The sequence below is a fragment of the Flavobacterium algicola genome, assembly GCF_022399565.1.
In the GTDB taxonomy this organism is placed as follows: domain Bacteria; phylum Bacteroidota; class Bacteroidia; order Flavobacteriales; family Flavobacteriaceae; genus Flavobacterium; species Flavobacterium algicola.
Genome location: NZ_JAJTUT010000003.1, coordinates 1 through 115,343 on the forward strand (window position 1 = coordinate 1; position 115,343 = coordinate 115,343).

The 115,343-nt window shown below is 34.0% G+C and carries 82 protein-coding genes, 1 tRNA gene and 1 rRNA gene (1 of these 84 running past the window's edge); 33 read left to right on the forward strand and 51 right to left on the reverse strand.

Annotated elements, in window-relative coordinates; translation table 11 throughout:
* Window positions 1-211: 211 nt before the first annotated feature.
* Both rrf and rluF read left to right on the forward strand, forming a co-directional pair.
* Window positions 212-321 (forward strand): 5S ribosomal RNA (gene rrf / locus LXH21_RS11100).
* Window positions 322-813: 492 nt separating this feature from the next.
* The gene (gene rluF, locus LXH21_RS11105; RefSeq protein WP_239865797.1) at window positions 814-1,626 is read left to right on the forward strand and encodes a 23S rRNA pseudouridine(2604) synthase RluF; all 813 of its coding nucleotides are present in this window, start codon (window positions 814-816) and stop codon (window positions 1,624-1,626) included.
* Between the two features lie 356 nt (window positions 1,627-1,982).
* On the opposite strand, the gene LXH21_RS11110 is transcribed toward rluF, so the two are convergent.
* The 4 genes from LXH21_RS11110 to LXH21_RS11125 all read right to left on the reverse strand — a co-directional run bounded on the left by LXH21_RS11110 (window position 1,983) and on the right by LXH21_RS11125 (window position 6,002).
* Window positions 1,983-2,909, reverse strand: a complete 927-nt coding sequence (locus tag LXH21_RS11110) for a magnesium transporter CorA family protein (protein WP_239865798.1) — start codon at window positions 2,907-2,909, stop codon at window positions 1,983-1,985.
* Window positions 2,910-3,229: 320 nt separating this feature from the next.
* Complete coding sequence (locus tag LXH21_RS11115) at window positions 3,230-4,081, reverse strand: alpha/beta hydrolase (protein ID WP_239865800.1); 852 nt, start codon at window positions 4,079-4,081, stop codon at window positions 3,230-3,232.
* A 43-nt stretch (window positions 4,082-4,124) separates the two neighbouring features.
* Complete coding sequence (locus LXH21_RS11120; RefSeq protein ID WP_239865802.1) at window positions 4,125-4,904, reverse strand: zinc ribbon domain-containing protein; 780 nt, start codon at window positions 4,902-4,904, stop codon at window positions 4,125-4,127.
* A 3-nt stretch (window positions 4,905-4,907) separates the two neighbouring features.
* Complete coding sequence (locus tag LXH21_RS11125) at window positions 4,908-6,002, reverse strand: Nif3-like dinuclear metal center hexameric protein (RefSeq protein WP_239865803.1); 1,095 nt, start codon at window positions 6,000-6,002, stop codon at window positions 4,908-4,910.
* A gap of 490 nt (window positions 6,003-6,492) precedes the next feature.
* On the opposite strand from LXH21_RS11125, the gene lpxK reads away from it, so the two are divergent.
* Window positions 6,493-7,515 carry a tetraacyldisaccharide 4'-kinase gene (gene lpxK, locus LXH21_RS11130; protein ID WP_239865804.1) on the forward strand — a complete coding sequence of 341 codons (1,023 nt, stop codon included), beginning with the start codon at window positions 6,493-6,495 and terminating at the stop codon, window positions 7,513-7,515.
* Window positions 7,516-7,598: 83 nt separating this feature from the next.
* Here the strand turns inward: lpxK and LXH21_RS11135 are convergent, their stop codons facing one another.
* On the reverse strand, window positions 7,599-8,102 hold the full coding sequence (locus tag LXH21_RS11135; protein ID WP_239865805.1) for a hypothetical protein: 504 nt from the start codon (window positions 8,100-8,102) through the stop codon (window positions 7,599-7,601).
* Window positions 8,103-8,339: 237 nt separating this feature from the next.
* Between LXH21_RS11135 and LXH21_RS11140 the strand changes: the two genes are divergently transcribed.
* Window positions 8,340-9,719 carry an MATE family efflux transporter gene (locus LXH21_RS11140; RefSeq protein ID WP_239865806.1) on the forward strand — a complete coding sequence of 460 codons (1,380 nt, stop codon included), beginning with the start codon at window positions 8,340-8,342 and terminating at the stop codon, window positions 9,717-9,719.
* A 51-nt stretch (window positions 9,720-9,770) separates the two neighbouring features.
* Window positions 9,771-10,001 (forward strand): hypothetical protein, encoded by a 231-nt coding sequence (locus LXH21_RS11145; RefSeq protein WP_239865807.1) that lies wholly within the window; start codon window positions 9,771-9,773, stop codon window positions 9,999-10,001.
* Between the two features lie 275 nt (window positions 10,002-10,276).
* Here LXH21_RS11145 and lpdA read toward each other — a convergent pair whose 3' ends face one another.
* From lpdA to truA, 3 genes are all read right to left on the reverse strand, one after another.
* The gene (gene lpdA, locus LXH21_RS11150; protein ID WP_239865808.1) at window positions 10,277-11,665 is read right to left on the reverse strand and encodes a dihydrolipoyl dehydrogenase; all 1,389 of its coding nucleotides are present in this window, start codon (window positions 11,663-11,665) and stop codon (window positions 10,277-10,279) included.
* Between the two features lie 291 nt (window positions 11,666-11,956).
* Window positions 11,957-13,711 (reverse strand): ABC transporter ATP-binding protein, encoded by a 1,755-nt coding sequence (locus LXH21_RS11155; RefSeq protein WP_239865809.1) that lies wholly within the window; start codon window positions 13,709-13,711, stop codon window positions 11,957-11,959.
* Window positions 13,712-13,846: 135 nt separating this feature from the next.
* Window positions 13,847-14,617, reverse strand: a complete 771-nt coding sequence (truA, locus tag LXH21_RS11160) for a tRNA pseudouridine(38-40) synthase TruA (protein WP_239865811.1) — start codon at window positions 14,615-14,617, stop codon at window positions 13,847-13,849.
* A 274-nt stretch (window positions 14,618-14,891) separates the two neighbouring features.
* Between truA and LXH21_RS11165 the strand changes: the two genes are divergently transcribed.
* On the forward strand, window positions 14,892-15,389 hold the full coding sequence (locus LXH21_RS11165; RefSeq protein ID WP_239865813.1) for a metallophosphoesterase family protein: 498 nt from the start codon (window positions 14,892-14,894) through the stop codon (window positions 15,387-15,389).
* Window positions 15,390-15,397: 8 nt separating this feature from the next.
* Here LXH21_RS11165 and LXH21_RS11170 read toward each other — a convergent pair whose 3' ends face one another.
* The 3 genes from LXH21_RS11170 to LXH21_RS11180 all read right to left on the reverse strand — a co-directional run bounded on the left by LXH21_RS11170 (window position 15,398) and on the right by LXH21_RS11180 (window position 18,410).
* Complete coding sequence (locus tag LXH21_RS11170) at window positions 15,398-17,095, reverse strand: sensor histidine kinase (protein WP_239865815.1); 1,698 nt, start codon at window positions 17,093-17,095, stop codon at window positions 15,398-15,400.
* 22 nt (window positions 17,096-17,117) lie between these two features.
* Complete coding sequence (locus LXH21_RS11175) at window positions 17,118-17,780, reverse strand: response regulator transcription factor (protein ID WP_239865817.1); 663 nt, start codon at window positions 17,778-17,780, stop codon at window positions 17,118-17,120.
* A 216-nt stretch (window positions 17,781-17,996) separates the two neighbouring features.
* Window positions 17,997-18,410, reverse strand: coding sequence for a DUF4293 domain-containing protein (locus LXH21_RS11180; RefSeq protein WP_239865819.1), 414 nt, complete (start codon window positions 18,408-18,410; stop codon window positions 17,997-17,999).
* Window positions 18,411-18,594: 184 nt separating this feature from the next.
* Between LXH21_RS11180 and rho the strand changes: the two genes are divergently transcribed.
* Entirely contained in the window at window positions 18,595-20,349 is a 1,755-nt protein-coding gene (rho, locus tag LXH21_RS11185) for a transcription termination factor Rho (protein ID WP_239865821.1), read from the forward strand.
* 89 nt (window positions 20,350-20,438) lie between these two features.
* Here rho and LXH21_RS11190 read toward each other — a convergent pair whose 3' ends face one another.
* From LXH21_RS11190 to LXH21_RS11240, 11 genes are all read right to left on the reverse strand, one after another.
* The gene (locus tag LXH21_RS11190) at window positions 20,439-21,107 is read right to left on the reverse strand and encodes an aspartate/glutamate racemase family protein (protein WP_239865823.1); all 669 of its coding nucleotides are present in this window, start codon (window positions 21,105-21,107) and stop codon (window positions 20,439-20,441) included.
* A complete protein-coding gene (locus LXH21_RS11195; RefSeq protein ID WP_239865825.1) occupies window positions 21,107-22,099 on the reverse strand; it encodes an L-histidine N(alpha)-methyltransferase in 993 nt (330 codons plus the stop codon). The genes LXH21_RS11190 and LXH21_RS11195 overlap by 1 nt, the downstream gene beginning before the upstream one ends.
* A 128-nt stretch (window positions 22,100-22,227) precedes the next feature.
* A complete protein-coding gene (locus tag LXH21_RS11200; RefSeq protein WP_239865834.1) occupies window positions 22,228-23,592 on the reverse strand; it encodes a mercuric reductase in 1,365 nt (454 codons plus the stop codon).
* A gap of 46 nt (window positions 23,593-23,638) precedes the next feature.
* Window positions 23,639-24,802 carry an ergothioneine biosynthesis protein EgtB gene (gene egtB, locus LXH21_RS11205; RefSeq protein WP_239865836.1) on the reverse strand — a complete coding sequence of 388 codons (1,164 nt, stop codon included), beginning with the start codon at window positions 24,800-24,802 and terminating at the stop codon, window positions 23,639-23,641.
* Window positions 24,803-25,066: 264 nt separating this feature from the next.
* Complete coding sequence (locus LXH21_RS11210; RefSeq protein WP_239865838.1) at window positions 25,067-26,290, reverse strand: RsmB/NOP family class I SAM-dependent RNA methyltransferase; 1,224 nt, start codon at window positions 26,288-26,290, stop codon at window positions 25,067-25,069.
* A 143-nt stretch (window positions 26,291-26,433) separates the two neighbouring features.
* The gene (locus LXH21_RS11215) at window positions 26,434-28,395 is read right to left on the reverse strand and encodes a KUP/HAK/KT family potassium transporter (protein WP_239865839.1); all 1,962 of its coding nucleotides are present in this window, start codon (window positions 28,393-28,395) and stop codon (window positions 26,434-26,436) included.
* Window positions 28,396-28,525: 130 nt separating this feature from the next.
* Window positions 28,526-29,815: a hypothetical protein gene (locus tag LXH21_RS11220; RefSeq protein WP_239865840.1), complete on the reverse strand. Its 1,290-nt coding sequence runs from the start codon at window positions 29,813-29,815 to the stop codon at window positions 28,526-28,528.
* 154 nt (window positions 29,816-29,969) lie between these two features.
* Window positions 29,970-30,422 (reverse strand): sensor of ECF-type sigma factor, encoded by a 453-nt coding sequence (locus tag LXH21_RS11225; protein ID WP_239865841.1) that lies wholly within the window; start codon window positions 30,420-30,422, stop codon window positions 29,970-29,972.
* Between the two features lie 9 nt (window positions 30,423-30,431).
* Complete coding sequence (locus LXH21_RS11230) at window positions 30,432-30,818, reverse strand: hypothetical protein (protein ID WP_239865843.1); 387 nt, start codon at window positions 30,816-30,818, stop codon at window positions 30,432-30,434.
* Window positions 30,819-30,851: 33 nt separating this feature from the next.
* Window positions 30,852-31,394, reverse strand: coding sequence for an RNA polymerase sigma factor (locus LXH21_RS11235; RefSeq protein ID WP_239865845.1), 543 nt, complete (start codon window positions 31,392-31,394; stop codon window positions 30,852-30,854).
* A 35-nt stretch (window positions 31,395-31,429) separates the two neighbouring features.
* Entirely contained in the window at window positions 31,430-32,716 is a 1,287-nt protein-coding gene (locus LXH21_RS11240) for an SRPBCC family protein (RefSeq protein ID WP_239865847.1), read from the reverse strand.
* A gap of 262 nt (window positions 32,717-32,978) precedes the next feature.
* Between LXH21_RS11240 and LXH21_RS11245 the strand changes: the two genes are divergently transcribed.
* Entirely contained in the window at window positions 32,979-35,009 is a 2,031-nt protein-coding gene (locus LXH21_RS11245; RefSeq protein WP_239865849.1) for a dipeptidyl peptidase 3, read from the forward strand.
* A 396-nt stretch (window positions 35,010-35,405) separates the two neighbouring features.
* On the opposite strand, the gene gap is transcribed toward LXH21_RS11245, so the two are convergent.
* The 11 genes from gap to recF all read right to left on the reverse strand — a co-directional run bounded on the left by gap (window position 35,406) and on the right by recF (window position 46,652).
* Complete coding sequence (gap, locus tag LXH21_RS11250) at window positions 35,406-36,404, reverse strand: type I glyceraldehyde-3-phosphate dehydrogenase (protein WP_239865851.1); 999 nt, start codon at window positions 36,402-36,404, stop codon at window positions 35,406-35,408.
* Window positions 36,405-36,475: 71 nt separating this feature from the next.
* Window positions 36,476-37,375, reverse strand: coding sequence for a lipoyl synthase (lipA, locus tag LXH21_RS11255; RefSeq protein ID WP_239865853.1), 900 nt, complete (start codon window positions 37,373-37,375; stop codon window positions 36,476-36,478).
* A gap of 181 nt (window positions 37,376-37,556) precedes the next feature.
* Window positions 37,557-38,408 carry an energy transducer TonB gene (locus tag LXH21_RS11260; protein ID WP_239865856.1) on the reverse strand — a complete coding sequence of 284 codons (852 nt, stop codon included), beginning with the start codon at window positions 38,406-38,408 and terminating at the stop codon, window positions 37,557-37,559.
* Between the two features lie 278 nt (window positions 38,409-38,686).
* Complete coding sequence (locus tag LXH21_RS11265) at window positions 38,687-39,238, reverse strand: RNA polymerase sigma factor (RefSeq protein WP_239865858.1); 552 nt, start codon at window positions 39,236-39,238, stop codon at window positions 38,687-38,689.
* Window positions 39,229-40,335 (reverse strand): glycosyltransferase, encoded by a 1,107-nt coding sequence (locus LXH21_RS11270; RefSeq protein ID WP_239865860.1) that lies wholly within the window; start codon window positions 40,333-40,335, stop codon window positions 39,229-39,231. The genes LXH21_RS11265 and LXH21_RS11270 overlap by 10 nt, the downstream gene beginning before the upstream one ends.
* A gap of 120 nt (window positions 40,336-40,455) precedes the next feature.
* A complete protein-coding gene (murB, locus tag LXH21_RS11275; RefSeq protein WP_239865862.1) occupies window positions 40,456-41,469 on the reverse strand; it encodes a UDP-N-acetylmuramate dehydrogenase in 1,014 nt (337 codons plus the stop codon).
* Between the two features lie 47 nt (window positions 41,470-41,516).
* Window positions 41,517-43,364: an asparagine synthase (glutamine-hydrolyzing) gene (gene asnB, locus LXH21_RS11280; RefSeq protein ID WP_262916209.1), complete on the reverse strand. Its 1,848-nt coding sequence runs from the start codon at window positions 43,362-43,364 to the stop codon at window positions 41,517-41,519.
* Between the two features lie 6 nt (window positions 43,365-43,370).
* Complete coding sequence (locus LXH21_RS11285) at window positions 43,371-44,438, reverse strand: glycosyltransferase family 4 protein (protein ID WP_239865866.1); 1,068 nt, start codon at window positions 44,436-44,438, stop codon at window positions 43,371-43,373.
* Between the two features lie 14 nt (window positions 44,439-44,452).
* On the reverse strand, window positions 44,453-45,127 hold the full coding sequence (locus LXH21_RS11290) for a DUF2461 domain-containing protein (RefSeq protein WP_239865868.1): 675 nt from the start codon (window positions 45,125-45,127) through the stop codon (window positions 44,453-44,455).
* Window positions 45,128-45,140: 13 nt separating this feature from the next.
* Window positions 45,141-45,536: a rhodanese-like domain-containing protein gene (locus tag LXH21_RS11295; protein ID WP_239865870.1), complete on the reverse strand. Its 396-nt coding sequence runs from the start codon at window positions 45,534-45,536 to the stop codon at window positions 45,141-45,143.
* A gap of 36 nt (window positions 45,537-45,572) precedes the next feature.
* Entirely contained in the window at window positions 45,573-46,652 is a 1,080-nt protein-coding gene (gene recF, locus LXH21_RS11300) for a DNA replication/repair protein RecF (RefSeq protein ID WP_239865871.1), read from the reverse strand.
* 248 nt (window positions 46,653-46,900) lie between these two features.
* On the opposite strand from recF, the gene LXH21_RS11305 reads away from it, so the two are divergent.
* The 6 genes from LXH21_RS11305 to LXH21_RS11330 all read left to right on the forward strand — a co-directional run bounded on the left by LXH21_RS11305 (window position 46,901) and on the right by LXH21_RS11330 (window position 53,116).
* Window positions 46,901-47,674 carry a tetratricopeptide repeat protein gene (locus LXH21_RS11305; protein WP_239865873.1) on the forward strand — a complete coding sequence of 258 codons (774 nt, stop codon included), beginning with the start codon at window positions 46,901-46,903 and terminating at the stop codon, window positions 47,672-47,674.
* A gap of 43 nt (window positions 47,675-47,717) precedes the next feature.
* Entirely contained in the window at window positions 47,718-48,290 is a 573-nt protein-coding gene (ribH, locus tag LXH21_RS11310; RefSeq protein WP_239865875.1) for a 6,7-dimethyl-8-ribityllumazine synthase, read from the forward strand.
* Window positions 48,291-48,437: 147 nt separating this feature from the next.
* Entirely contained in the window at window positions 48,438-50,300 is a 1,863-nt protein-coding gene (mutL, locus tag LXH21_RS11315) for a DNA mismatch repair endonuclease MutL (RefSeq protein ID WP_239865877.1), read from the forward strand.
* Window positions 50,297-51,055 (forward strand): rhomboid family intramembrane serine protease, encoded by a 759-nt coding sequence (locus LXH21_RS11320; RefSeq protein WP_239865879.1) that lies wholly within the window; start codon window positions 50,297-50,299, stop codon window positions 51,053-51,055. The genes mutL and LXH21_RS11320 overlap by 4 nt, the downstream gene beginning before the upstream one ends.
* 80 nt (window positions 51,056-51,135) lie before the next feature.
* Entirely contained in the window at window positions 51,136-51,999 is an 864-nt protein-coding gene (locus LXH21_RS11325) for a rhomboid family intramembrane serine protease (RefSeq protein WP_239865882.1), read from the forward strand.
* 70 nt (window positions 52,000-52,069) lie between these two features.
* Entirely contained in the window at window positions 52,070-53,116 is a 1,047-nt protein-coding gene (locus LXH21_RS11330; protein ID WP_239865884.1) for an endonuclease/exonuclease/phosphatase family protein, read from the forward strand.
* Window positions 53,117-53,138: 22 nt separating this feature from the next.
* Here LXH21_RS11330 and LXH21_RS11335 read toward each other — a convergent pair whose 3' ends face one another.
* The 8 genes from LXH21_RS11335 to LXH21_RS11370 all read right to left on the reverse strand — a co-directional run bounded on the left by LXH21_RS11335 (window position 53,139) and on the right by LXH21_RS11370 (window position 62,622).
* Window positions 53,139-53,771, reverse strand: coding sequence for a WbqC family protein (locus tag LXH21_RS11335; protein ID WP_239865886.1), 633 nt, complete (start codon window positions 53,769-53,771; stop codon window positions 53,139-53,141).
* A gap of 202 nt (window positions 53,772-53,973) precedes the next feature.
* Window positions 53,974-55,554, reverse strand: a complete 1,581-nt coding sequence (gene lepB, locus LXH21_RS11340; RefSeq protein ID WP_239865888.1) for a signal peptidase I — start codon at window positions 55,552-55,554, stop codon at window positions 53,974-53,976.
* Window positions 55,555-55,577: 23 nt separating this feature from the next.
* Window positions 55,578-56,279, reverse strand: coding sequence for a 4-hydroxy-tetrahydrodipicolinate reductase (gene dapB / locus LXH21_RS11345; protein ID WP_239865890.1), 702 nt, complete (start codon window positions 56,277-56,279; stop codon window positions 55,578-55,580).
* Window positions 56,280-56,328: 49 nt separating this feature from the next.
* Complete coding sequence (locus LXH21_RS11350) at window positions 56,329-56,916, reverse strand: DUF5683 domain-containing protein (RefSeq protein ID WP_239865892.1); 588 nt, start codon at window positions 56,914-56,916, stop codon at window positions 56,329-56,331.
* Entirely contained in the window at window positions 56,916-57,815 is a 900-nt protein-coding gene (locus LXH21_RS11355; protein WP_239865906.1) for a ParB/RepB/Spo0J family partition protein, read from the reverse strand. The genes LXH21_RS11350 and LXH21_RS11355 overlap by 1 nt, the downstream gene beginning before the upstream one ends.
* A 4-nt stretch (window positions 57,816-57,819) precedes the next feature.
* The gene (locus LXH21_RS11360; RefSeq protein ID WP_239865907.1) at window positions 57,820-58,587 is read right to left on the reverse strand and encodes a ParA family protein; all 768 of its coding nucleotides are present in this window, start codon (window positions 58,585-58,587) and stop codon (window positions 57,820-57,822) included.
* Between the two features lie 296 nt (window positions 58,588-58,883).
* Window positions 58,884-60,116: a hypothetical protein gene (locus LXH21_RS11365; RefSeq protein ID WP_239865910.1), complete on the reverse strand. Its 1,233-nt coding sequence runs from the start codon at window positions 60,114-60,116 to the stop codon at window positions 58,884-58,886.
* A complete protein-coding gene (locus tag LXH21_RS11370; protein WP_239865912.1) occupies window positions 60,103-62,622 on the reverse strand; it encodes a DUF2339 domain-containing protein in 2,520 nt (839 codons plus the stop codon). The genes LXH21_RS11365 and LXH21_RS11370 overlap by 14 nt, the downstream gene beginning before the upstream one ends.
* 199 nt (window positions 62,623-62,821) lie before the next feature.
* Between LXH21_RS11370 and LXH21_RS11375 the strand changes: the two genes are divergently transcribed.
* Together LXH21_RS11375 and trxB are read left to right on the forward strand one after the other, a co-directional pair.
* Window positions 62,822-62,896, forward strand: a tRNA-Pro gene (locus LXH21_RS11375).
* A gap of 174 nt (window positions 62,897-63,070) precedes the next feature.
* Window positions 63,071-64,018 (forward strand): thioredoxin-disulfide reductase, encoded by a 948-nt coding sequence (gene trxB / locus LXH21_RS11380; protein ID WP_239865914.1) that lies wholly within the window; start codon window positions 63,071-63,073, stop codon window positions 64,016-64,018.
* Window positions 64,019-64,091: 73 nt separating this feature from the next.
* On the opposite strand, the gene LXH21_RS11385 is transcribed toward trxB, so the two are convergent.
* The 5 genes from LXH21_RS11385 to LXH21_RS11405 all read right to left on the reverse strand — a co-directional run bounded on the left by LXH21_RS11385 (window position 64,092) and on the right by LXH21_RS11405 (window position 68,475).
* The gene (locus tag LXH21_RS11385; RefSeq protein WP_239865915.1) at window positions 64,092-64,925 is read right to left on the reverse strand and encodes a GIN domain-containing protein; all 834 of its coding nucleotides are present in this window, start codon (window positions 64,923-64,925) and stop codon (window positions 64,092-64,094) included.
* A gap of 85 nt (window positions 64,926-65,010) precedes the next feature.
* Window positions 65,011-65,751, reverse strand: coding sequence for a head GIN domain-containing protein (locus LXH21_RS11390; RefSeq protein WP_239865917.1), 741 nt, complete (start codon window positions 65,749-65,751; stop codon window positions 65,011-65,013).
* A gap of 2 nt (window positions 65,752-65,753) precedes the next feature.
* A complete protein-coding gene (locus tag LXH21_RS11395) occupies window positions 65,754-67,484 on the reverse strand; it encodes a PspC domain-containing protein (RefSeq protein WP_239865918.1) in 1,731 nt (576 codons plus the stop codon).
* On the reverse strand, window positions 67,481-67,819 hold the full coding sequence (locus tag LXH21_RS11400) for a PadR family transcriptional regulator (RefSeq protein ID WP_239865919.1): 339 nt from the start codon (window positions 67,817-67,819) through the stop codon (window positions 67,481-67,483). Before LXH21_RS11400 ends, LXH21_RS11395 begins: the two co-directional genes overlap by 4 nt.
* Before the next feature lie 194 nt (window positions 67,820-68,013).
* Window positions 68,014-68,475: a DUF4870 domain-containing protein gene (locus tag LXH21_RS11405; protein ID WP_239865920.1), complete on the reverse strand. Its 462-nt coding sequence runs from the start codon at window positions 68,473-68,475 to the stop codon at window positions 68,014-68,016.
* Between the two features lie 171 nt (window positions 68,476-68,646).
* Between LXH21_RS11405 and LXH21_RS11410 the strand changes: the two genes are divergently transcribed.
* Window positions 68,647-69,105: a DUF4442 domain-containing protein gene (locus LXH21_RS11410; RefSeq protein WP_239865921.1), complete on the forward strand. Its 459-nt coding sequence runs from the start codon at window positions 68,647-68,649 to the stop codon at window positions 69,103-69,105.
* A 139-nt stretch (window positions 69,106-69,244) separates the two neighbouring features.
* Here LXH21_RS11410 and LXH21_RS11415 read toward each other — a convergent pair whose 3' ends face one another.
* Window positions 69,245-74,707, reverse strand: coding sequence for a LamG-like jellyroll fold domain-containing protein (locus LXH21_RS11415; protein ID WP_262916211.1), 5,463 nt, complete (start codon window positions 74,705-74,707; stop codon window positions 69,245-69,247).
* A 285-nt stretch (window positions 74,708-74,992) separates the two neighbouring features.
* A complete protein-coding gene (locus tag LXH21_RS11420; protein ID WP_239865927.1) occupies window positions 74,993-79,519 on the reverse strand; it encodes a LamG-like jellyroll fold domain-containing protein in 4,527 nt (1,508 codons plus the stop codon).
* 599 nt (window positions 79,520-80,118) lie between these two features.
* On the opposite strand from LXH21_RS11420, the gene galE reads away from it, so the two are divergent.
* Together galE and LXH21_RS11430 are read left to right on the forward strand one after the other, a co-directional pair.
* On the forward strand, window positions 80,119-81,135 hold the full coding sequence (gene galE / locus LXH21_RS11425) for a UDP-glucose 4-epimerase GalE (protein WP_239865929.1): 1,017 nt from the start codon (window positions 80,119-80,121) through the stop codon (window positions 81,133-81,135).
* Between the two features lie 162 nt (window positions 81,136-81,297).
* On the forward strand, window positions 81,298-82,293 hold the full coding sequence (locus tag LXH21_RS11430; RefSeq protein WP_239865931.1) for a GntR family transcriptional regulator: 996 nt from the start codon (window positions 81,298-81,300) through the stop codon (window positions 82,291-82,293).
* A 72-nt stretch (window positions 82,294-82,365) separates the two neighbouring features.
* Here the strand turns inward: LXH21_RS11430 and LXH21_RS11435 are convergent, their stop codons facing one another.
* Complete coding sequence (locus LXH21_RS11435) at window positions 82,366-82,818, reverse strand: YhcH/YjgK/YiaL family protein (RefSeq protein ID WP_239865933.1); 453 nt, start codon at window positions 82,816-82,818, stop codon at window positions 82,366-82,368.
* A gap of 162 nt (window positions 82,819-82,980) precedes the next feature.
* Here LXH21_RS11435 and LXH21_RS11440 point away from each other — a divergent pair, with 162 nt between their 5' ends.
* The 6 genes from LXH21_RS11440 (at window position 82,981) to LXH21_RS11465 (ending at window position 97,263) form a co-directional block, all read left to right on the forward strand.
* Window positions 82,981-83,976, forward strand: coding sequence for a substrate-binding domain-containing protein (locus LXH21_RS11440; RefSeq protein ID WP_317208811.1), 996 nt, complete (start codon window positions 82,981-82,983; stop codon window positions 83,974-83,976).
* Between the two features lie 517 nt (window positions 83,977-84,493).
* On the forward strand, window positions 84,494-88,690 hold the full coding sequence (locus LXH21_RS11445; RefSeq protein ID WP_239865935.1) for a hybrid sensor histidine kinase/response regulator transcription factor: 4,197 nt from the start codon (window positions 84,494-84,496) through the stop codon (window positions 88,688-88,690).
* A gap of 843 nt (window positions 88,691-89,533) precedes the next feature.
* Window positions 89,534-90,988 (forward strand): fasciclin domain-containing protein, encoded by a 1,455-nt coding sequence (locus LXH21_RS11450; protein ID WP_239865937.1) that lies wholly within the window; start codon window positions 89,534-89,536, stop codon window positions 90,986-90,988.
* Between the two features lie 11 nt (window positions 90,989-90,999).
* Entirely contained in the window at window positions 91,000-94,242 is a 3,243-nt protein-coding gene (locus tag LXH21_RS11455; RefSeq protein ID WP_239865939.1) for a SusC/RagA family TonB-linked outer membrane protein, read from the forward strand.
* Window positions 94,243-94,254: 12 nt separating this feature from the next.
* A complete protein-coding gene (locus tag LXH21_RS11460) occupies window positions 94,255-96,333 on the forward strand; it encodes a RagB/SusD family nutrient uptake outer membrane protein (RefSeq protein WP_239865940.1) in 2,079 nt (692 codons plus the stop codon).
* Window positions 96,334-96,351: 18 nt separating this feature from the next.
* Window positions 96,352-97,263 carry a DUF5017 domain-containing protein gene (locus LXH21_RS11465; RefSeq protein ID WP_239865943.1) on the forward strand — a complete coding sequence of 304 codons (912 nt, stop codon included), beginning with the start codon at window positions 96,352-96,354 and terminating at the stop codon, window positions 97,261-97,263.
* An 831-nt stretch (window positions 97,264-98,094) separates the two neighbouring features.
* Here the strand turns inward: LXH21_RS11465 and LXH21_RS11470 are convergent.
* Both LXH21_RS11470 and LXH21_RS11475 read right to left on the reverse strand, forming a co-directional pair.
* Window positions 98,095-99,966 carry a RagB/SusD family nutrient uptake outer membrane protein gene (locus LXH21_RS11470; protein ID WP_239865953.1) on the reverse strand — a complete coding sequence of 624 codons (1,872 nt, stop codon included), beginning with the start codon at window positions 99,964-99,966 and terminating at the stop codon, window positions 98,095-98,097.
* A gap of 17 nt (window positions 99,967-99,983) precedes the next feature.
* Window positions 99,984-103,262, reverse strand: coding sequence for a SusC/RagA family TonB-linked outer membrane protein (locus LXH21_RS11475; RefSeq protein WP_239865957.1), 3,279 nt, complete (start codon window positions 103,260-103,262; stop codon window positions 99,984-99,986).
* A 776-nt stretch (window positions 103,263-104,038) separates the two neighbouring features.
* Between LXH21_RS11475 and LXH21_RS11480 the strand changes: the two genes are divergently transcribed.
* The 8 genes from LXH21_RS11480 to LXH21_RS11515 all read left to right on the forward strand — a co-directional run.
* On the forward strand, window positions 104,039-105,250 hold the full coding sequence (locus LXH21_RS11480) for a glycoside hydrolase family 88 protein (RefSeq protein ID WP_239865958.1): 1,212 nt from the start codon (window positions 104,039-104,041) through the stop codon (window positions 105,248-105,250).
* A gap of 485 nt (window positions 105,251-105,735) precedes the next feature.
* Window positions 105,736-106,605, forward strand: coding sequence for an alpha/beta hydrolase (locus LXH21_RS11485; RefSeq protein ID WP_239865960.1), 870 nt, complete (start codon window positions 105,736-105,738; stop codon window positions 106,603-106,605).
* 474 nt (window positions 106,606-107,079) lie between these two features.
* Window positions 107,080-108,837 (forward strand): alpha-L-fucosidase, encoded by a 1,758-nt coding sequence (locus tag LXH21_RS11490; RefSeq protein ID WP_239865962.1) that lies wholly within the window; start codon window positions 107,080-107,082, stop codon window positions 108,835-108,837.
* A 16-nt stretch (window positions 108,838-108,853) separates the two neighbouring features.
* On the forward strand, window positions 108,854-109,942 hold the full coding sequence (locus LXH21_RS11495) for a glycoside hydrolase family protein (protein WP_239865964.1): 1,089 nt from the start codon (window positions 108,854-108,856) through the stop codon (window positions 109,940-109,942).
* A gap of 47 nt (window positions 109,943-109,989) precedes the next feature.
* Entirely contained in the window at window positions 109,990-111,312 is a 1,323-nt protein-coding gene (locus LXH21_RS11500; protein ID WP_239865966.1) for a sugar porter family MFS transporter, read from the forward strand.
* Between the two features lie 17 nt (window positions 111,313-111,329).
* Window positions 111,330-112,142: an alpha/beta hydrolase gene (locus LXH21_RS11505; RefSeq protein ID WP_239865968.1), complete on the forward strand. Its 813-nt coding sequence runs from the start codon at window positions 111,330-111,332 to the stop codon at window positions 112,140-112,142.
* 6 nt (window positions 112,143-112,148) lie between these two features.
* Window positions 112,149-113,615, forward strand: coding sequence for a sulfatase-like hydrolase/transferase (locus LXH21_RS11510; RefSeq protein ID WP_239865970.1), 1,467 nt, complete (start codon window positions 112,149-112,151; stop codon window positions 113,613-113,615).
* A gap of 298 nt (window positions 113,616-113,913) precedes the next feature.
* Window positions 113,914-115,343: the 5' portion of a sulfatase family protein gene (locus tag LXH21_RS11515; RefSeq protein WP_239865973.1), read on the forward strand. Its footprint extends 106 nt past the window's final position; 1,430 of the gene's 1,536 nt are visible here — the first part of the coding sequence; its start codon is at window positions 113,914-113,916; its stop codon lies off the right edge, out of view.

The following is a 115,343-nucleotide window of genomic DNA, read 5'->3' on the forward strand; positions in this document are numbered from 1 at the left end:
GTAAAGGCAGTAATGTCATAGTCGAGTAGTACTAATAATCCGTAAGCTTATGTACACCCTTTTCCCGAGTCGCAAGACTCGGGAAGAAACTTTCTCCCTTCGACTTGGCTCAGGGCAAGTCAAAATTAATACTTTTTTCTTTATCTCAGTATGTTAAGATATTATGTAATGTTGATTAGCATAAGCTAATTTACCCATTGCAAAACGACCTTAAGGTGGTTATTGCGGCGGGGCTCACCTCTTCCCATCCCGAACAGAGTAGTTAAGCCCGCCTGCGCAGATGGTACTGCAGTTATGTGGGAGAGTATGTCGTCGCCTTTCTTTTAAAAACCCTTATCCTAATCGGATAAGGGTTTTTTTTTGTTTAATTGTCCCGTGCTAAAATAGCGATACATAAAAGTATTTTTATCGAGAAACCGGATCATAAAAGCTTTGCTAAGGTCATAAAATAAGTCAACGTCTTTAAATAATTTCATAAACATCGCTGGTAAGTTTCAACTGTTACCGCTCTTATAAGATACTCATACTCTGAAACAAGAGGTTCATTCATTTTGTTATAATTTAGCCTAGCTACTTGATTTTATTTATTTAATGATATCTCTTTATATTATCCTGTTTTTAGGATTGGTCATGATTTTTATAGTTATTCTAATTATATCCCATGACATTCTAACTGAATTATACTGATTTTCGCCACCTTTATAAATGTAATGCTATTTTAAGATGAATATATCCTCCTCCGAATCACTTTTAATCTAAATAGATCAAGTCTTATTATCTTTAACTTTGGTTTAATTTTGTTATTTTTGCATTATGGAAGACAATTTAAAACGACTCAATAAATTTATTGGAGAAACTGGGTTTTGTTCTCGTAGAGAAGCTGATAAGTACATCGAGCAAGGAAGGGTCACAATTAATGGAATCGTTCCGGAACTGGGTACAAAAGTAAGTCCTGTTGACGAAGTGCGCATCGATGGTAAACTAATTCGTGAAAGTAGAGAGAAGCCAGTTTATTTAGCGTTTAATAAACCTGTAGGTATTGAGTGTACAACTAATTTAGATGTACATAATAATATTGTGGATTATATTAATTATCCCAAGCGAATTTTTCCTATAGGTCGATTGGATAAAGCAAGTGAAGGTTTGATATTTATGACTAACGACGGTGATATTGTAAATAAAATTCTTCGTGCTCGAAATAATCACGAAAAGGAATATACTGTGACCGTAAATAAACCCATCACCGATCGATTTATAGAACGTATGGCAAATGGTATTCCCATACTAGATACGGTAACTAGAAAATGTAAGGTGGAACAAATATCTAAATATATTTTTAAAATCGTTTTAACTCAAGGTCTAAATCGACAAATCCGTAGAATGACTGAATATTTAGGTTATGATGTAACCGCTTTAAAACGTATTCGTATTATCAACATATCACTAGATGTGCCGCTCGGTCGTTTTCGCGATTTAACTGAATTTGAGATTAACGAACTGAATATGTTAATAGCTCCTTCGAGTAAAACAGAAGAAGCTAGTTTACCTAAAAGCGATCCGACAAGTAGAAGAACAGAATTCATAAATAGAAATGATCCTAAATTTAGAAAACGAGGTGATTATTAATTTTTCTTGACTATTTCAGCTTGTAATCTTATATTCAAATTTAGTTTGGACTTTTATGTAGTATACATTAAAGTTTTTACGTTATTCAATTAAGACGTACTGTAAGGTTACTAGCTTCTAATTAAAAAATCAATCGATAGTATAAAAAATGTGAGCACTAAGACTGTTGTTATTATTAAATTAAAAGATTTAATAGTAATGATTTCGCTGTAAGCGTTTTGAAGTAATTTAAATTGGTTTTTCATGTTCAAATTATTAGGGTAGTATAAAACTACGCTAGAAATTTGACCTTAATAAAATTGATGTTATAAGGTAGAGTATTTTGGGTATAAAGTATGTTTATTGATTGCCCATTGTTAAAACCATTGTTTTCTTTTAAAAAGAAATACTCCTAAAATGGAGAAAACAACCGATATTAAAACTATGATCCATAAGCCAAATGGATTTTCTTGCAATGTATTTGGTACATTCATACCATAAAAGCTCGCTATTACTGTTGGTATCATTAAAATAATAGAAATTGAAGTCATTTGCTTCATGATTGTATTCATATTGTTTGAAATTACAGAGGCATAAGCATCCATTGTTCCAGTTAAAATGTCACTATAAATATTAGTCGTCTCTTGAGCTTGTCGAAGTTCTATTTCGACATCCTCTAACAGTTCTGCATCTAGAACAACCTTTATTGATTTTAAGTTACGTATTCGGTGTAGAAGTATATCATTGCCTTTTAAAGAAGTCATAAAAAAGACTAAACATTTTTCGATCTGTAACAAGGCTTGTAGTTCCTTATTTTTAATAGATTTCTCTAAGTTGTCCTCTGCTAGTTTGATTTTTTGATTGACCTGTTTTAAGTACTTGAGGTACCATATACTAGAAGAAAGTAATAATCTAAGTACTAAGTCAAAATGATCTTTGATAGTGATTTTCTTTTTGTTGGTATACAATACGAAATCAGAAAGCATTTCTGTTTTTTGAAAACTGAGGGTTACAAATATATCATCCTTAAATACAATACCTACTGGTATAGTATGAAAAGGTAATTTTACATCATTACTTTTAATCGGAATACGCATAAGTATAAGACACCAACCATTTTCGATTTCAATACGTGGCCGTTCATCAACATCATTTATATCATTATAAAATGATTCAGGAAATTGAAGCTCTTCTATTAAGTAATTCTTTTCTTCTGGAGTTGGACTTTCGACGTTTATCCAACAATTAGGTTCCCAATTAGGTGTAGCAATTAAGCCTATATTATTTTTATAAAAAACTCTCATTTCAAAATTATGTATTGTAAAATAGCATCTTGAAATTAATCAAGAGCTAATTTAATTTAATAGCTGCCTATGGTAATCGTCCATCGTAGTAATTGTTTTAAACAGATGCAAAAGTATTCTTTATTCGAAAGGAAACATCATTTTTGGAATTTTATTAACTTAATATCTATGTTTTATAGAATAGACTTCCAATTATCGTAATAGGGTACATTTTACTGGAAATGATAGTAATTCGCATCGCTGCCATTTATATGATGCTCAATAAATTTAAAACTTTCAAAATAAATTTCTGTACCATCGACTAGTTTTAAATATGTATATTATTGTTGGTCATCAAATAAAAATGAAATAACTTGGGTATAGAGAATTTCATCATGTAATCCGTGACCTAAGCCTTTGGTTTCAATAAATGCAGCATTTTTCCATGCGGACGCAATTGTTTTACTTTGCTCAAATAGAACTACGGTATCGTCAATGTCATGCACTATAAGTCCCTTCGTTTTAACTGTAGCAGCAAAATTTTGTCCCGTAAAATCACTTAGTTCTCTTTGGAATATCTGTGTATACTTATTCTCTAAAGATTTAGTAATTTTATCATTAAGTTTTAATAGACTTGTGTAATTATGTAGTATCGTTTTAAAATCGTTAGGAGCTCCTAAAATTACTATTTTTTCAATAGAGGTGCTCTGATAATGCGATTGGTAATACAAACAGGTTTGTCCACCAAAGGAGTGACCTATTAGAAATTTAGGTTTGTATTCTTTTACTACTATATCAATCCATTCTGCATATTTTGGAATCGTAAATTCCTTACCACTTGATAATCCGTGCGCTGGTGCATCCAAGGCTATTATAGTACTTCCTGTTGCTTGTAAGTACGGAAGTGTTTTCTTCCACCTTGATGAATTACTCTCCCAACCATGAATAAGTAAAATGATTGTTTCATTACCTTCCCATATATATGTGGCTATTTCTTCTCCGTTATGTTTTATCTTTTTATGAACTGCTTTCTCTAGCGTCTTTGGCATTTTACCAGATAAGATCTTTCCTTTTCTAGGTTGGCTAAACAGAGAGAAAGCCATTAAATTTGCTTTTTCGATAGAAGCAAAACTCAATAGATTGAGATATATACCAACAGATTTGGTGAAGATAAGATAAAAAGCTTTTTTCATATATAAAAGAAAGCCACGCTTGTTGGCGTGGCTCGTATTGTTTTTAGAAAGTAGAAAATAAATTTTCCATTTTTTCTTTTTCTTCTTCAGCTAGTGAGCTATCTACTAAGATTCTTCCAGAGTGTTCATCAGTTATAATTTTCTTTCTCGAAGCAATCTCAACTTGAGTTTGTGGAGGTATAGTAAAGAAAGATCCAGCAGATGCTCCTCTTTCGATAGAAACTACAGCCAGTCCGTTACGTACACTAGAACGAATTCTATCGTAAGCAGCCAATAAACGGTCTTCGATAGTACCTCTGTATTCTGCAGATTTTTCAGTTAAGAAAGTTTCTTCTTTAGCAGTTTCAGATAAAATATCTTCTAGTTCTGCTTTTTTGTGTTTTAAGTGGTTTGATTTTAATTCCAATCTCTCTTTAGACTGAGAAATAACCTCTTTTTTGTGTTCGATCGAAGCTTTCATTTCTTTAATTTGCTTTTCAGCTAATTGAATTTCAAGTTCTTGAAACTCTACTTCTTTAGTTAAAGAATTGAATTCTCTGTTGTTACGAACAGTTTCTTGTTGTTTTGTGTATTTTTTTATAGACTCTTTGTGCTCATCTATAGCATTTTTTTTCGCTTTGATTTGATCTTCAATAGTCTCAAGATCGCTTCTTAATTTTTCAGAACGTGTACTTAAGCCTGCTACTTCATCTTCTAAATCCTCTACTTCTAAAGGAAGTTCTCCTCTCACGTTTCTAATTTCGTCAATTCTGGTGTCGATTAATTGTAAATCATAAATCGCTCTTAACTTTTCCTCAACGCTTAATTCTTTCGTATTCGTCATATTCTATAGGTACTTAACTGGATTTGTATTTTCTTCAGATAAAATGATTGCAAAATTAAGTATTTTTTTCGTAAGATAGTCAACAATATAGTTTTTTGTATAGCGTTCTGATTCAAAATGTCCAATATCTGCCAAAATAAGTTGATTTTCAGCTTCATAAAACTGATGGTACTTCAAATCGGCAGTCAAAAAAGCATCGGCACCCGAATTAATTGCATTTTTTATTGCATAGCTACCCGAACCTCCAAGGACGGCTACTTTTTTAATTTCCTTGCCTAAATAGGCCGAATGTCTAATGCCATCTGCTTTCATTTTATCTTTAACCATTAACATAAACTCTTCTTCCTTCATTGGTTTTTCCAAATCACCAACCATTCCCAAACCAATATTTTGGTGCGTATTTAAAATATCGTACAATTCATAAGCTACTTCTTCATAGATATGATTGGAAAATAGAGCTTTTAAAATTTTACTTTCTAAATGTTTTTCAAAAGTTACTTCAATTTTAATTTCGTTACTTTCTATAAATTCAAATTGTGCACCGATCTGTGGGTTGCTATCCGCGTTCCCCATGTAAGTACCTATACCACTACTATTGAAACTACAATTATCATAATTTCCGATATTGCCTGCTCCAGCATCAAATAAGGCAGTTCTCACCTTTGCAGCATTTTCTGGAATTGTGTAGGTTACTAATTTACGTATAAAGTTCGTTTTCGGAATCAGTACTTTTGTATTCTTTAAGCCTAGTACATTGCAGAATATTTTGTTGACACCATCCTGGTGGTTGTCAAGAGCAGTATGAATGGCGTAAATTGCTATATCATTTTTTATAGCTTTTAATACAGCTCTTTCTACATAATTTTTACCGGTAATATTTTTCAGTCCGGAAAATAGAATGGGGTGAAAGCATGCAACGAGATTACAGTTCTTACGTATCGCTTCTTCTATCACACTTTCAAGGGCGTCATGACAAACCAAAACTCCAGTTGCTTCAGCATTTATGTCACCAACCAGCAGGCCTACATTATCAAAATCTTCGGCGTATCCTAATGGAGCCATTTCTTCGAGGACGGAAAGAATTTCATTTATTTTCAAAATATAAGTTTTAATTTAAAGTTTTGGGCGTGTCCTAATATAGACAGGTCGTTCCTTCCAGCTATATTAGAGCAGGCTTTTCGCTACAATCTTTTTTGAGGTAACATCTCAAAAAAGGATTTCTGCTCCAATCCTTCACGCACATTAGTGATTACCATTTTATTTGATTTTTATATCTAAATAATTGCGTTAATATTTAACCGTAAAATCAATTTATAACTTCAAATATAAATTAATTTAAAGTAATAAGATTTCGAGGTTTAATATTTTAAAAAAAATATTCTTGTAAGTACGAGATTTAGTTGATTGATTAAACTAGGATATAATAGCTGGGGAGACGCATTGCTTTAATTTTGTATATTTGCGATTGACAATCAACCGTGATTACCATAACAATTATAAACTATTAGGTAAAACTCGTGTTTGTTTTGATCTAAAAGGAGTCATTGTTCACAGTGCTATTACAAAGGCTTTTATTCGAGTTATAAATATGAAAACAGTTCGCAAATTACTTTTTCCTTTTTCCCTATTATATGGAGTAATATTAGCCATTCGAAATTTTCTTTTTGACAAAGAAATATTAAAATCAAATTCATTCAGTTTACCAATTATTGCGGTAGGCAATTTAAGTGTAGGTGGTACGGGTAAAACACCTCAGATTGAATATTTAGTTCGTATTCTCTGTGATAATTATAAAGTTGCCACATTAAGTCGTGGTTATAAAAGGCAGTCTGAGGGATTTATTTTAGCAGATGAAACGTCAAATGCAGTGACGATGGGTGATGAACCTTTTCAATACTATAAAAAATTCCCAAAAATTCAAGTTGCAGTAGATGTTGATCGCTCAAACGGAATACGACAATTGCTAATTCAAAACAGTATTCCCGAAATTATATTGTTAGATGACGCCTATCAGCACAGGAAGGTGAAGGCAGGGCTATACATTTTACTCACCTCATTTGGTAATTTATATGTTGATGATTTCATATTGCCGATGGGTAATTTAAGAGAAAGTTGTTCTGGTGATAGAAGAGCCAAGATTATTATTGTAACTAAATGTCCGCCATTACTTTCAAGAAAGGAGCAAGAAAATATTGCAGATAAGTTGAATTTGAATCAGAAGCAAGAACTGTATTTTTCAAGTATAAAATATGGTACTGAAGTTTTTAATGCTTCAAGACAATTGACTGTTGCTTCGCTAGAAAGTGTTGAAAAAGTTTTGCTAGCTGGTATTGCAAATCCAAAACCTTTCTTCGATTATTTAAAGAGGGAGGATGATATCTGTTTGACCTATTCCGATCACCATAATTTTTCAGATCAAGATTTACTCTCAATTCAATCAAAAGCAGGTGGCAGGCTGATTATTACTACTGAAAAGGATTATGTTCGACTAAAAGATAGTATTCTCAAAGATCAACTCTATTATTTACCTATTCAAACCGTACTGTTGGCAGATGCAGAAAAATTTGAAAATACTATTAAGACATATGTTAAACGATATTTAAAAAAGTAATTTAAATAAAAAATCAACCTTATCACTAATGGATAAGGTTGATTTTTTTATTTTACATTGAGAATATCAATATTTGTTTGTTACTACAATTTAAAACCGTAAGCCAAACGTAATGCAATTTGATTGGTGTCGTATTCAGTATATCCTTCATATCTTACACTCACATCAACATATTTTGTAGCATATCCAATTCCTGGAGCATACAGGTAAGTGTGCTGGTTTGACTTGTTAGTTACAGCAAAAGCTCCACCAACTTCACCCAAAACGTAAAAACGATCTTCCCATACAAAAGCTTTGAAACCAGCTTTTACAGGTATTATACCAAGATCAGGACGATCATTGCTTATAAAAAGATTTGTGAATCCTGTAGTCAAAATCAAAGAAGTTTGTTTTGATAAATCGTATTGTAACCTTGCGTCTGCTCCCACAGCATAGTTGTAAAAATCTTCATCTGTTGGTGCTCCTACATTCAAACCAAATCCTAAACGGAAGTTTTGATCATAATTCGATTTTTTTTGTGCAAATGTTGTAGCACTCATAAATAGTACGCATGCTAATAAAACTAGGTTTTTGATTTTTGACGTCATTTTAATAATTTTTAATTTAATAATAATTTTAATCCTTGTTAACAATATTGATGCCACAGTCAATAATGTGTCAACAAAAGTATTGCTTTGATTAAACGTAATGTTATACGATTTATTAGAATTGTTATAGAATTTATAGATTGTAAGAATGATTGCTCATGTTGACTTATAAAATGGTTCAAACTTGAATAAATTAAAAGCATCTACTTACCTTTGCAAACTCAAAAAAAATCACAAGTGACTTTATCAATTTACACTAAAGAATTCTCATATAATTTTAAATTGGCCTACCCTATTATTATAGGTATGCTAGGGCATACCATTGTTGGTATTGTCGACAATGTGATGGTGGGGCGTATTGGCCCTACGGAATTAGCCGCCGCATCTCTGGCTAATAGTTTGGTTTTTGTAGCAATGTCATTAGGAATAGGTTTCTCTACTGCGATTACCCCTATGGCAGCTTCAGCAGATGGTAAAAAAGATATTCCAGCGGGGAGAAATGCTTTTCATCACGGACTGTATTTGTGCACAATATTGGGGTTATTACTTTTTGGAGTTATTTTAATAGCTAAGCCATTTATTGGGATGATGGGACAGCCAGATAATGTAGTGGCATTGGCTCGCCCCTTTATGGATATTGTGGCCTTTTCTCTAGTGCCATTAATTATTTTCCAAGGGTATAAACAATTTGCAGATGGAATGAGTGAAACAAAATATTCAATGTGGGCAACACTTCTGGGTAATGTTGTTAATATTGTTCTTAATTATGTGCTTATTTATGGTATTTGGATTTTTCCAGAAATGGGTTTCATAGGTGCCGCAGTAGGAACCTTAGTTTCTAGATTTGTGATGCTAGGATATATGCATTATAAAATGAAGAAGAACGTAAAATTTCATCCATTTTTTGAAGGTTTTTCGATAAAGAAAATTCAAAGGTCTATTAACATAGAAATTGTAAAGCTCGGTGCACCTTCAGCGATGCAAATGTTTTTTGAAGTAGGTTTGTTTACTGGAGCAGTATGGCTCTCTGGTCGATTGGGGATAGCGAATCAAGCTGCTAATCAGATTGCACTAAGCCTAGCTTCGTTTACTTTTATGTTTGCAATGGGATTAAGTGTTGCAGCAACGATACGTGTAGGGAATCAAAAAGGTTTGGGAGATTATAAGAAACTTAGAATTGCAGCACTTTCAATATTTCTGCTGGCTATTTTACTCGAAATAGTATTTGCAATCGTATTTATATTATTTCACGATTACTTACCATTATGGTTTATTGACCAAAATAATTTGGCTGATTTAGTAAAAAATACTGAGGTGGTGAAAATAGCTTCTCAGCTTTTGCTTGTTGCAGCTATATTTCAGATATCTGATGGAATACAAGTGGTGATGCTTGGCGCTTTACGTGGCCTACAAGATGTAAAAATCCCGATGTATATTACTTTTATTGCCTATTGGGTAGTTGGTTTTCCCGTTTGTATCTGGTTGGGATTGTTTACAGACTTAAAGGCAGCTGGTATATGGATTGGACTTTTGGCGGGTTTAACAACTGCGGCTATATTTTTGTATCTTCGCTTTAATTATTTAACTAAAAAATTGATTACAAATCAATACGATTAATAAGCTGCTTTTTAAATTAAAAATATTAATACATAACTTATAACGCTGATAATGGAATTACCAAAATTTTTATTAGGTGACAATACAGATTGTCCAGAAGATATTTTTATCATTCACTTAGATTATCCACGATTCATTATTAACTTAAAAGATGATGAAGTAGAATTTATAGAAGAAGCAGAAGATCTTGACGAAGCGGAATTAAATGTAGAAATGGAAGGCTTAATCGAAGCTGCAAATTCATTCTATGACCGTGAGATGGAACGCTACGAGAAAGAGTAGTAAATTATTCAAGAAAAAAAGAAAGCACAAATCGGAAATGGTTTGTGCTTTTTTCGTTTATTTCTCGTGAGGAATTAGTTCACTATAGCCTTATCTACGCAGGATATTGGTCAATATTGTTTTTAGTATATTTAGTTACTTATTTAATTTTTCTTCAAATGAAAGAAGTCGCGGGGAGAGTTGTTGACTTTAATTGTTGATGGTGAATTAAAGCGCAAAAAAAAATCCGATTCACTTTCGTAAATCGGATTTTTATATATTTAAAAGAGATGATCTTATAAGTGAATTACTTCTCCGTAAGCATCTGCAACAGCTTCCATAACCGCTTCACTCATTGTTGGGTGAGGGTGAATAGATTTTAATATTTCATGACCAGTAGTTTCTAGCTTACGTGCTACGACTGCTTCTGCGATCATATCTGTAACACCAGCACCAATCATGTGGCATCCTAACCATTCTCCGTATTTAGCATCAAAGATAACTTTTACAAATCCGTCAGAATTTCCAGAAGCTTGCGCTTTTCCAGAAGCTGAGAATGGGAACTTACCAATTTTTAAGTCGTATCCTTTTTCTTTTGCTTGTTTTTCAGTCATACCAACTGAAGCAATTTCTGGAGTAGCATAAGTACATCCCGGTACGTTTCCGTAGTCGATTGGATCTACATGCATTCCAGCAATTTTCTCTACACAGTTGATTCCTTCTGCAGAAGCAACGTGAGCTAAAGCTTGCCCTGGCGTTACATCACCAATTGCATAATAACCTGGGATATTTGTAACGTTGTATGCGTTTACCAAGATTTTATCTCTATCGGTTACAATACCTACTTCTTCAAGTCCAATATTTTCGATGTTTGTTTTGATTCCTACAGCAGACAATAAAATGTCAGCTTCAAGAACTACTTCACCTTTAGCCGTTTTAACAAAGGCTTTAACTCCTTTTCCAGTTGTGTCAATGCGCTCAACAGAAGAGTTAACCATTACATCAATTCCAGATTTTTTCAAAGATTTCTCCATTTGCTTAGAAATATCTTCATCTTCAACAGGAACAACATTTGGCATGAATTCTACAATAGTCACTTTAGTTCCCATTGAATTGTAAAAATGAGCAAATTCAACTCCAATTGCACCAGAACCTACAACAATCATAGACTCAGGTTGTTTTGGTAATGACATTGCTTGACGGTAACCAATTACTTTTTCACCATCTTGAGGCAAGTTTGGCAACTCACGAGAGCGAGCTCCTGTAGCAATAATTATATGGTCAGCACTGTATTCAGTTACTTTATTATCTTTATCAGTAACATCAATTTTTTTACCTGGTTTGATTTTTCCAAAACCGAGTATAACATCAATTTTGTTTTTCTTCATCAAGAAAGTAACTCCTTTACTCATTCCCGAGGCAACACCACGACTACGTTGAATAACGGCAGGAAAGTCTTTGTCAAAAGAAGATACAGTCAAACCGTAATCAGAAGCGTGTTTTAAGTAATCAAATACTTGAGCAGATTTTAATAATGCTTTTGTTGGGATACAACCCCAGTTCAAACAAATCCCTCCAAGACTTTCTTTCTCAATTACAGCTACTTTAAAACCTAACTGTGACGCTCTAATGGCTGTTACATATCCCCCAGGACCGCTTCCTAAAACTATGATGTCGTACTTCATTTTTTTTGCTATTTTATATTTTAATGCTAAAGATCAACTTGCTAAGTCAACTGATTTTTGAATTTCATAATAACAATTGAATCGCAATTGCGAAATTACGGATTTATTTTAAAAGATGATTTAAAACTTTATTGAATTACTAATATAAAGGGTTATTTCACAGAGATTGTTAGGAAAGTGAAATTTATACGTTTCATGCTATCGCTTTCAAATTTTTAAAAGAATGGATTAATCACTTTAGTGTGACAATTAGTATGATGTTTTATGATTTGTAAAAGCACTTCATTTAATCTAATTGGCTACTGTAAATTGAGAGTCATATAAGTTCTTGTAATAACCAGTTGCTTTTTCTATTAATTCTTGGTGTGTACCTTGTTCTACAATCAAACCCTGATCCATTACAACAATTTTATCAGCATTAACTATGGTTGCGAGACGGTGTGCAATTACAATTGATGTTCTGCCTTTTGTAATAGTTTCCGTTGCACGCTGAATCAATTCTTCAGAATAAGTATCTATCGATGAAGTTGCCTCATCTAAAATTAAGATACTAGGATTACTTACATAAGCGCGCAAGAACGCAATCAATTGGCGTTGCCCCGACGATAACATTACGCCTCTCTCTTTTACATCAAAATCGTAATTATCAGGAAGACTCATAATAAATTCGTGTACTCCAATTTCCTTGGCTGCTTTATACACATCATCTCTAGTAATCTCGGGATTGTTAAGAGTGATATTGTTGTAAATTGTATCTGCAAACAAGAATACATCTTGCAGAACAACAGCAATTTGCTTGCGTAAAGAACTTAATGTATAGTTTTCTATATTTCTATTATCGATAAAAATAGATCCTTCATTAATTTCGTAAAAACGATTTAGTAGATTAATGATCGTTGATTTACCAGCACCAGTAGAACCTACAATAGCTACGGTATCACCAGCATTTACTTCTAGATTGATTCCTTTAATAACTTCTTCATTTGGAATATAACCAAAACGTACATCTTTAAACGAAATATTTCCGTTGAAAACCGGTGCTTCAAGCGTTCCCGTATCTTGAGTCTGATCTTGCGTATCCAAAATTTCGAACACACGATTTGCAGCAATCATACCCAGTTGCATCTCGTTAAATTTATCTGCAATTTGTCGCAAAGGGTTAAATAACATTCCAATAAACATAGTGTAAGAGAAAAGATCTCCAAAAGTAGTAAATGTATCCCCATTAAGGATTTTAAGTCCGCCGTAAAGCACTACAAATCCTAACGCTAATGATGAAATAATATCAGCTATAGGGAAGAAAATGGAGTTATATAAAATGGTTTTTATCCAGGCTGTTTTATGTTTGTGATTGATGTTTTTGAATTTCTCTGACTCGATATTTTCGCGGTTAAAGAGTTGCACAATCTTCATGCCTGTTACGCGCTCTTGTACAAAAGTATTCATGTTGGAGATTTCGTTACGTACTTCTTCAAAAGCCACCTGCATTTTGCGCTGAAAGATACGAGTAAAAAACACCAAGATAGGCATAGCAATTATTACAATCCATGTCAGTTTCCAATTCATGTAGAGCATAAAACCAAGTACGACAACCATCTTCATCAAATCACTAATGATCATAAAAAGACCTTGACTGAAAATACGCGCAATTGCTTCGATGTCAGATACAGAACGAGTTACCAGCTGCCCTACAGGGACCAAATCAAAGTATTTCATTCTAAAACTCAAAATATGTTTGAAAAGTTTAATACGAATATCTTTCACGATATCTTGCCCCAACCAGTTGGCCCAATACACAAAATAGAATTGTGAAAACACCTCCAAGAGCAACACTATTCCCATCAATGTTATGTAGCCTAAAAGTCCATTTGCATCTTCGGTTTGAATGTAGCCATCTACCGTTTGCTTTAATAAATACGGACGCAATGCCGCAAAAATAGATAGTGAAACTGCAAATACAACCACGCCATTAAAGCGCATTTTATAAGGTTTGGTATATTGTAATATTCTTTTGAATAATCGTATGTCGAATGCTTTTGCTTTCATTTTATATGCTATTTAGTTCCGTGTTTTTTGGAGCTAATTATTGATTTATTTCATTAACGTTTTGTCCTGCTATCTGTTTCAATCTTTTTATCTCAAAAAAAATAGAGATAAAAAGGATTTCCACGCCTATCAGGGCTATAGATTGGTATTTATTTTCAAAAATGCATTTTCATCCAAGTAAGGATAAACAATTTTGGTTAAGTAAAGTCCGTGTGCAGGTACCGAAGTTCCTGCCTTGTCTCTACTCTTACTTATTATGATATTCTCAAAATCATCGAGATTTATTTTATTCATCCCTACATTGACCAATGTTCCTACAATAGCTCGAACCATATTACGCAAAAATCGATTGGCGGAAATAGTAAAAACGAGATGATCTCCCAGTTTTTGCCATTTTGCCTCAAAAATGGTACAATCAAAAGTGTTAACATCTGTATTCACTTTTGAGAAACATTGAAAATCGGTATGATTAAGAAGAATTTTTGATGCTTCATTCATTAAATCAATGTCCAAACTTTGATTAAGGTACCAACTTTGATCTTGCAAAAAAACATCTTTTACAGTATTGATATGATATTGATACGTTCTCTTGGTCGCATCGAAGCGACAATGCGCTTCATCTGCCACGGTAATGATGTCATAAATTGCAATGTCTTTGGGTAGAAGGGAATTGAGTTTGTAGATTAATTTTGGAATGTCGATCTCTTTATTGTAATCAAAATGAGCAAACATTTCACGTGCATGTACACCGGTATCCGTACGTCCTGCACCCATAGCATTGATTGGAGTATTTAATATTACTGAGGCAGCATTGTTCAATGTTTCTTGTACTGACGCTGCGTTGGGCTGATATTGCCAACCATGGTAAGGTGATCCGTTATAAGCTAATTTTATAAAATATCTCAAGACTTTGTTATCGCAAATTTCTAAAGCTCAAAGGTACAAAGTTTTTGTGTTGTGAAAAGGTTAAAAGTTTAATCAAAAAGCTAAATATTCTTAGTTTACAGGCCTGCGTTAGTGATAGTGACAATGGGTTGCGGCGAAATAGAAGTACTACACATAGAGGTAAAAAGGCTCTGTACTTGCAAAGTTAACTGGGCCCATTTGTTTATTGGAAGCAAGCCTTAAAGATTGTTTTTCTACTACTAATCTTTGTATCTTTGACTTTTTAAAATTGAAAATGAAGAAGATTTTACTGCTTTCGGATACGCACAGTCATATTGATGATACGATTTTGAAATATGTAGAGCAAGCTGATGAAGTCTGGCATGCCGGAGATATCGGTGACTTGGCGGTTACGGATGTTTTGAAAAAACGCAAACCTTTGCGAGCAGTATATGGTAATATTGACGATGCTACAGCTAGATTAGAATTTCCATTAAATGACCGTTTTATGTGTGAAGGTGTGGATGTTTGGATTACGCACATTGGTGGTTATCCGGGCAAGTACAATCCTAATATTCGCAACGAGTTAACAACGAATCCGCCAAAATTATTTATTTGCGGACACTCTCATATTTTAAAAGTTCAGTTTGATAAAAAGCTTGATTTACTGCACATGAATCCTGGAGCTTGTGGTAAAAGTGGTTTTCATCAAGTGCGAACTATGTTGCGTTTTGTAATCGATGGAGATAAGATAAAAGATTTGGAGATTATCGAAATCGAAAAAAGAGCTTAATTTTACACTTATTTATAAGTAATTGGAGCTTTAATTGATATAGTGGTACCAGCGTTGATTACAGACTCAATATTGAACTTCCCGTGCATATTTTTGATTCGAGCTCTAATTTGATTGAGGCCAAACCCTTCGATTATATTAAATTTTTTAGTATCAAATCCTTTTCCGTTATCGATGATATGTATGAGTAAATTACCATCTTCTTCTTCGAGTTTTAACCTTGCTTTACTGGCTTTACTATGTTTGGTTACATTATTTAATAATTCAGTTATTATGAAATACATTTTTAACTCGAAGTCTTCCTGATATCTTTTTGAATTGTCTTGAGTGCTAATGTATTCAAATTGAATACTAGAATTAGAATTCTTTTCGCATAAATCATGAAGTGCAAAGTATAGCCCGAAACGAGCTAGGAGGGAAGGAAGTAGTTCATGGGATAGATCTCTTATCTTATCATGCGCATCTCTTAAAATATTTTTTGTCTTGATTAATTCTTCAGATTTCACAGGACTTTTGGCATTGAGGACGCTAAGATGCATATCGGCAGAAGAAAGCAATGCGCTAATATTGTCGTGTAGAAAAGAAGCAATTTTCTTTCGTTCAAACTCCTGACCGTTAATATTGGCATTGATGATGTTGCGTTGAATTTTACTCTGGATATCTTTTAATTTATTGTTTTGCTTAAGTTTAGTGTTCTGAAAGAAAAAGTAAAACAGGATAATAATGGTAAGCAATGAGGAAATAATAATTACACTAATACGTTTGTTTTTAATTTGACTCTCAATCATTAACTGCTCCTTGGTTTTAAATCGATTTTCAATATTGTCGATTTCCCTCTTGTATTCGTCAAGTTCCAAATTGATACCGACTAAGTTTGCTTTTTTTAATCTTTCCTCATCGTTGAGTTCTGCGGTAAGTTTGTTATAAGCTTGTAGATTTTGATAGGCATGTTCATAGTCTTTATTATTGTAAAGAAATTTGGAATACTCTAAATGGGTAAATGATAAATCGGATTTTTCGTCTCCGTTTTTTCCATACATAATCGCTTTTTGAAAACTTATCTCGGCATTTAAACTATCTTTCGCATAGGTAAAATACATCCCATTAAGCATATTTATGGCGACTTTTGTAAAATCATTTCCAAATTTAGGATGGTGTTTATTAATGTAATTCAAATAGGGGAGTCCTTCGTCAAATTGCTGAATATCGAAATAGGCCCAAGTAATATTTAGTTTTGTAAAAATCATTTGTGTAGTATCCTTGGCTTTTTTACTATATATTAAAGATTGTTTGTAATAATCAATACCTTTTGCATATTCTTTTTTATCGAAGCAATAAATGTTAGCAATGTTATTATTGAGCCAGTTCTTTAATTTGTAATTATTTGTTTTCTCTGCGTACAGTAATCCTTTTTTGTAGTAAAAAAATGCTTTTTCAAATTCAGTTAACTCATCAAAATTAGCAGCGATAGTATTGTAGCAGTTAGCAATTAATTCATTGTCTTTTATTAAGATAGCATATTGCAATGCTTTTCTAGACATGATGAGAGATTCTTCATTTCTATTCAGATGCATTATTCGCGTAGCTTCACGTACTAGTTCTAAGGTTTCTTTTCGAGTAGGTTTAACGTTTTGAGAATAAGCATTCTGTCCTAAACAATTGACCAAAATAAATAATGACATTAGAGCAATATGTAATGTTCTCATAATTGTGAGTGAAAAGTAGGGGTTATGCTTTGATTAAATTATTTTTAATCGCAAATTTCACAATACTTATGGTGTTTTTTGCTTTAAGTTTTTTAATGATATTTTTTCGGTGCGTTTCAACAGTATTTGTACTAATATATAATTGTTCGCTAATTTCTTTTCCGCTGTATTCTAAAGCTATTAAAATTATAATTTCGATTTCTCTTTCTGTCAAAAGTGAGTTTACAGGAGATTTGCTTTTTACCAATTTAGGTATGTTTTGAGTAGCTGTGTGAAATATTTTTTCTCTAACTACTTTACAAAAATACTCTTCACCATTAAATACTGATTGAATAGCTTCAACTATATTTTCTCCGGCACATTGCTTAGTTAGATAGCCAGATGCGCCCAATCGCATAACTTCTTTAATGATTTTTAAATCATCATAACTTGAGAGTATGATAACCTTGCAGGGGAATCCCTTCTTGTTGAATTCTTTAAGAACTTCAAGCCCGTCTTTAGTAGGCATACTTATGTCAAGAATTAGGACTTGAGTATTGTTCTTGGTCACTTCCTCAAAAAGGATATTACCGTCCAATGAAAGTCCCACTACTTCAAAATTTGAGATAGTGTTTAGTAATGTTTTCATGCCGTCAATTAAAACATGATGATCATCGGCAAGATGAATGCGTATTTTTCCTTCCATTGGATTAAAGATGAATTTTCAAATTTACAGAAAAAAACGTTATAAATACTGATTTACAATAACTCTTCCATAGTCTAATTAATGGCGTTTTAATAAGCGACCTAGTATTTGCTTAAAAAAAGAAATGTTTCGTTGCGTATTTTTTATTTTTGGGCACAAAAAAACCCGAATATAAAATTCGGGTTTTCTTCGCACTAATAAACTAAGTTTATAGGTTTACCTCAATCTGTCCACAGATTTTACAAGATCTTCATCCTTTTTGATGGCCTTGTTAGCTAATACTAACAACACGATAGAAAAAATAGGTAGAAACATCCCAATACCTTTCTCAGAAACAATTTCTGTTTCTCCAGATACATTAAGTGAACGATATACAAACAATCCTAATAAAATTAAATTTAATATTATGTTCAATCTGCCAATGACAAATTGATTTTTTCTATTTTTATAAGAAAGGATACCTACAACACTAAGTGTTGTGCTTAAACCCAAAAGTATTACATAAACCTGGTTTTGCATAAAGTAGAAATCTACTCCGTCATTTACAGTCCATAAAGGAAAGATGAAAGGTAAAATTCCTGTTACTACAAAAGCTAGAAATAAATAAATGGTTTGAATTCTCTGTATCATTAAAAAGCATTATTTGTTTTACAAAAATATATTTTCTTTTTTTAAAATACTATTGTATCATTAGATTTTATTCGTATTATTGCAAAACAATACCGTAAGCACTTCATACTGCGGTCTATTCATGTTAAAAAATACTATCAATTCTTTTCAGTATTTCTCAATTAATTAAATTCAAAGAACATTCATGTTTGAAATTTCTGCATTAAAACAGATGAAGCTTTCTGAGCTTCAAGAAATCGCAAAAGCGGCTAAGACTATAAAATTTAATGGCGTTAAAAAAGAAACGTTAATCGGTCTTATATTAGAGCAACAAAAACCTGCCAAAAATAACGTTGATCTAGCTTCTGAGCCTAAAGCAGAAGTGACAGAAGTAAATAATGAGGATGACGACAAGCCTAAAAGAGCTCGAATTGTTCCAGCTAAGAAGACACCTACTCATAAAAATGCACCAAAAGTTGTAGCTGAAGCTAAAGTTTCTGACACTGAGGAAAGTGTGGAGTCTACTGATGTAGAGGTAAAAGAAGTTAGAACGTCTACTCCTCCTCCAGCAGAAGAGCAAGTTGATACTGAAACGAAAGGACCTAAAATTGTAAAGTTTAGCAAATCAGCTTATGAAAGGAAGATTGCCAGCAAGAAAGAGAAAGACAGTGCACCAGCGGCCAGAAAAGAAAAAGATACAGTAGTTGATTCTACAACAGCTGAAGCACCAGAAACGGTTCCTCCAGCAAAGAAAATAAACCCAAATCAACTCAATAAACAAAATCAGAATCAAAATCCTAATTTTAAAGCTAAGAAGAACAACTTCAGAGATGCAGATTTTGAATTTGACGGAATTATAGAAAGTGAAGGAGTACTAGAAATGATGCCTGATGGTTATGGTTTCTTACGCTCTTCTGATTATAATTATTTGGCTTCACCAGATGATATTTATTTATCAACCTCACAAATCAGATTGTTTGGTCTGAAAACGGGAGATACCGTAAAAGGAGTGGTAAGACCTCCAAAAGAAGGTGAAAAATTCTTCCCTTTGGTGCGTGTTCTTAAAATTAACGGTCATGATCCACAAGTAGTAAGAGATAGAGTTTCATTCGAACATCTTACACCTGTTTTTCCTTCAGAAAAATTTAAATTAGCGGAAAGAGAAAGTACAATTTCAACGCGTATTATTGATTTGTTCTCTCCAATTGGAAAAGGACAGCGTGGTATGATTGTAGCCCAACCTAAGACGGGTAAAACAATGCTACTAAAAGAAATTGCAAACGCAATTGCTGCCAATCATCCAGAAGTTTACTTAATTGTTTTATTAATAGATGAGCGTCCAGAAGAGGTGACAGATATGCAACGTAGTGTGCGTGGTGAAGTTATTGCTTCCACTTTTGATAGAGAACCTCAAGAACATGTGAAAATTGCTAATATCGTACTTGAAAAAGCGAAGAGGTTAGTTGAATGTGGTCATGATGTTGTAATTCTACTAGATTCTATTACTCGTTTGGCTCGTGCTTATAATACTGTACAACCAGCTTCCGGAAAAGTATTAAGTGGAGGTGTAGATGCTAATGCATTACAAAAACCAAAACGTTTCTTTGGTGCTGCGCGTAATGTCGAAAACGGTGGTTCATTAAGTATAATAGCAACTGCTTTGACAGAGACAGGTTCTAAAATGGACGAAGTTATCTTTGAGGAATTTAAGGGTACTGGAAATATGGAATTACAATTGGATCGTAAAATTGCAAATAAACGTATTTTTCCTGCGATTGACTTGACTTCTTCTAGTACAAGGAGAGACGATTTACTCCTAGATGAGAATACCCTTCAAAGAATGTGGATTATGCGTAAATACCTTGCTGATATGAATCCTGTAGAGGCAATGAGCTTTATAAATGATCGATTTAGAAAAACTAGAAATAATGAGGAATTCTTAATCTCAATGAACGACTAAGATATATATTCTTTTCTAAAATAAAAATGCCCTCAACTAGTTGTATAGTTGAGGGCATTTTTTATATCTAAATTTTAACGTGTCTGTAATTATGCGAATGTAGTATTTACAGCATTCTCTATTTGAATTCTAGCCATATCAAATACTTTATCACCGTTTGAAATGTCCCAACCAATCGACAGTTCTGTACAAGCAATTAAAATATGACTTTTTAGAGAGTATTTTGCGATAATTTCATTATACATTTTTAGAGATTCATCATCCTCTGTTTGGTTGTAAATGTTTCTACGTACCTCATCAATGAACTCGCATTCATTGGGTGTGGGGTGCAAAACTTCAATACCTTCCTCATTTAGTTTATTCTTGAGATACAAACCTTCCATAGTGTACATAGAACCTATTAAAACAATATTTTTAATTTTTTGACTTTTCAATTTGGCAATTGTAAGTGCTACAGGATGTGTTATTGTTTTGTCGTTAACAATATTGTCGACAGTTTCATGTAATGTAATATTGGGAACCAATATGGTTGCTATTTCTAGTTTTACAAGTTCAGACAAATATCCATCCACCAATTCTTCAAGTTCTGGGGATGTAGTTGGTAACAGATTATTAATGATTTCGAAATTAGTGTTAATCATCTTTAAGGGACAAGTGTAGCACTCTTTTAAATCATAATAATGACGATTTAGTTCTTCTATGTAAAATAAAGTCGTACGAATTCCAAGACCTAGAATTCCAATTGATTTAGTACTCATTAGACGCGTTCTAAAATATAATTAGCGAAATATTTTTTACTATCTGTAATTTTATCTTTAATGACAAAAGCTGTGTTTGTAATGATCTTTTTCAAGATTTCATCATTGTACTTTCTTGAAATTTCGGTTAGAATCTTTTCTCCTTTTGAGAAATTGAAAGTACGGTTAAGTTTCTTTATAAAAACTTCTTGATTTTTTTTACTCACCAGAAAACTTGTAGCTATTCCTTCCTTTTCATCATATTCTGGCTGATGTTTAAAATCGTAAATTGCAAAATCAGCTTCTAGCTCAGTATTTATTCGTTCTAATAAATTGAGATTAAATGCTGCAGTAACTCCTTGGTTGTCATTATAGGCAGGTAATACAACACTAGCTGGTTTGATTAAATCGACACCTAGGAATAATTTGTCCCCAAATGCCAAAGTTTGACTTAAATTATTAATGAAATTAGAAGCTATATCATCACTCATATTTCCAATATTTGAACCAAGAAATAGTATGATTTTCGGATGTTGATTTTCCTTCAATGATTCCAATACCTCAAAGTAATCACCTTGCTTCGTTTTTACAGATACTTGTGGCATCGTAACACTTAAATCCAGTTCCAATTGATCTAAGGCATTTTGCGAAATATCTATAGGTAAATAATCAAAACTATAGTTTCCTGCAACAAGCTGGCTTAATAGCTCTTTTGTTTTTGTACCATCACCAGCTCCCAATTCAATTAATTCAAAATATTGATCTGGGTCTAAATTAAGTGATTTGATTATCGAATAACTTTTCTCTTTAAAAATTTCATGCTCAGAACGAGTAACATAGTATTCTGGTAAATGCATGATTTTTACAAATAAATCATCTCCTTTTTTATTATAGAAGTATTTTGACGGTAATGATTTATTAGTGTCGCTTAGACCTTCATTCACTTCCGCTTGGAACTGCTCTAACATGTTTGCAGGAGATTCAATATTCTTTAAAGTGGCTATTTCTTTCATAGGTATTGGTATAAAATTTAGTTCAGCTAAAATAATTCTTGACTCCAACAAAATTGTTACACAATTTTGGAATAATGTTTTGATATATAAATGTTATTATAAAAACATATACATTAAATATTTCAAATTTATTCAGATTCTATTTGTTTTAAATCCTCTAACATTGTTGGTATAAGTTCGCTCACGGTTGGGTGTATATGAACAGCATTTTTAATAACAGTATATGGTTGTTTTGCATACATCATATTAGTTATGCCACTTATGATCTCGTCTCCACCAACTCCAAGAACGCAAGCACCTAAAAATAATTTAGTGTCTGCATCTATGACTACTTCCATAAACCCTAATGTTTCACCTTTTTCTTTTGCTCTACCTATTTCCGACATTTTTTTATGGCCAACTAGTAAGTTAAAACCCTTTTTTTGGGCTTCTTTTTTTGTCATTCCAACTCTACCAAGTGGTGGGTCAATAAATAACCCGTAAGTGGTAATACGGTCACTGATTTTTTTACTTTTCTGTTTAAGTAAAAAATCTTCGACAATCTGAAAGTCATTATAAGAGGTGTGTGTAAAAGCTCCTTTACCATTGCAATCTCCAATCGCAAAAACGCCTTCTATATTAGTGCTACAATAATCATCAACTTCGATATATCCTTTATCATTTAAGTTGATCTCTGTTTTGTCTAAATGAAGCGTATCGTTGTTGGGTATTCTACCTGTTGCTAATAAGATATGAGATCCAGTAATTTTCTTCCCATTATGTGATACAATGATTTGACCTTTGTCGTTTTGTGTGACAGTATTATCTTTTGCATCTAAAACTATTTCAATCTGTTCGAGTTTTAAAATTTCAGCAACAGCATCGCTAACCGATTCATCTTCATTTCCGATAAGCTTTGTATTGTGTTCGATTATGGTTACTTGGCTACCAAACCTTCTAAACATTTGTCCAAACTCCAAGCCGATATAGCTACCGCCCATTACAATTAAATGTTCTGGAATTTCGGTAATTTCTAAAATGGTTTCATTGGTATGATAGCAAATTTCATTATACATAGATGGTATTCTTGCTCGTGCACCTACATTTATAAAGATTTTGTTGCCTTTGTATTTTTCTCCATCGACTTCTAATTCAAAATTATTTAGAAAATGAGCTTCTCCTCTTATTAAAGTAATATTTTTATTTTCTTCGAATGATTTAGTAATTCCATTACGAGAAGTATGCACTAATGAATCTTTTCGATCTTTAATTTTCTGAAGATTTGCCTTTGCAGGTTTTTGAATCTCAATACCGAGATCGTCACCATGATGAGCATCCCACATTCTTCGTGCACTTGCAACGTATGCTTTTGTTGGAGTACATCCATCATTGACACAAGTTCCTCCAACGTGTTTTTTTTCGATAATTGCTACAGTGCCATGTTTCGCTAGACTAAATGCTAGTGGAACTCCTGCTTGTCCGCTACCAATAATTATATAATCAAAATGTTTCATAAAGCGTTTTTTAATTCTTACTAAATCTCAATAGTACTCATAGAAATTATTTTGCCAATCGAAGACCACAAAATTGCCAACGCATATCAGGATGGAAAAAATTTCGATATGTATTTCGGCTGTGATTATCAGCAGTAGCAATAGAGGCGCCTCTTAGGACTATTTGGTTTACCATAAATTTACCGTTGTATTCTCCTAATGCACCACTGGCCTTGCTAAATTGCGGATAGGGCAGGTAGGCACTATTTGTCCATTCCCAAAGTTTACCCCAATTAAATTGATTGCTTGCTATTTCCCATTCAAACTCAGTGGGTAAACGCATTCCCTTCCATGCAGCATAAGCAAATGCTTCGTAATAGCTCAGATGCATTACTGGTAAATCAGAATCCAAGACTTTCAAACCGTCAAATGTATAGTGTTTCCATTCTTGCTCTTCTTGTAGCCAGTATAGTGGGGCATTAACTTCATTATCGTTGACCCATTTCCAACCTTCGTCATGCCAGAAATTAAAATCAGAATATCCGCCACTATTTATAAATTCTAAATACTCTCTATTAGTAACAAGTCTATTCGCTATTTCAAAATCACAAATGTAGACCTTATGCCTTCCTAGTTCATTATCAAAACAAAAAGAGGAAGCGCTATGGCCAATTTCATATACCCCTTCTTCAATCTTTAAAAAATTAGAATCTTCCGTCTCTGCTTCCAAAACTAAGTGGTTGCCGTAAATGGGAAAGGTAGGCTGCATTCCTAAAATATATTTGATATCGTAAATTAACAGTTCTTGGTGTTGCTCTTCGTGATTCATACCAATTTCGATCACATCAATTATTTCTTTAGATAATTCCGTCTTAAAAAATAAGGTCATTGCAGTTGTTACATATTTTCGGTAGTCATAAATATCACCAACACTAGGTCTTGTCATCAAACCTCTTCCAGCTCGTTGAACCCTAGTTCCAATTGTATTGTAGTAGCTGTTGAATAAATAGGAAAATTGAGTATTGAATACCGTATAATTTGGATCATACTTAGTTAAAACAAACTCTTCCCAAAACCAGGTAGAATGGGCTAAATGCCATTTGGGAGGTGATGCAAATTCAGAAGGTTGTACAGAATAATCTTCAATTAATAAAGGTTTACAAATTGATTCTGATTTCAATCTTAAACATAAAAATTTTTCTGATAAATTTATTGAAGGGATAGTCGGCATAATTTCAATTTAATATATTGGCACACAAATTTTGCAATTTCAACTAAATCTAATTGATGCAATCAGTTTTATAATTAGTCTGAATATACTAAATATTTTTCTAACGGCGGAATTTATGTATTGAAATTATGTTTTGTAGATACTACAGTTGCTCTATTAAACATAAAATGAAGAGCCCGATACAAAATCGGACTCTTCATTTTATGTGAATTTAAAATTTAAGAAAATCTGCAGTTTGAATGCAGAATCCTTTCTATAGCTAAATTATTCTCGTTTTGCTTTTCTTTCGAGCAAAGCCATGTAAAACCCATCAAAACCAGATTCTGACGCTAGAATTTTATCATCTTTTATAAATGTAAATTCTTTACCAATATCGGTTGCTAAGAAACGCTCCACTTGTTCTTGGTTTTCAGATGGCAAAATTGAACAGGTAGCATATACTAATTTTCCACCTGGTTTTACAATTTTAGAGTAACTTTCTAAAACCTCTGCTTGTATCTTACGAATATTATCAATGAATTCTGGTTGCAATTTCCATTTAGCATCGGGATTACGTTTTAAAACTCCTAATCCGCTACATGGAGCATCAATCAATACACGGTCTGCTTTCTCGTGAAGACGTTTAATGATTTTTGTACTGTCGATAATGCGGTATTCGATATTAAATGCACCATCACGTTTTGCTCTTAACTTCAACTGCTTCAATTTGCTTTCGTACAAATCCATAGCAATCAATTGCCCTTTGTTTTCCATTAAAGCTGCAATGTGCAACGTTTTTCCACCTGCACCTGCACAAGTATCGACCACTCTCATTCCTGGCTTTACGTCAAGGTAAGCAGCTACTAATTGTGAATTAGCATCTTGAACTTCAAAAAATCCTTGCTTGAAAACATCTGTCATAAATACATTGGCTCTTTCTTTAAGTACCAAAGCATCAGGTTGTTTTTCTAAGGTTTCTGTATCAATATCTAAGTCCATCAAAATGGCTCGTAAATTTTCTTTGGTAGTTTTAAGCGTATTTGTTCTCAAAATTACTTTTGCTGGTTGGTTTTGAGCAGTAATTTCTTTCGCCCAAACTTCTTCACCAAGTTCTTTTACACAAACTTCATCCATCCAATCCGGAATAGATTCTTTTATAGCGCGTGTTTTTGATAATTCATCAAATCGTCCTTTTATCTTTCTTTCAGGAGTTCCTTCCAACTGACGCCAGTCTGGAATAGGATATCCTCTTAAAACTGCCCATACAGAGAACATTCTCCATAAATTATCACGGTCAAAAGGTTCTTTTACTTCTGCAACTTCTGCGTATAGTCTTTTCCAACGAACGACTTCGTATATGGTTTCGGCTACGAATTTTCTATCCGAACTGCCCCAACGTTTGTCTTTTTTTAAAGCTCTTGCAACCACTTTATCTGCATATTCTCCCTCGTTAAAGATGGCATTTAAAGAATCAATTGTGGTGTAAACTAAATTTCTGTGTAATCTCATTTTAAATAATTGAGCTGCAAAGGTACTATTAATTGATTTGAAAGTTTAATATTAAATTCATGAAAATCAATAAATTCTTAATGGAACAAAAAAAAACACCGTTTTTGTAAAGAACGGTGTTTTTGAGTGTTATGTTTCTGGTGTTACTCTACGCGGGTTAGTCCTATAAGTTCAGGCGGATGAAGTACCATCGGGAACTTCTCTATTTTCACAGAACTACTGTCTAATCCAAATGCTCTTTCTTCAGATAAGCTTAGTTTTTTGATAACGAAGTAGGAGTTCATTACAATTTTTTCATACCATCTTAAATCGCTGTCGTTGGATAGAAACTTTTCTGATAGTACAAATTTAAAATCACCTAAGATGTTATTTTTGTTTAATGATTCGTACCTGCTTGTAATGTCAACTTCCCCTTTCTTAACCATGTCCTTAATTACCTCTTTGAACATCAAATTTATTTTAGTAGGTTCTCTAAATCCTAGATTGAAATCTATTCGATACAAATCATCCTTTAAAATTTCGGTCACGCGGTATTCCGTTTTGTATGGTTCTGTCAAAATGTTAACATGAACAAACCAATATATATCAGCTCTCTTTGGTCTTTTTTGTAAAATTGAGTACATCACTTTCTCCTCTATTTCGTCAGAGCGATTAGCATTGGTCATATAAACCAAATGAGTCGCGTATTTAGGAATGGTAAGGTCGACGCTCAGTTCTTGAAGAACTTTTTTGTAGTCATCAATTTTTACAATTTTGGTGTAACTTTTATTAATTTTCTTGGCCAAATACCAAGTAGTCATGATAGAGATAAGAACCATCGCGATAATTAATGTCACATATCCACCATCAGCAAACTTAGTAACATTGGCAACAAGGAAACTTAATTCGATCATTGCATAAATTGTAATTAATGGTACCATCAAATACAGTTTTACACGTTTCATAATTAAGTAAAAATTAAGCAGTATAGTAGTCATGATCATACAAAGGATAATTGCTAATCCATATGCGTGTTCCATATTACTTGACTCTTCAAAATGGAGTACTATACCCACGCAACCAAAAAACAATAACCAGTTGATTGACGGAATGTATAATTGTCCTTTAAGTTCAGTAGGATATTTAATTTTCACCTTAGGCCAGAAGTTCAGTCGCATGGCTTCGTTTATTAAAGTAAACGAACCGGTAATTAAGGCTTGCGATGCGATCACAGCTGCAAGAGTAGCAATCACTATTCCAAATGGCTGGAACCAATCTGCCATGATAAGGTAAAAAGGGTTTCCATTTTGCCCTCCCAACGATTGCAGAGTTTGCCCTTCGTGATGTATCAAATAAGCACCTTGTCCAAAATAATTTAGCAGTAAAGTTGATTTAACAAAAATCCAACTAATACGTATATTTTTTCTTCCGCAATGCCCCATGTCAGAGTAAAGTGCTTCGGCGCCTGTAGTACATAGAAATACCAATCCCAATACAAAGAAACCTTCGGGGTGAATACTGAGCAGGTGGTAGGCGTAGTATGGATTAAAAGCTTTGACAACTTCTGGGTGTTTTGCAATTTGTATGACTCCAAGTATTCCCAACATACTAAACCAAATTAGCATCATGGGAGCAAAAAATTTACCAACTAATTTTGTTCCAAATTGCTGGATGGAAAACAATACAAATAGAATTCCTATTACAATTGGTACAGTGTTTATCTCAGGATTAAATGTTTTTATTCCTTCGACTGCAGAGGAGACTGAAATAGGTGGAGTTATAATTCCGTCTGCTAGTAATGCGCTTCCACCTATTATGGCGGGAACGATTAACCACTTTATTTTTGTTTTTTTTACTAATGCATATAAAGCAAAGATCCCACCTTCTCCATGATTGTCCGCACTAAGAGTAATTAATACGTATTTTATGGTTGTTTGTAGAGTCAATGTCCAAAAAACGGCAGAGATACCACCCAATACTACATCGGGATCAATTGCGTGATCTCCCAAAATGGCTTTCATTACATATAACGGTGATGTTCCTATATCGCCATATATAATTCCTAACGTTATTAATAAACCCCCTAATGTCAATTTAGAATGTAAATCTTTGTGAGATGTGCTCATGTAGTATTTTTAATAAACAGGTCAAATTTACTCTTTTTAAATAAATTAGGTTAAATAATATCGAAAAAAGCACAAAAAAAGCACAGTATGTTAAACTGTGCTTTTGGATGAAATAATATAGATTGAAAAACTAACCTCTTCTATTACTATTCGAATTTGAGTTTGAATTTCGACTGTTGTTGTCTGACTTTTGAGTGGTATTTTGTCTAGTTGAACTTTGGTTTGATCCACTGCTTTGTCTTGAACTTTGTGTTGCTTGTGGTCTTGCAGTTCTAGTAGTTGCAGTTCTATCTTGGCTCGATGTAGTACTTCTCGCAGTTGCACTTCTATTTTGAGAATAATCTCTAGTGGTTGTAGCCTTTTGTGGTGATCCTGTACTATTTGATGACTGAGTTCTGTTTTGAGAGTAGTTTCTCGAACTTGTTGCTTGTTGGGGTGTTGACGAACTCCTAGTCGCGCTAGTTCTGTTTTGAGAATAATTTCTATTATTTGATGACTGTTGAGGTGTTGATGAACTTCTTGCTGTACTCGTTCTGTTTTGAGAGTAGTTTCTAGAATTTACTGAGTTCTGAGGGTTAGATGTGCTTCTGCTTTGAGAATAATTTCTTGAACGTGTAGCATTAACACCAGTAGAACCATTTCTATAACGATCACTTTCATTTCGAGAGGTATAACTTCTACTTCTTCTCTGATCGAGATCATGTCGATTGGTTATACTTGAATTACGACTTGAGAAATTATAATTAGGATGCAATCTTTCGTAACCATTTGATCTTCTAGAATTGTATAATACTGCAGCATAGCTACTTCTTCTATTGTTTACGTAGTTATAGCTATTTTTGAAATTAATAGAGATTTGTATATTAGAGCGGTATCTATAGCTTGGATATGGATTCCATGCATGAAAATAACTTGGATACGAATTCCAGTAATGGCTTGAAATATAAGGGCGATAGTTACTTACATAGAAAGAGGAGTAAATCAATGGAGCGCTATAATAAATGGGTTCGTAAATATAGTTAGGACCATATATGTATTCGTTACCAACAAATTGAATTTGAACTTTGTTGTATCCGTCTCTCTCTACGTCGATAGTTGCTACATCTTGATATACGTCACGATCTATTACCGATTGAATTATAATTAAATGAGTATTTCTATCCACTGTTTCGATTACTCTCAAATAATCTACTTGATTGTCGTAGTTTAAATCAAGATTTGAAATCTGAATTTCAGGATCATTTATTTTTCGTTCAAAATCTTCGAGATTCCTAGAATCACCAAAAAGGGAAGCTACTGCTCTTAAATCTAAGTTATCACTTATTTCGTTATTCATTGCACTAACGCTACCATATTGAGCTTGCATTTGAAAAGCAAAAAAGGAAGTTAGTATGCTTGCTATTATTAGTTTAGTTTTCATAATCGGAGAATTTAGTCGTTCTTAATAGGTAGTATCCAATTACTGTGCCAAGAAGTATTTCACTAAAGTTCTCGCGTAAGTGATAAGCAAAAAAATATGCTCATTTATAAATTGTATTGATTTATAAATGAGCATATTGTTGTCTGAATATTGCTTATTTTTTTGAGTTTTTTTCTTTGTACTGCTGAAGTAATTTTCGACTAAAGTCTTCTTCTGCTCTTTTTAATTTTAAGATTTTTACATTAGGTAAAAATCGTTTTAAATTGCTCATTAAATTTTTGCGAAGTTGGTATAATTCTTCATCAGTTGTTTCAATCTGTCTTAATAAAACGCTTGCTTCTTTCTCTGTCATTTTATCTAGTAGATTGCCTTTCATTTGATTTCGATAGGTTTTTTGTTTTTTATGTCTAATTTCAAACTGCTTATCATCATATGAATTGTAGATTGGCCAGAATTTTTCCGCTTCAGTACCCGTTAAATTTAGTTCTGAATTATAGAAAGTGACTTTCAATTGCTTTATTTGATTTCGTTTTTCTTTCATATCGTCCTGAGCAAAACAGGTAAAAGAAACGAATAACAGCATTAATAATATCTTTTGTAATTTCATGTGATTCTTTTAATTTGTGTTTGACGAGTTTTCAACCATATCACCATCAACAGCTACTTCTTGTCTTAGAGCATCAATGTCTTCTTCATCTAATAAATTAATGATATCGTATTGGCTTACGTTAGATTGGTAAGTAAGATAATTTTCTATCGAGCTGTTATCCAATTCTGTAGTTTTTGTTGCAGAAGTGAAAAGTTGTGGCAATAGCAGTGCTATCATAAAAACTGCCGCTACTAAGAAGATAATACTTTTTTTCCTTTGAAAAATAGAAAGTACTTTAACTTCTTTTTCAGGAATTTGCAGCATTACCTTTTCTGATAGGGTGTCAAAATAGTTGTCAGGGGTTTTAAAACCACTAGCTATTTTTTGGGTTGTATCTAATTTAAATTCTTTCATGATGTTATTTAGACTATAAATAGAGTCAAAGGTTTAATTAGTTGTAACAAAAGCTTCAATTTTTTTTACGGCATGATGGTAAGATGCTTTTAAAGCGCCTACCGAGGTTCCTAAAATTTCTGATATTTCCTCATATTTTAACTCCTCAAAGTACTTCATCTTAAAAACCAGTTGTTGTTTTTCGGGTAAAGTTACTATGGCTTGCTGTAATTTTATTTGTATTTCGTCACCGTCAAAATAGCTGTCAGATTTTAAATTATCAATTGCTTTATTTTGTAATGCTTCTGATGAGATACCACTTTTCTTTGCTTTTTGGTTCAAAAAAGTAAGTGCTTCATTTGTGGCTATTCGATACATCCAAGAGAATAATTTACTATCACCTTTAAAATTCTTCAAATGCTGAAAAACTTTTACAAAAGTATTTTGAAGAACATCGTCGGTGTCATCATGATTCAAAACAATATTTCGAATATGATTATAAAGTGGTTTTTGATATTCAGACAAGAGCTTTTGAAACGCCTCATTTTGCGTTTTAGGATTCAGTAATCGTTCAATAAATTCTTTTTCTTCAAGCAAAATAGTAGTGATTCAGTTTTGTATAATCTTTAGTTTTAAAATTCAAAGTCCTCGTCGTTAGCTGTTGGTTCAGCTGCTTTTGATGGCTCTGTTTTTTTAACTTCTACTTTTTTTGTTTCTATCTTTTTTGTTTCTGCTTTTTTAGTAGCAGTAGTGGTAGGCTGTGATTGTGTTTTTTCAGTTGCTGGTTTTGGTACTGTCTTTACCTTGGTCACTGGCTTAGCCTCGGTCACTTCTTCGTCAATTTCTGTGGCTTCATGCGCTGGAATTGTTTGTCTCACATTGGGAACCGCAGGGGCAACGTAGGATTGAAACAATGGAATGTAAATTTCAGTTACCCACTTAGACGGATTTTTCACATCTTCTCTATTAGTAGTAAACAATTCGATATGAGAAATAGTTGGATCTACTTTTAATTCATTTTTCCTCACGTAAGCCAATGCTTTATCATATGCCTTTTTAGCATGAATGTAGTCACCGGTTAGTGTTGTCTTTACTGCTTCCATTCCTTCTAATTTTCCAGATAGAATATCACTTCCAGGGCTTATGAATATTTCGGTGTCAATAGGAACACAAATAGAAACTTTTGCAATGTTGCTGACTAAGTCGTAGCTATGATAAATTATAAATGGTTTCCCGTTCACTGAAATTCCATTTTCTACACAGAAATCGTTTATTTTTGGCGTCACTATTTTAGCATTTTTATGCACCTTCGCTATTTCGCTATTAAAGGTTTGCGCCAAATAATAAATAACAGGTCTTTTTACAACACCATTTTCTTTTAAATCAAAAGTATTAATTTCGAAATCAAGCGCTTTATCAAGATTGTCTAAACTTTTTTCATACATTTTGCCTACGATTGCATCTGGACCACCTTTTAAAGCCGAATAGATTTTAAACATAAAAGACATATGACCTTTTGTACTCCAAGTTACTTTTGTACCTCCTATGGTGTCTTTAAGTTTCCAGTAAACATTAGATGGGCTGTCATTATAGTTCATTTTTTGAGAGATACTATCACTTTCTTTTACAAAAAGGGTAGTCATAGTACCATTTCCATCTTCTCCATCCCATGAATAAGTAGCTCCTACGCCGCTTGTTATTTGACCATATTCAAATTTCATCTCTGGATCTTCTTGTGCCCACGCTCCAAAATCTTCCCAGTTTTTATAGTCGTTTATATAGTTGTAAACAGATGATTTTGAAGCGTTAATGATTTTGCTTCTTACTATATAATACTCGCCCTTTTGGGTAGCAATAAAGATCGATAAAGCGACCAAACTTAGCAGAATTAATAAAAATATATATTTTAAAATGCGCATAATGTTCTGATTGAAATGAGTTGTAAAGTTATATATTTTATTTACAATGTGAATAAACCCTTGAAAAAATGTATTTTGGACACGTACATGAGACATTTATTTGCTTTTCGCGTAAGTGTTGTTTCATTTCTTGTAATTCTATAAGTGTTTTAGTATTTAAATAATCATATAATTTACCAAAGTGCACGTCTAGTTACTAGTTCCTTTCTATAATTGTCAACTAATGATTATATTTGTGTTATAATTTTAACAAAATACATACATGAAGTTTTATTATCATGCTAGCCTAGCGCTATCACTGTTTGTGTCTATTGTGAGTAATGCACAAGGTACCGAACAAAAAAAGGAAAACCCTGATAGTTCTTTTGAATTTCAAGTAGAGCAGTTTTCAGATATAAAAGTATTGCGCTACCAAATTCCAGGATGGGAGAATTTGACACTCAAAGAACAAAAATTAGTTTATTATCTTACTCAAGCAGGTACTTCTGGCCGAGATATTATGTGGGACCAGAATTACAAGTACAATCTAAAAATTAGAAAAGCATTAGAAAATATCTACCTCAACTACAAAGGAGATAAAAATACAGCTGACTGGAATAATTTTGAAATTTATTTGAAGAGAGTTTGGTTCTCAAATGGTATTCATCATCATTATTCGAATGATAAAATAATGCCAGGATTTTCTAAAACGTATTTTACAAAGATCTCAAAAGATACAAAAACTATTCTCGATCCTGCAATTGTGACGATTCTTTTTGATGGTCAAGATGCTAAGAAAGTCAATCTAGACGAGTCTAAAGGTTTGGTTGAAGGTTCTGCAATCAATTTTTATGGTAGCGGAATTACGCACAAGGAAGTAGAAGCTTTTTATGCTGAGAAAAAGTCTCCAGATGCAACAAAACCGTATTCCTTTGGACTTAATTCTAAATTAGTTCGAAATAAAAAAGGACAATTAGAAGAAAAAGTGTGGAAAAGCAACGGAATGTATGGTGCCGCAATTGATAAAATTATTTATTGGTTAGAAAAAGCTAAAACTGTCGCAGAAAATACCAAGCAAGCCGAAGCATTAGGATTATTGATTGACTATTACAAAACGGGAAGTTTAAAAACTTGGGATGATTACAACATTGCTTGGTTACAAGCTACAGAAGGAAATATCGATTACATTAATGGTTTTATTGAAGTATATAATGATCCCGTTGGTTATAGAGGTTCTTATGAAACTGTGGTGCAAATTAAAGATTTTGATATGTCTAAGAAAATGGAGGTATTGTCTAAAAGTGCACAATGGTTTGAAGATAATTCACCTTTAGATCCTTCTCATAAAAAGAAAAATGTTGTTGGGGTTTCTTATAAAACCGTAATTGTAGCAGGAGAAGCGGGAGACGCTTCGCCAAGTACGCCAATTGGTGTTAATTTGCCGAATGCAGATTGGATTCGCGCTACTTATGGGTCAAAATCTGTTTCTCTAGGAAACTTAGTTGATGCATATGGTAAATCTGCAGGTAAAGGGAGGTTAGAAGAATTCGTCAATGATTCAGAAGAACTAGAAAGAGCTAAGAAGTATAGCGAAATTGGAGATAAACTACATACTGCTCTACATGAAGTTGTAGGTCATGCATCCGGACGTATTAATGATGGTGTAGGAACGCCAAAAGAAACATTGAAAAGTTATGCGTCTACAATGGAGGAAGGTCGTGCTGACCTTGTAGCATTATTTTATTTGTACAATTCAAAAATTCAAGAATTAGGGTTAGTTGACGATTGGAAAAAAGTCGGAATGGAAACTTACGATAGCTATTTGCGTAATGGTTTATTGACACAATTAATTCGAATTAAAGAAGGAGAGAGTATTGAAGAAGCACATATGAGAAACCGTCAATGGGTAAGTTCATGGGTGTTTGAAAAAGGATTAAAAGACAATGTTGTTGAAAAAATCAGTCGTAACGGAAAAACCTACCTTAACATTAATGATTATGAAAAACTACATAGCTTGTTTGGTCAATTATTAAAAGAGGTGCAACGCATTAAATCTGAAGGGGACTACGAAGCTGCAAAAGCATTAGTAGAAAATTACGGAGTTAAAGTAGATCAAAAATTGCATGCAGAAATTATTGAACGTAACAAACAATTTCCATCAGCGCCATATAGTGGTTTTGTAAATCCATTTTTGACACCAAAACTGGATGCGAAAGGTGAAATTATTTCGATCGAAGTAATACAACCAAAAACCTTTGCAGAGCAAATGTTATATTATTCGAAAAACTTTAGCTTTCTACCAGATGTAAATTAAATCTAAAATTAAGTTATAAAAGTAAGCCACATATTGCGCAGTTTCTATTGCGTGATTTGTGGTTTTTTATTGGTCGCTACTTTGTGAAAACGAATGATTATTTAACTGTATTTCTTTGCAATTCCTACCCTTTGAAATCGTTTTATTTTTAGTTGTATTTCTTCGACAAATTTCGCTATCGCTAAATTTATCTGTGATTTTATCTATTATGATTTGAGCAGAAATACTAATTTTCGATTTGCGAAGTGATTATTTTTTTTTTGTGCTATGCTCTATTGTTGAAAATGAAAAAAGGCTTCTCATTTATAGTAACTATAGGTGAAGCCTTTTTTAAAAATTTAATAAGCTGAATTATGTATTTTATATGTACAATAACAATAAATCTTTTATAGTATACTATTGTTTGGAAGTGTATAAAATCAAATCGATAATTCGAGACGAATATCCAATTTCATTATCATACCATCCAACAACTTTTACCATTTTATCGATAACAGATGTAAGTTGTGCATCAAACAAACAAGAGTGTGGATTGCCTAATATATCTACAGATACAATTGGATCTTCTGTATAATCTAGAATACCTTTTAAATTGGTTTGAGCGGCTTTTTCAAAAGCTTGATTTATCTCTTCGATACTTACATTTCGTTTTACATTAAAAGTAATATCTGTTAGGGATCCATCTGGCACTGGTACACGGATTCCGCATCCACCTAATTTATTATCGAGTTCAGGAAAAATTTTAGTCAAAGCTTTGGCAGCTCCTGTAGTAGTAGGTACGATTGATTGACTAGCGCCACGAGCACGACGTAGGTCTCGGTGCGGTTGATCATGCAAGCTTTGGTCTGTTGTGTACGAGTGTATAGTCGTAATGTACGCCTGCTCAATACCACAAAGTTCCTCAATAACCTTAATCATAGGAGCAGCGTTGTTTGTCGTACAACTAGCATTAGAAATTATAGTTTCTGTTCCGTCAAGAATATGTTCATTAACACCAAGTACAACTGTTTTGATATTATCAACTTCAGCAGGAGCAGAGAGAATTACTTTTTTTGCACCGGCAAGAATATGTGCATTGATGTCTTCAAAGGTTTTGTATTTCCCTGTAGATTCAACAACGTAGTCAATATTGTGACTTTTCCAGTCAAGATTAGCAACGGCTTTCTCATGAAAGAACAAGAAGTGTTTCTCATCTACAAAAAATCCAGTTTCATCAGAGCGTACTTTAGAGGGTAAAACACCGTGAATACTATCATATTTTAATAAATGAGCCATCGTCTTGGTGTCTGCTATATCATTAATAGCTATAACCTCTATATTAGGGTGGTTGAGTAAAAGACGAAAAAGATTTCGACCAATGCGTCCGAAACCATTAATAGCAATTCTAGTTTTCAATTCAAAAAAGGGAGATGAGGTAGTGGTTTGATTGGCTTTCGAAAAAGATAAGCAAACTACTATGAATTTATTTATAAAATATGTTTTTGTGCTTTATATGAAGAACGAACCAATGGGCCACTTTCAACATGACGGAAACCTAATTCCAAACCATATTTTTCATAGATCGCAAATTGCTCTGGTGTAATAAATTCTTTAACCGGAAGGTGCTTTTTACTAGGTTGTAAATACTGCCCAATGGTTACGACGTCTACATTTGCATCGCGAAGGTCTCTCATAGTTTGAAAAACTTCTTCTTCTTGCTCACCAAGACCAAGCATAATACCAGATTTTGTTCTGTTGATGCCTTTCTCTTTTAAATAACGTAATACTTCTAGACTACGGTCGTATTTTGCTTGTATGCGTACTTCGCGAGTCAATCTTCTTACCGTTTCCATATTGTGTGATACTACCTCTGGGTTGGCTTCTACAACACGGTCAATATTTCGCTCGATTCCTTGAAAATCAGGGATTAAAGTTTCTAGCGTAGTATTGGGATTCATTCGACGAATAGCCTTAACGGTTTCTATCCATATAATCGAACCACCATCTTTTAAATCATCTCTATCAACACTAGTAATTACCGCATGTTTGATATTCATGATTTTAATTGAGCGCGCCACTTTTTCTGGTTCATCCCAATCAACAGTTTCAGGGCGTCCGGTTTTTACGCCGCAAAATCCGCAAGAACGCGTACATGTGTTCCCCAAAATCATAAAAGTTGCTGTACCTTCTCCCCAGCATTCTCCCATATTTGGGCAGCTACCAGAGGTGCAGATTGTATTCAAGCTATATTTATCAACCAAACCACGTAGTTCAGTATATTTTTTTCCTATTGGTAGTTTTACCCTAAGCCATTTTGGTTTAGCGATGCTCTGTTCGGCTGTGCCTCGAGTTGCTACAGGTGCAGTTGTATCTAAAACAGTTTCCATAAATCAATTTTCAGACTACAAAGATAAGCAACTGATTTTAAAAAGGCTGTTTAACTTAAGCTAGCTTTACTATAGATATGTTAAAAAAAAACAGCATCCGTTAGATGCTGTTTAATGTTCATAAATGATAATACTAAATATATAAATTTTTAAATAGTTAAAAAGTTACTTGTTTTATTGCTTAATTCGTTTGTACAGAGATAGGTAATGTATACGCTGTACGCACAGGTTTGGAATCGATTTGTCCTGGTGACCATTTGGTTCTTAACGATTTTAAAACTCGAATAGCTTCCTGTGCAAATTCATGTCCCGGATTATTTTTAACTTGGATATCCGTCATGCTTCCATCTTTTTCGACAACAAAATAGACCATAATACGCACAATCTTTTCCTCATTGATATCTGAAGTTTCAAAATTGCGTCCAACATAACTGTAGAGTTTTTCGATTCCACCAGGGAAAACGGGTTGTTTGTCGAGAGTGGTTGTGGTTGCAATAGCATTTCCATTATCATTGTCTCCAGTGGCAGAAATAGAAGAGCTTGTCCCGGTTGTAGAACTAGGGCCACTATATAATGTAGGCTTAGAACCTACTATCGCATTTGGGTCTATCGTCGGAGCTACGATCATGTCATTAATAGGAACTTGATCAATAGCTGCAGCTGCAGGAACAATAGTTGGATGTGCTAAATTTTTTATATCAATTTTTTCTGTAACAACTTGCTGTTTGACTTCGGGTGCTATCGCCTTTAGTTCTGGAACTAATTGCTCAACAGCTGGCGGCAGATTCACAGGAGTTATTATTCGATCAAGCGTTGGTGTTGTTTCTTCTATTACAGGATTACTTATTAAGTTGAGACTGTGCAAAACTTTGGGTACTGCAATAAGTAACGCACAAAACGAAAGACTGACTAAAAGTGCTGTAATTGTAGTTTTGGTACTTTCTTGACGGAGTTGGTAGGCTCCGTACTCCTTGTTTTTGTTTTCGAATACTAGGTTAATCCAATCCGATTCGTAGATACTTGATTTTGACATGATTATTGGTGTTAATGGTTAGGTAAAAATCAAATCATAAGTAGCAATTTTTAAAAGTGAAACATTATCGCTGGTATTTATTCGGGAGGAATGTATTAAAATTACGAATATTTATTTATAATTATGTTAAAAGTTTGAATAATTTTCAAGCAAATTTTATGCCTATGATTTTTCGATTGTATAGCTATTATTGCCTTGTCAAGCAGAAAATTGGCGATGATATCTATTTAGTACGAAAAAAATAAAAGAGTAGAAGTGGGATAGATGGTATTGCTGTATTATCGCTTAGTTCGGATAATTTCTGCTAGTAACTTTTTCGCGCGAAGTAGTTTAACCTTAACATTATTTAAAGGTTCATCGATAGCATTAGCAATTTCTTGGTAACTCATTTCTTGAAAATAACGTAACTGAATTACTTCTTGGTAATGTGGTTTTAACTCTTTTATATAACGCAGTAGGAGTGATAAATTTTGTTCCGTAATAAGTTCATCTTCTGCAGATGGGGTAGTGTCTGCAATATTGTAAGCTTTTTGATCTTCCTTTTCGGTGATTTCAACAAAAAGGCTGGCTTTGTTTTTTCGCAACAAATCAATATGTACATTCTTAGCAATAGAAATAAGCCAAGTGTTAAATTGAAATTCGGGATTGTATGTTGCTATTTTGTCAAAAGCTTTAGAGAAAGTTTCGATTGTGATGTCCTCTGCAGTGCTTTCGTTTTCTGTACGTTTAAGCATGAAGCCATAAACCTCGTTCCAATAAAAATTTAAAAGGTAGGTAAAGGCAGTCTGGTCTCCTCTTTTTGCTTTTTCTATTTGGTTTGTTATTTCCAATGTACTGGTTTTGAAAAAAGGTTGGCTATAAAGATATTCATTTGTGACAAAATTAGAAATAATTCTACAAATGGAAACCAATATTTAAGATCATTTTCTTTCAACTTTCCTGCCGAGAAGCCTACGACTGTCCAAGCAGCGATATACCTAATAACTACTAAAGCCAAAACAATTATCCATTGAAATTGAAAAGCAAGTAGCAGTATTGCTAGGATAAAAAATAGAAGTTGAGAACTATAAAAGGTAGCCAACTGTATTTTGTCTATGGTCTTATAATGTTGTGCAGTGGATATATGTCTTCTCTTTTGTGTCAGCCATTCCTTGTATGTAGTTTTAGGTTTTGAGTAGGTAAAACTATCAGCCATATAGGCTATTGTGGTGTTTTTGGAATTGGAAGCTTCATTAATAAACAAATCATCGTCACCAGATCTAACCTGTATGTGGCTAATAAAACCATTTACATTAAAAAAGACTTCTTTTTTATAAGCTAAATTACGACCTACGCCCATATAAGGATGTCCAGATTTTGCCCAAGATAGATACTGAAGAGCGGTGATAACCGTTTCAAATCGTATCATTTTATTTAGAAAAGACTTGGCTACTTTTTCATACCCACCATAACCCAAGACAATAGTTTTGTGCATCGTAAATTGTGAACTCATAGCGGTAATCCAATCTTTGGAAGTAGGATAACAATCGGCATCAGTAAAAAGTAAGTAATCTTTTTTGGCTGATTTTATTCCGAGTGTTAATGCATATTTTTTATTACCCCAAAAGGCTTCATTGTTTTTAACCTTAACCAATCGAACATTTGGATATTGTTTTTCGAATGCTTCAAAAACTTCCAGTGTATTATCACTTGATGCATCATCAATTAAGATAATTTCAAAATCTGGATAATCTTGTTCAGCCAATAAGGGAATAAATTGGGCTACATTTTCCTCTTCATTTTTAGCACAAACAATCACCGATATAGGAATTCTTTTGGGCGTAATTTTTTGCGCTTTTGCAAATGCAAAATTGCTAAAAACACCTAAATAATAACCTAGCTGAACAACAACAATAAAAGCAAAAAAGTAGAGTAATAGTATAAGCATCGGACTTTATAAGTTATTTTAAATCGTGTGCAAAGGTATGAATAGAATTATGATTTGTAAATGTTCTTGTCTGAATTTTAAAATAAAACTTTTAGCTGATTTTGAGGGCTAAAATAATGACTAAATGATGTTTACTTCTGCTTCAATAGTAATCCCAAAGATTTCGAATACAGTTTGTTGAACATCTCTAGAAACAGCAAGAATTTCTTGCCCTGTTGCGTTGCCATAATTCACCAATACCAACGCTTGATTTTTGTGTACGCCTGCATCGCCAAATCTTTTTCCTTTGAAGCCAGCTTGCTCGATTAACCAGCCTGCCGGAACTTTTACTTTAGTTTCAGAGATGTCATAAAATTTCATTTCGGGAAACTTTGCATGAATTGGTTCGAAATCTTTTTTACTAATAATTGGATTTTTAAAGAAGCTTCCGCTGTTTCCCAATTGTTTGGGATCTGGAAGCTTGCTTTGTCTTATAGCAATTACTGCGTTGCTTACATCTTTTAGAGTTGGATTTGTATTATCTTTTTTTGCTAGTTCGGCTGCAATGTCACCGTATGATATGTTAATTTTGTGATTGCGTTTAGTTAGTTTAAAAACGACTGATGTGATGATATATTGATCTTTAACACTGTTTTTAAAAATACTTTCTCGGTATCCAAAATGGCATTCTTCTTTTAGGAAAGTTTTGCTTTCTTGATTTTCGATGGCAATGGCTTCACAAGAAACAAAGCTGTCTTTGATTTCAGCTCCGTAGGCTCCAATATTCTGTACAGGAGTGGTGCCAACATTTCCCGGGATTAGAGACATGTTTTCAAGTCCGCCAAAGTCATGATCAATAGTCCATAAAACAAATTCATGCCAACTTTCACCGGCTTGACTTTCGACCCAAACAAAATTTTCATCCTCTTTTATTATTTTTTTACCTTTTAAATCAATGTGTATTACTAGCGCATCGATATCTTGTGTCAATAGCATATTACTTCCACCACCCAAAATAAATTTTTTGTTTGTTTTATTTTCTAATAAAACAGTCTTTAACTCAGCTACCGAATGGACTGCAATAAATTGTTTGGCTTGGGCTTCGATACCAAAAGTATTGAAGCTTTTTAAAGAAAAATTAGATTGTAATTCCATAAAGTAAGAGGGTAAAGCAATTAATAAATTGTTTTCAAAAATAAGGATTAAAATTGAGTAGTATAGTTTTTTAACCAAATATGCATCATGAACAGTGGCATTACGTAGGGTAGCAAACTTTCATTTCCATCTTTAAAACTGTGGATCAATTTATTACTATCTATATTTTCAAAAAGTGGCATTCGAAAAATATCGCTCTGTGCAAAAGAATCCATTTCGTCTTTAAAAGCAGGAGTTTTTAATAAATAACTATTCCATGGTGTGCTAAGTCCAACTTTTTTGAAATTGAGTATTTCTTGCGGAAGCCTATCTTTCATTGCTGTCTTTAATATGTACTTTCCTTTTTTGCCTGTAAACAACCATTTATCTTCTAGCGATCCTAGACCTGCTATTAAGCGCTGATCTAGAAAAGGTTCTCTGCATTCAATGGACGCGCCCATGGTTGTACGATCATTGCGATTCAGGAGTGATTGCATGTAGGTGTGTTGGTCGAAATAGAGAGCTTGTCTTTTTAAACTATTAGGGTACAGTAAAGCAGCTTCGGTAATTATTTTCTTTCTGAAATCATTTTTTGGTTCCTGTGTAATTCCAAATTGTGATGCGATATCTTTTGGGTAGATATTTGATCCATTGTACATAATAAGATTGCGAGGGTCTTTAATCTGAGAGTATCGGATTAACTTCTCATATCTCGCATTGTTTTTAAAGATATTTGCTTTACCAAAAGTGCTTATCATATTTAAAAGCCAAGGTTTGTCAAGGGCTTTGTAACGTACATAGCCACCCATTAGTTCGTCTGCTCCTTCGCCAGAAAGTAGCACTTTTACTTTTGACTGTGCCAATTTTGTAATACTCAGTAAGTGTGGCTCGTTGAGGTGCATTAAGGGCTCGTCTTGAAAGTAGGTCGCCTCAATCAAATTAGAGTATAAGGAGTCATTTTCTACTTGTAAGGTGTTGAAATTATAATTGTATTGATCAGATAACATTTTGGCCAAATGCGATTCGTTATGCTGGTCTTCTTTGAAGCCGATATTAAATGTTTGTATGTTTTTATAGTCTTGGAATTTTAAAGAGGCGAGGGTAGAGGACGAGTCTAATCCCCCGCTAAGCAAAATACCTACAGGCACATCGCTCACCATACGTAGGCGGACAGAATCATCAAATATTTCTGTAAACCAGGATATTGGATCTTTTATAAGTGGTTGATTTTGGATTTCGGTCGTTAAATCCCACCATTTTTCTACCGTAATTTTTCCAGATTGTTCGATTATCATCGTATGACCTGGTAGCAGTTGTTTTACATTTTGATACAGGGTGTTTTCTCCTGCTACAAAACGATTGAATACATATTCTTGCAATCCTTCAGAATCAATTTTAAGAGGCACGCCAGCGGTAAATAAAGCTTTTTGCTCAGATGCAAAATAAAAACTTTCATTGTGAAATGCATAGTACAATGGTTTGACACCCATTCGATCGCGCACAAGGGTCAATTTTTTTTCGAACTTATCCCAAATAGCAAAGGCAAACATTCCGTTAAGTTTTGGTAACGTTTTTAATCCTATATGACGGTACATTTGAAGCAGTGCTTCAGTGTCAGAACTTGTTTTAAGCGAAAATCCATTTGCTTTTAACTCTGGGTAAAATTCTTTGTAATTATATACCTCACCATTATAAACCATTACATAGCGTTGGTCATCAGAAATAAAGGGTTGATGTCCTCCTTGCGAAGTGTCAAGTATAGAGAGACGTCTTTGACCAAGACCGATAGTATCATCAACAAAAATGCCTTTGTCGTCGGGACCTCGATGCGCCAAAGAATCACGCATGTGTATGAGCATATTTTGGTCAATTCTTTTTGAAGTCTGTAAATTAAATATTCCATTAATGCCGCACATAGGTGATTATATATTTTGAGCGTTGTCAATCAGTTCATGGTATTTTTTGGCAATCAAAGTCATGTTTTTCTCATAGCTGCATTGATTTGTTACGAGTTCTTGATTGTGTTTAAGGACATTTTCTCTGTAAACTTTCTCCTCAAATGTAGCTAGTATAACTGCTGCAAGTGTGTTATGATCATCTACAGCAACGAGTGATCCATTCTTACCATCTGCAATCCACTCTTGATTTCCTGCAATATTTGATACTATAGGATAACATTGACTTGCCATTGCCTCAAACAATGAGGCAGATGCCCCCTCAGTATTAGGCATGCTGATGTAATAGTTGTGCTGGTGCAACAATTGCGGTAATTCGCCATAAGGCTTTCGACCTAAAAAATGTACTTTATGAGCTATTTGCAAGTCAGTAGCTATTTTTTTTAAGTAGGACATTTGATTGCCGTCCCCTACAAAAGTAAGTTCAAAATCAATTCCCCTTTTATTAACGATTCCAAATGCTTTTAAGATGGTTTCATGTCGGTATTCTGGGGCAAGTGAGCGTGTAACAATGGCCTTTATTTTTGAAAAGGTCAAATCACTTTTCGGATGAAATGCATCTACATCAATACCTTTAGGAAGAATCATGACTTTCTGCAAATCGAGTTTTGCCTCTATCATTGCAGGCACCATTACTTTACCCCATGCGTGAATAAGATCAGCATTTTTAAAAGCGTATTGTTGGATAAGTTTTTTTAGGGGATAAGTAGTAGAGTATATAGGCCATAAATCTGTTATGCCTTGTTGGGCAATTGCTACAATAGGGGCTTTTGATAAAGCAGCAAGAAATCCGTAACTGGTGGTTCGCTCTGCAATTATCATATCAGGTTTTTGAGACCGAATAATCGCATTTATTTTAAATACAGCGGTAGTGAATTCTAATAACCGTTTGATTCTATTGACTAATGAGTTAGAAGATGTCTTCATCTCCCAACTTATTATTTCAAAATCACCAAATTTACTTAATCCATCCATCCAAATAATGGCATCGGCTCTATAGGTTTCTCCCAGAAAAAGTATTTTTCTTTTCTTCATCTTCGTTTTTAGAACTATTCATCTACAGTCAAGGCACGATTCATAAACTCATTAAGGGGTTTTAACAAAATCAACTTTTTTGTCATTTTCGAAACAAAGTCTTTTTTTGTTATTTCAGAAATGTCAAATTTTTGAAGTACTTCAAAGCTTTTTAGCTTTAGCAATTCGATAGCTGGGTGTTCTTTATCGTAACCTCTAGGTGGGTTTTTAAGACAGCTTTTATCTGTTCGAGAAAAAGTTCCAAATTCCTTTTTAAATGTTTTGTCCTCAATAATAGCTTCTAAGTCCTCATGAAAAAAAGCAATTTCTTTGCGTACCTTCTTTAAGTCATCAGATTCTGGTGCATAAAATCCACCTGCTATAAAACTCGATCCTCTTTCTATATGTACATAATAACCTGCGCGGTTGTTCCCTTTGGATCCTGATGAAAACCAGACACCCATATGAGATTTATAAGGCGACTTATCTTTTGAAAATCGTATATCACGATTGATTCTAAAAGTGCAATTCTTCACTTCTAGCAATTCAAGTGAAGGGTCTAGAGGTTTCATTGCATCCAAAAAATCAGAAACAAGTTGGTGATAATCATTTTTAAAAACATCATACCTCTTTTTATTAGCATGAAACCAATCTCTGTTATTGTTGGCTTTTAAATCGTCTAGAAATTGTAGGCTTTCTGTTGTAAGCATATGAGTTGTATTCTTAGTTTTTATTACTTTTTAATCCTTGAGCGCTCCATTCCATAAAACCACCATCCAGTTCATAAATGGTAGTAAATCCCAGTTCGGCAAGTTTTGCAGTCGCTTGTTTGCTTCTTGCACCACTTCTGCAATAAACATAAATGGGTTCTGACTTATCCAATTTCTTGGCTTCTACCTCAAAAGAACTTCTTTTCCAATCAATATTTTTGGCGTTCACTAGGTGCTCACTACCAAATTCTTCAGGCGTTCGCACGTCAATAACTTGCGGGTTTTCGCTACTCGCTATTTTTGTGGCAAAGGTAGCGCTGTCAACTATTGCTATGTTTTGTGCTTGCTGTTTTTGACAGCTAAGTAATGTAAGTAGAGTAATTGTTAATAGGTATAAACGAAATTTCATTGTGAGATAGCTTTTTTGTTTGTTTAAATATAACAATTATAACTCAAATATTTGATAAGACTGGTGCGTCGATTTTAAGATGGCTTCTGTTCGCTCGTGGTGCGTATCCGAAATAAATAATTGCCCAAAAGCATCACTATTGACCATTTCTATAATTTTTGAAACCCGACTCTCATCTAGTTTGTCAAAAATATCATCAAATAGAAGTAATGGTTTGACACCGCTTTGCTTTTTTAGAAAATCAAACTGCGCTAGTTTTAGAGCAATTAAATAGGACTTTTGCTGTCCCTGCGAACCAAATTTTTTAATGGGGTGCTGGTCAATTTCGAATAATAAATCATCTTTATGTATGCCAACACTCGTGTATTGCAATGCTCGGTCTTTGTTGATATTGTTTTCTAGCAAAATTAACAAATCAGTTTCATGAAGTTGACTCTCGTACACTAATTGAACACTTTCAGCAGAGCCAGTAATTGCTTGATGATGGGTGTTGAAAATAGGCAAAAATTGCGTGATAAATTCTTTTCTTTTTTCGAATATATATTTGCTGTAATTATCTAATTGTTCATTATATATCGCCAGGGTGTCCTTCTCAAAGACGTGGTTAAGTGCAAAATATTTAAGTAAGGCATTCCGTTGTACGATGGTTTTTTGGTACAATATAAGCTGCTTCAAATAATCACTATCCAGTTGTGAAATGACACTGTCCATAAATTTGCGTCGTGTTTCGCTGCCTTCTACAATAAGGTCTCTATCAGCAGGCGAAATAATAACTAGCGGAATAAAACCAATGTGATCTGAAAATTTATCGTAAATTTTACCATTGCGTTTTAATATTTTCTTCTGTCCTTTTTTAAGACTACAAACTAATTGTTCAGTGCGCTCTTCTTTGATGAATTCTGCATCAATCACAAAAAACTCTTCACCATGCTTAATATTTTGAACAGCGAGTGGGTTGAAATAGCTTTTTCCATAGGCTAGGTGATATATAGCATCTAGAACATTTGTTTTACCGATACCATTCTTTCCAACGAAACAAATAATCTTGCCTTCAAATTCGAAATTGGCCTCGGAGAAATTCTTATAGTTGAATAAGGAAATTTTTTTTAAATACATTCGTTATGAAGTCTTGCTGATAGTGAGCTTGTTACCGTTTTTTATTCTATTTTGAAAGTGTTTGCAAATTATCGAAAATTATTTAAATAAACTCTTTTTACCCGTGTTAACTCATGTTAATAAAACAGAAGTATTTAGGTTTATGAATTTAAAGGCATTGTTTTTTGTAAATAAATTATAAAAACCTCATTTTTTTGCGTGAGTTTGAATAAAAATTTTATTTTTGCGGTTCACTAAATTTAATTGAAATGGCTACTTATAATAAAAGAGGATATAAAACACCAAAAGAAAAAGAAGTTAAAGACGCTGTTGAAGACGTAAACATTGATGAAACGGAAAGCACAACTGCTGAGGTTTTTACCAAATTGGATGAAACGGCTTCTAAAACAGAAGACTGGGTTGCTAAAAATCAAAAAATAATTATTGGTTTTGTAGGAGCTGTAGCTTTATTTACTGTTGGTTATTTAGTGTATCAAAAATTTATTGCAGAGCCAAAACAAAATGATGCAGCAAACGAAATGTTTGTAGCGCAACAAAATTTTGAAAAAGCAGCTAATGGTGTTGCTAGTGATTCTCTTTATAAACTAGCTTTAAACGGTTCTGAAGGTAAATTTGGTTTTATCAAAATTGCTGATGAATATTCTGGAACAGATGCAGGGAACTTGGCAAATTATTATGCTGGAATCGCTTATTTGAACACAGGTAAATATACAGAAGCTATTGATTATTTAGAGAAATTTAGTTCAGATGATTTGATCTTAAGTGCAATGGCAAAAGGAGCGATCGGAGACGCGCATGCTGAAAAAAATGAGCAAGAAGAAGCTTTGTCTTTTTATGTAAAAGCAGCAGGAACTAATAAAAATGATTTCACAACGCCACGTTTCTTGTTGAAAGCAGGAAAAACGGCTTTGGCATTGAATAAAAAAGAAGACGCTTTGAAGTACTTTACAGATATCAAAGAAAATTACGAAAACACTCCAGAAGGTGCTTCTGTAGATGCATTGATTGGATTGGCTCAATAATTTGAGATAATAGAATACAAAACATCTAAAATCAGAAAAAATTATGGCAACTGAAAATAAAAATTTATCTGCTTACGATAAAAGTACACTTCCTAACGCAAAAGATTTTCGTTTTGGAGTTGTGGTAGCAGAGTGGAACGAGCAAATTACTGAAGGACTTTACAAAGGAGCGCTTGATGCTTTTTTGGATAATGAAGTGCCTGAAGCAAATATTATTCGCTGGAATGTCCCAGGAAGCTTTGAATTGATTTACGGAAGTAAAAAAATGTTGCAAACGCAAAATGTAGATGCAGTGATTGCAATTGGTTGTGTTATTCAAGGGCAAACTAAACATTTTGATTTTGTTTGTGAAGGAGTTACGCAAGGAATTAAAGATCTGAATGTACAATCTGATATTCCGGTTATTTTTTGTGTTTTAACTGATAATAGCATGCAGCAGTCTATTGATAGAAGTGGAGGAATTCACGGTAACAAAGGGACTGAAGCAGCTATAGCTGCTATAAAAATGGCATACATTCGTCAACAAGCATCTTTGGCGCATGAATACAAAAAACCAGCTTTATTAAATTCTGGTCAATTACAAATAGATAATGAGTCTCTTAAGATAGAGGAATAATATAGCATAACTATTTCAATAATAAACCTATACTGTGTAAAACCACAGTGTAGGTTTTTTGTTTTATTTATGATTGAGGATGTTCTATATCCACATATAAATTTCTTAAATTTGAAGCTCTAAACCATAATCCCGAAATTACTTTCAATGTCAAGTATTATCCAATTACTTCCTGATCATGTTGCCAATCAAATTGCTGCTGGAGAAGTCGTTCAACGGCCAGCTTCTGTAGTAAAGGAATTATTGGAAAACGCTGTAGATGCCAAGGCGACAGATATTAAGTTGATCATTAAAGATGCCGGTAAAGCATTAGTACAAGTTATAGATAATGGAGCTGGAATGAGTATTACTGATGCTCGATTGTGTTTTGAGCGCCATGCTACTTCCAAAATTCGTTTGGCCGAAGATTTATTTTCTTTGGGAACAAAAGGTTTTCGTGGTGAGGCATTGGCTTCTATAGCGGCAATTGCTCATGTAGAACTGAAAACTAAGCAAGATCAAGAAGAGCTAGGAACTCAGATAGTAATTGAAGGAAGTAAATTTATTTCGCAAGAAGCAGCAGTGTTGCCTAAAGGAACTTCGTTTGCAGTTAAAAATTTATTTTTTAATATACCTGCTCGTCGTAATTTTTTAAAATCTGACACCGTAGAATACCGACATATTGTAGATGAATTTCAGCGTGTTGCCTTGGCGCATTCGAATATTCATTTTACTTTTTATCACAATGGAAGCGAGATGTTTAATTTACCCGCTTCTACATTAAGACAAAGGGTTGTTAACGTTTTTGCAGGTAAAACAAATGAGAAATTAGTTCCCGTACAAGAGGAAACTGAGATTGTGACTATACATGGTTTTGTGAGCAAACCTGAATTTGCAAAAAAGAGTAGAGGGGAGCAGTTCTTTTTTGTTAACGATCGCTTTATAAAAAGTGGTTATCTGCATCACGCAATAATGGCCGCTTATGATGGTATCTTAAAAGACGGAGCACAACCTAGTTATTTTTTATATTTAGATGTTCCTCCAAATGCAATTGATATCAATATTCATCCAACTAAGACCGAAATCAAATTTGACGATGAGCATGCTATGTATGCCATTTTAAGAGCTTCGATTAAACATAGTCTAGGTCAATTTAATATTGCACCAGTATTGGATTTTGATAGAGATGCAAATCTTGATACGCCTTATAGCTTTAAAGATCTTGAAGGTGCTACGCCCACAATACAAGTAGATCGTACCTTCAATCCTTTTTCAGATGATAAAGTAAATAGACATTATTCGGGTGGTTCAAATACTACTTATAAAAAACCAGCTGCAACATCTAGCTGGGAAAGTTTGTATGTTGGACTCGATAAAGAAGAAGAATTTGTTGCTACGAGTGGTATTGAATTTGAAAATGAGATGATAACTGCTTCTTTGTTTAATGACGGAGAAGTAGAACAAACAGTTCAAAACACATATCAAATTCACAGAAAGTATATAGTATCTCCAATTAAATCAGGAATGGTAATTGTCGATCAGCAAAGAGCGCATCAACGCGTTTTGTATGAGCAATTTTTGACCAACATGACAGTTCATCAAGCTTCAAGTCAGCAATTGTTATTTCCTTTAGAATTGTATTTTTCAACGACCGAAATGGAATTAATTGCCGACTTAAAATTATCTTTGGTCAATACAGGATTTGTATTTGATGATTCTTACACTGAACACGTAGTAATTAATGGTATTCCGGTGAATGTAGTCGAAAGTGAAGTATCAATTTTATTGGAACAACTATTAAGCGATTTGCAAGATGGTATTCCAGAGAATAGTTTCAGTCAAAACGACTCGATTGCCAAATCGATGTCACGCAGTTTGGCTGTAAAAACAGGAACCTCTTTGACAATCAAAGAACAAGAAAATTTAGTAAATGGTCTCTTTGCTTGCAAAGAACCAAATGTATCCCCTTTTCAAAAACCTACTTTCATCACTATGCGTGTTGAAGATATAGATAAAAAATTTGCAGTATGAGAAATGTAACAGAGACAGTCAAACAATTAATAATTATCAATGCTCTATTTTACATAGGTACAACTTTTGTTGGAGATCCAGCTTATAAAGTATTAGCAATGTTTTTTCCTGAAAACGCAGACTTTAAAGGATGGCAAATAATCACGCACATGTTTATGCATGGTGGATTGATGCATATCTTTTTTAATATGTTTGCTTTGTATTCTTTTGGATCGGCCATGGAACATTTTTGGGGAGGTAAAAAGTTTTTGTTTTTTTATGTCTCTTGCGGGCTAGGTGCGGCAGCGCTGCATACAGCAATCAATTACTATTATTTTAATGAAGCCTTAGACATTATCACCGCTAATGGATTTACTAAAACAGAAGTTTTACAACTTTTAAATCAAGGTAAAATCAATACGCAGTGGCAGGATATTTTGACTGTAACCCAATTCACTAATTTCACTAGTGCTTTTGGTGGAGTAATGGTAGGAGCTTCGGGTGCTATATACGGAGTAATTGTCGCTTTCGCCTTTATGTTTCCTGAAGCCGAATTATCACTTATGTTTATTCCGATTCCGATTAAAGCAAAGTACTTCGTTCCTGGGTTAGTTTTAATCGATTTGTATTTGGGAGTTTCGGGTCAATCTCTTTTTGGCGGTGGTTCTGGCGGTGGCGGAATTGCACATTTTGCCCATGTAGGTGGAGCATTATGTGGACTACTAATAATGTGGTACTGGAAGAAAAATCAGTTTAACGGAAATCGTTGGAATTAAAATTATTATAAATCAAGAAGCTCTTTAAAACGCATACTGAATTATTGAATTCAGATGCTAGAAATTAATTCCGTAGAGAAATGAATATATTAGAAGATTTAAAATTACAATATAAAATAGGAGGTATAGCACACCGTTTAATTTACTGGAATGTTGGTTGCTTTTTACTCTCATTGGTTTTTTTCTACCAATTTCAAGGAGGTGATTTTGTTTTTCCATCTTGGCTTGCTTTAAAAACAGATCCGATTCCGTTTCTTTTTGCACCTTGGACTTTCTTGACCTATGCCTTTTTTCACGACGGATTCTTGCATTTGTTTTTTAATATGATTGTGCTGAATTTTTCCAGCAGTTTGTTTCTAACTTACTTTACGCAGAAGCAATTTTTAGGTCTTTATTTTCTATCTGCTATCTTTGCAGGTATAGTTTTTATTGCTAGTTATTATTTTTTGAATATCAGTTCTGGAATCGTAGGAGCATCTGCTGCTATTATGGCTATTTTGGTCGCAGCTACTACTTATCAGCCTTTAATGAATGTGCGCTTAATGCTAATCGGAAACGTAAAATTATGGCATATTACGGCGGTTATTTTGATTTTAGATCTGATGCAATTCCGATTGGGAAATACTGGCGGACATATTTCTCATTTATCAGGAGCCTTATTTGGATTTGTATTTGTTCGCTTGCTGCAAAATGGAGTCGATTTGAGTCGACCTGTTTCTTCAATTATTAGTTTTTTTACCAATTTGTTTAATAAATCTGGAAAAACGCCGTTTAAAACTGTACATAAGAATTATAGCAAACCTGTTGAGAAACGTGAGTCTAGAGTTGTAACCAAAGATAGATCACAACAACAAATAGATGAAATTCTTGATAAAATTAGTCAATCGGGTTATGATAGTTTGACAAAAGAAGAGAAAGAGTTTTTATTTAAAGTAGGTAAGTAATTTAGTTAATCGCGTATTAGCAGTAATACAGCAGGAATTTAGTAGGTTTTCATACCGAATAAAAAATGATATGAAAAAGCTTTCATGGTTCAATAGAGGAATGTTTTTCTTAAATATAGTCTTAACAGTAATCACATTTATCGCTTACATTTTGCCATTTTTGGCTCCAAAAATGTTTCCGATATTATCTGTGTTAACATTGTTTATGCCCGCATTTTTTGTGATGAATGCTCTTTTCTTTTTCTATTGGGCGATTCAGTTCAAAAAAAGAATGGTACTTTCTGGACTAGTTTTATTGATGGGAATTACATTTATCAATAAATTTTATAAATTTTCTACCAAAGAATTTCCAGAAGATGAAAAGGACTTTATAGTAATGAGCTATAACGTTCGTTTGCTGAATCTTTTCAAATGGTTGGATACTGATGATGTGCCACAAGATATTTTGACCTTTATTAATGAAAAAAATCCGAATATCTTATGCATTCAAGAATATTCGCAATCTGCCAATATAGATTTAAAAATTTACCCTCATAAATACATTTATATGACGGGTAATAAAATAAAAACAGGGCAGGCTATATTTTCTAAATTTCCCATTATTGACCAAGGAAATATTGTTTTTCCTAATTCTAATAACAATGTTATCTATGCGGATATTAAGCAGGGTAAGGATATCATACGCGTTTACAATATGCATCTGCAGTCGATAAAGATATCTCCCGATGTTAATGAAATTAATGAGAACATTGATGCGATGAATCAGGGGAAATCGCAAATGATGTTGTTTCGTATTAGCAAAGCTTTTAAACAACAGCAAGATCAAGCTGAGATTTTGAAAGAGCACAAACGACAATGTAAGTATCCAGTAATTATTTGTGGAGATATGAATAATAGTGCCTTTTCTTATGTATACCGAAGCATAAAAGGCAATCTTAAGGACAGTTTTGAAGAAGCTGGTGTAGGTTTTGGAAAAACATATAAATTTAAATACTACCCTGCTAGAATCGATTACATTTTTGTTGATCAAAGTATAAATGTCAAAACATTTGAGAGCTTTTCTAATTTTGAAAACTCAGATCATTATCCTATTATGGCAAAGATTTCCATTGATTAAAACCTCCTTTAATAAACACTTCTTACTTCTGTTGTAACAACAAAGGTTGGTTCTTCGCATAATCCAAAGTAAACTTACCTTCATTGAATATTAAATCCAAAACGCTTAGGTTGTTTATGAAGCCATGTTTGTCATCAAAGACTTGTTGGTAGGGAGTGAAAGTAGAACTATCTTTTTTTCCGTTGGCTAGAAAGCGATAATCATTGATTAAAGTAGAATCAACTTCGTGAAAATATTCAGTTGTAGTTGTGAAATCTAATTTTATACGTAGACATTTCGTTAGCAACTCAAAAATTGCTAGGTTAAGATCCAATAAGTAGGTGTGTTTTTTTTCGAAAATAGGGGCAAAGTCGTCTACAAAATATTCGAAAAAAGGGGAACTTCTATACGCTGCTTCAAGTGATTTGAAATGTTGTTTCTGCCAATCAAAATCAGAATCAATTAGAATTTCTTTAGTTTTCTGATGGATGTTTTTTGAGTGTTTAACAGGAATATTTAAGAGTTGAATTCCATTTGGACTGTAAATGTAAGCTCTATTTCGATTGGTCTGCTTTTGAAAATTATCTTCTACTTCAAAGACAATTTTATCTGCCTGTATCATTGCCGCAAAATGGCTTATTGAGGGGAAATAGGTGGGAAGTAGTAGCGTTTTCATGCTGAAAATTTGTAATGTATTTGCAAGTATTATGCAGTGTTATATTCGTCATGGTACTGCGTGAGGGATAGAAGAGTAAAGCCCGCAGTCAATTGGAGCGGTAGCGGAAATTGGCGAGGACTTGTAACGAATAGCCCGACCCGCTTTTTCTGCGGGTCACGCCCAAACTATTTACACATTATAAATTGTCTAATTAATAAAATTAGATATCGTTTTGCTCTTTTCTTTTCTTGTAAAAATGTTCTCCTACAAAGTATATTGCTAAGAGGATCAAGAAATATTTAAAGTAAGATTGAGGTTGACCTTCACCACTTACCGTCGTAAAGACACGGTCCCAACGTACTTTGTTAATTCCTTTACCGTTGGTATCCCAACTCATCCAGATGAAAATTGGCTTTCCTACAACATGGTCTTCTGGAACAAATCCCCAGTAGCGGCTGTCTTCGGAGTTGTGACGATTGTCTCCCATCATCCAGTAATAATCTTGTTTAAAAGTATATTCAGTAACGACCTGACCATTTAATTTAATTTCGTTTCCAGTAACGATCAGTTCATTATTGTTTCCGTTGTCATCTTTCTCATAAGTCTTTATAATTCTCTCATAAAACGGCAGTGTTTCTAATGTCAAAGCCACCGTTTTTCCAGCTTGTGGGATGTAGATTGGTCCAAAGTTATCTCTATTCCATTTACCGATGTGAGGAAAGATGCCACTTTCTGCACCTCGCATAATTTCTTGTTTGACAGCTGTAACTCCAGGAGTATTTTTAAGTCGCTCAGCACTAGCAGCCGTTAAAGCTCTAAAATAAACAGTATCGCGAGATTGCTCATCTTTGAAACCTGCTCCATCTGTAATATCTAGTTCTTTGATTAATCCTTCAAAATCGATAGGTGTTTTTCCGTCAACGGCAACTGCATAAGAAAATTGAGGTTTTGCTCGCTCAGGTAACGCCAATACTTTTCCGTCAATGTATATAATTCCGTCTTTTATAGATAAATTATCACCGGGAATTCCTACGCAGCGCTTTACGTAATTGGATTCTTTGTCGATAGGTTTAATGACACCTGGGCGTCCTTTTCTTTCGAAGAAATAATGTACAGTATCCACGGGCCAGTTGAAAACAACAATATCACTGCGTTCAATTTTTTCGATACCAGGTAATCTAAGGTAAGGTAGTTGTGGCCATGATAAGTATGATTTCTTTTTGGTTCCAGGAATAGAGTCGTGTACCATTGGTAATGCAACGGTAGTCATAGGAACTCTAGCACCATAATTTGCTTTACTTACAAATAGAAAATCACCAATTAATAACGACTTTTCTAATGAGGAAGTTGGAATTGTAAATGGTTGAATGACATAAGTATGAACAATTGTTGCAACTACTATGGCAAAAAGTAGCGAGCTTATGGTGTCGGCAGTTTTATTCTCAGATACTATAGTACTGCGGTCTGCAATGTATTCTAATTTTTGAGTGTAGTTTAGATACCCTACATACAAACCACAAGTAAAAATGGCTAGTAAAGTATCAACGGTGCTGCGTTTTCCAAAACTTCTTACTGTTTCTACCCAAATGACAGGAAATATAATAAGATTGATGATCGGAATAAAAAGCAAAATTGTCCACCAACTTGGGCGACCTATGATTTTCATTAATACTATAGCGTTATAAACAGGAACTGCTGCTTCCCATTTATTTCTTCCTGCTGCTTCATATAATTTCCAAGTTGCCACAAAGTGTACTATTTGGATAAAGAGGAAAAACACAAACCATTGAAATAGTGTCATAGATTCTTAATGTTAGTAGTTAATTATTTTATATTTAATACGTCTTTCATAGAGAAAACGCCTTGTTTTCCTGATAACCATTCTGCAGCAACTACAGCGCCAAATGCAAAGCCTTCACGTGTATGGGCAGTGTGTTTGATTTCGATGCTATCAACATCAGATGTGTAAGTAACAGTATGTGTACCGGGAACCTCGTCTAAACGAACAGCTTCAATATGAATTTCATTTTCTTTAGCATCATCAAGTGTCCAGTCTGTATAATTGCTATTCTCAATTACACCCTTTGCTAATGAAATTGCAGTTCCGCTAGGAGCATCTAGTTTATGAATGTGATGAATTTCTTCCATGTCCACTTTATAACTATCTAATGTTGCCATCATTTTGGCTAGGTAGCTATTGATTTCAAAAAAAATGTTTACGCCAAGACTAAAGTTAGAACTAGAAATAAAACCACCTTTTTTTTCTTTACATAAAGCGATCATTTCGTCATAATGTTCTAGCCATCCTGTTGTTCCAGAAACTACGGGTACATTAGCATGAAAGCAGCTAGAGATATTATTGACTGCAGCAGTAGGAACACTAAAGTCAATAGCGACATCTGCTGTTTCTAAACCTTCATAAGTATTGAATTCATCTTTTTTCAAAACGATTTCATGACCTCTTTCAAGTGCAATTCTTTCGATTACTTGACCCATTTTTCCGTATCCTAAAAGCGCAATTTTCATTTGATATTTTTTATTAATTAAAAATATAAGGTTGTTATATCTTTATTGTTTAGAAATTGTAATTCAGCGTCAACCCAACTTTAGACTTTGTCGTCAGATCATCTCGGTATAAGCTAGGCTTAAAAGATAAATTTTCGTCAACATTAAATTGTAGTAAAGCAGCATCGACATTAGCATCAATAATATTAAGTGCATAAAAAGCAACTACAAACAAAGCGGAAATATCTCTATTGCTCTGGTAAAATTTTTGAGCAGTGATTAATTGGGTGTCCGTTAGGTAATCGTACTGATCATCTGTAAAACCTTCTAACCTAGATTTATAGGCGTCTCGATAGGAGTTGTATTTTTTTTGACTGTCTAAATAAAAATACATACTTGTTCCTATCGCACCATAAACCAAAGGGATCTTCCAATACTTTTTATTATAGGCTTGCCCTAAACCAGGAAGTATGGCAGAATAAAAAGCCGCTTTTGCAGGAGTCAACGGGTCGATATCATTTGACTTAACCAATGGTTGTTTTGAATTGAGAATAAGGTTGTCTTTGATAACAACAGGCTCTGCTTCTCCGCCTTGAGAAAAAACATAAGATGTTCCAAGAAAAAATAGAAGTGTCGTTATAGAAAATATCTTTTTCACTATCCTTTTATTATTTCCATTATTCTATTAAAATCATCTTCTGAATGAAACGGAATTGTAATTTTTCCTTTACCGTTTCCAGCAACTTTGATGTCTACTTTGTTTCCAAAGTATTTATTAAAAGCATTTTTGTGCTCCTGATCAACGGCAAACGATGATACTTTGGCTTTTGTAGCAACTTTTGGTTTTTGACTTTCGTGATAGTTTTTTACCAAAGCTTCGGTATCACGTACCGAAAGGTTTTGACTTACTATTTTTTGGTAAATGTCAGTTTGAATGTCTAAATCTTCGATATTGATGATTGCACGTCCATGTCCCATACTAATAAAACCGTCTCTAATACCAGTTTGAATAATTGGGTCTAGTTTTAATAAACGCAAATAATTGGCGATTGTAGAACGTTTTTTACCCACACGATCGCTCATTTGCTCTTGAGTTAACTGGATTTCGTCAATTAAACGTTGGTAAGAAAGTGCAATTTCAATTGGATCTAAATCATGACGTTGAATGTTTTCAACCAATGCCATAACCAATGATTCATTATCATTAGCAATACGAATGTAGGCAGGAATAGTCGTCAATCCTACAAGAGTCGAAGCTCTAAGACGTCGTTCTCCTGAAATTAATTGGTATTTGTTGAAGTCTAATTTTCTAACAGTAATGGGTTGAATAACACCCAGTTCCTTGATAGATACAGCCAATTCTCTTAAAGCTTCTTCATTAAAGTTACTTCTAGGTTGAAACGGATTGATTTCGATTGCATCAATCTCTAGCTCTATAATATTTCCAACGACTTTGTCAGCGTTTTTATCTGTTGCCGATGTAATATCGTTTTCTGGATCTTTCAATAAGGCAGATAAACCTCTTCCTAGGGCTTGTTTTTTTATTGCTTTGGCCATAAAATTAGTTGCTGTTTTTCTTTATTACTTCTTCAGCAAGGCTCAAATAATTCACGGCTCCTTTGCTGGTTGCGTCGTAGTTGATAATGCTTTCTCCAAAACTTGGTGCTTCACTCAACTTGACATTTCTTTGTATAATGGTATCAAAAACCATATCGTTGAAGTGTTTTTGAACCTCTTCTACAACTTGGTTAGACAAACGTAATCTAGAATCATACATAGTCAATAATAGACCTTCGATATCCAAATCAGGATTGTGTATTTTTTGAATGCTTTTGATTGTATTTAATAACTTACCTAAACCCTCTAGTGCAAAATATTCACATTGTATAGGAATGATTACAGAGTCGGCAGCTGTAAGTGCGTTAAGTGTAAGCAACCCTAAAGAAGGAGCACAGTCAATGATGATAAAATCATACTGATCTTTTACGCTTTCTAATGCTTTTTTAAGCATGTATTCTCTATTTTCCTTATCTACCAATTCAATTTCGATAGCTACAAGGTCAATGTGAGCAGGAATTACATCTACATTTGGCGCAGTACATTTTATAATTGCTTCCAAAGGTGTGTTGCTGTGTTCTAGAATTTGGTAAGTACCAATCTCTACACTATCGACATCAATTCCGACTCCTGAGCTAGCATTCGCTTGAGGGTCAGCATCAATAAGTAAAACTTTTTTTTCTAAAACGCCTAAGGAAGCTGCCAGATTAACTGATGTTGTTGTTTTTCCAACTCCTCCTTTTTGATTAGCAATCGCAATGATTTTGCCCATTTATTTTGTCTAAATTTTGAATGGTAAAAATACAATTTATTATGGTTTCTAAAAATCTAATTTGTTAACATTTGTTAATGGTCAATTTTCAGAATATAAATGTCAAATATTGATCTATATTCAAGTGTTGGGAATAAGATTTATGGATCTAATCTTAAATTGGAGTAGACTGAATTTGTTGTATATGAAATGGTATACTCTTAAATTTTCTATGTAGCCATTAAGTTATTTTCAACTTTATAGTTGCAATATCCTTAATTAATCATTTGAAATTTCTTTTCATTCGAACAATAAGATTATGAATTATTCTTCATGTCTTTTACTAGAGTAGCCGAAAAGTAAAATAAGACGATAGCGCCTACGCTGATACACATCCACATGAACCAAGGTTTTTGCCAAAAGGATGTAGCTGTATTTATGGCATTATGATTTTTCTCATGACTAACTTTTAATACTTTAGCTTCCGGCAGTTCATTCGGAATCTCTGATTTAAAATTTTCAATATCATAAACTGGAGTAGTTAAATTTTTATTACCTGTTTTGATGATGTATTTTTTATCACTGTCTAGTTTAGCGATTAAGGCAATTTGATCTTGTAAAAGACTAAGTTTATCAATTGATAATGCAGTGTTGTCTTGATTATCAATTTCGATATAAAAATCCTTCTCAAAAAAATTGAATAACGATATCGTGTTGTTTAATTTTGAATTTAAGGTAAAGTCTGCTAAATATTCTTTTTCGTTCGTTATTTTCTTTTTGTATTTTCTTTTTCGATTTTTATAAAGAGTAGCTTTTCGAATATAATATTCTGGTTCTGAAATTGAAAAATGTATTTGATTTATTTGTTGTGGCCTGTCCAATGCGATGTGTATTTTAGTCAGTTTCTGAATTGGATCTTCAGTAATTTTAATCTTCTTAGTAGCGATTTTTTCTTGCACAACTTTTTCTGTTGTAGAAACATAGGTCATAGTGCCAATATTCAAGACGTTAATTGGTAACGTTTTAGTGTCGTCAAATTCAATTTTTAAGAACTTGTAATTGGTATTTGGAATCGCGATTTTTTTAAAAACGGAACTAGCTGTAGGATCACTTAAATTATCTAATTTCCCCTTGTTGATAAGGCCATACCATTCGTTTTGATCATCACTTCCGCTAAGGTTGTAACTTTTTACGACCTCAGTATTACTTATGGAGGCTACTATTTCATTTACCGACTGTTTACTATTTTTAAATAGTATTGTACTGCTCTTATTAGGAATAGTTTTCTTTGTGATAAAAGTAAATGCTTCAAAATTACTGGACTGATTGGTAGTGTTGTCTGCCATAATAAAGTAGGGCAGTTCAATATTATTAGCATCAAAAATTCTGATATCGCTTAAATCTTGCTTTGAATAGGAACGAATTTCTGGAGAAAGAATAATGCGGTGAAAACCACTATTAGCCACTTTTTGCAAGGTTGCGGTGGTTTGCATTTGCGCAAACAGACTATTAATTGACAGGAGTAGGATTAAAAATTTATTCAACTTCATTGGATTTATTATTAATAGAATCGTCCTGTACTAGAACTTTAATTTTTTGGTATACATATGATATTATTAAGATAAGCACTCCTAATAAAATGAAAGCGATAATTTTTCCGGTTTCAGAGGCATTACTAATATCGTATATAAATAATTTTAAAATAGTTATTCCAAGAACAACTAGGGCTGCAATACGTAGCGTTTTATTTCTTTTTTTAATTCCGAATAATAGAAAAGTAAAAGCAAATATCCCCCATAAAATTGGGAATCCAGTTTTAATAATTTTAATTTTTGTGTTCGAAATAACTGCATCTGCAATTTCCGATTTTAGATAAGACAAACTATTTGTATTGTAATTTTCTGTAACGTCATATAGAGGACTTGCCTTTATGTCAGCAATAGTTAAAGTGCTGTCTGATAGTAGTAAGCCGTGTAATAGTAATTCTGTACTAGCAAGATATATTATTAAGAAAGTACCAATCCATATCCACAGACTTTTATTAAAAATATTCAAAAACGGAACTCGATCCTTAATTTTAAAGAAAGCGAAGCCTAGATATGCCGTGATTGTTATAGAGAAATAGTGAAGGTAAAAGGCAATTCTTTGTTCCAATCCGTTACTGATATAAGATTTATGCTCGTTGAAAGCAAAGTTGGAGAAGATAAAAGTATAGATTAAAATATTTACGACCGCAAGGATTACAGCTGTATTAAGCTTATAAGTAATTTTGCTTTTGGAGAGGAAATAAAACAGAAGGCCTGTGAATAATAAATGATATAGTGCAATCACACTAGCTACTGAACTTGGCCCAGCGACATAATAGTCTGACTGAAAAGAAACCTCGAATATTCCGGTTAAATAAGCTAAGATTACAGTCATTATTTGGATGAAACTGCGGTATTTGGCAGCATTAAGCGTAATACCATATTGACTGTAATTGTTGTTATCTTTTTTTAATAAAAAGTAAATGGCTGATGAAGATAGCGTAGCAAAAATTCCTGTAATCGCTATTTTATTGAAGAGAATTGTCAAGACATTTTCGTCACTATAGATAGTTCCCCAGTCAATGACTAGACTTATAATCATTAAAATGTAAACAATTACAGATCCAAACAAGTAGCTTGTGATTTTTGATTTTTGAGATAACCAGAATAGTAAAACAGATTCGGCTGCCCAAAATAAGGTTATAGAATGTCCTTCAAACTGAATTGGTATAGCAAGTGTAATAAATGTAAGTGTGAGTCCAATTAATAAATAGACAGCTGTTTTGTCGAGTCCAAATTTTTTGTACAAAAACCACGCATAAGTAAAGTTCAACAAACCGAGTAGGGTGGTAAAAAGACCTCTTAACTCAGGATGAAAGTCATTTAATACAATCATTACAGCTGCATAAAATAAGAAGGTATTACTCGCAAGTATACTTAGTTCTGTAGTTGAAAAAATCCCTTTAGTTCTTAAATTATTAATAATATTTGTTAAGATAAAGATGAAGTAAAAGACAAACGCGAAGACAATTGCTCCAACATAATGAGGCGCTTCTGATGTTATGTCTCTATATAGCCAACCACCGTATAAGAACACTGTAAATATGTAAGATAGAATATTAATGATAGACCATCTCTTAAAATAGGCTATAGCTAATATACCAACATTAAGAATGCTTATGTAGGTAAAAAGAACGATATAATTACCTTGTCCGGCACTTACCATAAACGGAACAGCAAAACCTCCAATAAGTGAAAGTACTGCCAACTCTTTGCGATTGTAAGAAAGCGATATTAGACAACTGAAGGCTGTTATACTTACCATAATTATAAAAGCAACAGTCTGACTAAATAGATGATACGTATGAAATGCGATTCCGATCGTGAAATAGAAAATTGCAATCGCTCCTGCAACCAGCACAGAACTAAAAGCAGCATAATTTTGTCGCAATTTGTGTGCTACCGCTAATACTAGGCTACCACACAACATTCCGATTCCTACACGTGCTGGTTCATTGATCCAATCTTTATCGATAGCAAATTTTACAAAATAGCTAATCCCTAATACAAGAATCAAAACCCCTATTTTACTAATTAAATCTTCACCAATAAATTTTTCTAGATCTGGATTTTTCTCTCTGAACCTCTCCCAGAAGGACTTTTTAGGCTCGTATTTTATAGCTATTTTAGGTTTTTCGGAAGGTTCGATTGTATCTGGTTTTGTAATAGATTCCATTACTGGTAGCGCTTCATCAGGAACTTTATTAACTGACTCAACAATGTCTTCTTGGACTGGCACACTTTCTGGAATATTAACTGTTTCGGAAATAGGTATTTCTTTTTCGAAAGTTTCAGTTGATCTGCTTTCTTCTTTCTTAGGTACAGTTTGGTCTTTTTGTAGTGCGGCAAGTTTTCTATTCAATGCTTTTAATTCAGCGTCAAGCGAAATGAACTTAGAGTCCAGTTTACTGAATTTTGAATTGATAAATAAAAATAAAGCAACAACTATAATTCCTGAAAAAAATTCCATAGTAATATAATAAGGTGTAATTCAGAGTAAATATATCATAAAATATGTTTTTTGAAAGTTTAATCGTAAAATTATATCAGTTAAAATTGAAAACAAGATTATATTACAGGATAATTATCGTCATTCAAGATTCGTAAAATATCTTTTTTAAAATAAGTTTGTGCAAGCAAAAAATAATTGTATATTTGCACCCGCGTTACGGGGTGTAGCGTAGCTCGGTTATCGCGCCTGCTTTGGGAGCAGGAGGCCGCAGGTTCGAATCCTGCCACCCCGACTAAAACCTTCTTGTAAAGCAAGAGGGTTTTTTTTATGAATTGAAGTGAGCATTTGTAAGTTGAGTATATGCTCTTGGCTCTATAATGCCATAACAAAAACTGATTGTACTAGCTCCTTTTTTTCATAATAAAAAGTTACTTTTGTACTGTTTTTAAAATTAAACTACAATCATATGTCAGATACAATAGAAAAAATAAAATGTCTTATTATAGGTTCTGGACCTGCAGGTTATACAGCAGCAATTTATGCGGCTAGAGCCAACATGAATCCAGTAGTATATCAAGGGATGCAACCGGGTGGACAATTAACTACTACTAATGAAGTAGAAAACTGGCCAGGTAACCCAGAAGGAATTACAGGACCAGAAATGATGGTGGGTTTGCAAGCTCAAGCAGAACGTTTTGGTACAGATATCCGTGATGGATGGGCTACTAAAGTGGATTTTTCTGGTGATGTACATAAAGTATGGATCAACGATGCTATTGAGTTGCATTGTGAAACAGTTATTATCTCTACAGGAGCTACTGCAAAATATTTAGGAATAGCTTCAGAGCAGCACTATTTACAAATGGGTGGTGGGGTTTCTGCCTGCGCCGTATGTGATGGATTTTTCTACAGAAATCAAGAGGTGGTTATTGTAGGAGCTGGAGATTCTGCTTGCGAGGAAGCTCATTACTTATCAAAACTTTGTAAAAAAGTAACAATGTTGGTAAGAAGTGAAAAATTTCGCGCATCGAGAATTATGGAAGAACGCGTGCGTAAAACAGAGAATATTCATATCTTAATGAATCACGATACTGTCGAAGTATTAGGAGACGAGCAAGTAGTTACAGGTGTAAGAGCTTTGAATAAAACAAGCGGGGAGACGTTTGACATCGAAGCAACTGGTTTCTTCGTAGCAATTGGTCATAAACCAAATACAGATATTTTTAAGGATTTTATAACTCTAGACGAAACAGGATATATCGTTAATACACCAGGATCATCTAAAACGAATGTTGAAGGTGTTTTTGTATCAGGTGATGCTGCTGACCACGTATACCGTCAGGCTATTACTGCTGCAGGTACTGGTTGTATGGCTGCTCTTGATGCTGAAAGATATTTGGCTTCAAAAGAATAATACAATCTATTCGAGCATAAAAAAGTCCCAATTCATATTAGTGAATTGGGACTTTTTATTTATACATGATGATTTATTTTGTTTTCTTCATTAGTTTTACCTCATCCGAAAAGTTGATTAGCTCAATTTTTGGACTACCTAGTAGCTGAATTTCAGCTTTCCCATTTGCACTTATAGATATTGCCGTATCTGCTTTAATGATGCAAACCGATGCGCTTTCTGCAACTAGGGTGACATTTTGACAAGAAAACTTTCTTCCTGTAAAAGCACCATTGTTGTCCAACCTGATTTTTGCATTTGTAGCATTTCCTTCTATATCAGCTACCGATTTCTGGTACATGTCACATGTAAAATCATCAACTTTTACTAATGATTTCAGAGATGAAGTTTGACTTAAAATCACTTTTCCTTTTTGAGATTTCAAATTCAATTCAGTTTTTGACTTATCATTGCTTTCAAGGTAGAAGTTTTTAGTATTTGCATTTAGAAAAAGATTAGCATCGTTGTAACCCTTAACCTTAAGCGTGTCCATCTGTAATTCTTGCAATGCATTTACAATTGATTGTCCCTTGGCAGTAATTAAATTTAAATTATCATTGTAGGTAACGTAAATGGATAGTTTTTTAAAACGACTAACTTCTTTTGTAGTATTCAAATACAAAATACTATCTTTTACTACAGATGAAATTACATTATGTAAATTGTCATCTGCTTCAATTTTTAAACTTGGAGCATCGCCTTTTTCAAGAAAAACTTCTAAGTTATCTGTAACTTCGATGCTTTTAAAACCAGATAGGTTTATAAATTTGGTAGTGACAGCTCTAGAACCTTTGATCTTTTCCTTGTTTTGCGCCATCGCGATGGTACTACAAAAGATAAATAGGAGTATAGCAGATAATTTTTTCATTTTTTTTTAAATATAAATTTATACAAATATAAAAAAATCATCCGCTTTGAACAGATGATTTGGTATTAAAAGGCAATCAAGTAGTTTAATTAAGTTCGATACTTGCCCCAGTACTCTTAATTTTGGTTATCTTTTTAGGTGTTTTACTGTATGTTATACTACTACCAGTTGATGCAGTGGCGCGCAGATTTAAACTAGGGCTAACCATTATTGTAGATCCTGTTGAAGAATTAGCAATAACTTCATTTGCAATTAATTCTTCTGTATCAATTTCGCTTCCTGTTGATGCTTTGGCTTCTAATTCTAATGCTAGACCTTTTAAAAAAATCTCACTCCCTGTACTAGCCATGCAAATGATTTTATCCGAATTTATATTTAGATCTACTGTTGAACCAGTCGAGGTATTGATATCAATACTATTGCTTTTGATTTTATTGTTGCTCCCTATTGTTGAAGACCGAGATGCTTGTAGCTCTTCAATAACAGGCATCTTTACAAGCACTTTTTTGGTCGTAACGCCAATAAACGAATCATATTTGCATCCAATCATCAACGTGCCATTTTGTACTTTGACTGTAATTGACTCTTGTATGTTATCATCAGCTTCTACTATTACTTCAAATTTGTCTGCCTGTTCAATAATTACATCGATACCATTGCTAGATTTGATACCAGTAAATTCTTGATCAAAAGATCTATTTTCTGTGGTAACATTTCCGCTTCCTGTCACAGTGTCTAGATTGATAAAATGGTTACATGATGCAAATATCAATACTATTGCTAGAGTAGGGATAAACCTTTTAAGTAGTGCTAATTGATGTTTCATTATTATTTCGTTTTAATTACTACACCGTCTTTATTGATGCGCAGTTCCTGGATTTGTTTATTTGATTGACTGTCTATTAATGTGTCATTCGATAATGTAAGTCCGTTACTATTGATTGTAATTGTATTGTTTACTTCTTCATTCTCCTTGATTTCATAAGAATCATCGTCATTTAAGCAGTTTAAACATTTTACTTTCGATTCAAAAACTTTATAAATATTATTTTCGGTATCAGAGTGGAGGTCAAAATAGTCATCATTAGAATTATTATAGCGTGCCACACTGGCATCTACTTTAAAGATTATTCCCTCGGGTAAGTAAAGCGTTATCTCTACTTCTTGGTCTCTAAATTTATTTTTAATGTTTGTTAAAAGGTAATTGTCTAAAATAAGCTGATTATTTTTTATTTCGAAATGATAGGCAATTTTCTGCGCTCTCTGTTTAGCATCGTGTAAAGAGCTGCCTCGTGCTTCTTTTTCTATCTGAATATAGGCTGTAATCTCATCGGTTCTTTCGATTCGAAAACGAATTTGATTTGAATAAATGACATCGTTACCTGTGCTGTCCTGTGTTACTTTAAAATCTGTTCTGTCATTTACGCTTTTAGCAAAATCAACATTGTGCGTAAATTTTATAGAAAGTGTATCTGTAGTAGCAATAGTTAGATTCTGTTTGTTTACAACCCTTCCTTCATAAGCAAATGCCGATGCTTGCTTAACCCCAATTGAGATCAATAATGCTATAGCGATAATCCAAATTGCAAAGAGCGTATATTTAGCAATAGAACCTATAGATTTTAAATTCGGAGATATTAACTTAAAACCCAATAAAATCAAAAAGAAATTTGGAATGGCAACTGCGATGAAAAATAATAAACCAAAAGCCCAAACAGGATAATCGGTGAAGTTTCCAGATTCTATAAATTGATGAAACGGAAATGAACTAAAGTGTACAGTACCCAAAGTTAGCGCTCCAACTAAAAAGGTAATAATAATTGCAAGCCCTGATAGGATTAAAAGTATTCCTGTAAACTTTGCAATGACTTTAAAAATACCCATAAAAAAGTCACCAAAATTATTTCCTACTTTTGATGCACCGCTCTTGAACTGATTACCATATTTGTCATAATCAACATTCTTAAACTTGTTTGTAACAGTGTCGAATTCTTCCCTTACTTTTTTTTCGATATTTGAGATATTTACCGGCTCCCCCTTCATCTCCAATTTCTCAGATGTAGTATTAGCCTCGGGCATTACTATCCACAACACGACATATGCTATTATTCCGGTTCCAAATCCAGCAAAAACAAGTAAAACTAGAACGATACGAATCCATACAACGTCAATACCAAAGTAATAACCAAGACCAGATGCAACACCACCAATCATGCTACCATCTGTGTCACGATACAGTTTCTTGTTATTAGAATACGACGGTGCGGTGTACGTTGAGCCAGATTGATTTTCGTCCTCGATGATATAATCCTCAGGTTGTCCCATGATCGCGATGATTTCATCAACTTCTTTTAAGCCAATAACCTGCTTATTGCTTGTTTGTTTGTCACTAAATAGTTCTGCGACGCGCATTTCAATATCCTTAATAATTTCGTCCTGCTCAGAACTGTTGTTCAAGGATCGCTTGATGGCATCAAAATAGCGCGTTAATTTTAAGTAGGCGTCCTCATCGATATGAAAAATAAATCCACCCAGGTTTGTGTTTACAGTTTTATTCATGATGCTGTATTTTTATTGGTAATTAGTGTTACGGCATCAGACAATTCAGTCCAAGTACCATTTAGTTCATTCAAAAAAGTTTGACCTTCAGGAGTCAATCCGTAGTATTTTCTAGGTGGTCCAGAGGTCGATTCTTCCCATCTGTAACTTAGCAATCCGTCGTTTTTTAATCGAGTTAGTAATGGGTAAATAGTTCCCTCCACCACAAGTAACTTGGCATTTTTTAAGGTGTCTAGTATTTCAGAGGTGTATGCATCCTTCTCTTTTAGTACAGATAGAATGCAAAATTCGAGAACACCTTTCCGCATCTGTGCTTTTGTGTTTTCAATATTCATAATTTATTTTGTTTTGCCTCTCTGAGGTGTTTTGTTTGTATTTTATTTGGGCGTGACCCACAAAAAAAATGTGGGTCAGGCTATTCGTTACAATCTTTTGGGGGCATAAGCGCAAGCCCCCAAAAGGATTTTCACTGCTATCCTTCACGCAGGATTATATTCGACAGTTATTTTTAATTAGTAATATTATAAAATCAAATTGATTTAAGAAACGGAATAGTAAAAGGATAATGGAACTGCTCTCCGTTTGATGCCTTAATCGTTCCGTAGATGATGTAAATAAATTCTATTATTTTTAAAGTTATTAAAAGTACAATGGCAATTAGTCCTATAGTTATAAACGTACTATTACCGCTAATGTTGAAATTTTTAATAATCCATTCATGATCATTAAAGAGTGCATTTATACTCATATTGTTAAATACTATTATTAAAAATACAGGAATTGCAATTAGCAAGAGCACTATCGTATACAACAGAACACTAAACTGAAAATTCAATACTTGACGGCCATTATGATCAATGACAGTAGATTCATTTTTTTTTAAATTCCATATCAGCAAAGGAAGTATATAGTTACCAAACGGAAAAAGGTATTGTCCTAGAGCGCTCAGGTGAGTTAATGCCGCAATGTTGTTTTCGTTTTTAGGTTGCATATCTTATTATTTATTAGATGATATTCAATTCATCTTGAATTCAATTACAAAGATAAGTCTAAAGCAGGTATCTTGTTTTGCATAGTACTAGAATTTAACATAGAATTAACAATATATAATTACTATGTACGCATAGTAATTTTTTGTATTTTAGCATAAAAACCATAACCAATGAAACTAAATCCATCAAAACTCAATTCCTTTTTATTATTTAAACTTCCCTCTGCATATATAAGTGGTGTGAGAGTGAGAGAGATTGATTTACTAAAGTGTAAAGTGACAGTAAAGCACCGATGGATAAATCAAAATCCCTTCAAATCAATGTATTTTGCAACACAAGCTATGGCAGCAGAGTTAACAACAGGTGCATTGGTGATGAATCATATACAAGGGGGCGGGAAAAAAATCTCTATGCTTGTTGCTCAAAATAAGGCAGTGTTTACCAAAAAAGCTACTGGACTTATTACATTTGTGTGCCAGGATGGTCATAAAATCGAAAAGGCTTTGAAAGATACAATTACAACAGGAGAAGGACAAAGTTTCTGGATGAAATCAATAGGAGTAGATGAAAAGGGTGTCCAAGTTTCTGAGATGGAATTTGAATGGAGTATTAAATTGAAAGCTAAATAAAAAATGAAACGTCCCAATACTGGGAGGTTTCATTTAATTTCTTTTGGGTAAATAATATTGGAGAAGTAATCCTTATATCGCTTTATACTTTAGCACTAAAAATATATTTAATAATAATGTGCAAATAACTTCTTCATCATTAAGGTATGATTATCTGCTGACTCTTCTTTCCATTAGAAGTATTCAAAACAACAATATAAACACCAGCACTTAATTTCTTCAAAGGTAATTGAAAACCAGATTGACTTAATTTTTCCGTATCCCAGTTATAAATTGCTTTACCACTTATATCAAAAAGTTTTACTGCATAAATAATTGTTTCTTTTGCAGTGTTCAGGATATATAAATTGTTACTGTCTTGCAAATGCGTAACAGTGATTGAAGCTTCTTTAGAATCGAGTGGGAAATCGTCCTTTAAGATTTTGTTCAAATCTTTAAATGTCAAAGCAAAGCGATCGAGATACTCACCAGGTTCAATACTAACTTTATAAGCGACCTCTTTTATATCATTATAACTATCATTTTCTTTATCATAAATATAAAAGTTATCAGTATTGTCAAAATTTTCGAGACTATCAATATTAAAGCTGACAGTACCCGTTTGATCTGCTTTTACGGCTAAAGGAATTTTTACTGCGGGATCAAAAAAGCCTTCCCCTTGAATCACCAATTTTGTTCCGTTATTATTAAATGACATATCATTGGGGAAAGCATCCAGTAAATAAGCATCGTATCCATTATCGAAATTATTACTAGCTTTTTCATTCATAAATCCTAATAAAACTTGTCTATGGAAATTTACTGCCGATGTGTAACCCAAACGTACTTTTTTGTATTTATCAGTGTCAATAATAGAATCATTAGGGTTCTCTACTAATATTATGGTCTTTCCTGCGGCACTTTGTTTAAAAGTATAATTTGAAAGTGAATCATTCTCTCTTTGAAACCCTCTTTGACTATTTTTAAAAGTAAGGTCGCCCGTTGCGTCAGTTTTACCATAAACAAAAAATCCTTGACCTACTGGTATGTATCGATTTGGGGCATCTTTTGCTGTAGTTCCGTTGCCACTAATCAATGTTGTCAAAGAAGAACTTGTAGGAGTACCGCCAGTTAGGTTCAATACAGCATATCCTCCTTGATAATCTCGAAGTATATGCGTATTATTGGTTGTGTAATGTTCCCAAAAATAAATAGTACCATCGATTGAAGCTAAATTATCGTTGATGAATTCTTTTGAATCCAAAGCTGATGGGTAGGGGTTTCCGGTTAATAAAAGTTGGCTAGCTCCTACGGTATTTGTTGAAATAGTACCATTATTAGGTTTTCCGACAAAAGTATAGTTTTGACTAGTTCCCGGTCCTTGATTACCTTTCATGGTAAATCCTTGTCCAGCTCTTACAGTTCCTGTTTCTAAAATCTGACTCCAGTTTGCATACGCGTTTGCGTAATTGTCAAATTTATACAACCAGTACCTAGCAATACTAATGGGGCTGGATGCAGCTCCATCATAACCATCAACCCAGTTTATAGTTTTTGGAATAGTTGTTGTTCCGTCTCGAAGCACTTCGCTAATGCTATGGTCTGTGTTATTTTCGGTGGTGTTAATTCTGCCCACTGGTGAGGCCCAATAATTGTAATTGTATAAGTTACCTTGCCCTTGTTGGTCGCGCTCTATAAAACCTGTACTCGCTACATCAAGATCACTTTCTGTAGTTTGAACTAGTTGGGATTTGCCTACCAAATCTATTTTCCCATCTAATTTTAAATACCAATCGTTTTGGACTTTCATATCATTGGACGCAACAATTGTTTTATTGCTGTCTACTATCATTCCTAAATCTATATTGTTTACTGTTTCAGTGATATCGTGAGATATTTTAACAATAGACCAATCTTGCTCCATGATATCAAGTCCTCTTATTTCTTTAGTAGGACTATTTACTGCCTCGGCCAAATTCCCACTTCTTTCAGTTAGAAAAGGCATTGGTGCTTCTTGAATATAAATATTCTTATGATTGTAGATTTTTGTTCCGGTTACATCTATGGCAAGAGTGGTCAAGTCGTCAATGACATCATCTTTATAATTGTCCATTCGGTAATAACGCAATAAATTGGTAAAGGGCAGGCTAGAAGGCGATGTTGCTACATTTTTTGGTACAATCTCTCCACGTATTTCGCCACCAAAATTTTTGATTTCCTGATACACCATTCGTTGTAATTGTGAATCCGTCAAAGCGATATTAAATACTCGCACCTCGTCAATTTTTCCTTTGAAATACAATGAATTAGTGTCAGGGGCCTTACCGATCGTTAATTTTGAACTATCCGTTCCGGTTGTAGTTGGTCCGGTTACCGAAGCAACCATTGAACCGTTTAAATATAATTTTATATTTTTTGTTACGCCATCAAAAACGGCAGCGACGTGATACCATTGCGATTCGTTGAAAGTTGTTGAGGTATATGAAATAGTTGTTCCATTGACAGTGACTTCTAAATTTTTGCTAGCATTTATTATAAGTTGGAAATTATTTTGACCAATGATGACAGAAGAAGTTCCTGTAAAAGGTGTTTTTAAATTTATCCAAGCCATTAAACTTGCTGCTGGAAGGTCGCCTAAAATGGGGGTACTATCGGCATAATCATTTCGTCCATCAAAATCTAAAAATAATTTGGTTCTTAAATCTCTAGGAGAACCAAATTGAGCCGTATTGGTATCAAAAGTATCAATGATTCCGTCTTTATCTATATCAACTGTACCGTCAATGATACCATCGTTATTTGCGTCTAGTATTTTGTAATCGTAAATTTTAATATTGTTACTGATGTCCCAGTTAATTCCATCAGACATTATGTCTAAATAATCGGGTATACCATCACCATCAGTGTCTTGTAGATAAGTTGTGGCAGGGTTTGTGTTGGAAACTCCTTGGTTTCTATTACCATACTGAGTTGTAAAATCTTTTTCTACTCCTTTGCCATAATCATAAACATCAAGGATTCCATCACCAAACCATTCCAATACACCATCGCCATTTGAATCTTGTTCTCGAAATGCTTCCGATTCTGGACCATCACCGACACCATCACCGGTAATGTCACCATCGCCGTTTTCAAATCCTACTGCAGCATTGGTATTGCCGGCATGTGATTCGTCTACGTCAAAAAGGCTATCATTGTCACTGTCTAAGTCCAAGTAATTAGGAACCCCATCACCATCTGAATCCAAAGTAGGTAAAGCAGCTACACTTTCAGCAGCATCGTGTATACCATTACCATTCGTATCTACCCATGATACAGCATCGATGCGGCCTGTACCATTGGTTAGGTAACCAAGTCCAGCCTCGATAACATCTTCAATACCATCATTGTCAGCATCTAGATCAAATACATCTGCAATACCATCGTTGTCGCGGTCGCACAGGGTTTGTGTGATAACAATGTCATCTAGCGCAAGGTCATTACCAAGTCCTCCAGGATTTTCGTTAATAAAAACTACTTTGAAGGCGTTGGTAGGCAGGGTCAAGTTGGCGGTAAATTGGTGCCAAGTCTCGTCATTTTGAATATCACCAGTGGTGATGGTTTGCAAAACAACGCCTGTTAAATCTCTGAATTCAACTTTAATATTGGGTTTGATTCTTCCTGATGCTGTGATTCTGTCAAGATTTAAAATGTAAAAGCTGTAGGTTACGGGTACATTGGGTAATGCTCCTGTAATTTCGGCCGTATAAAAGGTTCCTTTTGTATACGATGCGTTGAATAATGCCATTCTTCCGTCAGTATCACCCGTATGATCTCCTCCTAACCACCAAATGCTGGGAGCCCATTGAGCTACTTGCGCTGTAGAGGCTACCGTGTATTTTCCATCGTTCAGATCAGTTGAATTGGGACCTCCTTCGCAAACTGATGCATTTGTAGCATCTTGAAAACAATACGAAGTGGTGGCCGGATAGGTTGTGTTAATTTGTACCCGATTTGTACCAGCGCCAAAAGTTTCGTTTAAAAATTTATAATTTACAGCGTAACCATTTACGGCTCTACAATTGTTCTCTTCTGTAGTGTCTAAAATTCCGTCGTTGTCGTCATCTAAATCGGCATCATCAAGGATTCCGTCGCCATCACTGTCGTAGAAATATTGTACCCCTTCTGCTTGTATGGCGAATTTATAAGGGTTTTTAAAAATGTCGTTACTAGAGATGTTAATTGTTGCATTTTTGGCTCCCACTGTGCTCGTGTTGCATGAAACCTGAAAAGTGGTACTACTACCAGCAGCAATGGTTGTTGCAGGGGGAATTGATATAATGAAATCGCTAGCGTTTGCCCCCGAAATTGTTGGTGTACTTGAAATTAAAAGTGGTGCAGTTCCATTGTTGGTAATTGTATAGTTTTTTGAAACCGCTGCACTTGACACCTGCACATTACCAAAATGAGTATAATCTGTGGTTGATGGAGTTGCATCACCATTTATAATGGTTAGACTGTTTCCTGATACATTAATCGTGGGTGCATTTAGAACAGTGAAGTTTGATGAATTGTTAATAATAGGAGCTGAATTACAGGCTCCACCCGTTCCACTACTTATTTGCGTGACAGTAATAGTTGTACTACCAGCACTGGCAAGCGTATTTGTGTTGAAAGTTCCTGTTCCAGACGCATTAACTTCAAGAGGCGCTATATTTCCCGTTGCCGTATTACTACCAGATAAATTATAAATGATAGTATAACTTCCAGCTGGAAGTCCTCCACTAATGTTGCTAACCGTTATCGTACAATAGTTATTTGGAGAGGTATCAGTAGCAAGGATAGAAGAAAAAGAATAAGTAGGGCAGTTGTACGTAAGTACAACTTGGCCATTCCCCCCTTTACCGCCATTTTTCGCCACTTGGAGCGCTACATTTGCAGAATAGGTACCATAAGCGCCACCACCACCACCACCAGGAGTGTTACCAGGATTACCATCACCCACAGTGTTTCGTCCGGCACCACCGTCACCACCGCCACTTGTTCCCCCGATACCTCCTAGACTAGCGGTATTGTTCGCTGCTGTACCATTTGCACCATCTGCACCACTTCCAGCAGCTCCACCACCACTACCAGTGAAGGTTCTTGCTCCATAGATTCCATTTCCTCCTGCCCCTCCAGTGTAAGTTGTTGCTCCGGTAGAACCTGTACCTCCATAACCTGTGGTTGTTTCCCACGGCAACGGAGTTTTACCTCCTTTAGCAATTACACTATTTTCAAATGAAGAATCCGTACCAGGATTGTTTGTCTGTCCTCCAGTAACTGCGTTATAGATGCCTTGCCCACCTTCACCTATTACAATTGTGTAGCTTAGAAGTGGATCAACAGTTATGCCTGAAATACGGGCGTAGCCACCACCACCACCACCACCAGCTTTAAAATCACCATTATAAGTAGCTCTATAAGCACCACCACCACCACCAGCACCCCAAGCTTCAACTTGAGCTGTAGTCACACCCGCAGGAACTTTTATAGAATAAGTTCCAGGAACAGTATTGGTATAAGTCTGTGAATATACTAAGGACGTAATAAAAAATAGAAAATAATAAAAGCAGGAATAGTTAGTAGGTAGAGTTTTTTTCATAAAAGAAAAGATCAGATTATCTCTAATGTAAATCGGGGCGTTGATTATAATTAAAGCTGTTCAAATTTAACTATAATATACATGTTAAAGACAAATTTTCTTAAATTAATAATAAATCAATACTATTTTGAATTTGGAAATGTCAAAATAGTAGGAGTATTTCTTATTATTTAGAAAAACAGTTTCAGAAAGAGTATAGAATCATAACGATTTGATACAGTATCGATTAATGGAATTTATAGTGCATTTAGAAGAAAGACGGAGTTTCAAATTTTTTAAAAGATTTTAAGGTATAATGATTTTTTGACTAATTTTTCCGTTAGAAGTAGTAAGCGTAACAATATATACTCCAGAACTTAATTGACCAATTGGCAATTGAAAATTATTTTGGATTAAAGAGGACGCACTCCAATTCCTAATTCTTTTTCCGCTCATGTCGTACAATGACGCATCTTTGATTTCGACTTCATCATTGTTCTTTTGAATTGTTATCGTACGATTATTTTGCTGGTATGCAACTATCACTGCAGAATTGTTTACATCAGAAGAATTCACAGCTAGTGTCGGTTCTGCATTTGAATTTTTAAAAGTTAATGAAAAACGGTCAAGGTACTCGCCAGCATCTAGGGTTATTTCATAGGAATCAGAAGTTATATCGTGATATGTATTACTTAATTTATCAAGAATATAGAATTTTTCGTTATTGTCAAAATTTTCGATTCCATCTAAAGTGAAGATCACTGTACCTGTTTGATCTGCTTTTAAAGCAAGTGGGAAAGTAGCATTGTTGTCAAAAGTACCTTCGCCCTGAATCACCAGTTTTATACCATTACTAATAAAAGACATATCGTTAGGAAAAGCATCTAGCAAATAAGCATCATAGCCATCATCAAATGCAGCTGTTGCTTTATTATCTATAAAACCAAGAAGCACCTGTCTGTGAAAGTTTACAGCTGAGGTATATCCTAATCGTATTTTTTTATAATGGTCATTATCTACAATTGGATCGTTACTATTATCATTGTAAATAGTACTTTTTCCGCTACTATTTGTTCGAAATGTTGCATTTGAAATCTCAGATTCATCCTCTTTATGAAAAGCTCTTTGGCTATTTTTATAAATCACAGGTCCACCTGTACCTGCTTTTCCGTATACAAAAAAAGCTTGTCCTACAGGTATGTACTGGTATGGAGCACCTTTTGAACTAAGTCCGTTTCCACTAATAAGCGTCGTTGATGATGCATTTGCAGGAATACCGCCGGTAAGATTTAAAACAGCATAACCACCTTGGTAATCTCGTAATATGTGAGTATTATTAGTTGTATAATGTTCCCAGAAGTAAATATTTCCATCAAACGATGTGCTATTATCATTTATGAAGGCTTTGGAATCTAGTGCAGACGGGTAAGGGTTACCGGTAAGCAATAGCTGGCTAGCTCCAACTACGTTAGAAGAAATAGTACCATTGTTTGGCTTACCGACAAAAGTATAGTTCTGAGAAGTACTCGGACCATTGTTACCTTTCATTGTAAATCCTTGTCCGGTTCTTAAAGTTCCGGTCTCATTTATTTGTACCCAGTTGGCATATGCATTGCTGTAATTATCAAATTTGTACAACCAATAGCGCGCTACACTAATAGGTGAAGTAGTTGCTCCATCATAACCCCCAATCCAATTAATGTTTTGAGGAACAGTTGTAGTGCCATCTCTAAGAACATCTTGAACACTGTGCTCACTATTGTTTTGTGTGGAATTAATTCGACTTACTGGTGATGCCCAATAGTTGTAGTTGTATTTATTGCCTTGCCCTTGTTGGTCTCTTTCGATAAATCCCGCACTTGCTACATCAAGGATACTACCTTCAGTTTGCACTAATTGTGATTTTCCTACCAAATCAAGTTTACCGTCAAGTTTGAAATATTTTGAGATTTCAATTTTATTATTGGTATTAGCACTGAGGGTATTGCTTTCTACCAATAATCCAAGAACGGTTTTGTTACCGTCTGTTGTAATCGCATTGCTTGTTTGAACAATGTTCCATTTTATTGGAGTACTGCCGTCAACACCAAGGGTATTGGGAATATTCCATACACTGCCATAAGTCCATGTAGTACTGTTCTCCCAGCTATTGTCCGTGCTAGAAGTATAAGGCAAAGGGGCATTTTCAGGTTGAGCACTTTCGATACCAATTAATCGACCTTTACGCAGATTGGCAGATTTGTCCACTAAATTTCCATTAACGAGGTCAGTGGGTTGTTTCATTGGGAAATAAGCTTGCAAGTTGTTCCAACTAAGGCCGTCAATGGCCAACGGCACAGATGCACCAAAAACCGACGTACTGCTTTTTAGAATTCTTTGGTTCATCATTTGATGCATTTGATCTTCCGTCAACGCGATATTCCAAACACGAAATTCTTGCATCCAACCGTTAAAAAAATTAGTTGGTAGGTAAGGACTCGTAGTGCTTGGTGCCATAGCACCCAAAACACATTTTGCACTGCTGTTTGCAATTGGGTTTGTACCGCTCACTGGTGACTGTACCGCCACACCATCGATATATAATTGATAAGCAGTTCCATTAAAAGTGACTGCAACATGATACCACCTTCCTGTGGATACTGGATATAGCGAAGTGATTGAGCCAGTGGTATTCCATTTAAAAGAGATCATATTGTTAACTATACGCAAATCATATCCATCGGTTAAGGAGGATGCAGTTCTTTTAGAAAATATAGTTTGAACAGCTCCGTTAGTTTGTCCTGGTTTGATCCAAGTTTCTACAGAAAATGATCCGCTATTTAAATTGTAATTGTTATCGAAACTGACATGGTCATTTATACCATCAAAATCTAATTTGTTACACAGACCAATGTTGACAGTCGTGTCGTCTATAATTGGTGAACACGCTCCTCCGCCATAAGGTACTGTCCAACGCAAGGTGTATACGCCAGAATTTGGACTAGAAAATTCAGAATTAGGATTGGTTACATCAGAAAAAACTTCGCCTCCGCCTGCAGGGCCGCTCACCACGGACCAAGATCCCGTAGTGCTAGTAGTTGCCTCCAAAGTAACAGATGATAAACCGCAAGTTGCTGGTGCTTTGTCGGGCCCTGCCAAAACTGCAAAGCACGTACTACTGCTACTATTAAAATTTACAACTATAGGATTATCGATTAAATTAAAACAACCTGTAGAATAATCTATTCCTTGTGACACAGGATCACTAAAGCTAACATTTGTAACCGAACCATTTCCGGCGATAGTTCCATTTAGCGAAATGGCATTGTTGCAACCCAAATTGAATAGGGTGGCACAATCTGTAGTCAATTTAATCTTAAACAGCAAACTTCCGAGTAAAGTGTCAGGGTCTGATGGTAAGGGGATATTTCCAACATTCCAGATAATGGCATTCAAACTACTATCAAAGTAGGGAGCATTGGCTGGTGAAAATGTACTGTGAATAGCTGACGTACTAATACTGCTGATCGTGTATAGGGTAGAGGCAGGAATCGGAATGGTGATTATAGTGTTTTTAGTACTTTCACTACCATTGTTTTTGATGTCTATTTTGTATTGAATTTCGTCTCCTGGCAAAGCTGTCAACGGTAGCGTAGGCGTCACTCCTGCGATGGTATTAACTTTTACTGAGGCTATGGGTTTTGGAATATAGGCATCAACTGCCATGGCAAAGGCAAAAATTGAAAATTTATCATTGCTAGAACTGTATCTAAAAGTGGTGGAGGTTTGGCCGTTGGCAATGATTGGGTTTCCTACGTTTGGGACGTTGAACATCGAAATATCCATTCCTGTATTGTTGAGATAATTTGGGCTTCGGCTGTTGCCATCGGTGTAAATAGAAGAGTTGAAAAAGTTATTAGCTGTATTACCAGCATGTGACAATGTTAGATAGTTATAACTATTATAAGGAGCTATTGGTTTATTAAGCTTTAAGATTTCTAGAGCATCACCCGTTCTATTTCTATCTCCTTCGCTAGCCATAACTCCCAATTTCATGACCACATCACCACTTAAGGTAGCAAAAAAACCATCGATCGGAATCGTACCTGTGTTCCCAAGATCGACATATGCGTATCCGTCAAAAATGGTCACGGCACGATCTTTCATTTTTGGATTTTCATAGACTACAATAATACCCCAACCACCAAGGTATCCAGGACTGTTACTGCCTTCGACCAAGGCAATGTCTGCTACGGTGTAGCTACCAACACCATTTGTTTTTACATAATCGGTAATCTCTTGATAACCCACAAAAATATCATCGTCTGAGTTTTTAGGATAGTATATAGCAGCAGTAGATGCTGTGATTGTTGTGTAATTAGAAGCTAGCCCACCTTTTAGTTTTACTATTTTTTTGTCATATGTGTTGGTTACACTTCCTTTGGTTACTGTAAAAGGGGAATTATTATTGATTTTAGATTTTCCTGTCCAATACAGTCCGGCATAAATTACTTTTGAGCAATCAGGGTTGGCAATGCCCCCTTCTGTAGAGAAACCGAGAGTCGCAGAGGATGAATTGAGTGTGCTACTGTCTCCATCAATATCTACAAAATACATGTTGCTTCCAGTATTATCAACAGTAGTACTACTTCCACTTGTAGTCATGTTTGTGTTTCCGATCATAGTAAAATCACCTTTGATGTTATATATCTTCTTGGAAGTAGAATAAGAAGATGTTCTTTGGGTGAAAGGAACACGAAGTTGCGCATATAGTTCGATCGTAGGTATACACAGGAGTATGATATACACTAGAAGATTGGTTAATTTTTTTATCGTAAAGTAATTTTGTTCCATATCAAAAGCATTAGAAGCTTACTGTTTTTCTTAAAGTAATTCTCAATTTTGAATTGCTATGAATGGGCAAAATTGGAACTTATATTTTTTTTTGGATTATACTATTACAAGTTTTGACTTTTTTTTTGAAAGTTGCAGAACTATCGAAGTATTTAATACACTGTTCGAATATAAGGGTAAATCAGATTAAAATACAAATAAAAACGTTTAAATGCATTGTTCTAGTATTATTGTAATTTAAATAATGTTAATTAATTTATTGGTTTTTAGTATGAACTTAATATAATCAAGGGTGTGTGGGGAAGTTTTATCGTATATGAGTGATATAAATCTCAAGGAATAACTTGAACTTTATAATCGAATGCTGTAACAATTATTTCAAATCATCATCTAGCGATTGATCAGTGAAATGTTCTAAATTGAAAATATAATAACCATTTTAGGTTTATTTAAATGTTCGTCTTTAATAATACTAAGATTAAATCCAATTGAATTATGCTGTCTTCTTTTTAAAATTTAATAATTAAGTGGTAAGTTTGTTATCATCTAAAAAAAATAAACGATTCATTTTAAATCGAACATAACGATAAATTTTAAATATGAAAATAGTAGTAACTGGAGGTTTGGGTTTTATTGGTTCACATACAGTAGTAGAGTTGCAAAATGAAGGTTATGAAGTTGTGATTATTGACAATTTATCAAACTCTTCTGAAGATGTTATTAAAGGAATTGTTGCCATCACAGGAAAGACACCAATTTTCGAGAAATTAGATCTAAGAGATAAAAGCTCGGTAAAAGTTTTTTTTGAAAAGTATACAGACATTAATGGTGTTATTCACTTTGCAGCTTCTAAGGCGGTAGGAGAGAGCGTGAAAAATCCTTTATTGTATTATGAAAATAATATTTCATCACTGATCTATTTGTTACAGGAATTAGAAAAGAAAGAAGAAGCTAATTTTATTTTCAGTTCTTCTTGCACTGTATATGGTCAAGCAGATAATATGCCAATAGATGAAAACGCATCTGTGAAACCTGCGATGTCTCCTTATGGAAATACGAAACAAATAGGGGAGGAAATTATAATTGATGTCGCTAAGGTGAGTAGTGTAAATGCAATTTTATTGCGCTATTTTAATCCAATTGGAGCACATCCATCTGCAGAAATTGGTGAATTACCTATCGGAGTTCCTCAAAATTTAGTTCCATTTATAACGCAAACAGGTATTGGATTGCGCAAAGAGTTAATGGTTTATGGAGATAATTATGATACGCCAGATGGTACTTGTATTCGTGATTATATTCATGTTGTAGATTTGGCAAAAGCACATGTTATGGCATTACAACGTCTACTGAATAAAAAAAATATAGAAAAAGTAGAAACATTTAATTTAGGCACAGGAGTAGGAAGCTCTGTACTTGAAGTGATAAAAAGTTTTGAAAAAGTAAGCGATAAGCCTTTTCCATTTCAGATTGTAGCACGACGTGAGGGTGATGTAACCATGGCATATGCGAGTACAGACAAAGCAAATCAAGTATTGGGATGGAAGACAGAATCATCTTTGGACGATGCTATTGAAAGTGCATGGAAATGGGAAACAAAGATTAGAAATAAATAATATAACAGTGTTTAACTGAATCAGTGTGCCCTTGTTTTAGAATAAAAAAGCTCTCTCATTAATAATGTAGAGAGCTTTTGTTTGTTTTTTAATTCCTTATATTGCCTTTTTTAGTGTCAAATGATAGGTGCGAATTTAGATAACGATAGTTTAGTAAGCATTATGAGCAAAAAGGTTTTTAAGATTGAAGAAAATACCGATGTACCAAAATACCAACAATTAGTAGATGCAATTAAATTTGCAATTGCAAAAAATGAATTGGTAATTGGAGAGGAATTGCCATCTGTAAGCAGCGTGAGCAAGTCTAGCAAGATGTCTCGCGAAACAGTCTATAAAGCATACCTTATTCTTAAAGATCAAAATATAATTGATTCTGTTCCTAGTAAAGGTTATTATGTAACAGGAGAAACACGACGAGTATTACTTGTTGTGGATACCTTTAAAGCTTACAAAGAAGTTTTATATCATTCCTTTATAAATAATTTACCAGATAATTTTATTACAGATGTTCAATTTCATCATTACAATATTGATAATTTTAAGACGATTATCGACACCAGTTTAGGCAAGTACTATAAGTATATAATCATGCCTTTTGACAATGAAAAAATTCCAGAAATTTTGAATACTATTCCAACTGACAGATTGTTATTGATAGATTGGAATATTTATTCGACACCTCAAAATAACTTCGTCTATCAAGACTTTGGTCAAGCCTTTTACAACTGTTTGGTAGAAGCATCCTCTTTACTTAAAAAATATACAGCAATTCATTTTGTCTATCCAAGCTTTACTAATCACAGTATTGAATCAGTTACTTTTTTTGAGAAATATGCAGATAAATTCAATTTCGATTACAAAATAATTACCAATATAAAAGATTGGCAAATTGAGAAAAATGTAGTTTATATAAGTGTGAGTGACCGATTTTTGGGTCAATTTTTAGAGCAATGTCAGGAGCAAAATTTTGAACCGGGTAAAGATGTTGGATTTTTATCCTATAATGAGACACCAATGAAGAAATTCATTTACAAAGGCATTTCGGTAGTATCGACAGATTTTAAGGAATTAGGAATGTATGCTGCAGCTTTTGTAACCAATAATGAGCCTATTCAGCATTATGTAGGGACCAAACTTATAATAAGAGAGTCATTGTAAATTGGTTTACAATAACTCTCTTTCTGATTGACTTTCTTAAACTATTTTGGAAATCTTTAGTTTAGAGCTACTTTAGATTTTTACTTTGAATATTAGTTTTTTAATTTCTCCGGCACCCATCATCGAAGCGTGACAATCTTCAGGGTAGAGAATTGCAAATTGATTATTGGTCAATTCGAAAAAAGTATCTGGAGTATCCTTCCAGAAACGTACATCTTTTTCTGTATTGTATTCTCCGTTTGGTTGGTTGCACTTTTCTCTTGGTTTCCAAGCATAAGTTTCTAAACCTTGTACACATACTTGAATATCAATGTGGTTGTCATGACATTCAAAAAATTGTAAAGCCTCTACTTTATTACTATTTGCTTGAGCAGTGTTTACAATTACTCTAAGGTTTTCAGAGATTGTGGTCATTCCATCTGGCAATGACGCGATGTTATTTTGAGCTATGAAGTCAAAAGCGGCTTCAAAGTTTGGATTTAACAGAAAATATTTGCTTGCATTTTTTAAGCTATCTATAATCATAATGATTTTTATTAAAATTAAATTTTAAAATTGTTCGTATACGGAAATGCTAAATTATAGATAATTACTCGCTTTGAATTCTTAAATTTGAAAAATGAATTCAATTTATAAATTAATTAACAATAATTTTAAATACTCGATATTATTATAACAATAAAAGAAATAGCAAGATTAGCAAATGTTTCTACTGGTACAGTCGATCGCATAATTCATAAACGTGGGCATGTAGCTCAAGAAAACGTTGACAAAGTGAATGCAATTATAAAAGAACACGGTTACAAACGTAATGTCTTTGCAAGCAACTTAGCTTTTAATAAAAAGTTTGTTTTTGCTGTTTTTTTACCAAAATACGACACTATAGAATATTGGCACAATCAAATTAAGGGTATAGAAAAAGCAGAACAAGAATACCGTAATTTGGGCGTTGTGCTGGATTATTATTTTTATGATTTCGATTCAACTTCTTTTAAGAATAAAGCGAGTGAAGTTCTGAAATCTAATTTTGATGGAATTTTGTTTGCTCCAATATTCCATGATGAATCTGTTCTTTTTCTGGAGGAATGTCAAAAAAAACAAGTTCCTATCGTGATGGTCGACGCCAATATTGAAACGTCAATTGCGCACACATATGTAGGGCAAGATGCTTTTAAAAGTGGTGTTCTTGCAGGTAAACTAATTAGTTTTGCAGTTAAAAGTGAGCGTCGAGTACTCGTGGTCAAAATAGCTAGAGAAATTGAAACGACTTCTGTCTACTTACAACGCATTGCAGGTTTTTATTCTTTTTTCGAAAAAAATAAAAATTTAGAACATTTTAAATTTACAGAGCTTACCATAAAAGATTCAGGTAAAGAGTTGTTAAATGTAAATATGTTTGCAGGCATTCATAGTGTTTTTGTGCCCAATTCAAGAGCATATATGGTCGCCCAATTTTTAGAAGCAAATCATATAGTAGGTATTCGAATTATAGGGTATGATCTACTAGAGCTAAATAAGGAATATTTAAAGAAAGGTATAATTGATTTTTTAATTCATCAAAAACCAGAAATTCAAGGTTACACTGCAATTGGTTTTTTGTATAAACAGTTAGTACTTCAAGAACCAGTCCCGCAAACGCAATACATGCCGCTAGAAATTATCGTCAAAGAAAATTTAGAATAGCATTGGGACAATTTCTCTTCATATAAAAAATAAATTGGCTTATTTTTTATGAGATATATAAAAATATGCAGGATTAATTTCCAATTAGATTAAAATCTAACTAAAATACAATCGATTGGATTTTAATTTTTGTTATATTTGTCCAAGCTTAATTATATAAATTGGTAATTGTTTGATTGATAATCAATTACAATGATTTGGAAATTTTCATGTGAACTGAAAAATTCGATAATTCTCTTGCGTTTTAGGATATGAAACAGGTTATTGCAAAATATTTTAATTATTTTTATAAATGAAATTATCAGCCTCACTGTTCTTAATTATTTAAAAAGCGATAGTATTATATTTTACATCTCTCGGTTTAAAACATAAAGCTATAAATCGTGAGAAAACATTGTTAATCTACAGTAGTTATATCGTGCAATAATAGCATATAATATTATTTCGCATTACAATTCTATCTGTAAATAGCTATGATAAAAAACTAATTTCAATCCGTTTAAATTTTATACAAATAATGAATTTTAGAAATTATATAATTTACCTTTTATGTTTAGTCTCTAATTTAGCTACTGGACAATTTAATAATTTAAAATTTGAAAATTTAGACACCTTCAATGGATTGTCAAGTAGTACATGTGTCGAAATATTTCAAGACAAGGAAGGTTTTTTATGGTTTGGAACAATTGATGGGCTTAATAAGTATAACGGTTATGAGTTCGAAATTTTCAGATCGGTTCTTAAAGATTCAAAATCTTTAAGTAATAACAGAATAAATGTAATTGAAGAAGATAATGAAGGTAATTTATGGGTGGGTACCAACAATGGATTGAACCTCTTTAATAAAAAAACCAATAAGTTTACCCGAATCAATCTCTACCCTAAAAATTTGCCACAATCTGGGCAGATATATAGTTCGCAAAAAATCATCAATGACTTATTGTATGATGATATCAATAATACTTTATGGGTCGCTACCAATAATGGCGCTATCAAAATTGTATTGAGTGATTACAATCCCAATGTACAAAATTATCAGTTTTCTTATTTTACAAATAACAAATCAAATCATAATTCTATAGATAACAATACTGTGAATGTTATTTTGAAAGATGCAGAAAATACCATCTGGATTTCAACAAACGGCGATAACTTAAATAGATACAGCAGTAAGGCTAACAATTTTAAAAGAATTTATATTCAAAAAAGTAAGTCGTATGAGTTAAATCATATCCCCAAAAAGATTTTGATTGATGCCGAAGGCGATTTTTGGATTGGTAACGACCTCTCTAATTTAGTAGTGTGGAATCGAAAAGCAAATACCTTCAGTCATGTATCTGTTGTCAATTCAAGAAGTCCTATACTAGATATTTACCAAGATAAAAAAGGTGTTTTTTGGGCATCTGTTGATGCTTCAGGTTTGTTTTTATTTACCAAGAAGAACGGTAAAATCGAAACTAAAAAGCACATTACTGATAATTTTCTAGACCCGTTCTCGCTTCCTAATAATAAGCCGAGCAAAATTTTTGAAGACCGAAAAGGGATTTATTGGATTGGAAGCTATGACAAAGGGGTTAGTAAATTAGACCCATCTAGTTACTCTTTTGGTCATTACTATTACCAACCTAATGAGCCAAACGGATTAAGTCAGAAAGCAGTGCAGTCTGTATTGCAAGATTCGAAAGGAAGAATTTGGATTAGCGCCTATAATGGAGGACTCGATCTTTTTGACGAACAAACTAAGTCTTTTAAACATTATGTAAGCAAGCCAAATGGATTAAGCTCAAATAAAATTCTTTATACTTTTGAGACTAGTGATGGTAATATTTGGGTATGCACACTAGATGGTGGTGTTTGTAAATTTAATCCTGATGAAAATACATTCGAAACTTTTTTACATAACAATCAAGATCCAAAATCAATTGGTCAGAGTTCTGTTTGGACAGGAATAGAAGACAGCCAAAAAAGAATTTGGTTTGGTTTGCGTACAGAAGGCCTGAGTGTTTATAATCCAGAAAACAAACACTTTACAAATTTTAAAAGTGCTTACGGCAAAAAAAATAGTCTAGCGAGTAATTCTGTAATTTGTACTTTTATTGATAGTAAAAACAGGTTGTATATAGGTACCTCGCTAGGACTGAATATCGTAAATTTAGATAAATTAAAAGGAGCCATTCCTAAGAATATTGATTTTTTAAATGTAAAAGGATACGGTATTGAAGGGGAAGGTGTAAACTATGTCGCAGAAGATCATAATAAAAATATTTGGATAGGATCTGATAGTGGATTGTATAAACTAGATTCTAATCTGAATTTATTGAAATCATATTCTTCAGAAAATGGATTGCCTAATAACCTTGTAGTTGGAATTAAAGAAGATAATAATTTCAATATGTGGATTACAACCAAAGGCGGTTTGTCCTTTTTGAATCCGAAAACGCATCAATTTAAAAACTTTAATACACATGATGGTTTGCAAGGAACAGAGTTTCAGAGCAAGTCTATTGAGAAAACAAAAAGTGGTAGGATCATCATTGGTGGAATTAATGGGTTTAACATCTTTCAGCCCAATGATATAAAATCTACAAAATCGGTTGTCTTAGAACCTCAAATAACTAAATTTAAACTAAACAATAAATTAGTTGTTCCGGGAGATTCTATAAACGGAAGAATTCTTTTGAACAAGAGTATTTCTGAGATAAAAGAATTAAAACTTAACTACAATGAGAATTATATTTCTCTCGAATTTATCGCACTTTATTTAGACAATCCAGAGCAAGTAAAATATGCTTATCGAATGAAAGGGCTTGATGATGAATTTATCAAGGTAGGATCAAATCGAGTTGTCAATCTCTCTAACCTACAATCTGGAGATTATACCTTTGAGGTAAAAGCCTCTACTAGCGAACAGTGGAACACAGCCGAAACTGCATTTGTGCACATTAAAATTCTACCGCCATTATGGAAGACGTGGTGGGCCTATTTGATATATTTTATTCTTGGAGGTTTTATTCTTTGGTTTATTATGGATTATTACACCTCAAAGGTGCAGGAAAATCAAAAGCATGAGTTAGAGCAAATGAAATTTCAATTCTTTGTAAATGTATCTCATGAGTTTAGAACCCCTCTTACACTTATCTTAAATCCAGTTGATAAAATTTTGACAGGAGTTAATAATGATCCAGAGGTTATAAAAGCATCAGCAATATCCATTCAACGAAGTGCAAGAAGACTTTTGCATTTAGTCAATCAATTACTAGATTATAGAAAGATGGATGTAGGGATGTCTCCCTTACAGATAGAAAAAGGAGATATAGTGAAATTTGGAGAAGACATCTTTTCACTTTTTAGAGACTTGGCTGTTAAAAAAGAGATCAACTACACGTTTAAAAGTAATGCCGCGGGTATAAAATGTCTTTTTGACTTTGATAAAGTTGAAAAGATTATAACCAACTTACTCTCAAATGCGATAAAATTTACTAATCAGGGAGGAGAAATAGAAGTGTCTATTGACCGAATTAAAAAAGAAGCTACCAAAACGAAATTTCCGTTTATGGGGAAAAAGAAGTTGGTCGATTATATCGAGATTAAAGTTAAGGATTCAGGTGTCGGTTTAAGTAAGGAGCAAAAGAAAAATATTTTCTCTCGATTTTATAATTTAGATGCTACTAAGTCTGGAACGGGTATTGGACTTAACTTTACAAAAGCACTAGTCGAAATTCATGGAGGTGAAATATTTGTAAAAAGTAAACATCATCAAGGTACCACCTTTACAGTATTAATTCCGCTAGACATTAAATCAAAAGCCAAGAAAGTAGAGAATATTAAGAACGAATTCTTGATCAACTCTAAAGAAGCGGTCAATTATGACATGATTATTTCAAATGACGACACACCAACACCTAGTACAGATAATAATACCAATACCAACGCAGACAAATTACCACTTATTTTAATTGTTGAAGATAATAAGGAGTTACGTAATCATTTGTATAATGATTTGAAAGCAAATTATAATGTCAAGCAAGCGGTAAACGGTGTGGTTGGATTAGAAATGGTTAAAAAACATTTTCCAGATATTGTCATAAGTGACGTCATGATGCCAAAGATGGATGGGTTTGAAATGTGTAAACAGATTAAAACAGATATAGATACTTCACATATTCCTGTAATTTTATTAACGGCTAGAACTCTAGAAGAAGACAGAATTGAGGGTTATGAAAATGGTGCCGATGGTTATTTGTCTAAACCATTTGTGACAAGCGTTTTGAGAGCGAGAATTAATAACTTATTAGAGTCTAAAAAAAGATTACAAAAAAGATTTTCAGAAATTGGAGGGATTTTACCTGCAAATGAAGTTACGACCAATAATTTAGATCAAGCTTTTTTAGACAAGGCAACGAGAATAATATTAGAAAACATAAGTGACATTGACTTTAAGCAAGAACAACTTTTAAGCGATATGGGTATTGGAAGATCGCAGTTCTACAGAAAAATAAATTCATTAACAGGAAACAATCCTAGTAATTTTATTCGAACAATTAGATTACGTTATGCTTCCGAATTATTGATAAAAAATAATTATTCGATAAAAGAAGTCACGCATATGTCTGGATTTAATTCAACTGCTTATTTCAGTAAAACGTTTAAGGAATTGTTTGATGTAACTCCAAGTCAATTTATAGAGGATAACGAGAAAAAAGACATTAGTTAATAGTAGTTCTGCTTTAAAATTTTTAGCCTGAATTAAACACAAATAGTACTTGTGTTTAATTCAGGCTTTTTTGCTATTAGTTGGCAGGTAATAAAATACCAATCTTAATTTAAATTTTGCTTAAAGAGGTATTTTGAAATTTCTGTTAAGTATTATCTGCGGGTAAATGGTAAGTTGACTATTCACATATACCATTAAATCAATTTGAAAAATTAATCATTCTAGCTTTTAACAGCTTGTTAAAAATGAGGCTAAATATTAAGGTTAAAATGAAGCTTATTACCATCTGGAATTTAAGCACATTAACTTGATTATAATTTCGATTCTTATAAATCAACGCTCCTCGTTTTGTGTAAATAATTAGCTTTTAGCTGATTATAAGGTACTCTAATTCATTATTTATAGTAAATGAGCAATAATTTATTTCTTATGGACTATGATTTATCTTCAAAACTGCTCTACTTTTTTATGTTTGTATTAATATGTTTTTAACATTATTTAACAATATATAATTTTGAATCAATGTGTGCTTTATTATTGGAATTGCAAAAATGGCATCCAATAGCTGTCATTACTTAATTCAGAACTAGGAGTTTTAGTGAATACTTTATCCCTATTCTTAAAAATATAATAAAAACCAATTATTAACTAACCAATATTTATCCATGAAAAGAAAACTATTTACGAAAAGTGCGACTACAACACTTTTTTTAATTATTCAAAAAAAGTGTCTTTTAATTAGGCGGAGCAATACTACTCCAATTCTAGAATTTACTAGAAAATCACACAGAGCATTAACTGCTTTATTTAATAAATCATCTTTTAATTTTATTCCCTATCACTATGTTTAAGTTAAAATTAAAAATTCAACAAATTATTTGCCTCGTAGCAGCCTTATTACTTGTAGGTTGTTCAGATGAGGAACGAGAAACAGCAAAAGCTGTAAGTGTGTATAGAATTGTTAAGGAAGATACTGGTAATTACAGTTACTTGGCAGCTGCTATAGATCGAGCAGGCTTGAAAGACCTATTAGATAGTGACGAAAGCAACGTTACATTACTTGCGCCAACTAACCAAGCCTTTATAGATGCTGGTTTTGCAAATGTAAACACTATTAGAATTACAGACCCAGCGTTACTGGCAAAAGTTTTACAATACCATATCATCGAGAATAAGTTTGAAACAAGTACTATTGTAGGTCCACAATCTATTACTAGTTTGGATGATAATGAACTGTTTTTTGATAAAAGAACAATGACTGGTAGCGTAGAGGGCAAGCCCGTTACACTAATTGATTTTTATGTAAATGGAGCTGATATATTAAGTAAAGATATCTTCGCTACAAACGGAAATGTGCAACTTATCAATAAATTACTAGTTCCAAAAACGACGAAGAATATTATGCAAGCGATGACAGCAAGAGCTGATTATTCGCTATTTGTAGCGGCTGTTAATAGAGCTAGTTTAGGAAGTGTAAATTATGCTGCTCAACTTTCATCTACAACTAATTATACTGTATTTGCTCCAACCAATGCTGCAATTACAGAGTTCTTATTAGGTAAATACAGCACTGAAGCTAAAATAGCTACTATTGATCCCAATATTATTGCCTCTGAATTAGTGGGGAATCATATTATTCTGAACGCCTACTTTAGTTATAACTTACTATTTAGTCCACTATCATTGAATCAAGGTAAGATCACTGTCAGTTCTGTTAAGTACTATAATGCTGCAAATTCTGTTGCAGGTACAAATACGGTGTTGAATGGTAGTTTATTAATCAGAAACAATGCTAACGAAATGGTGTCGAATGGATTTGTAAATGGGACAACTACTGTTTTTGCACTTCCAACGTCGCTTACTTTATTTGAAACTATCCAAGCAAATTTGAACTTGACCTATTTGATGGCTGCAATCGAAAGAGCAAGTGCCTCAGGTATAGATCTTAAAGGAATGCTATCTTCATCTGGAGAGCAGACATTATACGCTCCTACCAACCAAGCTTTTAGAAATGAAGGATATGAGTCAGTTGACATAATTTATGCTACTAGTCCTGAAATTTTAGCAGAATTGCTAACCAAGCATGTTTTTGCTGGCTATATCTATTCTAATTCTTATCCAGTGGGTAAATACACTGTGGAGAGTATCAGTGGTGTACCAGTTGAGTTTGACACCTCGTCCGACTTAGGTGTTTTTGGTGCCAAAGGGCCTCTAAATTTGTTATACGGGGCTGTTACTACAAAGGATGAAATAAGGACTAATGGTGTTTTTAATATTATTAATCAAGTCATTAAATAGCATATAAAAAGATGAAGAAAAACGTAAAAATAAAAAGTAGTACTAGTGGTGTTTTCAAAATCACTAAAAATTACAATTGGCTTGTTCTCTTTTTGTTGGTATTTTTTAATATCAATATTGCTACAGCACAAGAAAGAGTAATCACAGGAATTGTAGTTGATAATGCTGGTCAAGGTGTACCGGGCGCAGGAGTGAAGGTTAAAAATTCAAAGGTTTATGCTGCAACCTCTATAGATGGTAAATTTAGTATTAAGGCTGATAATAAATCGGTACTTCAATTTACATCTATTGGATTTGTAAGTAAAGAAGTTCTTGTGGGGAATAAATCTTCAGTTAATGTGACTTTAGATGAGGATTCACAAAACCTTAATGAGGTAATCGTTCAGACGGGTTACGGAACAACTAAGAAAATGGATTTAGCAGGATCTGTAGGAACCGTTAATGTTGTTGATTTACAAAAAGCACCCGTACGTTCTTTTGAAGAAGCACTTGCCGGAAGGGTAGCAGGAGTTCAAGTTATAGCGGGTGATGGTCAACCTGGAGATGCATTGAATATTGTGATTAGAGGAAATAACTCTATCAATAACAGTAATTCACCTCTATATGTAATCGATGGTTTTCCTATCGAAGATCCAGATAATAATGCAATTAACCCAGCAGAAATTGAGAGTATAGATATCCTTAAAGATGCTTCGGCAACCTCTATCTATGGATCAAGAGGTGCAAATGGGGTAATTGTAATTACAACCAAAAGAGGTAAAGTAGGAGCGCCTACAATTAGCTATAATCAATATTACGGTATCAATCAGATAACCAATAAGGTTGACCTGATGAATCCTTATGAATTTGTAAGACTTCAGGCTGATATTGATCCAGTTAGAGCTGCTAATACTTACTTTAAAGATGGTAAGACTTTGGAGTCTTATAGAGGAGTCGAAGGGGCCGATTTTCAAACGAAAGTATTTAGACCTGCAGCTTTTCAAAATCATTACATTTCTATGACTGGTGGTACAAAAGATACACGTTATTCTGTTTCAGGATCTATTACCGATCAAGAAGGAATTATCATCAATAGTGGATTTCAACGTTACCAAGCTAGAGCGACTCTAGACCAACAAGTGAATGATAATTTTAAAGTAGGAACAAATATTAATTATTCTGCTTCAAAATCATTTGGTCAAACACCTCGTAGTCAAAATAATGATGGTGGAAACAATGTTGCATTCAATTTGATGTACCAAGTTTGGGGGTACCGTCCTATTAGTGGATCAACTTTTAGTGTAGATGATTTATACGATGAGTTTATAGACGAAGAGACACTTGAAGAAGGTGTCTTTACTAGAGATTTAGTAAATCCTGTCGCTTCTTTTCAAAATGAGTACAGAGGTTCATTCAACAACACCTTTACAGGTAATTTATATGCAGAATATCAATTTAGTAAAGCATTAAAATACAGAATAACAGGGGGTGCTAATATCACTAATACGCGAAATGAAAATTTTTACAATTCAAAAACACGCAGAGGATCAGGAGAAGTTCTTGGAGTAAATGGTAGTATTGGTTTTGGAGATAGAAAAGATTATTCTGTTGAAAATGTTTTGACTTTTGACAAATCTTTCAATAAAAATCACCGACTAACTTTAACAGGGGTATATAGTTTTCAAACAAATAGCTCACAAAATTACGGTTATAGCGCAAACAATGTTCAAAATGAAAATTTGGGTATGGCAGCATTAGGGGGAGTTTTGAATACATATTCACAAACTTATTCAAATACCTCTACTTATAGGTTACAATCTTATGCCGCGAGAGCAAGTTATCAATTAGCAGGAGGTAAGTATATTTTTGGAGGTACGATTCGTGCAGATGGTTCTTCAAAATTTTCTCAAGAGAATCGCTATGGTGTATTTCCAGCAGGATCATTTGCCTGGAAATTTAATCAAGAGCAGTTTATTAAAAAACAAAATATCTTCTCAACAGGAAAATTAAGAGCAAGTTATGGTGTAGTAGGTAATAATAGAGTTGGAGATTTCGCTTACGTATCACTTATTTCTCAGTTAGCTGGTGGAAGACCACAGTATTACGGATTTGGGTCTGATATGAGTAATGCCAACCTAACTTATTTCATAAGCACTTTAGGAAATGAAAATGTAAAATGGGAAAGCACTAGACAAGTTGACGCTGGTCTAGAAGTTGGTTTCATGAAAGATCGATTATTGGTAGAGGTTGATTATTATAAAAAAACCACTTTCGACCTTTTATTAAATTCTAAACTCGCAGGAAGTGTTGGTAGTCCAACTAATATTATTAATAATATTGGTACCATTACCAATCAAGGATTTGAGTTTACATTAAACTCTACAAACATCAAAAGCAAAAATTTCAACTGGAACACTAGTTTCAATATCTCATTCAATAGAAATAGAATCGAGGAATTAAGTGGTGGAGATGATTATCTGGAAAGAAACGTAGGAGGTGCAGGTAATGCAATGAATACTGTTGTAGGTTATATTTCGCAAGTAGGAAAACCAATTACAGCAATGTACGGCTTTGTATATGAAGGAAATTATCAGGTAGAGGATTTTAATATACAACCGAATGGTTCTTATTTACTAAAACCAAATGTACCTTATGGAATCGGTGGAGAAATTGGACAAACAGCTACAACTGTTCAACCTGGAGATCCAAAATACAAAGATGTAAATGGAGATGGTTTGGTAAATAATAATGATAAAACGATTATCGGTAATCCTTTTCCAGTACATATTGGGGGGATGAGTAATAACTTCAAATACAAACAACTTGATTTAAATGTTTTCATGCAATGGTCCTATGGTAATGATACCTATAACGCAAACCGTTTGTACCTAGAAGGTGGGACACCAACAGGCTTTAACGGAAATCAGTTTGCTTCTTATGCTGATCGTTGGACAGAGGAAAATAGAAGTAATACTATGTACAGAGCAAATGCTACTGGTACTAGAGTTTATTCTACTCGTTTTGTTGAAGACGCGTCTTTTATTAGATTGAAAACAATCCAGTTAGGGTACAATTTTACGCCAGAGATGAGTGCTAAATTAAAATTGAAATCGCTTAGGATGTACGTTTCTGCTCAAAATTTGTTCACTTGGACCAACTATTCAGCAACAGATCCTGAAAATTCAACTAAAGGTAATACGCTTACTGCAGGTTATGATTTTTCGGCCTATCCTAGAGCATTGACAGTAACAGCAGGTTTTAATATTTCATTATAAAAACGAATCAAAATGAAAAAGAAAATAATCACACTAATAGCTTTAAGCAGCATTTTAAGTTTTAACTCCTGCTCCGATTTTCTGGATACAGAGCCTACTAGTATCACATTAGAAACCTATTTTAATAATGAGTTTGAGCTTAATACTTTTTTAAATGGTGTCTATGACCCCATGAATAGCACCAATTTTTACTCGTCCAATTATCAGATGATTATGGCGCAAAGTACAGATGAGTCTTATAATAGATCAGGTGTTACAGGTTCTACTGTAGGAACCTATACTGCTTTACCTTCTAATACTGACCTTTCTAATTTTTGGAATACACTTTACGTTGGAATTAATAGAGCAAATACTTTACTAGAAAATATAGACAAGGTACCCGATCTGACTCCAGAACGCAAAAATATATTTCTTGGAGAAACCAGGTTTCTAAGAGCGTATTACTTGTTTATAGCAACACAATGTTTTGGCGATGTTCCCTTAAGAACAAATTCGGTTACTACACCAGCCGATACTCATATTGCTTTTACGACTCAAAAGGAAGTTTATGATTTTGTAATTGCAGAGATGACTGCAGCAGAACAATTATTGAGCAAACAGACACCTACTACGATTGTTCCTTACCAGAGTGGTAGAGTGACCAATACGACAGTTCAAGGGATTCTTGCAAGAGCTTGTTTGTATGCAGCAGGTAATCCTATTAATGATACTAAAAGGTATGCTGAGGCAAAAACTTGGGCTCAAAAAGTAATAACATCAGGATTTCACAAATTGAACCCAAATTATGAGCAAGTATTTATCAATCACTCTCAAGATCTTTATGATGTAGCCAACAAAGAGAGCATGTGGGAAGTAGAATTTCACGCAGATCCATCTAACTCTGATCTTAGAGAAGGGATGAATGCAAATGCAATGCTTGTACCTCAGTACAATGGTATTACACCAAGTATGGGTAAAGGTTTATGTCAAGTTTTAGGTACTGCTATCTTGTATAGAAGTTATCAATCGTATTATAATTCTATCGTTTCTACTGACTTATCACCAGATAAGAGAAGAGATATCAATCTAGCTCCTTGGAGTTATACAGGTGGAAACGCGACTACAGATGCTATCAAAAGAGATGTAGCTTGGAACGCTTGGTGGGGTAGATGGCCTGGAAAATGGAAGAGAGAAAATGAATTGATTGCCTTCAATAACCAATCGTCACAAAACTGGCCAATCATTCGTTATGCTGATGTTATGTTAATGTATGCTGAGGCAGATAATGAGGTAAATGGACCAACAGTTGAATCGATTAATTTAGTCAATCAAATTAGATCGAGAGCTTATGGGACTTTATCGGCAACAAATAGTATAGAACTTACTATTACATCTGGAGGAAGCGGTTATACTATCGCTCCTACAGAAATTACAACAATAGGAGGGACTAGTACTCAAAAAGCAACTATAGGAACAACATTAGTTGGTGGTGCTGTAACCACTCTTACTATGAGTAACCCTGGTGCTTATGCTACATTACCAAGTACGATCTATTTGGGTACACAATGGGAAGCAAACAAAACCTTTATCACTAACTCAAATGTTGTTAACCCAAGTAATGGTTTGCTTTATAGAGTGACTACTGCTGGAGTATCGACATCGGTAGCTCCTACGCATACTTCAGGTGCATCTACAGCAGCTTCAACAGGTGCTGCATTTACTTATGTTGGCGTTGCTGCACAAGCTACTGCTGTTAAGGTAACTGGAATTTTATCCTCTGCTCAAACAGCATCAAAGGAAGAATTTAAAAAAGTAATACAAGACGAGCGCATGCGCGAATTGTGTTATGAAGCGGTTAGAAAAAGAGACTTAATTCGCTGGGGATTATTAGTATCAAAGGTTAAAGAAATGGGGGATCTAGCTAATAATGGAAGTTTAGAAAGATTTCCTAATAATGTTCAAATGATCATAGCGGCTCCAACATCTTCTTCTTTTAGAGTAATTGCTGCCAACTCAGGTTTAAATATTAGTGAGAAATGGAATTTGTTACCTATTCCGCTAGATGAGATTTCGAATAATAGATTTTCTAAACAAAATATTGGTTTCCAATAATTAAATAAAATTAGTACGATGAAAAAGATAATTTATACGATTATGATTTTAGGTATTATTGTGACATCTTGCAGTGATATCGATGTAGAAACCCCTGATTTTCAAGCTAGCTTAGGTAGTTTGAATTATAAAGTAGGAGACACAGTTAAATTTTCTATTACTGGGAAATCTGATTATGCTTACTTTTTTTCGGGAGAGTTAGGAAAAGAATATAGTAAACGTTCTATCTATGAAAATGAAGTAAATGGAGAGGCAGAATTTTCATTTAATAGTAATGTAACTCAGGGAGCAGCAGGTGTTAGTAATTTAAGTATATTAGTTTCAAATGACTTTAATAGCCTTTACGATAAGGTGAATGTAGAAAAAGCAACTTGGATAGATATTACAAACAAAGTAGCCTTGGGAACAAGTACAACAAATGTGGTATCTGGTGTTGTAGATTTGACATCCTACCAATCGCCAGGCAAACCCTTATTTATAGCGTACAGGTATCTAGGTCAAAATACAGCAACATTAAAGCAGCAGACTTGGACAGTGGGATTGTTTTCGTTTAAAACCAAACATGCAGATGGTGAAGTATATGTTAACGCAGCATCTTATTATGACGCATCATTTACAGCTGTTGATTTAAATGGGGGTGACGTTAACTGGAGTATTGGTTCAAGTGCCTTAACACACGTAGGGGTGGCAGCAGGTAATGAAGATGATAATGATTGGGCAATTTCTAAAGCAATCAATCTTAAAATTGCAACTGGAGATGCAGAAGGTGTAGAAACAATTAGAACATTAAACACTGGATTTACGCCAACAGAATATTCTTATGTGTATAATAAAGCAGGGACGTACAAGGCAACCATGGTAGCAGCCAATGCTACTTCTGAAGGTAGAAAAGAGAAAATTTCTGAATTTGCAATTGTAGTGACAGAATAACTTTCAATAATAACCAAAACCAAAGGGGAATGAGCACTATGCTTGTTCCTCTTTTTTTTTGTCGAAAATTATAGCCGTACAATATTCGACTTTAATAATGTAATAGCTGTCTGCTCAACACTCGAAGATGACCTTTTAAGGTGATTTTAGAAATTTTTTTAGATACATATACTTCAATGTGATTGTATTATACTCACGATTCAATTTTTTAAGAGCTGTTTTTTGAAATTTCACACAATTGGTTTAGTTCTAAAATTATTCCGTACGAAGTTTATTTAGAGTCTGAAGGTGAAGATAAGTAGTTCACGTAATTGAATTAACTCAAAAGTTGCCTTTTATAAATAACAAGCTCTATCAATAATGTAAAGTAGGAAGTGTATGAATCATCTTAAGAGAATGCTCTAGTTACAGTTGAGGTTTTTACATTATAGGAGTACTTAGACGTTGTAAGATTTATGCTGGCACTGTCTGTTATAGATTAAGTTTTTTTAAAAAATATCGGCATTTATAAGTGATAAATTGAAGTCTAAGTAGGATATTAATGATTTTATTATCGAATGTTATTGTATTTAACTTTATCGCACTCTTGGCGATTATTAACTCATATTCCTTTGATAGCTATTAAGTTTTTAACCTTTCGAACAAAATGAATATAGTTACCATTTGTTATGAAAGAAATACTTGTATTGCTTTCTTACTAATTACATTCTGCTACAATTGGGCACAAAAAAAATGCGGTAGTAACTGTAAAATTACTACCGCATTAACAAACAATCTACTAACTAAAACTCTAAAACTATCTTTGTAGGGAAATTAAATTCCCCATTGTATTTACCACCCTGGATTTTGATTTAATTTAGGGTTTAATTTTATTTCATCAATTGGAATTCCGCTTAAGTAACGAGCGATTGTCCAGTTGCGGTTTCCTGCAACATCAAGTAACAACGCACCAGGTTTTGTTGTCGCTATTCCAGCATATACAGAGGTACTCTGTTCTGAAGTTGTTAATCCTAATGGGAAACCAGCAGCGTTATAAATTTTTGTTGTTGGTGCCTTTGGATTAATTGCAGTTTCATATTCTGTACCTGTAATATAAGTTAGAGCTACATTTCTATTAAGTTCTTGAACAGCGATATTCCATCTCATTAAGTCATCATAACGTTGGTTTTCACCATCAAGCTCCAAAGCACGCTCGCGACGAATCTCACCTAACATTGTCAAGTCTGAATATGGCGCAATTAAGGCATTTGTTAAAGGTGCAACACCAGCACGAGCTCTTATTTTGTTAATTGAAAGATTAAGATCAGCATCAGAAATAGCTCCATTCCCTAGTTCTACAGTTGCTTCAGCATATATTAACATCACCTCTGCGTAACGCAATAAAGGCCAGTTTGGCGAAGCAGAATTCCCTTCTCTATTTTGTTGTTCCGACACAAATTTGCGTCCTTGATAACCAATATTACGTCCTCCACTTATACTTAGTAATTGTGGTACATAACGGTAATCAAATACAACACCACTAGTAGCAAATGTTTTTGTGTATTGAGCACCTCCACCATCAATTGCGGCACCACGACCCCAATATTCTTTTAATGGTTCTGCAACAAAGTTTGTTAAACGCAAATCACGATTTTTGAATTCATCTACCATATTGGTGTACCCTTGGAAAACAGCTGAGTGTTGCACTGGCAATCCATCTGTACACAAGTACATGTCCATCATTTTTCTTGAAGGCGTAACTGGTTTTGCATGAGAAATATTCTTATTAAGATTTCTTAATGTAAAATCATATACAGCTTGTATAATAAATTCTTTGTTGTCTGCCTTTGTCAGTCCTGCAGGGTTTGACCCTACTTCAAGATTGTATAAATAAAATAAATGGTTTTGACCAAGAGCAGTACTTCTTTTATCCCATAATTGAAACGATCCACTATTCATTACTTCTAGTGACAATTGTTTTGCACTAGTTAGCATACTTTCGACAGTTGGATACCCAGTTGGTTTTTTTGAACCAGCTCCAACACTTGTTCCATTTCCATCTGTTGCATCACCAACATATTTATCCCATGTTCCTTCGTATAATAATACACGTGCTTTAAAAGCTTTTGCGGCTTCTGTGGATAATTTTCCTTGTACTACTGCATTTGCTGCAGGCAATTTTGCAATTGCCACATCCAGGTCAGTTAAGATTTGGTAAACAACTTCATAACGACTGTTTCTCGCTGCTGTAACTTCTGGTGAATTGACATCTAACGATCTCGTCACAATTGGTACTCCTCCAAATCTCTTCAGCAGTGTAAAGTGGTGCCAAGCTCTAAAGAAGTAAGCTGCTCCGACAGATCCTGCAATATCATTTTGGTTACCAGAATATAAAGCTGCTTTTTCAATTAATTGATTAGGAGCTCTTAAATAAATGTAATTATTTTTCCAGATATCATCTTTATCAACGGGTGTAATAATACCTTGCCCATAATCTGGAGTTGTATAATTTCCAGATAAATCATGACCTTCTTCAATATCTTGGTACGCAAAACGAGTGTAAAAATAATTGGCTGCTGTTTCAAACTGTACAGCTGTCTCAAAATAAACCGCTTCTGTAACAGAATCCTGAGGTGTTTGATCTAGAAATTCTTCACAACTAGTGAAAAATAAAACAGCTATTAATAATGGTAGAATTTGAGTTCTAATTTTTATATTTTTCATCTTCTTGTTTTTTAATTTTAAAAGTTAAGTTCTAGACCGAACAATAATGTTGATGTGAATGGTACTATGTTTCCAGACACTGCATTACTACCTGCTTCAGGATCCAATCCATCTTTTACATTAGAAAGTACAAATAAGTCATTCCCTGTTATTGACAAACGTAGTCTTTCAATCCCTACTTTGTTGGTTGCAGTTGCAGGAAGTGTATAACCCACAGATAGTACTTTCGCTCTTAAATATCTTGCTTTTATAATATTAATATCGTTTGTATGAGCATAGTTCCAAGTATTACGAGATCCATTTGCAGACATAATTGGTTGTTCTGCACCTGTATTTTCTGATGTCCATGCAGTATCTAAGAAAGAAACATTTTGATTTTGCCACCAACGTTTCCATGGGTAAGCCAATGTCTCTGTACGAACAATATTTTGATTTGCTACACCTTGAAAAAAGGCACTAAAATCAAATCCTTTGTATTGAGCACCAAGACTGATACCAAAACTATTATGAGGATTTGCATCTCCTAAATAAACTAAATCTGCAGATGTAATGGTACCATCACCATTTGTATCAACACGTTTTACACTTCCTGGTGTCAAGCGGTTCTGCGTTGTATAAGCAGGTAATAATGTTCCCGTTTTCATACCGCTTTGATTAGCAGGATCAATAAAACCAAGTTGGTTGTAATACTCTAAAACTTCTGCTTCAGTTTGAAACAATCCTTCTGATTTATAACCGAATATAGAATTAAGAGGTCTTCCTTCTACAGTTTTGTTTTCTCCTGGTGCATATGCAGAGGTGTTGTCCATTCTAGTAATTTTACTTTTACTATCCCAAACCATAACGCCAACATTGTATTTAAAATCTCCAATGTTATCTTTCCAGTTTACAGAAAGTTCCCAACCATTACTAGTAAAGTCACCTGAATTTGTTTTTGGTGCTGTAGCTCCTAATACTTGATTGTAAGTGATTGAAGTTAACATTCCTAAATTTTTACGGTTAAATACTTCAAATACAGTTTTCAAACGATTGTCAAGAACTGCAAAGTCAACTCCGTAATTGGTGGTTGCAACGCGTTCCCAAGTACGATCAATACTTCTCAATGCAGCAATCCATGCAGTATTACTTTGAGTAGGAGTAGCTCCAAATACTGTAGATCCTGTGCTAATTTCAGAAATGTAATCGTATGCATCTATACCTGTAACCGAAGCTGTTTCACCATAAGAAGTATATATTTTTAAATTATTAAAAACATTTAAATCTTTAACAAAATCAAACTTATGTAAATTCACACCAGCAGAACCACTGTAGAAATTTTTCCATCTGTAATCAGGGTGTAAACGAGAGGATCCATCTCTACGACCTAATGCTTCTACCAAAAAGATACCATCATAGTCATAATTTACTTTACCAATGTATGATACTAAACCTAGAGCTTCCGATCCAGAACTAAATTTTGAACCATTGGTTTGTGTGTAATTTATTCCTCCGGTTATTTGGGTTGTAATGTCTCCAGTATTAATATCATCTAAATCATCAGATGCCATATTAGATCTTGACGAATAATATCTATTTGATTGTTGTAGTTCACTAGTAAATCCAAGTAATGTTGAGAAGTTATGTTTTCCAAAAGAGTGTTGGTAGTTGGCTTGCAATACGTGGTTCTGGAAATTTACTTTCGTTTCGTATAATTTGATGTACGAGTTTAATAAATTATTTCCTGACACTCCTAAATTTCCGTCCCAGTCATAATTAGTAACCGATTTTTTTCTTTCAGAACGTAAACCATTACGAGTACTCATATTACCAAAATAAGTAAATGTTAATCCTTTTACATATTGATCTAAGTCTAAAATTAATTTGGCTCCTAAACGAAATATTTTTTCATCGGTAATTGTTCTACCACCCTCATCCAATCTAGAGAGAATATTGTTTCCTCCAAAAATATCATAGTATTGTCCTTGTTCATTGTACAATGGGAAAATATTCATATCATTAATAGATTCTCCAACTCCTAGAGTAGGTTCGTCTACAATTCTATTGTCATAAGACATATTGAATTCTGTTTTAATTAAGTCGCTAACTTTATAAGTTACATTAGTTCTAAAGTTGTACTTTTTTGCACCATCATAAACAAAACTTATCGGAGAACGATCATTTGCATAACTTACAGATGTTCTGTACGTAGCATTTTCATTACCACCAGAAACAGATAAGTTGTGTCTTTTTGAGATAGTAGAACCGTAAACAGCGTCAAATTGATCTACTTCTGCAAAACGGTGGTCTTTACCCCCTAAGAAAAAAGAATCTGGAGCAACAGGAAAAGTCCCATTTGCAATTGATTCAAAATTTTCTCTTGTTAGACCTAGCCTCAAAGTCCCAGTAGATTGTTGTGTGGCCCCATTACCATCGATATATGAGAAGGTGTCATTTTTAAGTGTCTGTACAAACATTTCTCCCCATTTTTGCATACCTGCAACTGGCATTTTTCCAGCCATGTTTACTTGAGTTTCTCCATTGTAACTCACCTTCATTTTTCCTTGCTTTCCTTTTTTGGTTGTAACCAAGATTACACCACCAGCTGCTTTTGTACCATATATTGCTGCGGCACCATCTTTAAGTACAGAATAGCTTTCTATATCGTTAGGGTTGATAGTTGCCAATTGCCATTCTGGAATTTCCAGTCCATCTACCAAGATAAGTGGTCCAATTCCGTTCACAGAAATGTCTCCACGTATTTTAATGTTAGTTCCTTCATTACCAGGACGAGAAGATGAACGTGTGATCACCAATCCAGGAACTTCACCTTGTAATGCCAAAGTAGCATTTGATGTTCCCTTACCTCTTAAGATATCATCACCCTTAACTTGTGTGACAGATCCTGTAAGCGTTTCTTTCTTCTGAGTTCCAAAACCTACAACGATAACTTCATCCAGTATGTTTTTGTCTGATTTTAAAGTGGTATTGATTGAAGAATTGCTTCCTACTTTGATTTCTTGAGTAGTAAAACCCATATAGGTAAATACAAGTGTTGCATTTGCTGGGACACTAATACTGTATTTACCATCAATATCAGTAACTGTTCCTGCTTTACCTCCTTTTACAGAGACGTTCACTCCAGGTATTCCCATATTGTCATCCTCACTTATAACTGTACCAGTTATAACTTTATTTTGCTCTATTAAAGTAGTAGACGCATAACCACTGTTAGTCATAAATGATATTAAAAGAGCTAAAATCCAAAGCAGATTAGTTTTTTTTATCAGTCTTAGCTGATCATTGGTTTGTTTCATCATAAGATATTTAGTTTGTTAGTAAATAGTTTTCAATCGAACGGTCTATTGTAATTAAGTAGTAGTGTAGTTTTTTAAACTTAAAAAATAAAACGATTTTATATTTGAAAACTTGGTTATATGTTGATGGTACAATATTATAGATATTAAATAAAGAGCAGTATAAAACAATGCTCTATAATTATAAATTATAATTCATTTCACTAAATATGGGTGTTATGAGTGCATATTTAATGTTTTTATTGCTTTATAATCAATAAATAGTATTCAGGAGCAATTTATAACTTATCTATGGAATGTTAAAAATAGTAAGCGAAATCATTACCTCAATAATAACATTAGTTGTAGATTTTCTAGAGGGATATTTCTATAGTTTTATTATTTATAGCTTAAATCTATATTATAGGTCCTATATAAGCGTTCCGTTAATTATATCTCTTTAATAAATTTTATTTTAAGTTTAAAAGTCTACAGTTTTGTGAATTTTTGGAGGTACTGGAATATCCCACACCAATAAATCTCAAAATGACGAATTTTTTGATCTGCTTACTGCTAATAATCGTAATTACCCTAAATCACTAGGTTTAAGAGTGCAAATGAATAATAGTTTATAGTCTTTGGTTTATAATTTAATCAACATCTTGACCATTATCGTTAAAATTGTAACTGTAAATAAAGCTGATTTTTAGAAACGCTTTAAGAACATTAATTAAGACCGTTTATGTTTTTTGAACGGTAATAAATCGAGATGATTTTATTAAAATATAAATACAATTATAATGAGTGTAATCAAGCCGTGTTTAATTTTTGGGTTGTTTTTAATGCTATCCTGTAATTCTGCAAAAAAAGAAATGTCAACAGGATCTATTTCAAATTTTAAATCTGACTTAGTGTTGCAAAAGAATGTTGAGAAATTAAAAGAAGTTTCTCAGAGTTTGACTAATGTCGACAGCTTTCCAAGAAATGTGAAGAAAAATAAAAAGGATTGGGATTTTGTGGATGCCGCAGATTGGTGTAGCGGATTTTGGCCTGGCACATTGTGGTATGCCTATGAATCTTCCGGAGATAAAGAACTTTTAAAAGAGGCACAGCGATTTACAAATCCTCTAAAAATCATTGCTTATACTCCAGCACTAGATCACGATATAGGTTTTCAGTTGTACTGCAGTTATGGGAACGGTTATAGGCTGACTGGGAATGAGGAGTATAAAAAAATATTACTTGCAGCAGCAGATACATTAGCAACTTTATACAATCCAAAGGCGGGAACTATTTTATCATGGCCAAGTCAAGTAGGTAAATTTAAACACAATACCATCATTGATAATATGATGAATTTGGAATTACTTTTTTGGGCAGCTAAAAATGGTGGAGATCAAAAGTTATATGATATGGCTAAAAGCCATGCTGAAAAAACGATGAATTACCTTGTTCGAAAAGACAGTTCAATTTACCATGTTGGATCTTTCGATCAAAATACTGGAGAATTCTTAAGAGGGTATACGCACCAAGGATACGCAGATGAATCAATGTGGGCGAGAGGTCAAGGATGGGGAATTTACGGTTTCTCTATGGCATACAGAGAAACAGGTGATCAGGCATTTCTAGATACCGCTATCAAATTATCCGAGCACTATATCAAGAGATTACCAAAAGATGGAATTCCATACTGGGATTTTGATGATATTAAAATTCCAAATGCACCAAAAGATGCTTCGGCAGCTGGCGTAGCAGCATGCGGATTATTAGAATTATCACAATTGGTAAAAGATGAAAAATTAAAAGCGAAGTATATTAATGCTGCTACATCATATCTTGAAATATTATCAAGTAAGAAGTACTTAAGTGGTAACGAAAATCAAGCTTTACTATTACATTCTACAGGGCATCATCCTAATAATTCTGAAATTGATATTCCAATCATTTATGCAGATTATTATTATATGGAAGCGCTATTGCGTTTGAAAAAAATAAATGATGCGAAATCATAAGTAGATACTATAGAAGAAAAAAGAAAAGTTTTAATTAGTTTGGTTCAAATGTGAGAAAGAGTTGAATAGTAATTGTAAAATTATTATTCGACTTTTTTTATTGATATGTAAGGACTATTAGTTTAATTCAGTAAAAACAGCTCAAAATTATTGCACCTAAGTATTAATTTGCACTTTAAAATTTATTTTATTAATACTTTTTGGAAATTAATTCAACAATAGACACGATTCCTTTTTATCGATAATTATATTTATCGGTATATTTGTAATAAGCCTGATAAATAAATTATAATCAGAAGATTATATAAGAATTTGATTTGGAAACCCAGAACATGGTATTGTTTTTGGGAAGTGCTACAAAACTCAAGAATAAGTCCATATAGTAGACTTACTTGAAGATTGAGCTAATAAAATCTGATGGCGAAATTTAAAATACGAATAGAGTATTAGTTTGAGCTCTATTCGAAAAAAACAATCAACTCTTTATGACCAATCTTAAAGTACCATTTATCATTTTAATCTTGTTATATTCTTTTAAAATGTCTGCTCAGAATAACGAAATCATTTATTTGTGGAACACAGCTGTTCCTGACGAAACAGAAGAAAAACATCCTGCAAGGCAAACCGACAACGTATCGGGGAATGTCATGAGATTAACAGATGTTACAAATCCGACTTTGACAGTTTTTAAACCTATAAAAGCAAATAATTCAAAGGGTGGAGTGATAGTATGTCCTGGAGGTGGTTATTCTATTTTGGCAATTGATTTAGAAGGCTACGAAATTGCTAAATGGTTAAATGAGTTAGGATATACCGCATTTGTATTAGAGTACCGTGTGCCTAAAAAAGCGCAGGGAGCAGCGCAAGATATTCAAAGGGCTATAAAAATGGTACGAAGTAGAGCTTCTGATTTTAACCTAGATACCGAAAAGATAGGTTTAATAGGTTTCTCAGCAGGTGCCCACTTGTCCGCTTTGGCAACTACAAACAGTAAAATTGATTTTTATAAGAAGCAAGATGCAATAGATGATTTATCGGCAAAGTCCAATTTTACAATGCTTATATATCCTGCTTATTTAGACAAGGGAGAAAATAAAACAATCGATCCCGCATTTACATTTGACAAACAAACACCTCCTTTTTTTATTTTCGGGACAAGTGATGATCCTTATGGTAACAGTGGGCTTGTGATGGGACAAGCTATACGAGATAATAAAACTTCTGTTGAGCTCCATATGTATAATTCTGGAGGTCATGGTTACGGTCTTCGAAAAGGAAAAAAAGCAGCAGAAATATGGCCAAAACTCGCAGCAGATTGGCTTGAAACTATTGTGTTTTCAAAAAATAAAATATAACGATTGCTAACTATTTTTGAGAATAAACTTCGGTAAATTTTCGTATCATAATCAAATTAAAAGAATCATTTCCTTCTTTTTTTAGTATCAATAAAATTTTATTTGATAATAGAATAAGTACGCTTGTATGGCATTTAATTTGTCGTTAAATGTTAAAAACATACAGCCGAATTTTAATCAATTTATACTTCATTTTAGATCCTTTTTTCATCTAGAACTGGAATGTTTTGTCAAAATCCATAGTTGCTTTTCGCCTTTATAAAAAAGTTCTTAATTGCCTTTGAACCCTGACTGCATCTTCTCATACTGCACTATTACAGTGATTGGAGCAAATGAGCAATAGTTTATAACTAATGGTTTATAATTTATATTTAAAAACAATTATTGTTTTTAAACTTGTAACAGCTATTAGTTTGCAAATAAAAAACTGTTATCACGTAGCTTCGGTATTTTGAAAAAAATAAAAATTTAGAAATGAAAAGAATAATCTGCAGCGCTTTGACGCTTTTAGTTTTTAATACTATAATTGCTCAAAAAGCAGTGCCACCAACTGAGATTAAATCAAAACAAATCTCAGAAGAAGAACGTATGGCTTGGTGGGAAGAAGCTCGTTTTGGAATGTTTATTCACTGGGGAATTTATACGGTTCCTGCAGGATTTTACAAAGGCGTGGCACAAACCAATAGTGGGGAGTGGATTATGAATAAAGGCAAGATCCCGATAGCAGAATATGAAAAATTTGCAGATCAATTTAATCCTTCAAAATTTAATGCAAATGAGTTCGTCGCTTTAGCCAAAGAAGCTGGTATGAAATATATGGTAATAACGGCTAAGCACCATGACGGTTTTTCTATGTTTGATTCGAAAGCGAGTGACTATAATATTGTTGATGCTACACCTTTTAAACGCGATGTTTTAAAAGAACTAGCAAAGGCCTGCCAAGAGCAAGGTATAAAATTCGGCTTTTATTATTCACAAGCTCAAGACTGGCATCACCCAGGTGGTATGGGGAATACTTGGGACACAACGATGAAACGTGTAAGTAGTGATGAATATGTGTATCAAAAAGCACTTCCAGAGGTAAAGCAGTTGCTGACAGAATATGGTCCAATTTCTGTTTTTTGGTGGGATACTCCTAGAGCAATGACAAAAGCAGTTGTCGATAGTTTACATCATATAACTAGAGCATTACAGCCAAATATTATAACAAATGACCGTTTGGGCGATGATTATCCTGGTGATCACAAAACGTTTGAACGTAACGGACCAAGATACCAACCAGAAGCAAAATATTGGGAATTATGCCAACCAATAAGTGGTAGTTGGGGATACCGATCAGATGATAATAACTTTAATTCTACAACAACTTTAATTCGCAATTTGATCAATCAGAGTAGTAAAGGAGGTAATTATTTATTAAATGTAAGTCCGACTAATGAAGGTATTTTAAGACCCGAAGCCACAGAACGTATGAAAGCTATTGGAGTTTGGATGGAAAAAAATAAAGAAGCCATTTATGGCACACAAGCTAGCCCAACAGCCGCTGAACCAGAATGGGGAAGAATCACCATGAAAACGATGGCAAATAAAGGGCTTCTTTACCTACACGTTTACGATTGGAAAAACGGCACTACAATCCCAGTTAGATTAAAAAATAATGTAGAAGCATGTTATTTACTTACTGATAAAAATAGAAAATTTATGACTAAATCAGTAGATGGCGGTATTGAGGTGCAGTTAACGGGGGAAGCACCAGATAAAGTTGCATCTGTGATTGTACTGCAATTAAAAGAAATGCCGAATGCTTTGCCGCAATTACCACTAGGTCAAGATGAAACTGGTCTTGTGACATTGCCTGCTTTTAGAGCACAGTATGAAAACCTGCAAGGTCCCGGAGCGCAGTACGACGATCATATGGATACGGTAGGAAGTTGGGATAGCGAGACTGCGAGGGTATACTGGTCGTTTGATATAACAAACCCAGGTATGTTTAATGTAGCTGGTTCATTTTTCACAGAAGAAGGTACAGAGTTAAGCATTACATTAAATGGTCAAACAAAAAACATCAAAATTCCATCAACTGGAGATAATTCCAAACGATTTAAAGAAATAAATTTAGGCGAATTTAAAGTGGATAAAGCAGGGAAATATGAAATTTCATTTATGCCTGATGCCAAAAATTGGAAAACAACAACTTTGAAGGAAGTGAAATTACAACCAATCAAAAAATAATCAGTTGAGCCAAAATATGAAATATATCATCTTCTTTTTTATTGGAATTATCGCCTCTAGCAATGCGCAAAATTTCATATTCGATAATCTTAAAGAGGCACCGGTTAATGGCGGTCTCGAAATGAAAGATTATTGGGTATGGGGAAGTTCTGTAATAAAGGGCGAAGATGGAAAGTACCATATGTATGCGTCAAGGTGGCCAAAATTTTTACCCTTTCATCCTGGTTGGATGGTTGCTTCAGAAATTGTGCATGCTACATCCAATACAGCCGTAGGACCTTATCAGTTTCAAGATGTTGCATTAGGAGCAAGAGGGGCGCAATATTGGGACGGACGCTCTTGTCATAATCCCAAAATTGTAAAATACAAAGACACTTATATTTTATATTATATGGGTTCTACGCATCCATTTGAAGATGTAACTACAAACAATGTAAGCGAATTTGACTTGTCTAGTAAATTTTGCATTGCCGCAAGGTGGGGCAAGCGTATTGGTATTGCTACTTCAAAAAGTCCTAACGGACCTTGGACTAGACAAGACGCACCTATTTTGGAGGTGAAACCCAATTCATATTATAGTTTTTTGACTTCCAATCCCTCTCCATTAATAAAAGATGATGGGTCTGTAATTTTACTGTTTAAGGGGCGATCTTACAAAGACGACGGAATTTCAAACAGTGACATGAGTATTGGAGTTGCTACAGCACCATCTTACGACGGAAAATATACAGTTGTCGGTGATAAGCCTTTGTTTTCTATAGATCATTTTGGTGAAATAGAAGATCCGCATTTATGGAATGACGCTACAGGATTTCATATGATTGCCAAAGATCAAAGAGGAGCACTAACTGGTGGGCAAGGCGATGGAGCATTGGCACATTCTATAGACGGTCTGAATTGGATAGTTGATAAAAACCCCAAAGCATATACAAAGAAAGTAAAATGGAATAACGGTAAAACTATCGTTCAAGGTCAATTAGAACGTCCTTTTGTCTTGGTCGAAAATGGTAAACCAACACATTTATTTTTCGCCACCATGGACGGAACAGGTGGTTTCGGTAACGGCACAAAAACGTGGAATATGGTTATTCCGCTGAAACAATAACAACCAATCAAACCAATAAATTTAACTAACAAAACAAACAATAGAATATGAATAAGAAAATTTTACTCTGGTCAATCACTGCGGCACTTGCAGGGTTTTTATTTGGATTTGATGTAGTAGTCATTTCAGGTGCCGACAAAAAACTGCAAGCCTTATGGGGGTCTTCTGATTCTTTTCACGGGTGGGTAGTGATGGGTATGGCATTATGGGGAACAGTAGTAGGAGCCATTTTTGGAGGAATACCTACCAATAAATATGGTCGTAAAAACACCTTAATTGTTATCGGGATTTTATTTGCTCTTTCTGCATTGGGTTCTGGTTTTGCCAACGGACCTTACTTTTTTGCTTTTGCACGCTTTGTTGGTGGTCTAGGAGTAGGTGCTTCTACAATTGCGGCTCCAGCGTATATCTCAGAAATTGCTCCAGCAAAAGACAGAGGGAGATTGGTAGCTATGTATCAATTTAATATCGTTTTCGGAATTTTAATAGCTTATTTGTCCAATTATTTATTAAGTGATATAGGAGAAAATGCATGGCGTTGGATGCTAGGAGTAGAAGCTATTCCGGCGGTTTTATATATTTTGTTTGCATTAAAAGTTCCAAAAAGTCCAAGATGGTTATTATCACAATCAAGAGTTGATGAAGCAAGAGAAGTTTTAAAAATCATTAATCCAGATATGGATGTAGAAGAGCAAATAAGAGAATTTAATGTTCACAATGAGAAAAGCGATAAGACAGAAACTATTTTTATAAAAAAATACCGTTTTCCATTAATGCTAGCTTTTTTTATTGCATTTTTCAATCAGTTTTCTGGTATTAATGCTTTTTTATACTACGCACCAAGAATTTTTGAGGCGGCAGGATTAGGAGAAAGCACAGCTTTATTGAGTAGTATTGGTATTGGTGTTACAAATTTAATATTTACCTTATTAGGAGTGTTTCTGATTGATAAATTAGGTAGAAAAACATTGATGTATATCGGCTCGATAGGTTATATTATTTCTTTAAGTCTAGTGTCTGCCGCCTTCTTTTTGGGTTGGACAGGAATGGCAATTCCAGTTTTCTTGTTTTTATTTATCGCAGCGCATGCCATTGGTCAAGGAGCAGTAATTTGGGTTTTTATTTCAGAGATTTTCCCAAATCATTTGAGAGCGTCGGGTCAAGCATTTGGTAGCTCCACCCACTGGGTATTGGCGGCACTTATTCCATCATTAATTCCATTTTTATTTAGTCATCCAATGATTGGGCCAGGAGTTGTTTTCATGGTTTTTGCAGGAATGATGGTTTTTCAATTATTATTTGTAGCTTTCTTCATGCCAGAAACAAAAGGAAAAACACTAGAAGAATTAGAAGAAATTATTCTAAAATAAATTATAATTAACAGAGAATGAAAAATATAATAAACATTGCATTTTGTGTTTTATTTACAATTACTATGCAAGCATCAAGTGTTGATACGCTTATGGTGCATAGTAAATCTATGGATAAAAAAATAAAAAATGTAGTCATTCTTCCCGATGCTTACAATAAAAAAGCGGCGGCTTATTCAGTAGTATATTTGCTGCATGGTGCGGGCGGAGATCATAAAGCTTGGTTAGAAAAAGCACCCGATATTAGAGCATATGCAGACCAGTACAATGTGATTATTGTTTGTCCTGACGGTAATAAGACCAGTTGGTATTTTGACAGTCCTATTGACAAAAAAATGCAATATGAAACATACATTACACAAGAATTGATTACAACCGTCGACAAAGAATACAATACTCTTGCCGATAAAAAGCACAGAGCAATTTCGGGCTATAGCATGGGTGGACACGGGGCATTGTATCTAGCATTTAAGCATCAAGATATTTGGGGGGTAGCCGCTAGTATGAGTGGTGGTGTAGACATAAGACCTTTCCCTCTAAGCTGGGAAATTTCAAGAAGGCTTGGAGTTTATGCACAAAATAAAGAAGTTTGGGAGAACAACACCGTGATAAATATGACTCACTTATTGGATGGTAAAAATCTAAAATTTCTTTTTGACTGTGGTGTAGATGATTTCTTTTATGATGCAAACCTTAGACTACATCAAAAATTAGTAGAACGAAATATTCCTCATGATTATATTGAACGTCCAGGAGGACATACCAATAACTATTGGAGTAATTCAATTAAATATCAGATGCTTTTTTTTAAAGAATTTTTTAAAGACTAAATACAAATGAATAGCAGAGCACTCAAAATTTCATTGATAGCGGTAGGTTTAATTTATTGCAGCACAATTAATTTGTATGCGCAAGTAAAAAGAGACAAGCAACAACCCAACATCATTTTACTTCTATGTGATGATTTAGGGTACGGAGATTTGTCTTCTTTTGGGCATCCTATCATTAAGACGCCAAATTTGGATAAACTTGCAAAGTCGGGCATTAAGTTGACCAATTTTTATTCCACTGCTCCCGTTTGTTCACCGTCGAGAGTGGGACTTCTGACGGGTCGTAGCCCTAACCGTGCTGGTGTATATGACTTTATTCCGGGTCCTAAGAAGAGCGAAGACAATCGAGATTTGGTACACCTGCAAGCTAGTGAGCAAACCATTCCGGCGGTTTTAAAGTCGGCAGGATACGCGACTTGCTTGGTAGGGAAGTGGCATTGTAATTCAAAGTTCAATTCGAAAGAGCAACCACAGCCCAATGACTTTGGTTTTGACTATTGGATGGCAACGCATAATAATGCTGTTCCTAGTCATGAAAATCCAAGTAATTTTATTCGAAATGGAGATAAAGTTGGAGAGATAACAGGATTTAGTAGTCAGATAATTGTAAGTGAAGCGATGCAATGGTTGGATAAGAGAACTACCAATAAGCCTTTTTTCCTAGAAGTTGCTTTTCATGAACCTCATGAGCCCATTGCTTCTCCTGAAGATTTAGTTCAAAAATATCTACCTCTTGCAAAAACCAGAGAACAAGCAGAATATTTTGCCAACGTAGGAAATGTTGATCTAGCTGTAGGTCGTTTGATTGCTTATTTAGAAAAAAATAAAATTGATAATACTTTAGTTGTTTTCACATCAGATAACGGACCCGAAACGCTTATGAGATATGGTGATAAAGCCAAACATTCTTATGGTTCGCCTGGAGAATTAAAAGGTATGAAGTTATGGACCAACGAAGCTGGTTTTAGAGTGCCATGTATCATGAATTGGGTTGGCGGTAAAACGATTTCAGGCACATCAGATAAAATTGTTTCTGCACTTGATTTTCTACCCACATTTGCCGAGTTAGCAGGCGCTACTTTGCCTGACAGAACTTTAGACGGTCAATCTTTTACCTCCTTATTAAAAAAAGGAAATTTCGAAAGAAAAAAACCTCTTTTATGGGCATTTTATGATGCTATAAATGAGCGAATGGTTGCAATGAGAAAAGGCGACTGGAAAATTATGGCTCGATTAGAAGTAGATAATGCAGCAGTACCTAATTTTCATAATCTGTATGATGGAAACGAAGCATATATAAAAAGTGCAAAATTGACAGATTATGTTTTGTTTAATTTGAAAGATGATGTCAAAGAATCGAAAGATTTATCGGCTAAGAATCAAGTCCTTTTCGAACAAATGAAAAAAGACATGAATATTCAATACCAAGAATTATTGGCAGGAAGCCATGTATGGGTACGACCAAAAGAATAAATCAAAAGAATAAAAATAATATGCAAAGATATACTACAATGAATATTGTAATTGCTTCTACTTAACTGCTGTTTTTAAAGGAAATGTAGTTTATAAAGTACTATTAGCATCCCGTTTGGAACTTTAATAAAGAGATCCCGATTTTTATAGCTATTTGTCCATATTAAAAGTTGAAAACTCCATTACAGAAGAGCAATAGAGAACTAATTTTAAAGAAGTAAAAATTGCACCTAGTAAATCCAATCATTTTTTTGAGATTAAGAAAAACCAAAACTATAAAAACCAAAAAAACAATAAAATGAAACCAACCGCCATACGTTCAAATAGAGTTCTATTAAGTTTGTTTACTGTCGCCCTATTTACTTTTTCTCAAAATGGGACAGCACAAACAGCCTCGACAAAAAAAGCCTCTTTAAAATTGGAAACGGTAAAAGGAGCTAAAAAACGCAATGTTATATTCATTTTGACAGATGATCATCGTTATGATTTCATGGGTTTTACGGGTAAAGTGCCGTGGTTAAAAACACCTCATTTAGATCGAATGGCCAAAGAAGGAGCACATATGAAAAATGCCTTTGTGACAACTTCTCTATGCTCACCAAGTCGTGCAAGTATATTAACGGGGCAGTATTCGCATGTACATACCATAGTCGACAATGTGGCACCAGATCCTGGTAACTTAACTTACTTTCCTGAGTATCTTCAAAAAGCGGGATATCAAACCTCTTTTTTTGGTAAATGGCACATGGGAGATCATAATGACAATCCACGACCAGGTTTTACCCATTGGGAAAGTTTTGCAGGTCAAGGAGATTACTACGCACCAAATTTAAACATCAACGGTAAAAATGTGCAGTACGATGATGAAACCTATGTTACCGATTTATTAACCGAACATGCAGTTGACTGGTTGGACAAAAGAGATAAAGAGAAACCATTTTTTATGTATTTATCCCATAAAGCAGTACACGCAATGTTTTTTCCGGCCAAGCGTCATGCAGGTATGTATGCAGGTAAGAAAATCGATAAACCAGATAGCTATACACAAACAATTGGGTCAGAATACAAAAAGTTAAACTGGCCAGATTGGGTAAAAAGACAGCGTGACAGCTGGCATGGTGTGGATTATATGTACCACGGTACTGCCGACGGAACTTTCGATGATTTAGTACAACGTTATTGTGAAACCTTGATGGGAGTAGATGATAGTGTAGGAACTATAATGGACTGGTTAAAAGCAAACGGACTTGATGAATCGACCATGATTGTCTATATGGGAGATAACGGTTTTAGTTGGGGAGAACACGGATTGATTGATAAACGCCATTTCTACGAAGAGTCGGTAAAAGTTCCTATGTTAGTGCGTTGTCCAGAAGTTTTTGAAGGAGGACAAACGATCGAACGTATGGTTCAAAACGTAGATATTGCTCCAACAGTTCTAGAAGCGGCAGGTTTACAAAAGCCAGCTTACATGCCAGGTAAGTCATTTATCCAGTTATTAAAAGGGGACGAAACCAATTGGAGAGAAAAGATATTTTACGAATACTATTTTGAATATGATTTTCCAATGACACCAACTGTATTTGGAGTACGTACAGACAAATACAAATACATAAGATATAATGGAATCTGGGATACTAATGAATTGTATGATCTTGAAAATGATCCAAACGAACTAGTTAATTTAATAGATAAGCCAGAGTTGCAACCACTGATCAAAGAATATGC

Excerpts from the sequence above, each read along its gene's own strand:
- LXH21_RS11355 (WP_239865906.1), bottom strand. The coding sequence starts at position 57,815 with ATGGCCAAAGCAATAAAAAAACAAGCCCTAGGAAGAGGTTTATCTGCC.
- LXH21_RS11285 (WP_239865866.1), bottom strand. The coding sequence starts at position 44,438 with ATGAAGAAAAGAAAAATACTTTTTCTGGGAGAAACCTATAGAGCCGAT.
- LXH21_RS11120 (WP_239865802.1), bottom strand. The coding sequence starts at position 4,904 with ATGACGAATACGAAAGAATTAAGCGTTGAGGAAAAGTTAAGAGCGATT.
- recF (WP_239865871.1), bottom strand. The coding sequence starts at position 46,652 with ATGTATTTAAAAAAAATTTCCTTATTCAACTATAAGAATTTCTCCGAG.
- LXH21_RS11290 (WP_239865868.1), bottom strand. The coding sequence starts at position 45,127 with ATGCTTACAACAGAAAGCCTACAATTTCTAGACGATTTAAAAGCCAAC.
- LXH21_RS11405 (WP_239865920.1), bottom strand. The coding sequence starts at position 68,475 with ATGCAACCTAAAAACGAAAACAACATTGCGGCATTAACTCACCTGAGC.
- LXH21_RS11215 (WP_239865839.1), bottom strand. The coding sequence starts at position 28,395 with ATGAGCACATCTCACAAAGATTTACATTCTAAATTGACATTAGGGGGT.
- LXH21_RS11395 (WP_239865918.1), bottom strand. The coding sequence starts at position 67,484 with ATGAATAAAACTGTAAACACAAACCTGGGTGGATTTATTTTTCATATC.
- LXH21_RS11110 (WP_239865798.1), bottom strand. The coding sequence starts at position 2,909 with ATGAGAGTTTTTTATAAAAATAATATAGGCTTAATTGCTACACCTAAT.
- LXH21_RS11485 (WP_239865960.1), top strand. The coding sequence starts at position 105,736 with ATGACCAATCTTAAAGTACCATTTATCATTTTAATCTTGTTATATTCT.
- LXH21_RS11330 (WP_239865884.1), top strand. The coding sequence starts at position 52,070 with ATGAAAAAGCTTTCATGGTTCAATAGAGGAATGTTTTTCTTAAATATA.
- LXH21_RS11410 (WP_239865921.1), top strand. The coding sequence starts at position 68,647 with ATGAAACTAAATCCATCAAAACTCAATTCCTTTTTATTATTTAAACTT.
- mutL (WP_239865877.1), top strand. The coding sequence starts at position 48,438 with ATGTCAAGTATTATCCAATTACTTCCTGATCATGTTGCCAATCAAATT.
- LXH21_RS11115 (WP_239865800.1), bottom strand. The coding sequence starts at position 4,081 with ATGAAAAAAGCTTTTTATCTTATCTTCACCAAATCTGTTGGTATATAT.
- LXH21_RS11450 (WP_239865937.1), top strand. The coding sequence starts at position 89,534 with ATGTTTAAGTTAAAATTAAAAATTCAACAAATTATTTGCCTCGTAGCA.
- LXH21_RS11465 (WP_239865943.1), top strand. The coding sequence starts at position 96,352 with ATGAAAAAGATAATTTATACGATTATGATTTTAGGTATTATTGTGACA.
- LXH21_RS11170 (WP_239865815.1), bottom strand. The coding sequence starts at position 17,095 with ATGAGAACATTACATATTGCTCTAATGTCATTATTTATTTTGGTCAAT.
- LXH21_RS11505 (WP_239865968.1), top strand. The coding sequence starts at position 111,330 with ATGAAAAATATAATAAACATTGCATTTTGTGTTTTATTTACAATTACT.
- LXH21_RS11475 (WP_239865957.1), bottom strand. The coding sequence starts at position 103,262 with ATGATGAAACAAACCAATGATCAGCTAAGACTGATAAAAAAAACTAAT.
- LXH21_RS11490 (WP_239865962.1), top strand. The coding sequence starts at position 107,080 with ATGAAAAGAATAATCTGCAGCGCTTTGACGCTTTTAGTTTTTAATACT.
- LXH21_RS11200 (WP_239865834.1), bottom strand. The coding sequence starts at position 23,592 with ATGAAACATTTTGATTATATAATTATTGGTAGCGGACAAGCAGGAGTT.
- galE (WP_239865929.1), top strand. The coding sequence starts at position 80,119 with ATGAAAATAGTAGTAACTGGAGGTTTGGGTTTTATTGGTTCACATACA.
- rluF (WP_239865797.1), top strand. The coding sequence starts at position 814 with ATGGAAGACAATTTAAAACGACTCAATAAATTTATTGGAGAAACTGGG.
- LXH21_RS11155 (WP_239865809.1), bottom strand. The coding sequence starts at position 13,711 with ATGAAAGCAAAAGCATTCGACATACGATTATTCAAAAGAATATTACAA.
- LXH21_RS11210 (WP_239865838.1), bottom strand. The coding sequence starts at position 26,290 with ATGAGATTACACAGAAATTTAGTTTACACCACAATTGATTCTTTAAAT.
- LXH21_RS11175 (WP_239865817.1), bottom strand. The coding sequence starts at position 17,780 with ATGGAAGGAAAAATACGCATTCATCTTGCCGATGATCATCATGTTTTA.
- LXH21_RS11180 (WP_239865819.1), bottom strand. The coding sequence starts at position 18,410 with ATGATACAGAGAATTCAAACCATTTATTTATTTCTAGCTTTTGTAGTA.
- LXH21_RS11225 (WP_239865841.1), bottom strand. The coding sequence starts at position 30,422 with ATGAAATTACAAAAGATATTATTAATGCTGTTATTCGTTTCTTTTACC.
- lpdA (WP_239865808.1), bottom strand. The coding sequence starts at position 11,665 with ATGAAGTACGACATCATAGTTTTAGGAAGCGGTCCTGGGGGATATGTA.
- trxB (WP_239865914.1), top strand. The coding sequence starts at position 63,071 with ATGTCAGATACAATAGAAAAAATAAAATGTCTTATTATAGGTTCTGGA.
- LXH21_RS11455 (WP_239865939.1), top strand. The coding sequence starts at position 91,000 with ATGAAGAAAAACGTAAAAATAAAAAGTAGTACTAGTGGTGTTTTCAAA.
- LXH21_RS11135 (WP_239865805.1), bottom strand. The coding sequence starts at position 8,102 with ATGACGTCAAAAATCAAAAACCTAGTTTTATTAGCATGCGTACTATTT.
- LXH21_RS11220 (WP_239865840.1), bottom strand. The coding sequence starts at position 29,815 with ATGAAAACTAAACTAATAATAGCAAGCATACTAACTTCCTTTTTTGCT.
- LXH21_RS11390 (WP_239865917.1), bottom strand. The coding sequence starts at position 65,751 with ATGAAACATCAATTAGCACTACTTAAAAGGTTTATCCCTACTCTAGCA.
- lepB (WP_239865888.1), bottom strand. The coding sequence starts at position 55,554 with ATGACACTATTTCAATGGTTTGTGTTTTTCCTCTTTATCCAAATAGTA.
- LXH21_RS11460 (WP_239865940.1), top strand. The coding sequence starts at position 94,255 with ATGAAAAAGAAAATAATCACACTAATAGCTTTAAGCAGCATTTTAAGT.
- LXH21_RS11165 (WP_239865813.1), top strand. The coding sequence starts at position 14,892 with ATGAAGAAGATTTTACTGCTTTCGGATACGCACAGTCATATTGATGAT.
- LXH21_RS11420 (WP_239865927.1), bottom strand. The coding sequence starts at position 79,519 with ATGGAACAAAATTACTTTACGATAAAAAAATTAACCAATCTTCTAGTG.
- LXH21_RS11445 (WP_239865935.1), top strand. The coding sequence starts at position 84,494 with ATGAATTTTAGAAATTATATAATTTACCTTTTATGTTTAGTCTCTAAT.
- LXH21_RS11500 (WP_239865966.1), top strand. The coding sequence starts at position 109,990 with ATGAATAAGAAAATTTTACTCTGGTCAATCACTGCGGCACTTGCAGGG.
- LXH21_RS11305 (WP_239865873.1), top strand. The coding sequence starts at position 46,901 with ATGGCTACTTATAATAAAAGAGGATATAAAACACCAAAAGAAAAAGAA.
- LXH21_RS11145 (WP_239865807.1), top strand. The coding sequence starts at position 9,771 with ATGGAATTACCAAAATTTTTATTAGGTGACAATACAGATTGTCCAGAA.
- dapB (WP_239865890.1), bottom strand. The coding sequence starts at position 56,279 with ATGAAAATTGCGCTTTTAGGATACGGAAAAATGGGTCAAGTAATCGAA.
- lipA (WP_239865853.1), bottom strand. The coding sequence starts at position 37,375 with ATGGAAACTGTTTTAGATACAACTGCACCTGTAGCAACTCGAGGCACA.
- rho (WP_239865821.1), top strand. The coding sequence starts at position 18,595 with ATGTTTGAAATTTCTGCATTAAAACAGATGAAGCTTTCTGAGCTTCAA.
- LXH21_RS11295 (WP_239865870.1), bottom strand. The coding sequence starts at position 45,536 with ATGAAATTTCGTTTATACCTATTAACAATTACTCTACTTACATTACTT.
- LXH21_RS11240 (WP_239865847.1), bottom strand. The coding sequence starts at position 32,716 with ATGCGCATTTTAAAATATATATTTTTATTAATTCTGCTAAGTTTGGTC.
- LXH21_RS11480 (WP_239865958.1), top strand. The coding sequence starts at position 104,039 with ATGAGTGTAATCAAGCCGTGTTTAATTTTTGGGTTGTTTTTAATGCTA.
- LXH21_RS11320 (WP_239865879.1), top strand. The coding sequence starts at position 50,297 with ATGAGAAATGTAACAGAGACAGTCAAACAATTAATAATTATCAATGCT.
- ribH (WP_239865875.1), top strand. The coding sequence starts at position 47,718 with ATGGCAACTGAAAATAAAAATTTATCTGCTTACGATAAAAGTACACTT.
- murB (WP_239865862.1), bottom strand. The coding sequence starts at position 41,469 with ATGGAATTACAATCTAATTTTTCTTTAAAAAGCTTCAATACTTTTGGT.
- LXH21_RS11190 (WP_239865823.1), bottom strand. The coding sequence starts at position 21,107 with ATGAGTACTAAATCAATTGGAATTCTAGGTCTTGGAATTCGTACGACT.
- LXH21_RS11430 (WP_239865931.1), top strand. The coding sequence starts at position 81,298 with ATGAGCAAAAAGGTTTTTAAGATTGAAGAAAATACCGATGTACCAAAA.
- LXH21_RS11415 (WP_262916211.1), bottom strand. The coding sequence starts at position 74,707 with ATGAAAAAAACTCTACCTACTAACTATTCCTGCTTTTATTATTTTCTA.
- LXH21_RS11470 (WP_239865953.1), bottom strand. The coding sequence starts at position 99,966 with ATGAAAAATATAAAAATTAGAACTCAAATTCTACCATTATTAATAGCT.
- LXH21_RS11360 (WP_239865907.1), bottom strand. The coding sequence starts at position 58,587 with ATGGGCAAAATCATTGCGATTGCTAATCAAAAAGGAGGAGTTGGAAAA.
- LXH21_RS11325 (WP_239865882.1), top strand. The coding sequence starts at position 51,136 with ATGAATATATTAGAAGATTTAAAATTACAATATAAAATAGGAGGTATA.
- LXH21_RS11335 (WP_239865886.1), bottom strand. The coding sequence starts at position 53,771 with ATGAAAACGCTACTACTTCCCACCTATTTCCCCTCAATAAGCCATTTT.
- LXH21_RS11195 (WP_239865825.1), bottom strand. The coding sequence starts at position 22,099 with ATGAAAGAAATAGCCACTTTAAAGAATATTGAATCTCCTGCAAACATG.
- LXH21_RS11260 (WP_239865856.1), bottom strand. The coding sequence starts at position 38,408 with ATGTCAAAATCAAGTATCTACGAATCGGATTGGATTAACCTAGTATTC.
- LXH21_RS11230 (WP_239865843.1), bottom strand. The coding sequence starts at position 30,818 with ATGAAAGAATTTAAATTAGATACAACCCAAAAAATAGCTAGTGGTTTT.
- lpxK (WP_239865804.1), top strand. The coding sequence starts at position 6,493 with ATGAAAACAGTTCGCAAATTACTTTTTCCTTTTTCCCTATTATATGGA.
- LXH21_RS11435 (WP_239865933.1), bottom strand. The coding sequence starts at position 82,818 with ATGATTATAGATAGCTTAAAAAATGCAAGCAAATATTTTCTGTTAAAT.
- LXH21_RS11510 (WP_239865970.1), top strand. The coding sequence starts at position 112,149 with ATGAATAGCAGAGCACTCAAAATTTCATTGATAGCGGTAGGTTTAATT.
- LXH21_RS11385 (WP_239865915.1), bottom strand. The coding sequence starts at position 64,925 with ATGAAAAAATTATCTGCTATACTCCTATTTATCTTTTGTAGTACCATC.
- asnB (WP_262916209.1), bottom strand. The coding sequence starts at position 43,364 with ATGTGCGGCATTAATGGAATATTTAATTTACAGACTTCAAAAAGAATT.
- LXH21_RS11245 (WP_239865849.1), top strand. The coding sequence starts at position 32,979 with ATGAAGTTTTATTATCATGCTAGCCTAGCGCTATCACTGTTTGTGTCT.
- LXH21_RS11400 (WP_239865919.1), bottom strand. The coding sequence starts at position 67,819 with ATGAATATTGAAAACACAAAAGCACAGATGCGGAAAGGTGTTCTCGAA.
- LXH21_RS11495 (WP_239865964.1), top strand. The coding sequence starts at position 108,854 with ATGAAATATATCATCTTCTTTTTTATTGGAATTATCGCCTCTAGCAAT.
- LXH21_RS11365 (WP_239865910.1), bottom strand. The coding sequence starts at position 60,116 with ATGAAGTTGAATAAATTTTTAATCCTACTCCTGTCAATTAATAGTCTG.
- egtB (WP_239865836.1), bottom strand. The coding sequence starts at position 24,802 with ATGCCGACTATCCCTTCAATAAATTTATCAGAAAAATTTTTATGTTTA.
- LXH21_RS11270 (WP_239865860.1), bottom strand. The coding sequence starts at position 40,335 with ATGCTTATACTATTACTCTACTTTTTTGCTTTTATTGTTGTTGTTCAG.
- LXH21_RS11370 (WP_239865912.1), bottom strand. The coding sequence starts at position 62,622 with ATGGAATTTTTTTCAGGAATTATAGTTGTTGCTTTATTTTTATTTATC.